Below are 115,343 nucleotides of genomic sequence, written 5' to 3'. Positions count from 1 at the left end.
GGCTGGTTCGGCAAGAGGGATTCGGATAATTCATCTCTTGGTGATTGGTACGAGGATCGCCGGAAGCTGCCGAACGGACTTGCTGATGTGGCGGAACGCATTAATCGGCTTGGGCTTAAATTCGGACTTTGGTTTGAACCCGAGATGATATCGCCGGACAGCGATCTTTACCGGGAGCATCCGGACTGGTGTCTTCATGTTCCTGGACGCAGGCGCAGCGAAGCAAGGTGGCAGCTCGTGCTGGATTATACTCGAAAGGAAGTTCGAGATTACATTTATGACTCCCTTTCAGCGATCTTCTCCAGCGTGCCGGTCTCTTATGTGAAATGGGACATGAACCGCGCTCTGACTGAAATGGGTTCCGCTTCACTGCCCTCTGAACGTCAATCGGAGACGGCCCATCGCTATGTGCTAGGATTGTACGAGCTGTTGGAACGCATCACCACGGCATACCCGAATATTCTGTTTGAGAGTTGCTCAAGTGGTGGAGGCCGCTTCGACCCTGGAATGCTCTACTACATGCCTCAAACCTGGACAAGTGATAATACGGATGCTGTAGAACGGTTAAAGATACAATATGGTACTAGCATTGTTTATCCTGTAAGTGCAATTGGAGCCCATGTATCAGCCGTTCCTAACCATCAAGTTGGACGGATAACGCCACTTGATTTTCGTGGGAACGTCGCCATGTCTGGAAACTTTGGATATGAGCTTGATCTAACCAAATTCAGCGATGAAGACAAAGAGATTGTCAAAAAACAAGTCATAACATACAAGCAAATTCGTGGATTAGTTCAAAAGGGTGACTTGTATCGCTTGAAGAGTCCATTTGAAGGGAACGAATCGGCTTGGATGTTTGTATCTGAAGACAAAGAGGAAGCCGTTGTGTACTATTTTCAAGTGATGGCCGTGCCGAATGCAACGCGAAGAACCTTGCTGCTTGATGGGCTTAACCCGGATCTTGAATACGAAGTTTGGTCAGGTAATTATGGAGAAAAGTCAAGCTATGGGGGAGACAGGCTCATGCAATTGGGACTACACCTAGCTTATCATCAGAAAGACTATGAAAGTGGATGGTTCAGACTTAAAGCAGTTAAGGCTGGGTAAGGCCTGACTTCATTAATGTTCTAGAGAAATTTGGTCGTCCGGAAAAAAATTCCGTTGGCTGAATCATATGAATGACATTAATTTGCAAAAGGAACTCCAGTACATCGAAAAGGTTACGGGGAGGCTTCCTGCGCTTTGTGGCTTTGAGCTGTTAAGTTATTCGCCGAATATTAATTATGAAAACAGCAGTCCAGAGTGCCTGCTTGAAATTGATGAGAACCGAAACACGCTTGACCGTGCTTGGGAATGGGCAGAACGAAAAGGTATGATCACCTTCACCTGGCATTGGTTCTCTCCTTTTGGAAGCTGGGATAAGGGATTCTATTCGAATAATACAACATTTGACGCCTCCAATGCTGTAATAGAAGGAACGGAGGAGTATGAGGCATTGATTTCCGATATGGATCATATGGCCGATATCCTGAAACCTTTTTGCGAGAATCGGATTCCGATTCTGTGGAGACCCTTCCATGAATCCGAGGGGGAATGGTTCTGGTGGGGTCACAAAGGGCCAGAGGTTGCAAAGCAGTTGTACCGTATTATGTATGACCGATATACACACATTCATGCTCTGAATAATCTAATCTGGGTCTGGAACTCACCTTTGGCGGAAGGATATGCAGGTGATGATGTGACTGATGTGATATCAAGAGACCTGTACCCTCCCAAGCATACGCATACGGATTTACAGCCCGAATATGAGGAACTCATGCGCATAACCTCAGAACCGAAGTTAGTTGCATTAGGAGAGATTGGGGTGCTGCCTAGCATAAATCAACTCTCTATAACTAGAATTCCGTGGGTTTGGTACATGATCTGGTCAAACGAATTTGGATCGACTGCAGAGTGGACTTCCGAGGAGGAACTACTCCAGGCTTACCATCATGAATATGCGATTACACTCGATAAATTACCCGTATTGTATTAAACCAGTTGAGTTCTAAACAGGCCGTCTCGGATTTAACGGAGACGGCCGATTTTTTTCATGTGTAGGTGTCACTATTACTTAGCGCTGTGTGGTACAGTCACGTTTACAGCAGCAACGAGCTTCTTCAACATTTTGTGGATGACGGTCTTGCCGGCTGTGCTGTTCGGTTGTTCATCGCGGGAAAACGATCTACGAAGGCTATTTCGGTTATGCGGATCTGGCGGAAAAACGTCCGTTCGGCCCGATTATCTTTATGCAATGACCAAGGCAATCACCAACGAGTCCCATTCGAATTATAGATTTGTTTTTTAAGAAAAGAATCAAGTTCATCCGAATCTCTCTCGAGAGAAAAGACGAAGATTTTAACAAATGGCCTCATGGCCGCCTATTTTTGTTATCGAACAAAGAGCAAATCATTACGATGAAAATCCAATCAACGTTATATGGTTTACCTAACTGAAACCCCTTACAATGTATTACAGAAGGAGGAATGCGACATCATGTTAGCACAACTATACAAATATCGTTGGCAGTATGTCATGATTTTACCGGCTGTTTTGCTTTTGTTTCTATTTAATTATGTTCCTATGGCGGGCATTCAAATCGCATTTCGCGATTTTCAGATCGGGTCATCTATATGGGACAGCGCGTGGGTTGGAATCCAAAACTTCACGTTTTTGCAAGAGCCTCAGTTTTGGATTGTCGTGAAAAATACGTTGTTCATTTCGGTTTTGAAATTCGTATTCGGATTTCCGGCTCCAATTGTATTGGCCATTATGATTAATGAATTGGTGAGCGCAGGCTTCAAAAGATTCGTCCAATCGGTTAGCTACCTGCCTCATTTCTTCTCATGGATTGTCGTCGCTTATATTTTACAATCGTTTCTTACGTTAGACGGCGGCTTGGCGAATGATTTGATTACAAAAATGGGCGGAGAGCCTATCTTCTTCCTAGGCTCGGAGAGCTGGTTTCGGCCGATGATCGTCTCCAGCGGATTGTGGAAGGAAGTAGGCTGGAATACGATTCTTTATCTCGCAGCAATTACAGCCATTGATCCCCAGCAGTATGAAGCGGCCAAGGTGGAAGGCGCAGGGAAATGGGCGCAAATCCGGCATGTTACGCTGCCAGGCATGATCCCGACGGTCTCAATCGTTCTCATTCTTAGCATTCCAAGTTTGATTACCGTGGGCATGGATCAAATTTATCCGCTCTTGAATCCGGCGAACATGCAGGTGGCGGACGTTCTCGATACGTATGTGCTTCGAACCGGCCTTCAACAGGGGTATTTCGGAATGGCTACAGCAATCGGTCTCCTGTCATCCGTTATCGGTCTTATTCTAGTGGTGCTCACGAATCAGATATCTAGAAAATTGAATGGCGAGGGGTTATGGTAATCGATGAAACGTACATCTGGTGAGATCATTTCCCAAATCATTCTTATTGTTCTTATGCTTCTGCTGTGTTTATCCGTGCTCTATCCATTCGCGTATATGCTGGCGATCTCGCTGAATGAGGGAACCGACGCAGCGAAGGGCGGCGTATATTTGTTGCCACGGGCATTTACACTAATCAACTATGAAATCGTACTCGGTAACGAAGTGATTCAGCACGCATATCTAATTACGATCTTGCGTACTATCGCGGGTACATTAGCTGGCCTCATGGTCACGCTGATGGTGGCATTCGGCTTATCGTATACGAAGGTTCCATTCCGTAAATCGATTCTCAGCTATATTTTGCTGACCATGCTTTTCAGCGGAGGGCTTGTACCTCTTTATATTCAACTTTATAATTTGGGGCTTATTAATAACTTCTTGGTTTATATCATACCCGGAATGTTCTCGGCTTGGAATATGTTTGTCATGCTGAAGTTCATTCAAGGCATTCCAGAGGCACTTGTCGAGTCGGCGGAGCTGGATGGTGCAGGGCCGTTCCGCGTATTGCTCCAAATTATCGTTCCGCTGTCGAAGCCAATGCTTGCGGCAATCGGATTGTTCACCGCTGTCGGCCATTGGAATGATTGGTTCGCCGGAGCGTTCTATGTCACTAAGCAGGATCTCATTCCGGTACAAACGTTTCTCCAGCAGTTATTGTCGGCGCAGGATATGTCAGCAATCCTGGGCTCGAACTCGAATCAGGAAGCGCTAGCCAGAGGGTCGCAAATGCAGAACGTGACACTCATGTCAGTCAAAATGGCAACCGTAATGGTAAGCGCGATTCCGATTCTATGTGTTTATCCGTTCCTTCAGAAGTATTTCGTGAAGGGCGTATTGATCGGCTCCGTCAAAGGTTAAGAGCCACCGTTAATGAGGGTATAGGGCTTCATCACATACCGTAACTTAGGTAAGCGAAAAGGGGAGAAAAGAAGCATGCAGAACAAATGGGTAAAGAAGACCGGTTTAATGGCTATGTCCGGTGTCGTATTGCTATCTGTCATCGCAGGATGTTCCGGTTCGAATGCATCGAAGAACGATCCGAAAAGCACGAACGCAGCGCAAGGCGGAACGGAAACGACAAAAGGCTCCAACAAGTTCAATCTATGGCTGGGCTGGTCGGCAACGGTTAATAATGATAGCCTTGTCCAAAAAAATTGGAAGGAAACGGAGCCAGGCATTGAGGTTGTGCTTGAAGCTACTCAAGGTGATGCAGTTACGGCGCTTAACTTGAAGCTGAATACGGGCGGCTTCGAAGATGCAGCTGTCTTCAATCGAAGTGAAATCGTGAAAGCAGCGATGATTCGCTCCAATAAAATTTTGTCAGTCGAGCAATATTTCGATATGCCTGATCAATATCCCAACCTTGCAGCGATTCCTAAGCAATATTTGGACCAAATGAAGGATGCGGACGGGCATATTTGGTCCATTCCAACCTGGTTCGACCAAAATCCTGACAATCCATGGCCGGGCTGGGCATCGCAAACATGGCTTGTCCGTACGGACGTGCTTGAGAAAGCGGGAATGACCACAACTGATTTGGCTACGATTGAAGGTGTTGAAGCGTACTTGAAAAAAGCCTCTGAGCAAAAAGACGCGTCAGGCAAGCCGCTGATTCCGCTTAGCTTCTTAATGGATCCTAACGATACGGCAGGCTGGAACGATGAAAATACGGTTTTGAGCACGTTTGGCGTAACGACGGGAGGCGGTATTATCCCGGTAGAGAAGAAGGGTGACGAACTTGTCCTCTTGTATGACGACCCACAGTATAAAGTGGCTTACCAATGGATGAACAAAATGTATCGTTCCAATCTGGTGGACCCAGAGGTCGTAACCGATAAAAAGGAACGCTACAAAGAGAAAAACAAAGCTGGACGCGTAGCGATGAACGTAGGCTCCTTCTTTAACGTGGATAATTCGATCTGGGAGACGTTGGACGGCCCGACTGAGCCAGGCTGGTTCTATCAAGTCGTTCCATTCCCTAAGGTAGAGGGCGTTGAGAAGCTTGGAGCGAACACTGTCATCAACCCGTATCCAGGATATGACGTCTACATTAGCAAAAATTCCAAAAATCTAGAGGCGGTTTTGAAGTTTCTTGATTACTCACTTAAGCCTGGAGCGGATCAGCAGCAAGTCATTAACGAAGGACCAGAAGGAAAGTTCTGGGGCTGGATCGATCAGCCGCTAGGACGATGGAATTATATTGATGCAGAATATGATAAAGCGCGTAATTCTGGCGAGCCTGCACAGAAAGCGAAAGTAACGCCAGAGCTGTATATGATTTCTTCCTACAATAACGACTGGTATCCGTGGTGGAATTACGGCACAGGCGATAAAGTCGGAAACGAAAAAACGTCGAAATTCACGGCAACGGTAGGACAGATGGGCGCCGTGCGTAGCACGCAAACCTATGACTTGGTTAAAGCGAAGGCAGGCGGTCTGCTAGAGAAATACTTGCCTGAGCTCGAAAATATTCGCAAAGAGTATAGAGCGAAACTCATTATGTCCAAAAGCGGCGAGCAGTTCGAAGCAACCTGGACGGCTTTCCGCGATGCTCTTGAGAAACGTGGACACTGGACTGAAGTTAAGCAAGAATGGCAGGAGCAATATGAAGTATTGCTGAAAGAGCAAGGATAGCGGTACACCAAAATGGAGCACTCCTTTCTGGGAGGTTGCTCCCTTTTCCATTGTTGCGAATGCGATTACAATACGGAAAGGAGGGATATGATGCAGTTTCGCCGCAGCCTTGAACGAATCGTTATCAAGTACACCCGGAAAATGAATCTTCGTACAAAAATATTAATTCTTTATGGAGCGATTATTTTTATTCCCACGATCTTTTTAGGTATCGGAGCGGGCTATCTTGCGCTTGAAAGCTTCAGAGCGAATTATTTGGTTACCATTAATGAAGCGATGCGCCAAACCGTTCAAAATATTGACTTCCGCAAGCAGAGCTATGATGTGCTTGCCACTCGGACGGCAACGGACGGGGAGTTGATCTCGCGATTAAGCCGCGATTATTCGGATATGTTCGAGCAGTTGAACACAGTCGAGTATGTCGACCGCTCATTTGTATTCACGAGTAAATATTTGCCGGGTATCGACGATTTTCGAATTTATCACATGAACCCGACGCTTGTGCAGGATGGACGATTGCTTTGGAAGCCGGAAGGGCGTATGTTACAGCCTGGCTTGAATGAAACGGATTGGTTCACCCAAACGGCCGAGGCCTCAAGCTCGTTAATATGGAGCAATGTAAACAAGGATAAGCTTGTTATCTCCCATAAAGTGATGAGTCCTGCCGGCAATATGCAGGGCATTATTTATATGCTGCTAGACTATAAATCGGTTTTCGGCAACCTGTTTAATCAGCCGTTCAGCGGTTCCGGTGAATTATCGATTATTGACGATTACGGCACGATCATCGTTTCCTCCGATCCAGAAAAAATCGGATTAAAGCTTCAATCGACAACGCTGAACAATCACTGGGAAGATGCGAGCTTATCTGATGGCGTAATGGTGGATGGCAATCTGCTTATGGTAAGGCCGATTGATTCGAACTGGCATGTGGCCGCGTTGATCCAGATGGATCAGCTTGAGCGCCAGTCCAAGATGATTTTATACGGCATCGTGGCTGTTATTTTCTTTTTTCTGCTTTGCTCTACTTTTTTAATTATGACGGTGCTGAAAAATGTTATATGGCGTATTCGTAAGCTTGGCACGCGCATGTACGATGTCAGTCAAGGACAATTCGATGTCAGTATTCGCAATACGGCTAAAGATGAGCTCGGCGATCTGGAAATTTTGTTTAATTCGATGTCCGGCCGTCTGGGTATGCTCGTTGAAGACATTACGCAAGCGAAGCTCAAGGAACGCGAGCAATCATTCAAAGCGCTGCAGGCTCAAATCAATCCTCATTTTATATACAATTCGTTAAGTTTGCTAAGGTGGCGTGCGCTGGAGCTTCAAGACGAAAAACAGCTGCGCACCATAGACGCCTTGACCGCCTTTTACCGTCTGGCGCTGGACAATAAAATTAATGTCATACAAATAAAGGGCGAGCTTGATCATGTGAGAGCTTATTTGGACATTCAAGAAATGCGTTATCCGGGAAGGGTGACCATCGAGTGGCATATCGAGCAAGAGCTGCTGGAGCTTTACACGATCAAGCTGTTATTACAGCCTATTGTGGAAAATTGTTATTTGCATGGCAACATTACAGGGAAAAAGGGCGGCGTTATCCGAATTTCGGCGCAGCTCGAACAAGAAAACATTCGATTCGAGGTGTTCGATAACGGAATAGGCATCTCCAGAGAGATGCTGGAACAGATTAAATTAGGCAAGCAGGCGGGGAACGGAAACGGATACGGTACGGCTAATATTCGCGAGCGGCTCCAGCTCTATTTTGAGAACAAGCATGAATTTACCATAGACAGCAAAGAGAACGAATGGACGGCGGCAACGATTATCATACCGGCAAGCGTTCATAAGCCGCAGATTAGGAAGGTGAGGTAATGTTGTTACAAGCGTTGATTGTGGATGATGAGCCTACCCATATTCAGGGGCTAGTGCGCTATATCAAGTGGCAGGAGCTAGGCTATGATACGCCTTTCACCGCAGAGTCCGGTCAAGAAGCGCTCAACCTATTGCGGAATACTTCTATTGATGTGTTGATATCAGATGTATCCATGCCTGTTATGACAGGAATTGAGCTTGTTGCAGAGGCTAAAGCGATCCAGGCGCAGCTTCAAGTGCTGATGATCAGCGGCTACAACGAATTCGAATTTGTACAGGAAGCGATGAACGTTGGGGCGCAAGCGTATGTGTTGAAGCCGATTAAAGTGGAAGAGGTAGAGAGCAAGCTTACCGGGTTCCGCAAGACATTAACCAAGTTAAAGCAAATTGAAAATCAAGCGCAGGAGCTGCAGCAGAAAGTTTCCGGCAGCCTCGATATCGTCAGAGAACGGTTCGTATCCGATGTTATTGGGGAGGCAGGCATTCATGCCCAAATGCTGCATTCATGGGGCAGCCTGCTGGAGCTTCCAGCAAGCAACCAAGAAATCGGATTAATCGTTTTGGGCTATGATCACTTTCATTCCTCGGTGCAGGACGCAAGAGAGCGGGTTGTGATCAGCAACGGATTTTTGAGAACGGTCCATATCGGTTTAAGCGATTTTGATCAGGTTTATGTCGCGAAGACCGTCACCGATGAAATCGTGGCCTTACACATTAATTTAAGTCCGCTTGAACGTGCGTCAATTGAAAAACAGCTTGCTTTCATCCAAAATGTCATGCAGGAGCAATACGGCTCAACGGTTACGATTGGCAATAGCAGAGTATGCACCGCTTGGGAGGATGTACCGACGCTTTATAAGGAAGTTAAATTCATGATGGCAAGATTCCGCTTGATGGAGAGCGGGCAAATTCTGCACTATGATCGGATGGATGAATCGGAATTCCAACAATTTCGTCTGCGTGAAGAGATTATACCCGAGATTATACAGCTGACAGAAGATGCTGCCGATGCTTATAAGGTCGTTGACTACGTTAATAATGTGTTTGATATGCTGCTTCCTCAGCCTTCCATGCCGTTTACGTATATACAGGCGTTTGGCATGGCATTGCTTAGTGAACTGGCTCGCAAGCAGACATGGAATAAAGAGCTGGGCGGGGAAATGAATTTGGAGATGTGGCAGAAGCTGATCGATTGCAGAAGCGAAGCGCAAATTCGTGAAGTCGTGATTGAATACGTTCAACGCCATATGGTTATCGAAAAGAAAGGTGAAGCCAGCCAAAGGCATAATCTGATCGGCAAGGTTTCCGAGTATTTGGAGGCACATTTCCAAGAACATATCACAGTAAAGCAAATTGCTGAAATTCATCATCTGAATGCGAGTTACTTAAGCGTGCTGTTCAAAAAAGAGATGGGCAAAACGATATCTGATTTTCTACAGGAAACGCGCATGAATAAAGCCAAAGAGCTGCTTAACAATCCAAGCATCAAGGTGTACGAGGTATCTGAGCAGGTCGGATTTCAGACCGCAGCTTATTTTGCCTATTTGTTCAAGAAGACGACGGGCTATACGCCGCAAGAATATAGGGATTACCATTAAGGCATTTGCTAAGAGCTGGAGGCTATGAAAAAATGATGATAGAGTCAATTGCGGGAACGTGGAGATTTTGCTTGGATGAGACCAAGCAAGGCATTGATCAAAAATGGTATAACGAGCGGCTGCAGGATCACATTCAGCTGCCAGGAACCACCTCGGAGTATCAAAAAGGCGAATATAACACGGCCAAAGAAGTCGCTCACCTAACTGAGGCTTATCCGATAAACGGTTATGCATGGTACCAACGCGAGATTGAAATCAAGGCGGAATGGGCGAACAAGCATATCCAGCTGTACGTGGAGCGGACAAGAGTAACGAAGGTTTGGATCGGCGATGAACTGCAAGGCATGCAGAACAGCGTAAGCGCGCCCCATATCTATGAATTTGGGATCTTGACTCCTGGCACGTATACGTTAACCATATTGGTAGATAACAGCGGCCTGCCGATAAAAGGCGGTCATATGACATCATCCGATACGCAGACGAACTGGAACGGACTGCTCGGCAGAATGGAGCTTCAAGCAGCGGATTTAATCCGATTGGACAACATTCAGGCGTTCCCCGATGTTGCTAATAAGTCCGTTCAGCTCAGGTTTCAGCTGATCAACGATACGATGGACAATGCGGATACCCAGCTAGCTATCGCTTTAGTGGATATGATTGGAACAATCCAAGGCAACGTAAATGCTGCAACAGCAGTAAAGATCGCTATGATTCAGTCCGTACCGGGTAACCAGTCTGTTGAACTGCACTATGAACTCGGCGAAGATATCATGCTGTGGGATGAGTTCAATCCCGTATTATACCGCTTGCTTGTGAGTCTGGAGGCGAACGCTAACGGGAAATTGTATCTGAATGAGCAATCCGTAAGCTTCGGCATGCGCAAGTTCGGTACGGAAGGCACACAGTTCACGAATAACGGTCGTAAAGTATTTTTGCGAGGAAAACATGATGCGTTGGCTTTTCCTTTAACCGGTTATGCGCCGATGACGGTGGAAGAATGGGTCAAGGTGCTATCTATCGCCAAGTCCTACGGGATTAATCATTATCGCTTCCACACCTGCTGCCCGCCAGAAGCAGGATTTATAGCCGCGGATTTGCTCGGTATTTATTTCGAGCCTGAGCTGCCGTATTGGGGCGCATTTCAAGATCCAGCGGATGAAGACTATGATGAGGCGAGATCGGACTACTTGCGGGAGGAAGGATTTCGCATATTAAAGGCTTATGGCAATCACCCATCATTTGCTTTGTTTACGCTAGGCAACGAATTGCATGGCAGTCGCAACGCCATGTCGAGCTTGTTGAAGGAATATCGGGAACAAGATAGCAGGCGATTATACGCTGAAGGGGCGAATAACTATTTCTGGGCGCCGGCTTTCTCGGAAGACTCTGATTTCTGGGTTACCATGCGAACAGGGCATGGCGAATCGATGGTTCGAGCTTCGTTCTCCCATGCGGACTTGCCCCTTGGGCATGTGCAGGATAGCTATCCTTCAACCTTAACGGACTATCGTGATAATCTTCCGGACATTCAAGTGCCTACGATAAGCCATGAAATTGGCCAATATCAATCCTTCCCAAACTTTGGCGAAATAGAGAAATACACAGGCGTCCTGAAAGCACGGAACTTAGAAGTGTTTCGCGAGAGGCTTCAGGCTGCGGGAATGCTCGATCAAGCCGATCATTTCTTCCGGGCATCCGGACAGCTCGCGGTTATATGCTACCGCGAAGAGATTGAAGCCGCTTTGCGCACTCCGGGCTTCGGCGGGTTTCAACTGCTAGATCTGCAGGACTTTCCGGGCCAAGGAACGGCATTGGTTGGCGTATTGGACGCGTTTATGGAATCCAAAGGCTTCATAGAACCAGAGAAGTGGCGCGAGTTTTGCTCGGAAATCGTTCTGCTGGCAAGGATTCCGAGGTTTACGTATACCCAAGAGGAGACGTTTGTCGCCGAGCTGGAAATCGCAAATTACGGGTCTGATTCGCTTGAAGCTATGCAGTTGGAGTGGTCGCTAAAGCAAGGAGACCGACTAATTGAGGCTGGAGCGATGGCGGCAAAGAATATTCAACAAGGGGCTTTGGAAAATGTGGGTACGCTGCAGATCGACCTGTCCGCAGCAGAGGCTCCCGCCAAGCTGGAGCTTACTCTGAAATGGAAGGGCAGCGACGTTATAAATCATTATCCGATCTGGGTATATCCGTCGGCGCAGGCAGAAGCCAAGCCGCAACAAGCTGAATTTCACTTGCGTAGAGAATTCAATCAAGAGGTAGGCGATATTCTCGAAGAAGGCGGACGTGTTTTGCTCATTCCCCATCAAGAGCAGCTATCATCCCATATCGGCGGAGCGTTTGCTTCGGACTTTTGGTGTTATCCTATGTTTAGATCCATCTGTGAGGGAAAAAACGCGGCTCCAGCACCGGGAACTCTCGGAATCTTATGTGATGAGAAGCATCCCATGTTCGAGGCCTTTCCAACCGAGTTTCATAGCAACTGGCAGTGGTGGCCGATCCTGACCCACTCTCATTCGCTTATACTGGATAAGTGGCCGGAAGCGTTCCGTCCCCTAGTGCAGGTCATTGACAACTTTGAGCGCAATCATAAGCTCGGCTTGATCGTTGAAGCTAAGGTTGGCAATGGAAGCTTGCTCATATGCGCAAGCGACCTTATTGGTCACCAAGATAAGCCGGAGGTACGCCAGCTTTTTCATAGCCTGCTGCAATATGTGGCATCTGCGGAGTTCAACCCATCATTAGAACTCAGCTATGACCAGATTCGCAGCGTGCTGGATCCGAACGTGGAGAGCGATCGCGAGACGCATCGCGGTCAAGCGGTTATTAATCCTTCCTATCCGAATAATATAAGTTGAACTAAAGACACTTCTACATTCTGATGCAAAGACGATAGATAATACTCATGGGATTCTTTCATGATATTAATCATAAATGTCCCTTCATTCTTCCGTATCTCAGCGGTTATGTGATAAAACAAACTATTGATGTTGATGTCATCTGCTCTGAGCCACTTCTTTAACCCTTCAACCAGGTTACTCTGTGGGCTGTACGCATCCCGGAGAAGGCATGCCAGAGGTACTGGTTTGCGTGAACGATTCGCACACTCAATTCGCATTCTTAGCGTTAGAGAAACGGGGGTTTCCTATCCCCCAAAGCTGCGCGATAAAAGGTTTTGACAATACGTTCGACAATCTTCCTCTTCTGGTTAACGTGAACGTTAATAAAGAGCTTCTTGGCAAGCGGGCCGTAGACCAATTGCTTTGGAGAATGGCTAATTCGGTTCGGATTTTGAGAAATAGCTTATCAACGGTGATATCATTATGAGAGAGCAATTCTCCTAAGCTAAAAACGATTAAGTAATGAAAGACAGACACTCATTGTATTTATACAATGGGTGTTTACTATTAGTGTGGATCGAACTGCAGAGGATAGCTTTCCACTCTTGGCAGCAATGATTTACATAGGGTTGTGTCCACAACCTCAAAAAATTCGATAATACGGGTGAGGACTTAGAGGATTTGATTTCAATCGGCACCATAGCCCTGATCAAAGCTACGGTAAGTCTATTGACTTGGGATTTAGAAACAGTAAGTTTTAAAGGAGAAGTGTTTGGAGTTGCGAAAAACCCAGATGATGTGATTTTTCTAACTCCAATAGATCGAAACAAAAAAGAAAATAACATTAAAAGAAGTTATTTCAGAGTTCATTATTTTGAAGAGCAACATTAGTTCTGTCTGATGATATGAATATCTATACAACGGAAGTCGCATAACATGTGGCTTTTTTATATATTGTCTAAATGAGTAGGATACCATAATGCCAAGTCAGTCTTGGAAGGCATTTGATTTTGATCGTAGATTGTATTAGGTTGAGACACAGAGGAGCCAAACGGCTTTGAAAAGATAAGTTGCTACTGCAGTGTGAGATGAGATTTTGGTTTTAGATTGATGATTTGTAGTCACATGCCCTAAAACCTAAAGTGTTCAAAATCGAAAAGCCTTACTGTGTATAGGAAAATCATCACTGTTAAATACAATGTACCAACGAATTTGCGCACCCTGAGATTATTGCAACCATGATTTACAAACAAACAAAAGCTTAATTGCAACAAAGGTGATATACTCTTCTCAGGGATAATATACCATGAGGGGATGGAATAGCATGGCGATAAAGAGGGTGGCAATCTATTGCAGAAAAAGCCGCGAAGCCGATGATAAGACAACTGCATCTATAGATGGACAAGCTAATTCTCTAATAGAACTATGTGAAAAGTGCGGGTATGAGTATGATTTGTACAGTGAGACAGGATCGTCTCAAGAATGGGATCGTCCAGAGTTCCAGAAGCTTCTGTCCAAAATCAAGCACTATGAATACGATGCCATCGTTTGCACCGAACAATCTCGTTTGACTCGGAATACCAAACATTACGAGGAAGTCAAGGAAATCATGATCAAGTCGGGTTGTATTCTTGTTACTCCAACATCGATGACGGACTATACCAATGAAGATCAAATGTTCAGCGGCGACATTATTGCCCTGATTGAAAAACGGGAATGGCAAACCACTAGAAAGCGTCTTATGAGGGGTTCAAGAGAATCGGCAAAGAAGGGCAACTGGATGGGCAAAAAAGTTCCATTAGGATATCAATACAATCGTGATACCAAGAACCTTGAGATTGTTCCTGAGGATGCCGAGATCATTGTGCGCATGTTCAATGAGTATGTATCAGGAAAGTCTACCACAACTATAGCATACGACTTCACCAATGCAGGGATTACTACCATGCAATGGAGTTCATCTTCAGTGGCACGAATGATTTCCAACATTGTTTATGCTGGACACTCTTCATACGGACGCACCAAGCAGTATAAACAAGATGGAAAGCGTGTAACAGAACGGACTTCAACGGAAGATCAAATCTTGATTAAAGATGCCCATAAACCAATTGTTCCTCAAGATTTGTTTGATATGGCACAGAGAATCAGAAACGAGCGAAACTCTCGACCTGCTGCTTTGAAAATTGGGAAACATATATTTTCTGGTCTAGTACGTTGTGGGGGATGTGGTAGTATTCATTCTTTTCAAACCGCACATGGTAAGAAGAGAATTACAAGTTGCACGACACGGACATACAAAGATGATGGAACTTATATTGTATGTACAAATGGCGGGGTATACGTTGATGACTTCAAAACTCTTTTCCATGAATATTTTGCTCAATATGTCGATCAGCTTGAACAATACGCCCACCTCATGACAGATGATGAGATACAGAATTTTGATGAAGAGATTAAGCGTAGAGAAAAGCAGATCGAGAAGCTAAACAAGGATATTAAACGAGTACAGCAAGGATTCGTTATGGAAATCTTCACACCAGATGAGGCTCGAAAGCAAATTGCATCCTATAAGGAGCAGATCGCAACACTGGAGGAACAGATCGGCACGATGACAGCAGAGAACAATATATCAGAACACGATAAAGTTTCCGCCCGGCTTGAAAACATGAAACGTTTTCTAATTCATGGCGATAACATTCCAGAAAATGAAGCAAATGATATTCTGCGTGAATTTATTGATACGATCATCTACACTAAGGACGGAAATGAGATTAATTTGAAAATCATAATGAAGGAATAAGAAAGTTTCTGGATAATTACCAGTGAGCATTGCTCTGCAAAAATAACAGTTAGAAGCCTGGGGCTGCTCTCAACCACAGGCTTTTATCATTTACTTAATTCACTAAATATTTCGGTCAAAAGAGCCACCACTCCGGTGTTTAGAGTGCCACTCGTCCGAAAAAAAAGCGGCTTCTCCGTTAGCGAGAGCCACCATAACCCCGCTAAACTAACGGGTAGATTTACTCAATACAAAGACAATCTATTTATAAATAAAAGGGAAGTCTAAAGGCTTATCGAATATATAACAGGATATGTAACTGCAACTGCGAACTTCGTAAATAAGCAGTTATAGGAAATTGGCGCGAAAGATATTAAACCATCGACAATCTATGATATCATATTCCATATATTTACTATGGAAATGAGGTTAATACTTTGACTATTAACAATAGAACGATATCTATTTTGAGAGAAAACATTTCTAAGAATTCTTCTGATATCAAAGAATTAAAAGGGAGAATCAAAGTCAAAGAGAAGAGACCTTCAATAAAAAACAGCAAGTCAGAAATTACGGTAAGAAAAGCTATTATTAATCCTGACTTTTCTAATAAAACGGTGTTAACTGACTCTACTTGGCATTATGTCGAACTCTTTTTAAGAGAAAAGAAAGATAAGGAAGCTCTTAATTATTGGTATCAAGCGGAGAATTTTTTTAAAGCTACACAATCATTGGATATGCTTTCAAAGCCATTAACTACGTATTATTGCTTTCTGAATGCAACTAAAGCATTACTTACATTTCATCACGTCAATTATGATTTGCAACATGGAGTATCAGGTGAAAGATTACCTGGGAAGATAAATATTCAAAATGAAAAGATATCTATACATCCAAAAGGCGTATTATCTGGACTTTGTAATTATTTAAAGGAAACAATTCAAACACCTAAAGAAAATTATACTTTGAAAGATATTTTATATAATTTAGAGTACATTCATCGGGCATATATCATGACATATTCAAATCAATCTGAACTATATATTCCTTTAGATGATTTAAGATTCGTACATGACAAAGATAGAAAAGAAGGATGGCTTGAGGTTATTTTAGAGCCTCAAGATTCAAATAAATCAGGACTTTCCAAAATTACTGGATTTAGCATAGATAATTATTATAATAACTCCGAGTTTTATGTACTAAGAAGAAATAAGACTTTTATTTGGGATGCTCCTAGAAACAATCCGACTTTAAGTAGTTTGAACAGTTTTAAGCGTTATTATTTAAATAATAGAAAGAATTTAAGATATATTTTCAGCCCAAACAAGCTATGGTACTTAAAGAGAAGTAATCTAGCTAACGGGATTATTGACAAAGGGACTTTGCCACTTACTTTCGCTGCTATGCATCGTCTTAGCGAAATGTCACGTTATGATCCAAATACTTTAGATAAACATCTATCTAGTTCTTCAGGTTGGTTGATTTCAGAGTTTATCACTAAATCTGCATTTCAATTTATTGATATGATTTCTTCCGAAATAACTGGCGATGATTTCCGTGTTACAGGGTTTAGAACTTAATAATATGATTGTAATTCGAGAAGGCGCCAACATCCTATAACACCATATTCACGCTTCGGGGCATTCGCCCCTCGGTCCGGCAGGAGTTAGATGTGGATTCGGAGAGGCATTTCAGTAGCAGGGAAGCAGATTCAGCCGGACACATCCCACCACCTAACCGCATCGCGGCCGCCACTTCGTGGCTTAAGGTGGTAGGACGTCGTGAATACAAGAACGTTAGGCGAAATCCTAGAAAGGAATGAATTTATGACATTTCAAGAAGTTTTGAATACCATCACGGCAGTTATTACATCTATTGGAGGAGCAAGTTTAGTCATCGTGGGCATCTCGAGTTGGCTTGGAAAGGTTTGGGCAAATAGAATTTTAGAGAAGGATAGACTTCGTTACACAAAGACCCTTGAAGAAATAAGACTTGGATATTCGAAAGATCTTGAAGAAAAGAAGGCAGAGTTAGAAAAATCAAATACATTATTTTTTAGATACTCTGAACATCAATTCAATTTATATACCGATCTCTATCGTTCACTATACGATCTTAAGGTAGCCGCTGACTACCTTTGGGAAATAGCAGAATTTAATAGGTTAAGAGACTTCTCGGAACAACTTAATAATACAATGACTATTGTTAATAAGAGCATTTTATTAATCGAAGATGATCATTATATTCAATTAACTAGCCTCTTAGAGGAATTTGCGAATTATAAAATCGGTAAAACCGAATTAATAAAATTTAGAAATATGAATATGCACAATCGGCCTATGCAAACAGAAGAAATATCAATAGTAATAAATAATAATCAGATAATAAAAACTAGATACACTGAGTTAATTCAAGAGATTGGTAAACAATTCAAAAGACAAATGAAGCTTGGGGGTTGATCTGAACGGACTTCGCCTAACACCATGTTCACGCTTCGGGCCATTCGGCCCTCTGTCCGGCAGAAGTTAGATGATGTTTCGGGGATGCAATTAGCAGTAGCAGGGGAGTAGATTCAGCCGGACACATCCCACCACCTAACCGCATCGCGGACGCCCTTCGGGCTTAAGGTGGTGGGACGTCGTGAACACAAGAACGTTGTGCGAAAGGCAGAGCACCAAGACAATGAAGTAAATTGAATTTTGATAGAAGAATTCCTAATCCCCGCCCCAAGGCGCCCGCCGTCCGTGGCGGGCTAGTACATACAAGGAAGGTGCAAATAAATGAGTTGGAAAATTTTTGGTGTAAAATACGACAATCGAGAGACGTGGGCATTTGAACAAATGTCTTATTTGCTTTTCTGTGCAGAGTTTAATAATCGAATTGGAATATTTCGCTATAAAAACCAAACAGGAATTGAGACAGAGACAATTGAAAAAGAAGGAAAATATTATGGTTTTCAATCCAAATATTACACAACCTCAATCGCTGACAACAAAGATGACATTATAGATTCAATCAAGAAAGCCAAAAATAAAAACAAACACTTAGACGAATTACTTCTATACATCAACAAAGAACTTTCCGAAAGCACCACTAAAAGCAAAAAGAAACCTCAATACCAACTAGACATTGAGAAAGCCGCAAAGACAGAAGGAATTAATATTCAATGGCGAGTTCCAAGTCATTTTGAACTACAATTGTCTTTGCCAGACAACAAATACATCAATGACATTTTTTTCAGCCTTGACCCAAACGAAGGAGATTTACTTGATGAAATTTATAAACACAACGAGAATATATTACATGCAATTCAAACAGAAATATCCTTTGGAGACAAACAAATTAAAATTGACCGAACTTCTGTTGTTGAAGCAATAGCAAATACTTCTCAAAAGAAAAAAAACATAATTATCTCAGGGGAAGGCGGATGCGGTAAAACCTCAATTTTGAAGGAGTTTTATAATGCTTATTTTAACAAAATACCAATTTGTATTTTTAAAGCAAATGAACTTAATGCTAATCACATTAACGACATATTTCACTTTGACCACAAATTTACATTTTCACAGTTTCTCAATGCTTACAAAGATGAACCACTTAAAATATTTGTAATTGATTCCGCAGAAAAACTCGCAGAGATTTCTAACAACGACATTCTCACTACGCTAATACAAAAGTTAAAAGAGAGTGCTTGGATTATCATCTTTACTACACGCTACGCATATCTTAACGATTTAGTTTTTCACATCAAGGAGAATTATCAGTTGCCATTTGACGTGAATGACGTTTCTTTGATTGGTGCGGATGAACTAAAATCTATAGCAGATGAATTCAATTTCTCACTTCCCGACAATCAAAAATTCTTAGAACGACTTAGAAACTTGTTTTATCTAAGAGAGTATGTTCAACAGTATTTAAACATTGACAAACAAGGAAACTATAATGGATTTATTGACTTGCTTTGGAAAAAGAGAATACAAAATACTGTTCAAAAAGACAACCTTCATCTTGAAAGAGAAAGGTGTATTATCACCATTGTCAAACAAAGATGTGAAACAGGACGATTTTATATTAACGCAGATAGTTTGCCACAATCAGCATTGTTTCAATTAAAGCAAGACGAAATACTTGGATATGACGACACGCATAACGGATATTTCATTACTCATGACATTTATGAAGAATGGACATTGGACAAAATAGTTTCCCGCAGTTTTTCAAATTATTCGAACACAAAAGAATTTTTTGTCGACTTAGGAAATTCATTGCCTATTCGCAGAGCATTTAGATTGTGGTTATCTGACCATTTATCTGAAAACAGTAAAGAAATAGAAAGTTTTATTCAGGGTGCATTCACAAACGTCGAGGTAACACAATTTTGGAAAGATGAAATTTTAGTTTCTGTTTTATTGTCGGATTATTCAGATACATTTTTTAAATTTTTCGAAAAGGAAATCATTGCAAATGATTTTTTAGTACTAAAACGAATTTTGTTCCTACTAAGAATTGCTTGCACTGATATTTCAGCAATTGAAAATATTGAAATTATAAAACCTAAAGGCAAAGGTTGGGAAGCGGTAATCACCCTTATTTACAAACATAAATCTGACTTTTTTGATAGCAATCTTAAACTTACTTTATCAGTTTTAACCGATTGGTGTGACTTCAACAAAACAGGAGAAACAACAAGATACGCAGGCTTATTAGCACTGAGTGTAATTCAAAAAACTGAAACTAAAGAAAACTACTATATGCATGAAGTTGGAGAAGAAAATATATTGAAAGTGGTTTTCAATGCAGCCAATGAACTAAAATCAGAACTAAAAGAAACATTTGACAAAGTCGTTTCTAATAAATGGACTGAACACAGAAACCCATACGAAGGACTTTGCTCTAAAATTTTAGAGAAACCATATATAGCAACTGAATTAATTAAAACACTTCCGCTATCGGTTATCCAATTGTGTGATTTGTTTTGGCAAAAGCAGCCGAAAAAGCAAGATAGATTTGGATATGATAGAGACACAATGGAAAGTAGATATGGCTTAGCAGGAAAGCAAGAATTCAATTATTTTCCTTCAAGCGCTAATCAAACACCAATAAAATGGTTATTACAAATAGAATTCTACAAAACGCTTGATTTTATCATAGATTTTACGAATAGGGCTGTTGAATCTTATAGTAAATCTGATTATGGAAAAGAAGATGTCGTACAAGTTACATTACATATTAATGAAACGGCGGAAGTATCACAGTATTTGAGTGGTGCTATATGGAGTATGTATCGTGGCAACGGAAGCCCTGTTGTTCCAAACGTATTGCAGTCAATACATATGGCATTAGAAAAAACTCTTCTTGATTTTTCACAATTCTTAAATTCTGAAATAATTCAGGATATACTTCTACGAATTCTAAATCAATCAAAATCAGCTTCTCTTACTTCTATAGTTTGTAGCGTTGTGCTTGCAAATCCTGATAAGTTTTATGATGTTGCTTTGATATTATTCAAAACAATAGAATTTTTTCATTTGGACACTTCCAGATGCACAAATGAGTACCATACGAAATCACTGTATTCAATAGGATATGGAATGGATAAAATCAGAGATATTTTATACACAGATGAAAGATCGAAAACTTGCGAGGATAAACATAGAAATTCAAATTTAGAATCACTGTTTTTAAATTATCAGTTTTTTGGCGTGAAAGGTTTTACAGAGGAACAAAATACTGAATTCATCGAAAAGTTGTATGGGATAATTGACCAACATAAATCAAACACTTTAACAAGTAAGTCTTACGGAATTTTGTTGGCAAGAATGGACAGACGAAATTTAAAACCAAAAGTATCAAAACATGACGACGACCATGTACAAATAGAATTTAGTCCCATAGAGCTTTCTGATGAACTTAAAAAGGAAAGTGAAGAAGCCTTAAATCAATACCAAGATGTTTTTAAATATTCTTCGCTAAGAGTGTGGGCAGATTTTTTGGCTGGTGCAAGAAATCAAACTAAAACCACAAAACAAGAGGAATATGACAACAATCCTCTTTTAGCATTATCCGAAACAAAACAACTTGTTGAAGAACTGAAAGATGGACGAAACGGAATAGGTATGTTTGATTATTCCATACCTGCGTTTTCGTGTTCTAAATTATTACTTGAGCACAAAGACAAACTATCAAAAGAAGATAAGGCTTTTTGCAAAGAAATAGTTCTTGCAACCATATCTAATCTTTTTGCAGATGATTATGGCTATCAAATAAGTGACGGAGTTGAAGCAGCTGTCCATGCAATTCCAGCATTAGTAATTGAAAATCCAGAAGAAACAGAAGATTATGTTTCGATAATGGTTTTGGCACTTTTAGATGAAACACCAATTGGGCATTACAAGAGAATATGTGACTACGTTATTGAATCAATTCACAAATCAAAATTATGGGAACAAGATTCAAAAGTTGCCCAATCAATTTTGTTTGGTCATATAAAATTCAAACCTATTTATAAAAATATCATTGCTGAAATAAGGAAAGAAAAAGGTTGGGGACGAATTTCTAAAAGTTCAATTTTTGAAAGGTTAGGCAAGATAAATGACGATTTCACTTTTGAAAATATATCATTTGATATAGCTAATATTGCCTCACTTGATATTCATGACATGGAAATAGTTCTTCAATTAATTCCTTCTGAGACGAAAGATAAAATTCACTTAGACATTTATACGCAATCGTTGCCTTCATTAGCTTCACAGTTATTAAAAGACAGAAGAAGTTACAATGATGATTCGGGTGACGACTCTAACATTTACTTGTTACGTAAACATATTTTCAAAAATTTTGCTTATTTCATTTTACAAAGAGAAAAAAGTGAAATTGATGTATTTCTAAAACCATTTGTCGATTCGTTTTCTTCAACAGAAGAAACGGCTTCATTTATTGAAGAATTAGTAATTGCGGAAGATTACCTAAACAATCATGAACAATTTTGGCATATTTGGAACATCCTATATCCAAAAATAAAAGAACTATGTTCAAATCCACGTGGCTATCATTTAAAAGAAATCATAATAAATTACTTGTTCGCATGGCGTTGGTGGCGTGAAGGAATTGAAGAGTGGCATAGCTTAAAAAAGGAAAATTTGACTCTCTATAATAGCGCTTCTAAAGAAATTGGAAATATTCCATCTGTATTGTATTCTATTGTAAAAATATTGAATTCAATCGGAAGCAATTTTAAGGATGAAGGTATTGAGTGGCTTCATACAATTGTATCGAATAACAAGTCCTTAAATCTTGATGATTTAGAATCAAATACCTTATACTATTTGGAAATGTTTTTGAGAAAATATATCTTCATTAATAGAGAAAAAATCAAAGAAGAAATAAGATTGAAAAACAAGATTATTCCGATTCTTGATTTCATGATTGAACGAGGTTCTATACATGGATATTTATTAAGAGAAAGTATCTTATGAAGCGACCACCGGGAGCGGAGCATATATGCGCTGTTGTGCTATCCGCCGGCAAGTTGCACGAGTGGTGCGGGCAATTGCGCAAATCCACCCAGGGACATCTTGGCCGAAATCAAGAACTTCAAGTGTGCCTTATAAAGCGTGTTGATGTTGCTTTCGCTGTAGAAGCCGCGTTCCATCACCAGCTTGACCTTAGAAAACCCGTATGTAGAGAAATCAGAGAGTAAATTCGTGATGGTCTTCGCGTCAGGATGTTCCCCGCCAGCTTGCGGTAATAGAACGGCAGGTTGGAGGTCTCTTCAAACACCAACGCCAAGTTCAGCTGCGCGAGTTGATCACCTTCTTTATTCCGTCCGTATTGAACTTGGCGCAATCCCTCAGAATAGCTGGAGATAGAGGTGATGTCATAAGATGTCATAAGCCCAATATTCTTTGTCCACTCGCCGCTTTCCTTGCAAGCGGAAGAACTGGCTTTTGGCTTCTTCGGTAATTGAAGCGAATATTTCGCTACTTCGTTGGGAGGAGATATTGTCTCCAAAAGGGTGCTTATGTAAGTGGCTCCATTTTACGAAGCGGTACAGTGGATTTTTATCCTCAAGGATCAGGTAGTAGACGATCCAGGTTTAATCTTGCAAACTGTTTAGTGTGATGACAAACCGTGATTCTTAAGGAACAAAATTGGATTGGTGATGGTGTAGAATTATTTCAATCTACATCATCACCATTTTATTTACCGCTAAAATTGTATTTGTTAATCACCTCAAGCTCTATCGCTTGCACTCTTTTTAATTCTGTAATGTATGCCAAGGAAGACTCCACCAACAGTTTTAGCATATGTTCATCTAATGTCCATGGCTCACCTTTCATTTCTTTAGCTATCAAAGTCCCAAATTTCTTATAATCAGAAATAATTATATTGCGAGCCCTTAATCCCAAGGAATCCTCGTTCGGAACATATTTCAGAAGAAATCTAGTTAAACCTGAGACAAAATTATTTAATTTCTTATCTAGTTTCTTCAAAGAATCCCCTTCTTGCATTATGAAATCTACAAACAAAATATGAATTTGATTTCCGCACTTATAGTAAAGAAACTCAATTGCGTTTTTTTGTATGCATTCATACTTCTCAAAAATATAATCCTCTTTAAGATTATAAAAATGAGAAGAGATACTTAATTGACTATTAGGAAATTTAGGAATTTCTATTTCACCAACCACAAACATTTGCCAGAATGAGTGATATTCAGCATACGGAACATAGTCAAATAGCAGGTTATTATATATTTCTTTTAAGTTGTTATCGTCCCCATATAAAACATCAATAAGAAGTTTTTCAAATAAGACTTTAGATAGGTCACTATTTTCAAAGTCTCCCCATAGTAATTTACGTTTATCTTTTTTAAATCCCAACTCCTTTGTTAAATGTACTAATAGTGATTCAGATATTAAATTTGGATTTTTCTTGGAATAGGCTTTCCCGCCTGCAATATTTTTGATAATAGAAAGGTCATATTTCCCGTATTTCTGTTGTTTATCTTCTTTACTATCTTCCACTAAGTCCTTCTTATGTCCAACATAGTCAGACATATTTTTATAACCTGCTAATTGGTAATACGTCAAATTTAACTCATCTTTTTTTGTATGTACTCTTTTCCCAATCTCAGAAAAAATGTAGTTTTTAGTTTCTATATAAATCATTACTACGCCTCCTAAGGTGGTAGAAATTGAATTGTATTATACCTATATAGTAACATACTATCTCCCCCTCTTTTTTAATATAAAATGAAGAAGTCAAAGGAATCGCGAGTCCAGAGATAAACAAATCTATGCAATATGTACTAGTCATATTGCAAAAGGAGACCTTTATGAAAACAAAAAATTCGCAAAACGCATACAACGAGAATACAGCAAAGCAGTATATTTCAGACGTCAAACCAATCATCAGTGTTTCATCTGAAGTAGAAACACAGTATAACTGGATTGATGGTAAACGAACGGATTTGGTAACAGGTTATAAACTTTTCTTCATTCAAGAGGGAGTTACCCCATTCGCTGTAAAATTTGAGAAGAAACCGTCCCTTCCACCGTTTCTTTCAGAAATCAAATTGGACAAGCTCGAAGCAATAGAAATTCGCTCAAATGTGTATTTTCGTGCAGAAGGGGTACGGAGTGTTAAATAATGAAAAACTCAGAACTTGAAGGATACTTGCTCCAAGCTCTGAACATGGCATTGCAGCTAAATGGTGAGACTTCTTACACCAACTCGTTTGATGTAAGGGTAGCGGACGAAGGCTTTTACTTCGTCCCTCGCCTCCCAGCAAGCTTTGTCGTTGATAATGAGCTTTATCAAAAAATATACCTTATTAGTAATGCAGTTCTATACCCTGATTTTACCTTATTAAAGCAAGCAGGTGCCTATTTTGTTCCATTAAAGACAGATGATATTCATGTGAAACGTGCTCTTTTCTTTCCGTGGATGAAGGGTATTTCCAAACGGTTGATTATTCAGGAAATAGACGAATTTGTAGCAAATTTACCAGTAAACAAAGTGCCCGTCATGGAAAATTTCGAGTTCGATCTAAACAAAGTTACAAGTATTGCTATCGCAGGGAATTCGGGTTCTGGCAAGTCCTATGTGTTGACATATTTTTTATGTGTATTGAAAAAGAGTTCAAGGCTCGTAATTATTGATCCGAAATTTGATATGCCTAGCAGGTGGGGAAGGGAAAACCATGTCAAAGTCATAGCGCCAAGTGATAACAGGAACAAAAATGATTTTGTTTCAAGTGTGAATGCAGAGCTTAGCCAGTGCTTGGAGCTGATTCATCAACGGCAACAGGTGCTATACAATAACCCACAAGCCGAATTTGAGCACTATACGGTGGTAATTGACGAGGTTCTTGCATTGAGTGATGGTGTGGCAAAGCCGATTAAGGAAGCTTTCTTTAGTCTATTGTCTCAAATGTCATTGCTTGGCAGAGCTTCAAAGGTTCATTTGCTACTGGTATCACAGAGATTTGATAACAATGCGATTCCTATTTCGTGTAGAGAGCAACTCAATGTGTTGATTCAGGTTGGAAATATTAATTCCAAGACAACACAATTTCTATTTCCCGACCTGTCACTTGAGGGGATAGTCATACCACAAGGAATTGGAACGGGACTGATACAGGTTATTGACTCCGAGCACCCATTTCAAATTGTTCCATTACTAACACCAACATTTAATGATTTGAAAGGAATAATGTAGATGAAAAAAACAGGTAAATCATTCTTCATTCGGACGTTCCATATTAACGGATTTCTATTATTTATTTCATTGATACTCTTCTTAGTTCGAGTTCCGTTCAAAATGATAGAAAGTTTTTTGCACAATGAAACAAGTTCATTCCTGACAGAATACTCAGAAATAATGTCTAAAGTATTGGGGTCAATTTCCAATACATTGGATGGGATGATTGTGCTATCTGTCGCAACTTTGCTGATACTGGTAGTTCCTGAATTGGTAACAAGGATTGTTCAGGACTCATTAGCAAATTGGTTCTATTCAATATGGGTTAGCTTCCGTTTGAGGAAATTTCTAATAAAACAGGCAGACCATGAAGGTGAAGGAATTTTTAAGCTTCAACAGCATAATAAAGCAATCCGAAAATCTATCATTGATGTTAGGGGAAAGAAAATCACTTATATTATCAAGTTGCCAAATGGTGTTCAAGCACAAAAACTTATCTTAGAAACAAAAGAAATTCTTCGAGAAGAAATATCAAGTCGCTTTCCAGATTACACTTTCTCGAATTTTGAGCGGTACAAACACTGGCTGAGGATTGAAGGAACAAAAATTAGATAAAGAATAGCGGAGCTTTTGCCTGCCTTGGGCAGAAGCAAAGGTACTCCGTTATTCTTGATAGATGGTGGAAAAAGATATTCCACCGGGTTACTACGACCGCCGTGGGATCAATAATCGAGGAAAATGAACTATGGAAAAGAAAAAAGAGCAGAGAAGCAATAAAGTTGGTTGGAGTGGTGTGGGCTGGTTGGCCTTGAACGGCGGGATAGCACAGCCTGTCAGGGTTCCGATGGTTGGCGATATGAAGAAGCTGGACAGAGAAATTTATGACAATCTCGCCAAGTCATTGGGGCGTGTGGGGCTAACGGTGGCAAGGTGCGAAGCACAAGCGCGCAGAGCCGATAGACACACACGCTGAGCCACCTCACGATGTAGGATTGCCATAGGCTAGTATTACCCTATGGCAACTACTGTCGCAAGTAGCAAACAGACATAATTAGCAAAATGGTGGTGAAGATCATCAAGGACACTCAGTCGAGAAAGTGGCTTATAACGATTAACAATCCGTTAGAAAAGGGAGCAAGCCAAGAACAAATCATTGAGACTATGAAAAATTTCAAATCTTGTGTTTATTATTGCATCGGTGATGAAAATGGGAATGAAGAGCAGACGCATCATACCCATCTATTCATGGTTGCTTCATCACCGATTAGATTCAGCACAGTCAAGAATAACTTTCCAACTGCTCATATTGATATGAGTCGTGGCACCAGTCAAGAGAATCGAGACTATGTGTTTAAGGAAGGTAAATGGTCAGTTGACGAAAAAGCAGACACCCGAATCATGAACACTCAATATGAGTGGGGCGAGATGCCAATTGAACGTCAGGGGGCTAGAACCGATCTCGCTGACTTGTACGAAATGATTAAGGACGGAAAGACCAACTACGAAATCATGGAGGAAAATCCAGATTATTTATTACGCTTGAGTGATATTGAACGAGCAAGAACGGTCATCAAAACAGAAGAGTATCGTAATACGTGGAGAGATGTCGAGATAACGTATATTTACGGTAAAACGGCATTGGGAAAGACTCGATCTATTATGGAGCAATATGGTTACCAGAACGTGTATAGGGTAACGGATTATTTGCACCCTTTCGATGGTTACAATTCCCAAGATATTATATTGTTCGACGAGTATGATGGACAATTTAGAATTCAAGAAATGCTGAATTACTTAGACGGTTATCCGCTCGAACTACGTTGTCGGTACGCAAACAAAGTAGCCTGTTACACGAAAGTATATATTGTTTCTAACAGTGGACTATTAGAACAATACAAGAGAGCGAAAGAACAAGCCAATAACACATGGCATGCATGGCTTAGGCGCATTGGAAAAGTAATTGTGTACACGGATGTTGGAGTGTTCGAAGAACTTAAGATAAGTGAATATTTAGATAAATATAGATGAGGTGATGATATTAAGCCCTAGATGAATAGGACAAATCTTGACATTCATAGAAATAAGGCAGAGGTGATGCTAATGCCGAAGACGGAAACGATGATGGGGCAACCATTGACCTTCGAGAAGACGATTGACGGCAAGGGTAGTGTACAGGTATTCGGAAAACTTGATCTTGATAAATTCATACAACGGTTATTATCCTCGAAAGCTCTAGTCAAATAGGGCTATTTTTTTGTGCAATTTAGAAATTGTCTACAAGCTGACAAAAGATGCAACGCCAGAACAGCTTAAGGCTGCAGGTCTAGGTGCTCATTATGTAGCTCATGACAGCGCCTTGTTTTATTAGAATGCAGGAGGAGTACCGTTTACGGCCGCCTATATTCAAGCCAAAGGCGATCCGATCGCGGATCTATACGAGGATAGAGCGGCGGAGGAGAAGGCTAGGGCGACGTATCAGTGGCTAATTGATATAACGGATGACGTGGATCTACAGGATAGCTTGAAATATTTGCGGGAGCGGGAGATTGTGCATTCACTGCGGTTCCGTGAAGCGGTGGAAATACTTAAGGATAAGCGGGATGAGAAGATTTTTTATTAGAGGGAACCTCTCTGCAGGATGCTGCGGGGAGGTTTTTATTTGTCTGTTGACAAGGAAAACGATACGCAAGAGCAATATTGACTATCCATAAACTACGTTGATAATAATGAGGTTGCTCTTTATATTGATTTTGCCGGTACGGAAAAGAGTTTTAAACTCAGGGAGGAATTGATAAATTCTGGGCGAGTCGTAAAGGTGCAAGGGGAGGTGTACTCTAAAGAGTATGGTCGAAACGGCTCGCTAAAAAATACATTATCACTGTATATACCTTAGTGAAATGGCGGCAACTATTTGAACTAAATGTAAGAGAAGGTTTGGAAATTCGAACATGCCAGGACTTTGGAAAAGTGATGGAGGAGCAATTTCTTAGCTTACTCGTATACGTAGCTGAACAAGAGAGGAAAATGCTATGCGGGAGGGAGCTGCCAATGCTAGAGTGCTTGTTCGGAGAGCAGTTCTGTCGTTTTAGCTGTCGTTCGTTCATAAATCATAAACAATGCCAAGGGGCTCTCTTTTTCTATATTTTAATAAGGCCTTTTTGGATTATCAGAATTGTCTGCTTGCGTAATAATTTTGACCATCCTTTTTAATAGATTTCATTAAAATGAAGTAGAAATAAGAGGAGGATGGTAGGCATGAACGTCGGATTAATTGGGTGCGGCGCGATGGGAAGAGTATACGTTGATCGTTTGATGAGGATGAAGGGAGTACAGGTAACGGCAGTCTGCCATCCCGAGTGGGCGAAAGCAGCTTCGTTAGCAGAGTTTTCGCAGGCAAGAATCTATACATCTTACAGCGAAATGATCACACGTCCGGATATCGATATCATCTGCGTGACTTTGCCGACTTACTTGCATAAGGAATATGTGCAGCTGGCTCTAGGGGCTGGAAAACATGTGATCTGCGAGAAACCGCTATCACTTACCGAGGAGGATTGCTGGGAATTAATAGAGACAAGCCGGGCAAAAGGTGTTAAATTGTGTGTCGCCCATGTCGTTAGATTTTTTCCGGAATATAAGGATGCCCGCCTGCGGCTGCAATCAGGGGAAGTTGGAGCGGTTAAGTCCGTGCGTACTATAAGAGCAAGTCTAACGCCAGCGGAGAACAGCTGGTTTCTGGATAAGCGAAAAAGCGGCGGTGTTGTGTTTGACCTTATGATCCATGATATCGATTACGTGCTTTGGCTTCTTGGAGATCAAATTACGCAAATAAGAGCTAAAATTGTAGCTCTCGAAGGTAGGGAGCAAGCGTTGGCATGGCTCTATTATGCTGACGGTACTAAGGTTAGCTTAGAGGCTGTTTGGGGGGCGACTGACTTTCATGCCGGGTTTGATATAACGGGAGAACAGATGGTTCTTAGTTCAAACGGCTTCAATGAGGATATTGTGAGCGATAATAAGGTGGTTCAGAACCATTCACCGGATCGAGGTGTGATCATACCTGAAAAGTCAGAGCTTGAAGACCCCTATTATTTCCAGCTGTCAAGCTTTATTCAGGCAATCGAGATGAATAGTCCGCTTCCTATAACGGCGGAAGAAGCTTGTTCCGCCGTTAGAATTGCAAATCGGATAGTGAGGTGCATTGAATCTTAATCCTTTGAAGCATCGAATTGAGGGGAGGAGGTTACTGGCTCCCTTAAGTGCTTTAGCCGATATTCGCGTGGTGATACTCCTTCGATTTTCATAAAGACCCTGGAGAAGGTGCGAAAGGATTGAAAGCCAGCTTCCAAGGAGGCATCCAGTATAGACATGCTTGTGTTCAGCAGAAGGCCGGTAGCTCTCCTAATCCGAAGGCTGTGCAAATATTGAAGGAACGTTGTTCCCATTACTTCCTTGAACGCTAGACTAATGGCGGAGACGCTGGTATCGAATTGGCTGGAGAGCATTTCAAGGGATAAGTCGTTAATATAGTGGGTATTCACGTATTGAATAACATTCCATATCAACTTTTTATTGCGGTAATTGGAGCTTGGCGGCGTGAGATTATTTCTTCTTTGATGAGCGCGGAAATAGATAATCAGGGCTTCGATCAGTTTGCTGCGAATATACGAATTTTTAGCCAGCTTGTCTTCTTGGTATTCTAGCCGCATTTTTTCAAGGCAGGCTCTCATTTCGGCATAAGGGTGTGAATCGAGATCTAAATAGGATGTGGATCCGTCATTCGTTCCTAAAATGATCGTGCCGAATTCCGCCTCCATTGTGGATCCAAACAGCAGGCTTATATCGAACATGCAACAAATCACTTCTACTCCAGTATCATCGCAAAATATTTCGTGCATATCATGGGGGCGTAAAAAAGTGACTGTTCCTGGTTGAAGTTTATGCGGACTCCCGTTTATGAATTCGGTTCCGGTTCCGCTAACGACGAGGGATAGTTCGAGCACATCATGGTGGTGCAAAGCATAATGCTTATGGAGCGTATGCGTTGTAACTACGCACGAAAACTTGCGACTCACTGCTCCAGATAAAGACAGAACATCTTCATATTCCGGAAACATTACCATGTCGATTTACCCCCCGATTTCTTCACTGTTTTCTTTTTATTGACCAGGTAAATAAAAAAAATGACCGAATTCTTTATGAAATGTATTATAACATAGAAATCGAAAGGAGTGATTCTGTGGAACTTCAATTGAGTGTCGGTACAGCCAAAGTCGATATCACTCCACCATTCGCTTTGCCGCTCGCTGGATTTGCCAGCCGGAACAATCGAAACTTCGAGAACATCGATAGCCGCTTGTACTTGCGAACGTTTTATTTCCAACAACACTCTACGGATGGTTCAAAGTTACAGTCGCTGCTCTTGTCTGCCGATATTCTGTTCTGGTCGGAAGAACTGGCTGATCAACTGCGCATGCGAATTGAGCGGCAGTGGGGAATCAAGGTGGACGCCATTATTCTACATGCCACCCATACGCACTCCGGTCCGGCCATTTCAATGCGAACAATTGGGATAGGAGAGCCTGATCCGAATTACCTCGTTTTTTTGGAACAAGCGGTAATGCAGAGTGTGGAACAGGCAGTAGGCGATGCCGAGCCTGTGAACATACAGATGGGAAAAGGCATATCCGAAATCGGCGTAAATCGCAGGAAGAAGAATGGGGACCAAATTGTGTTGTCTCCTAACCCCGAAGGAGTGACCGATCCTGAGCTAAGGGTATACGTCTTTACTACTCTCTCAGGGAAGAAGAAGGGGGTGCTAACCCACTTTGCCTGTCATCCAACGTTAACGGATCGCAATTCGGTATCCTCTGAATTTTGTGGTTACGCGATGGAACGGCTGGAGAACCGTTACGACTCCTTGACGGTATGCGCTTATCTTCAAGGCTGCGGCGGCGATATTAATCCCGTTAAGCCTAATGTTGCCGAAAGCAATCAGGATGTCATTTCCATCGTAGGACAAAGATTTGCTGACGATGTAGATGCGATCCTATCTGGAGAACTTGAATGGCTTGAACCCAATGTGTTGTCTAGTAGGCGGTCGATTGCAGTACTCCCCTTTGCAGAAATACCTACGAAGGATAAGCTGCAGCGAGTCGTGGATGAATCGGCTTCAGCCGACGTCCGCAAGTGGGCTCAAAGTTTCTTGGAGCAACCCGACAAGCTCAGGAAGCAATTCCGATTTGAAATAACAAAGCTAGAAATAGCCGAAGGGTTAACATTCATAGCTATGAATGGCGAAATGGTCGTGGAATACGGCTTGTTCTTGAAAAGCTGCTCCCCGGTCCTAGTCCCTCTGGCTTATAGCAATGGAATGATCGGATATATTACAACCGCTAATCAGCTGCAGGAAGGCGGATATGAGCCGATTGAATCCGTCACTTATTTCGGCCTTCCTTGTCCCTTCGACCAGGCTGTTGAAGCGGAAGTGAAAAAACAACTTATGGCTATTATCGATGAGCCAAAAAACGAGGAGGAGTAACAGCATGCAGAAGTTAAGATTAGCAATAGATGGTGGAAGCCCGATAAGAACGCACCCATTTCCCAAGTGGCCGATATTCGGAGACTTGGAAGAAAAGCTTATGTTGGAGGCCGTTAGATCGGGGAACTGGGGAGGTGTGGATCCAGATAAAATCAAATTATTTGAGGAAAAATTTGCCTGTCTGCAGGATGCGAAATACGCCGTAACAGTCAACAATGGCACAATTGCCATTAGCATTGCTTTACTGGCTGCAGGTGTAGATGCCGGCGATGAGGTTATCATGCCCCCTTATACGTTCATTGCTACCGCTACCGCAGCATTATTGATTGGCGCTATTCCAGTATTTGTGGATGTAGATGAGTCCATGCTGATCGATCCGGACAAAATAGAAGCAGCGATCACTCCAGCTACCAAGGCGATTATCGCAGTGCATATTGCCGGTGCTCCAGCCAACATGACACGCTTGCGGCAAATTGCGATGACAAATAAACTAGCTTTAATTGAAGATGCCGCGCAGGCAGTAGGAGCCAAATGGGAAGACCAAGGGGTAGGAGCTCTAGGTGATCTGGGTACCTTCAGTCTCCAATCCAGTAAAAATCTCAATAGCGGTGAGGGCGGAGTCATTGTGAGCAACGATGAGGAATTAGCCGATCATGTCTGGTCAATTCATAACTGCGGTCGTGTTCGCAACGGTAGATGGTATCAGCACGAGCGCATTGGCTGGAACTTCAGGTTCAGTGAGGTGCAAGCTGCGCTTGCGCTTGCACAGTTGAGCAGAGTGGAAGAACAGATGGAAATTCGCCAGCTCAGCGCAAATCATTTGGATGGACTCTTGCAACAAATTGAAGGAATCCAGCCCGTGAAGTATGATAGCAGGATTACGAAGCATGCGAACCATCTTTATATGTTCAAGCTGGATAGAGACATTACAGACAGAATTGTTAAAGAAGATTTTATCCGCAAGTTGAATGCAGAGGGTATACCGGCAACGGCAGGTTACGTCCCACTTAACAAGAATTCCGCCATTATCGATCGAATCCACAAGCTGGTTGGAGAAGTTAGGACTAACAGCTGTCCGGTAGCAGAAAAAGCCGCCGAACTTGAATTGCTCTGGTTACACCAGAACGTTCTTCTTGGATCCGAGAGAGATATGGAAGATATTGCGAATGGTATCAACAAAGTAATTCAATCCTATTTATAGAGCAATAGATTTATAAGTGAGTGCAGGCTTCGCAGTATACGGTCTAGTTTCAAAGGATTGGTCAAATGCTTTGAAGGATCGCGACCTCAGGCAGTTGACCGCCTTGCAAACATAAATAATGAACCACACTAGACGAGAGGGGTATCACTAAATGAAGAAAATTTGGGTTATCGTCATCGCATTAGCACTCATTCTTTCCGCGTGTTCTAGTAAGGGAAACAAAGGAAACGAGCTCAGTCCGAATAGTGAAGGGAAAGAAAGCACCGATAGTAATAATGAAAGCGGTACCAAAAACCCGGATTCGGGCAATAAATCCATAAAGGTACTGCTTTCCCATGCAGAAGCGGAGTATGCCAAAACTGTAAAAGCAGAAGATTCCTATATCAAAGAATTAAACAAGTTATCGGGTTACAATCTCAGTTTTGATTTTCTTGGACATTCAGACTACGATCAACAGCTCTCTCTGCGTTTTGTTTCTGGGGAATTGGCTGATTTGGTCCGGACGCCCAGTATCGATTCTACCATTCATAAGGATGCGGTTGAACAGGGTATCTTCAAAGAATTAGGTTCCTTGATTGATCAGTACGGTCCAAACCTCAAAAAACGCATTCCCGAAACCGCATGGAACAGTCCACGTGTACAAAAGGACGGGAAAATTTACGGCATTCCAGTTCTTGTCGGAACGGCAAACGACAGAATCGGTTTTATCCGCCAGGATTGGCTCGACAAACTTAACCTAAAGCAACCGGAAACGATTGACGAGTGGCTCAACTATTTCGAGCAGGTTAAGGTTCAGGATGTGAACGGAAATGGTGATCCGGACGACGAATACGGCTATACGATGTTTGAGGGAGTGGGATGGAGCTCGATGTTCTTCGGATCGTTTGGTGTTGATCCCGGAACCTGGCACATGCAGGATGGCAAGCTAATTCCTGATATGATCAGCCCTAAGATGAAGGAAGCAATTGAATTTTATAGAATGCTATATGAGAAAGGTTATGTCAATCGTGATTTGTTCACGAAGAAGGAAGCGGATTTCCGCGCAGATATTTATAACGGCAAGTCGGGAAGCTTTGCTGCCGCTGTCTATCAATACACACCAGACTTCAGTGCAACCAATGCACCGAAGAAGTTTGTCAACGAGCCGGACAAGGTCGAAATCTCGATGGTTGCTCCACCGGCGGGACCTAGAGGCGAAAGAGGCTTGGGACCCGTGTCCGACGGCATTTATTTCGTATGGGTGATTCCTGACAAAGTTAAAAATCCCGAAGAAATCATCAAGTATCTCGATTGGGCATGGAGTGATCCGGAGGCTGATAAGTTTTTCGCCTATGGAATTGAGGGCTCCAACTATACCGACGAAGGCGGAGAGCTCAAATATGATGTTTCGGCTCCCGTGAATGCGGACAAAAATGCGTTCCAAATGTTCCAATTGTCCATCAACCCCCGTGAAATCGGGTTCAACAACGATCTGGTATTAAAAACGCTGCCGGAATCGGAAAAGATAATTGCAGGCTATAAGCTCTCGGCGGATATTGCAATGCCGCATGATAGTCTGTATATGCCGCCGCTTGTCACCTTCCAGAATAACCCGGAGATATCGACTTGGGGAACGATGTTCGTCGAGATGTTCTCCAAGATCATGACGGGAAGTCAACCGATCGATGCCTTTGACAAATTTGTTGCGGACTGGAATAAACGCGGCGGAGATAAAGCAATTGATGAAGCAACGCAATGGTATAATGCGTTCCATAAATAACGATAATCGTGGATTGCGCTGCATGCCTCATGCATGCAGCGTGGTTCGCGAATGATCAGTAAAGCTGAAAAAGCATGTTGGCCATCCACAAGAATCGGCAGGTGATGTTATGAATAGGCGGTTAGTTTTACGCGACAAATGGATTCTCATCTTGTTCGCTTTGCCTGGATTGCTCTATTTTTTAATATTCAAATACGTTCCACTACTTGGCAATGTCATTGCCTTTCAGGACTATAACATCTTCAAAGGAATTTTACACAGCCCGTGGGTTGGCTTTGCTCAATTCAGGCGGATGTTCGGTTTCGAAGATTTTTATGAAGTGTTTCGCAACTCGGCGAAGCTTGGCGTCTATTCGCTGTTGTTCGGTTTCCCTGCACCGATCATCTTAGCGTTGCTGCTGAATGAACTGAAATCGATGGCGTTTAAGAGAATCGTACAAACTGTTGTCTACATGCCTCACTTCTTGTCATGGGTTATCGTCGGATCAATCTTCATTAATCTACTTTCTTACGATGGCATTATTAATACAATAGCTAGTCAAATGGGTATAGAAAAGATTGACTATGTAACGCAAGGAAACACTTTTATAGCCGTACTGATATCCACTGGAATCTGGAAAGAGGTTGGGTGGGGCACCATTCTCTATCTGGCGGCACTATCCGGAATTAATCCGAATTTCTACGAAGCTGCCATGGTTGACGGCGCCAGCAGATGGAGACAAATGTGGAGCATTACACTGCCCTTATTGATGCCGACGATGGTTGTCGTACTGCTTCTCTCGATTGGGCATATTTTGGACGCGAATGTAGAGCAGGTGCTGATTTTCCTGAATCCGCTAGTTAGGGATGTTGGAGAAGTGTTCGATACGTATGTATATACTTTCGGTTTGGTAGGCGGCCAGTACAGCTATACGACAGCAATTGCCTTATTTAAAGCCGTGGTAGGCATTGTACTTGTATTCGGGCTGAATGCGCTCAGTCGTAAAACAACCGGAGAGAGCCTTTACTAACTTAGGAGGTGGAATCGTGCGTAAACTTATTGCTTTTCAAGCCCTTTTGGTCACTATTTTGACCGCTCTAAGCTTAATCATGTTGGCTCCGTTAATTCACATCCTGTCGGTTTCCTTAAGTTCACCGCTTTATGCACAGGCTAAGTTAGTCTATTTCTGGCCCAAAGGACTGCAGTTTGCCGTTTACAAAAAAATAATTTCGATGGATGAAATGTGGAGGGCGATGGGCGTCAGTGTCTACATTACCATTGTCGGCACGTTAATTACACTGGCTCTCACGTCCATGATTGCTTTCGCGCTCTCTAGAACGACCATGCCAGGTCGAACGTGGATTATGCGGCTCATTGTACTTACTTTTATTTTACCCGCACCACTTATACCGGGCTTTCTGCTTGTCAAATCTCTCCATATGCTCGATACGCTCTGGTCATTGATGATACCGGGAGCAACAAGCGCCTTTTATGTGATCATAATGCGAACCTTTTTCCGGAATGTTTCCGGAGAGCTGTTCGATGCCGCGAAGATGGACGGCTGCAGCGAGGCGGGCATCTATTTCCGTATCGTGCTGCCCTTATCGACGGCTGTTATTGCCACCATCGGTCTCTTCCATGCCGTTTATCAATGGAACACTTACTTTTCCGCACTTGTTTTCATCAGGGACAAGACACTCTATCCTTTGCAGGTGCTGTTGCAGAACCTAGTCGCTAAGAAAGGTTTGAACAACTTCATGGGGGAGGTACAGTTCGAACTAAATATGCCTGTTACGCCAGAAATGATGAGCGCAGGTATTATTATTTTTGCTACGGTGCCAATTCTGGTCGTCTACCCGTTCCTGCAAAGATATTTTGTCAAAGGCGCAATGCTGGGATCGCTTAAAGAATAATAGAGGAGGTTATTAAATGAAACGTTATCTAGTGTATCTGACAAAAATAGTGATGGTTCTAGCTCTTGCCACAACCGGATTTCTCATCGGCCCATTCGAGCGCGCCAGTGCGGCGATTGCAGATATCGACAAGATCGTACCAACACCTCAGCAGGTTAGCTATACGGACGAGTTTTTGACGCTGCATGACGGTACTTCCTATAAAGCGACTATCGTTATCGGAAGAGATGCTTCACCGGCGGAGGAGGAGGGTGCAAATTTGCTACAAAGAGTCATTGCGCGCAAGAACGGTCAGCAAATTCCGATACTCTACGACGATCAATCCAATTCCGCCTATTCGGTGGTCATTGCCATCGGAACGGCGAATACCAATACCATTAACGGCAGCCACTCCATTGACGTTCCCGATCATAAGGAGGGGTATGCAATCGAGCGGGCGTTGGTCGGTAATCGGCATATCGTGCTAGTAACCGGTTACGAGGCTATCGGAGCCTATTACGGCTCGACGAGCCTTGCCCAAATGGTAGATTCGAGCAGCTCCCTAACTAGGCTACGGGTCATATCGGTTCGCGACTATCCGGATATGGATATGCGGATCATCAAGGACATCTACACAAAATTTCATAAAAATAATGAAGGCGAATTTACGTATTCCGACGCTAGAGACTGGATGCATATGCTTCCTTTGCTGAAGGTCAACGTGTTCAGCTTATCTTACAGCCATCTTTTACAGAAAGAAACTGGATGGAGAAATCCTAATGCGGATTACGTGAATGCGGTAAAGGAACTTAGCAATTATGAAAGGGATAAAGGGATCATCCAGCTTATGCAGGAGGTTAATCCCGGTTATTCGGGAGGCATGCCGACTGATGCGGAGTATAGCAAGCTGCTCGATTTGTTTAAATTATCACTAGATGAAGGCGCTTCCAAAATTATGCTGGCCTTTGACGATCAGGCATATCCGGATCCGGCGAAGCATCGGAATTTGGCTAATAAAGTACAAAAAAGTTTGACAGGTCAGGAAGGGTTTTATTTGCTGACGACACCGGAGAAATATTTTCTTGGTGCGACCGATATCAGCACTTACTTGAATACTTTTACGGACGGACTGATCCCGGAGATCGGGGCGACTTGGACAGGGTATGATATCTTCTCGACGGAGGTAACTCCTGCCAACGTATCTACTTGGAGAAACTCTTCGAACAATCCTTATAAACTGCCGTTCTATTGGCACAATGATTACGAACTGGCGGATACAAGATTGAATTTTAAAGATCCGATCGTACCGAAATGGGAGATAAACGATTATTACTTTACAGATGGAAGAGTTCCGTTTAAAACGAAAACACTAGTTCCGACTTTTCAACCTTTAACATTGCCGGGCGGTTACGTATGGAACGATATGCCGCGAAATACTTCCGAAGGCGTCATCGAAAATATTTTCCGGCCGACAACTCCGCATAAAATTTATGCTATTTCGATAGCGAACTGGATGTGGAATCCCGATGCCTACAAGAACGATGCGACAGAGTTTGCTCGTGCCAAAAAATATTGGGACACTATCGTATCCAATCCGGGTTTTAAGAAAACCGCTACTTCTTCATCGCAGTACAGCGCTGCCTATGCTTCCAATAAAGCCGTGGACGGTATTAACAGCAATGATTCCGTGGAGAATGCATGGGCTACTGCTAGCGGTGCTACGCTTAATTCTTGGTGGAAGCTGGACCTAGGCAAAAAGCAGAAGATGGAAGGCGTGCGAGTCAAGTATCGTGAATTTGAAGAAAAAGCATACATGGTACCGAGCTCGGTAACCGTGCAAATAAGCAACGACAACGTCAATTGGACAACGGTCGTCAATCAATCGACGAATGTTCCGCTGGAAAATTCAACCTATGCTTCCGAAGTGTACCTCTATCCTTTCCAAGGAGAGGCTAGATACGTGCAGCTGAAGTTTCCTACAGGCGGGCAAAACTCGATCATCGAGCTTTCGGAGGTTGAAATCGCGCAAGAAAAAGCGGTAACAGCATCCGTTAACCTAGCGATCGGAAAGCCTGCTTCCGCATCTTCTGTAATTGATAGTACCTATACTGCAGGCAAGGCGAATGACGGGTTGAATAGTCATGGAACCGCCAGTCCAAACAATGCGTGGTCCAGCGCCTCGGGTACGAACCTGAACAGCTGGTGGAAGGTCGATTTGGGGCAGCAGGAAAAATTCAAAACCATCGAGGTAGAATTCAGGGAATTTATCGCAGATACGGCCTATATGGTGCCTAAGACGATTACGGTTCAAACAAGCGACGATAATACGAATTGGACGACACTGATCGCAAGATCGGCTAACGTTCCTGCGACTGGTCAGACCTATGGGTCTTCTAAGTATTCCTATTCCGTAAACGGCAAAGGAAGATATGTCCGATTGCTGTTTGAGGACGGCGGCCAGGATAGTCTAGTGCAAGTGTCGGAGGTGGGGATCTACAACCGCAGTCTTCCTCAGCATCAGCGGCAGACGCTGAATGCTGCCTTCAAGAGAAAAGCGACGGCTTCATCGGTGTATTCGACGATGTATCCGGCAGCTAAGGCAAACGACGGTACGCACTCCCGCAGAACGGCGGAGAATGCATGGGCTTCAACCGCCGCAGGAGCGGTAAACTCATGGTGGGAGGTAGATTTGGGGAGAATAACGTCCATACAGGATGTGGCTTTATACTTCCGAGAATATCCTTATGGCACCGCATATACTGTGCCAACCAATATCACCTTTGAGGTTAGTAATGACAAGCTTGCCTGGACAAACATACTGAGCGCGAATAATGTACCTGCCGAGGGTCTGAATTACGATTCATCGAAGTACTCGTATACTTTGAACGCTTCGGGAAGGTATTTGCGGTTAAAATTTCCAGGAGGCGGTCAGAGCAGCCTTGTGGAACTATCCGAAGTAGAGGTGCGTTCGCCGTTGCTTGCCCGATCCGATTTCCATAACGTCATCTCTCAGGATGGCGCCGACGCATGGATGTATAAACATACTGACGGTTACTATTATTATACCCGGACGACGGGAAACAATGTGACGATATGGAGGTCCAAGACCCTGTCCGGTATTGAATCCGGAGAGAAGAAAGTCATCTGGACACCGCCGACCAATAACCCTAACGCGGCTAACTGTCAGGATGTCTGGGCGCCGGAAATTCATTTTCTGAACAATGCCTGGTATGCCTATTATTCGGCCGCGACATGCGGTGATAAGGGTTTAAACCATCGCATGTTTGTACTGGAAAATACAAACGCCGATCCGTTCCAAGGAACTTTTACCGATAAAGGGAAAATAACCGACGCGACGGATTTGTGGGCAATCGACGGCACCGTGTTGAATCTTGCCGGTCAGTTGTATTGGTTCTGGTCCGGATGGGATTCTCCGTATCAGCTTCGCCAGAACATCTATGTGGCATCGATGAGCAATCCGTATACGCTGTCAAGCGCAAAGACCTTAATATCATCGCCTACTTATGGCTGGGAGATGAGTCAGGGTGGTCCTGATTTACCTGATGTAAATGAAGCGCCGCAGCCTATCGTCAAAGGCAATAAGGTTAATCTTGTATACTCGGCGAATGGCAGTTGGAGCGATAATTACAACTTGGGACTGCTGACGGCAAGCACCACGTCCAACTTATTGTCAGCAGCTTCCTGGACGAAGAAAAACTCGTCGATTTTCAGCAGTGGAAGCGGCATCTTCGGACCGGGGCACAATAGCTTCACCAAATCGCCTGACGGCACGGAGGATTGGTTAATCTATCATACTGCTAGATTTTCAGGCGCAGAATGGACACGGAATGTAAGAGCTCAGCCTTTTACGTGGAATGCCGACAACACGCCTAACCTCAGCGTTCCGGTCTCATCGAATTTCCCGATCCGGACACCGTCCGGAGAGCCCGAGAGGAAGAGATATGAAGCCGAGGAGGCGAAGCTTGCGAACGGGGCAAAGAGAGTTCAGGAAGAGACGGCCTCAGGCCGCAAAAAGGTTGAAATCAATAATGTGAACAGCTATGTCGAATTCGATGTTACCGTCGCTTCGGCAGGTTCCTATATCCTGTCTGCAAGAACGGCTAACGGAGCTGGAGATCCCTACCATACTTCAACGTACAACTTGACTGTCAATGGAGGAGCGAGTCAAGCAGTCGATATTGTGTATTCCGATTGGGGAAACTGGGGGTCGACTGTAATCGAGAAAAACTTAACTGTCGGACATAATAAAATCCGGTTTACCAAAGGCGTTGATTACGCGGAGATTGACTATCTGGATGTTATGCTAAAACCTTAAATAAGAGCTTTTGGAAGGGGAAGCAGAGGAGAAGGCTAGGGCGACGTATCAATGGTTGATTGACCTAACGGATGACGTGGATTTACAGGATAGCTTGAAGTATTTGCGGGAGCGGGAGATTGTGCATTCACTGCGGTTCCGGGAAGCAGTGGAAATACTTAAGGATAAGCGGGATGAGAAGATATTTTATTAGAGTGAACCTCTCTGCAGGGTGCTGCGGGGAGGTTTTTTACTTTTGCCTGCTGATGTTATTAAGCTATCGGCAGAATAGTTACATAGACGTCAGAATTTTGCATAGGAGAATAGTCCACCATCCAATACTAATTGTGTGGAAAAGAGTCTAGATAAACAGTATACTAGCAATAATTGTTTTTTGTTGAGGTGAATATCAAATGGATGAAAACGATGAATCAAAACAGCTTGTATTACAAATCGGCGGTGCCTTGAAAAAGTACAGAAAAGAAAAAAACATGAGTTTAGACGAATTAGCGGAATTAACGGGTGTAAGCAAACTTACTTTGGGGAATATCGAACGTGGCGATACAAATCCAACTTTGGCGATTATATGGAAAATTTCAAAAGGCATGTCTTTACCACTATTGGCTTTGTTGAAATCAGAAGACCCTGTTAGTTTGTATCGAGCAGGCGAAGGACTGCGGTTTTCTAATGATCAAAAAAATTGGATCATTGAACCAGTCTTTAAACACGCAAGCAACGATATTGAAATGTGTCGGGCTTACTTACAGCCGAATAGCTCGTATCACCCTGAAGGTCATCATGCGAATACAACTGAAATTGCGACAGTAATGACTGGTTCCATTGAAATTCAAGTCAATGGAGAGGTTTACACATTGAATCAATATGATACGATCAGTTTTCGTGCAGATTGTCCTCACTCTTATACCAATCATACGAATAGCGAAACAGTGCTCCATATATGTTTAAAGTATGATTTCTAAAAGTCAGAAATCCTACTTATTTAATACAACTCCGAATTCCATGACGGGAATTCAGAGTTGTATTTTTGTTTTCAGACGATTTAATATATATTATACAATACCACTTGTTAAAAATAATATATTATACTATACTTTTATTATTCGCGCGGATGTTATTTCATAGCTTTTCAATCAGTAGGAAACAAATTATACGTATAAATTCAGGAAGGTGAAATGAAGAATGTCGAACAAACAAAATAAAAAAGCCGTACCATCTTCTATAGGACTGATAATTCTCGGCATTATTGTTATTGCAGCTAATTTACGTGCTCCCTTAACCTCAGTCGGTCCTTTAGTGAGTTTCATAAGGGATGACGTTCTTATTTCAAATACATTAGCCGGCCTGCTAACAACGGTACCTTTGCTTGCCTTTGCTTTATTATCGCCACTAGTACCAAAATTAGGACGAAGATATGGTGTTGAACGTATCATTTTGATTGCCCTAATCTTTCTGACTGTTGGCATTGTAATACGTTCTTTATCTGGCACAGCTAATTTGTATATTGGGACAGCAATTCTTGGATTCGCAATTGCCATATGTAATGTATTATTGCCAAGTTTAATCAAAAGGGAATTCCCAAATAAAATTGGCTCCATGACAGGTATTTACTCCATTTCAATGAGTTTATTTGGAGCAATCGCATCGGGAATCAGTGTACCGCTAGCCGTGAACGCAGGTCTAAAATGGCAGGGAGCATTGGGAATATGGGGAATTCTAAGCTTTGTATCGATTCTCTGTTGGCTACCCCAACTAAGAAATCAAACGAAGCAAACAACCACGATGAGTCAACAGATAGCCAGTAATGATGTGAATGTTTGGAAATCCCCTCTTGCCTGGCAAGTAACCCTGTTTATGGGTATACAGTCCATGGTTTTCTATGTGTTGATCGCATGGTTGCCTGAAATTTTAAAGCAGCAAGGAATTGACTCAAACCAATCAGGATGGTACCTCTCGATAATGCAGTTAGCTCTGCTTCCATTTACTTTTATTGTGCCGGTTATTGCTGGGCGCATGTCTAGTCAACGTTTGTTAGTGGTCATCATAACCATTTTGCTTTTGACGGGAACGCTCGGACTTCTATACGGAAGCTCCAATATAATTCTGTTATGGATAATAATACTCGGAATTGGTGGAGGCTGCGCCTTTAGTTTGTCCATGATGTTTTTTGGTTTACGTACTGAAAATGCGCATCAAGCAGCGGAACTGTCTGGCATGGCGCAATCGATCGGATATCTTCTTGCCGCAATCGGTCCTGCCCTTATAGGATTTCTGCATGATTTGACAAATAGTTGGAATCTACCACTGTTCATTCTGCTTGGCGCTTCGGTCTTACTCTTTTTAGTCGGTATAGGAGCAGGAAGAAACCGTTTTGTAGGTAGCCTAAATAGTTACGAACTGCCACAGAAAGGACGATGAATAGGTTTGACAAAATTATTGTGGCAATTGATAAAGCTGAAATAACGAACAAACTCCTCGATGCAACCGTTGAATAGCCTGAAAGAAACAAACTCAAGTTACCTTGGTTAATGTCAGCCAGGAATATGTATCGAAGGCTTTCGACAGCTAAATTGGCGTTCGTTGATTATCATTGAAAGTGGATAATCACTAACAAACAAAAAACTAGGGCCCCAAAGTGGCCCTAGTTTTTTTAGAAGCGTCAATCATGATCAGCTCAATCGATTAAATTAGCAATGATTTGACTCCTAATTGAAAAAACATGAGTGTTAATTAGATTCTATGAGTCCAGTTGTTATTAAATCTTCAATGTTCAGATACATGGTTCCTTTGTATTTCTTAATACGAATGTCACTTAAAGTAAAGTCGCCATCCGTCGCCTTTTTGTATTCCGCTGTCAAATTAATATCCACTCTGACGATTTCGAAGCCGACATATTTGCCTATCGTGATGATGTTGGCATTGCTATTGCCCAGTTTGCTTACGCCTTCGATTTCAGACAGCATAGATAATGAAATCCATCCCTTGCTCATCAGTGGCGGCAATGCTTCTTTATTCTCTGCTGCAGCTACATAATTGGCGTCAAAATAATCTGGATATCCTTTATACCCTGGTAGTTTGGATTCCTTCTCTGTTGGTGGCGCACCAACAACGCGGAATTCAGGGAAATTTGCAATTGTCTTGGTAATGGAATCGATCTCGGCTAACTCTTTTTGGGTATTCAGGGCGTTGGTTGCAGCGGGACCAAACGATATCACTCCATCAGCACTGAAAAATATCGGGATACCGTCGATCGTGTAAGAGGCCCCTTTAAAGGATGGACTATTAACTTGAATCACATTTGCTTCTGCAGACCAATAAACGGAGTTACCTGTTGCTTCCCCAACGATTCTAATTGGGATGTAAGTGTTGCCATTTTGAGTAAAGGGTTCTGCTTGCAATGCTTTCTTCTGGCCGTTCACAACTGCTGTTTTGTTGCCAATCGTAAATGTAATCTTTAAATCATCCTTTTTGCCCGAAACTTGTTTAAGTTTTGCATCGTAACCGATTTCCATTTTCAATTTTCCAAATAATTCTCTGAAGGGAACGAAGGAAACTCCATTCTTACTTACTGATTTAGATTTGAGCGGGACTCCATCTACAAAAATATAAGCTCCTTTATTGGCTGCTGATACAGGAATAACACCTATACTGAACAATAAAACGCAAATCATAGCAGTAATCGACAATCTCTTCAAAAAAACGCCTCCAGAACTAGATTTTATTTCCACTATTTACTATCTTACTATTATTTGGAACTCTGTCAATGAAAAAGATAGTTATTTTGTCGAAATATGACCCAAGCATTCAATGTTCTTTTGAATTCCCCCAAATGAAGAGGCTAACCCAACTGCAGCATAAGCTCATCAATTTTTTTATATACTTTGGGCTGTCGGTCGGTTCATGATCTCAGCATGAAAAAGCATCGACCACGCAAGTTTATGCTCAGCTCCGCGGAGAGCATCGGAGAGAACATTATCGCCGATTTTTCTAGAATTTAGTTAATTAGGTTCAATAGTATTGTTGGATGCCTAACGGAGACAAAAATTAGAAAGTCTAAATCAACCGATTTCCATCTATTGTAACGTGCATAACTGCGAAACTTCGTCGATACTAAATGCGTCTAACTTAATTAAGAACGATTTGTAATAAAGAGGAAAATTCGCTCGATTGGTGGGAGGCAGTATGAATCTTTGGCTGATGAAATTCATTTCAATTCTAATTTGTTTTGGATTGGTGGTATGCGGATGTGCTAGCTTGAAAAGCAAGGACACGGAGCATGTCGAGGCAAGTGATTTCATTATTCCCTTGAACGTTAGCGAAGTGATGAAGCGTCCAGAGACTGAGGTTATTAAATATTTTCAAAACCGTCGTGAAGATTTTGATATTCTAGGCAGTTATCTGTTAGAGAATGAAAGAGTATTCCAGACTCGGCCTGTCATACTTCAACAAGATTATGCCATCGAGAAAATCCAAGAGACTGACATTCAACAATTCGCTCAAACGTTGTTCCAAGAAGGTATTGTGAAAAGGATATCTTCCTTAAATGATGACCCAAGTAAACGTATTGATTTTTTGTTTGACGTCGAAGATAACTTATATCAACAAGGCATCACCTACCTCAGCCTACCGGAGATGGCCAAAGGCGATCCTTCGAAATTCAGCTATGTGAATGACTATAAAAATCTGGGCGGCGGTTGGTACTATTATATCTTCCATTATGACAAACTTAAAAATGAAGATGAATTTCGGAATCTAGCTTGGACCAAGATCTCAGAAAAGGAACGAAACACTTTAACCACGCCGAAAGAGAAAGCTATAGTGACCCTAGAGTCTGGAAAAAACGTTGGCAACTGGATAGATGACAGAAAGTTAGATGTTGTAGTATCTGTTCAATTTGACACGGAAATGAACGGTCTACTGGGACCGATTACAATGTTTTTCGATCCAATGACCAAAGATTTGATCGGGGGCAATCCGCGTTTCTAATAGGCTAGTGAAAAATGCCCGATTGAACTTATAGGTAACGTTAATTGAACAAATAAGTGGCAGTTTGCTACTGAACTACTCCCTTTCTTTATTAAGCTAACGGGCAGATACGCAACATTTTTGTCTTCAGATTTCCACTTGACCCTTACGTAACGTAATGATTTATAGTAAACGTAAGAGAAGGACGAAACATGGCCTACTGCCAAATAATCGAATAACTAAATTAGAAATCGGAGGAGAAGCAAACATGAGAAAACTCGTATTGTTTATGCATGTATCGCTGGACGGGTATGCGTCGGATTCGAACGGAGGACTAGATTGGATTCCGTACAACGAGGAATTAGAGAAATACGCCGAGGAAGTCGTAGCCGAAGTCGGCTCTCCCGTGTACGGACGAACGACGTATCGGATGATGGAGAGCTACTGGCCCACGGTGCTGGACAATCCGGATGCGTCGAGGCACGATATGGATCATGCCAAATGGCTGCAGGATGTGAAGAAGATCGTCATTTCCGGCTCGATGGACAATGTCGAATGGAACAATACGGTACTGATCAAGGACAATATTGCAGATGAAATCAAGGCGCTCAAGAAGCAGCCTGGCAAAAATCTCGTTATCTTCGGCAGTCCGGAGGCGGCGAAGACGTTGCTTGAACTCGGCCTGATCGACGAATTCCTGCTGACGATTTGTCCAGTCATCTTGGGCGGCGGAAAATCGGCATTCCGCGGCGGCGGTGAGAAAATCAGGCTCAAGCTGCTGTCCAGCCGAACGCTCAAGTCGGGCATTATAGCGGCCCGCTATGAATTGGAGAAATAGCAGTGCCGTACAAGATGTTCTACTAACGGGTAACGATAGTTGAAAACTAAAGGGCTGCCGCTTGGCAGCCCTTCGTCATTACGCTAACGAGCAGTATTGCTATTAAAACATACGAGGTTTGAGTAACAAAATGACTCCCTTGTATGATGTTATTGAACACAAGATGCTCACCAGCTACCGGATTCAAAACAAACCAAGGAGACTATAAGATGAATATTACTCAAAATGAACGCATTAAACAAATTACTTCTTTTACTTTTTATTTGTTGGTGTCGATAACAAAAAATTAAAACAAGCAGCCCTAGCGCAAGACTATCTCGGGGTCGAGCTCGGAAGGCGGTATTTGTATGAGTGTAATAAGAGATGCGTTATTTGACTGTTCCAATTTATTGAACTGATTAGACGCTCAATAACTCTTGCCGCTCTATTCTTTCCACCTCATCATCATGTAAAGCTGCTCGACGCTTTAGGAGCTCATATGTCTCACTCCACTCGTCAGGGTACCTTGTCCATTGAATTCTCTTATACAATTCTTCTAGGGCAAGCTCTACTTCATTTCTAAATTGTTTCCATAGCTTCTTAGCTTTGTAATAGTCACCATTATTACAAGTAGCATTCACTACGTCATAACAAAGTTTATCTTTTCTGAAAATCTCCATACTGATTTCATCAACTGTAAAAAGAATTTCTTTTTTGAGTTTGGCGTCATTCTCCATAGTTGCAATCATTTCGGCCATAATAGAAGTTATATTGGGATTATTTTGAGCTGAGTGATTCATACCTTCAGTGAGTTGGATAGTCATAAATTTTTCCCTCCTAGCAACGTTTTGTTACCATTCTGGTTTTATATAATACTTTTCGTTAGAAGGAGGGTTTTTTAGTCACTAAGCAAGTGAGGATAGCTACTGGTAATAAAAGGGGGAGTGAACATAATTAATGGATGAAGAACAAACATGTCAAGCACTTGATGACTTTTCGACTAATGAAACGATGGAACGGTTAGATAGAATGTAAGTGGATGAGCTCTGACCTTATCCTTCTCAGTATGTGAGAATCATCCAAAATCCTCGATTCAATTAGGGTTATCATTATATTTATGAAAAAGTTGAACTAACGGGACACATTAGTTCAACACAAAAAGGAGCAGCTGCAGACGACAGCTGCTCCTTTTTTGATTACGCTAACTGGCAGGTTTGCTCCATTATCGGGCATTATCGGACTATATTTAAGGGGAGCGAGGGTGCGGTTAATCCGAGGTGTTATGCAAAAGAAGATAATAGTTGGTTGAATCTATCGCGCTCCTCCAAAAAAGGGCAATGACCGCTGTATTGAAATGAAACAAGTTGCGAATTTTTAATCAGCTTATTTGTTTCCTGAGCTTGGGAAAACGGAACGACGTTATCGTGAATTCCATGAATAATTAATGTGGGCACATTGATCTGTCCAAGATCGTTGTAAACATTCTCGTCTCTTAGCGTGACCATAATAGCGGATGTCGACCAATTCGCAGCTTGTAAACCCATTAGAAAGAACCATTCGGATTTTGGTTCAGAAATGTACTGAAAGAAAAAAATCTCCGTTTGGTTTTGCAGCATGTTCGGACGGTCATTGTTTGTTTCTTCGATGATTTTATTCGTAAATTCTTTGGGAACGCTTGATGGAGACGCAGCGTCGATCAGGACGAGTTTAGATACCCCGTACCCTTTGTAACGAGCCATATAACGAATCGAGATCGCGCCTCCGGTAGAGTGTCCTGCTAATATTATGTTTTTTAACTGTAACGCTTCGATGACCATACGAAGATCATCTGCTAATCTATCGAAACCGTAACCGTCGAATGGTTTATCCGAATTGCCGTATCCTCTCCAGTCCATTCCGATACAACGATATCCGAGCTTCGGAAGGTAATTGAACTGATATTCGAACTGGTTATGGTTTAGCGGCCATCCATGAATAAAAAGTATCGTTTTATTTCCCTTTGGATTGATGTCCTCTATAAATACTTTTACGCCCGGTTCCACAGTAACGAAGTATCCCAAGTGTATCACCTCATTTTTTAAAAATGCACTTCCTCATTAAGATATTCGCCCTAGGCAAGGTGAATGCCCAATTTCGGCGTCAAATTAGGTTTAGATCGTACGTAGAGATTTCTGAGGAATAGCTTGAGAAAACAACTTCTTCAGATCATTGAGCTAACGGGCGGTTTTGTTGAACAAGTTGCAAATTTAACATTTTAAAGTAAGAGCATTTCTTTGTAAAAACGATATTATTTTATCGTAAAACAATAAATTTTGTGATAAAGTAAAAACTGACATTAAATAAGTGAGGTGCAGTTTATGAAACGAAGAAATACACTCTTTTTGAAGATAGCTGTTATTCTTATTGGAATCCCAATTCTTGCTTTGTACATATTTTTGGTGCCTAAGATTGGGGATTTTGCTGAAGAATTGTATCCAGAAATGGCGTATATGAAATCTCTCGTCTTAATCGATATGTACTCAGCAGCGATTCCTTTTTACTTTGCTCTGTATCAAGCTTTTAAACTTTTAAGCTATATAGATAAGAACCAAGCGTTCTCGGAATTATCGGTAAAAGCTTTAAAGAATATAAAATACTGTGCCATCACAATCAGTACCTTGTACATGCTAGGTATGCCACTCTACTATCTCATGGGGAAGAGAGTTGACCCTCCAAGTTTCATACCAATGGGATTGGTCATTATTTTCGCCTCTATGGTGATCGCCGTTTTTGCTGCTGTTCTCCAAAGACTTTTACAAGAAGCTATTAATATAAAATCAGAAAATGATTTAACGGTCTGAGGTGGAGCATATGGCAATTATTATTAATATTGATGTGATGTTAGCAAAACGAAAAATGAGCGTAACGGAGCTTTCGGAGAGGGTTGGAATTACTATGGCGAATCTTTCTATTCTTAAAAATGGGAAAGCAAAAGCTGTTCGTTTATCAACATTAGAAGCGATATGTAAAACCTTGGATTGTCAGCCAGGTGATATTTTGGAGTACAAAAGCGACGAAGACAATCAATAAAAACAGACAACAAATTTATTTAACTAACAGGGAACGAAAGTTGAACGGACCATAGAGCAGTTAGTCGATGGCAACTGCTCCTTTCTCGTTAAGCTGAAGGGCAGGATAGCGTAACCTTTTATCGCAGATAGAGTCTAAATTATTACATATTCAGGATTAATAAACGAGGTGAGCTAATAATAGAATGAAAAAACGAATTTTACTTTTTGTTGGTATTCTTGTGTTCTTGGCAATTATCGGCGGTATTACATTGCATAATTTTACTAAAAACCTAGGCGAAAGTTACAATCAAATAGGTTAATGGGAAAAGAGGGCTTACAAATCCTGGCGTTAATCAAACGGGAAACGATAGTTGAATAATAGACATTGATGAGTAGGTACTACGGTATCCTGCTCTTTTTATTAAGCTATCGGGCAGGTTTGAGCAATGAAAAAGCTGCTTGGATACTGGGCAGTGAGTGATTATACGGAATAATTGCTACTGAGTCAATTTATCCCATTTTATAAAAAGCCATGGCTGTTCCTCCCATTACATAAGCCAGATGCAAGCTATATGAGAGGACCGATACCGGAGATACTTTCCTTGTACAATCGCTAAGACCTAAGTGAGAAATTACGGATTCGCAATTAATAATAAATGAATAGCAGCAAGAATTCCCATCGAATAGATGATTAAACGAGAGAATGTATTTTTAAATTCGTTGCGGGAGTGCTTTTCGAAAAATAAGTGCAGGATCGCATGGATCATGAGAAAGATGTCTATCACCCAAAACGTATTCGTCTGATATTGGCTAAAAAGTAAAGCGAGTATGATGGTGTACAGGGGGAGATGGATAAGGGTGAACACTTTATAAGCTTTTGCATCATCCATATCTTGTAGAACGAAAAATAGTTTCCATTCCGATCTTCGAATTGCATCCATTTCGTGCAGGAGAAATAAGGATAAGTTAAATAAAAATAGCAACAACAACAAATCTGGCATATCAAACCTCCAAAAATTTTATATCAAACGTTTACTATAGCGTAATAAACAAACACATTTAAATATTTCCCTTGGTTAATACGTAAAGCTGTTCGAAATGTAACAAGTAAAGCTATATCTGTCAGAGTAATGTGGAAAATTTAAATGAACATGAAAAAAAGCATTCAAAATGACAGTGAAAATTTGATCAACACGATAAAAACGACGGTTGAATTTGATGCCATTTTTTAATTAAGTGTATAATAATGGTAAAACAATTTCTTATGTTAGCGTTTCATTGAACACACAGGATTATTTAGTTCTCGTCACGAATACCATAAATATGGAAATTTCGTGAAGTTCGTAAATAAGACGATATAGGAAATCCACTTAAAGATCTTTTGCTATGGAGGTGTCTCATGGAGGATGAATTAAATCTCATAGAGGATGAAATAAAGCGAATTAAGAATAATCAATCGAAAATAATATTCTATTTCATGCTTTCGATTGCAATAATTGGATCAATGATAATATTGCTTCTGAATATCTATCGCTTTACTTTAGCTGATATCCTCACTTCTTTTTTTTCGCCATTTATTGAGATACTGGGTTATATTATTTTCTTTATTTGCTCATTGATTGTTTTTGTGTATTTTGTCGTAAGTAAATCCTTCAATAGGGCAAGAAGAGGAATACCTTTTTTGTTGAATCTAATTATTTTTATTTTGGTGTTAATTGTTCCTTTTACCTCAATAGTTTTAGATTTAGATTATCGCTTCAATAAGGAAGAAAGAGAAGATGTAGTTCGAATGGTATTGGATGGCACACTGAAACCGAATGTATCTGATAATGAAAAATTGATTCGTTTGCCAGAGGAATATAAGAAACTTTCCAAAGGCGGTGGTGAGATCGTGGTTCAAGGATACGGACAGAGCGATCAAATTCTTTTTTTTGCCTATCGTGGAATATTAGGTAATATGGCTGGATTTATTTATACCGCTAATGATAGCGCCCCTGATGAAATGCTTTTTGGCGGAGACTTTATGGAAGTGAAAAAACTGAATAAGAATTGGTATTCGGTTAGAGCTACGTAAAATGGATTTCATATATGTTCACGCAAAAGATCGTTTTCACCGATCCTCAGTCAGCAGAGGCATTTCGAGTTAACGGATTCATGAGGACACTTACGAGAGTAATTCGTCGGATGGCAGTAAATCATTACGTTAACGGGACGTGATAGCTCAATAAAACACGACGGCAGCTGCAGAAACAAAAGCGCATGTACGACTGAAACAATCGTACTCGATATAACGTTCTTAAATGTGAGGTGATAATTCATGATTAAATGGGTGTTAACATTAGCGGCAGCATTAGTGCTGCTATCGGGCTGCAGTGAGAAGTCGGGCAGACCTAGTGACAATATGACTAATCCTACTACTGCTCCTGCACCGGGGGAGACGTTTACGCCTTTAGCGAAGCCGGAAGCGTTTCCCGCTGTGTCTAACCCTTATGATGCCGACCAAGCAGCGGAGAACGGCGATATCGTGAACGTTCACGGGAAAATGTACAATCTCGACAAGTGGAAGCTGTTTCTTGCGAATCTAGATGTTGGCGTGCCGGATCAAGTGCGTATTACGCAGTATACGATTGAAGGTGACCCGATCTTCTATGAGCTAGTCTATGACGGGGCTGAAGTGATTACGTATACGTACGACAACTCGCGTGACGGGTTCGGCAGCAATGCAGGTCGTCCGAGCACGTTGTGCCGAGGCATTGAGCTCGAGGAGGACAATGAGTTAGGCTCCCATTACAAGCTAACCGGATGCGATTCTGAAACCAGTAATACGTTCTGGTTTACGAACGTAGAGTCGGAAGACGAGCAGGGCAGCCAATAAAAACAAGATACTCTCCCTTCAATAAGAAAACGAGGAGCGTTATTACATTAGCAGACAATGATAAGCAGGGACTACGGCAGCCTGCTCATTTTATTAAACTAACGGGCAATATACTGCATATTTTTTAAATAGCTCCCATATTACAGAGGTGCTCGTTCGTTTTACAGGAATTCTAACGGGTCACGTTATCTCAAAAATGAAAGAGGCAGCCGATGACAACGATCGGCTGCCTCTTGATCGTAGACCTAACAGTGCTATAAGTAAATATGATAAATAATTATAAAAATTTAGAAGTTAGGCACTAGTATTAAAAGCTCTATCATTCATTTGAAAAATGATAATTTCGACGATGTTGATCTAAATGGCGATTTAATGATGGATAATTCATAACTGGAATTGTCCGAATGATTAGCTCAGTCCAATTCTGCGCGAGTGAACAGATCGTAAATAAGCACTTCATCCTCACAAGCGAATTTGAACGCCCATGCGAACTGTTCTAATGCGGCTCCATTACTCGAGTAGGCACAGAACATATCTGCTTCCGGGTCAAAATGAATCGTTTCCGCGAGTTCCGGCATCCGCTCATTCAAGAACACCGCCGCCAGTGAAGCCCAGTCGTAACCGTTGCCTTCGAACCCCTCGTCCGCCCGGGTGCCGAATAGTTCGGCCAAATAGCTACCGACCGTCAGAATGACAGATTTTCCGCCATTATTTTGTTTCACGATGGTAAAGGGGGCCACATCCTTCGTTTCTCCTGCAGCTGACAATGACTGTGCAGCTTCCGCTTCCGCGGAAAGCTTTGCTATAACCGCACTGCGTGCCTCGTCCGTGAAGCGGAGAACCCTGTTCTCCTCAACGATAAGGCCTTCCGCGATCCGCCCATCCAGCCAATCGCTGATGAAGCCAGGAGCGTACCCTCCTTGGCCGAATTCGCCGCCGAAAGCGATCATTTGCTCATAGGTATCCAGATACTGCTGACGGCTGGTAGTCGGGTAAGCGTTGGTGTATAGCCAGAACTGGACATCGTACATGAGATGAGACCGTTCATCCGCATGAAATGAGAAATGGTTCTTCTCCTGGACGATCCGGGTACAGACACTGCGTATTTTGGACTCCAGCCCGTCAACCTCAGAGGCCAGACCGCAGAGTTCCGTGAGCAGTGGAGAGAATTTTCCTTCAGCCACTTTGCGCAGATCGTTCTCTTTATCTTCTTCAGTAGTGTCGTAATCCTCATCATTCACCAGACCACGGATGAACGACTCGAAGTTGGGTGCCAGGAATGTGATCTCGTAATCATCTTCCTGATCGACATGAATGACTTCAGGTTCGCCGTCCTTCCCACAGAGACGGTAGTCCAACATCACAACATCGTGCCCTGCCGAAGGGCAATCACAGATTACCACGCCGATATCCGGATAACCCCATTCTTCAATCATGAATGGACTGCCGAGATCACCGCAGATAGAGTAGCTTTTATCGCGTCCGATCCCCATAATTCCTGTTATAGCAATATGATCCTCAGCCCAAGAGGTAGCTTCATCTGTCGGAAAGGATGTATTATGGGGAATGCCACCGTTCTGATGCTTCATCAGAGCGATGTAGGCTGCCGGTAGCTTATAGCCGAGTTCTTCTTCTACAGAAGAAATCAGCTCATCTGTAGGCGGATCAGAGACATATTGTTCTCTAGCATAGTTACTGTCTTCCCAGAAGCTGTCGAGATCCATACCTTCAAAAGGGATCGCTTCCTGGTCTTTCTTTTGTTTGCTGAGTGTGCGCAGGGATTCAGCCTTTTGTTGTTTTTGCCATTTGCTATGGCTCCAGTCTAACAATCTGGCTGAATGCTGATCGTCAGGATCCAGCTCTAGCGCGGTGCTTAACACACCTGCCGCTTCCTCATACCGCTTCATATAATAGTAGGAATAGCCTACGCGAAAATACCACAACGGATCATTTTTTCCCTGCTCAGCAATGATAGCAAACTGTTCCAGTGCTTTTTTATACAAACTCAGATTGTTATAAGCCCGACCCATGCTGCTGATCATATCGTAATCTCTGTTCGCTGGAGGAATCTTCATCAGAGTGTCTACGATCTGCTGGTGTTCGTCATCCTCGTGCCACTGCAATATCTGTGCGCTTAGCTCTTGTTCCATCGTTGTCGTCTGCCTCCTAAGTAAAATATGATTTTCTCTATTTTACCAGAGAGAAAGCTATGAATGGAAATGTTAGCGTCAATACGCAGTCTGCGTCGGTCTGCCCCAAAAGGGCAGTATACAGCTATAGGAAATTAGTGGTAATCTAGTTTTGTTATTTTAAAAAAGGGGAGGACGATATAGTGGCTCCAAAACATATAGTTTCTGCGGCAACAATTGTAGTTAATGAGCGTAACGAAATATTATTGATAAAAGGACCTAAACGAGGTTGGGAAATGCCAGGAGGGCAGGTTGAAGAAGGTGAATCATTGAAAGATGCAGCGATAAGGGAAACAAAGGAAGAGAGCGGTATAGATATAGAAGTGACAAAGTTTTGTGGTATTTTTCAAAATGTAAGCAGTAGTATTTGTAACACTTTATTTTTAGGCAGACCGGTCGGAGGAGAATTAACAACTACCGCTGAGTCTTTAGAAGTAGGATTTTTTCCAATCGAAACAGCATTAGAGATGGTGAGTTGGGGAAATTTCAGACAAAGAATTGAGCTTTGCTTGAATGAAGAACTTCATCCTTTTTATGTTGAATTTTCCATTCCGCTTAAAGATTGCTAGAGCGCTATAAGTTTATTCCTTCGGAACTAACGGGTAAGTATGATTTATTGGTCGTTGAAAGAACGATCTTAGTATGACACGGTGTTACAAAGGACTTAAAGTTGGTAATCAAATAGCAAAAAGCCATCGTTTTGGTCAAACTAAACGATGGCTTTTTTTCTTTTCATCAGGTCCGGTTTAAGTGGATATAAAGGATCAATGCGAGTTATAAAGTAGAAATGTCAATAACGAACCGATACCGCACATCACTTTTGAGAACACGTTCATACGATTCTTCGACTTGGTCTGCACTTATCACTTCAATCATAGGGGAAATACCGTGTTCAGCTGCGAAATCAAGCATTTCCTGTGTTTCACGAATTCCACCAACAAGTGAACCTGAAATGCTGCGACGACCCATAATTAAGGAAAATACGTGATACTTATCTGGTTCGGCTGGTGCACCAACATTTACAAGTGTCCCATCAACGCGTAGTAGTGATAAATACGCATCAACATCCAGATTTGCAGACACGGTGTTTAAGATCAAATCAAAACGACCCGCTAATTCTTTAAATGTAGCAGGTTCACTTGTAGCAAAGTAATGATCTGCGCCAAATTTCAATGCTTCTTCTTTCTTATCAATAGAGCGACTCAATACTGATACTTCAGCACCCATGGCATGAGCAAATTGCACTGCTACGTGGCCAAGACCTCCCATTCCGACAATGGCAACCTTCTTACCTGGGCCAGTATTCCAGTGTTTTAAAGGAGAGAATGTCGTAATGCCGGCACATAATAGTGGACTTGCCACATCCATATCCAGACCGTCTGGGATACGGACAACGAAGCCTTCCTTTACAACGATTTTTTGGCTATATCCTCCGTATGTTGGATTACCATCATAGTCTAGACCGTTATATGTGTTGACTACACCCTTCGTACAATATTGCTCTTCTCCAATGAGACAATATTCGCATTCTCCGCAGGAATCAACAAAGCAGCCAACGCCAACACGGTCTCCAACAACAAACTTGGTGACTTCTGTCCCTACTGCTTCTACGACTCCGGCAATTTCATGACCAGGAACCATGGGGAATATTCCGCCACCCCATTCACCGAATGCACTGTGAATATCAGAGTGGCAAATGCCACTAAATTTAATATCTATTAAGATATCGTTTGGCCGTAAATCTCTTCGCTCAATAATGATCTTTTCAAATGGTGCTTTTGCACTTGGGACACTTAGAACACGTGTTGTAGAAATGTTTTTATGATTATTACACATAATAGATAATACAATCCTTTCTTTGGTAAAATAATAAGTTGATTGAAGAAGTAACTCGGATCAACTTATTTTAATAGCAAGATTAGCTTAATCCTTAATGTGGACTTTAAGGCAAGGGCTTTTTGAAAATTATTAAAAAGTTCTTATTTAAGATTCTCTTTGTAGTACTTCTTTTCTAATACATCGTAGTAATCTATTTTCAAATCAATTTTTATAAAAGCGTTATCCAAGTCTCGTTGTTTCTCCATCATTTTTTCTTTATGCTTTTCAAATATCTGTTTGCGTTGCGAGGCAGTGCTATCTCCTACTTTTGTTAATTCCACGATTGCACGTAACTCTGAAAGAGGGATGTCAGTTTTTCGTAAACATACAATAAGCTCTAACCATAATAAATCTGCTTCGTTAAAAATACGATTTCCATTTTCATCCCTTTTTATAAAAGGTAAAAGACCTTCTTGTTCATAATATCGGAGTGTATGTGCAGGCAAACCTATCTTATCTGCTGCTTCTTTGATATGAATTTCCATTTGAATCCTCCATAAATCCTTATAATTATTTTGTTCTTATTAATGCGATCATCATTTAGGTTTTATTATAGACCTTAAAGTACACTTTAATGCAACAGCGCTTTCTCATCTTGTTCTAGTGATTTTAGATTATCGCTTGACTTAAAGTCGACTTTAAGAGTTATTGTTGCTTTGCTTTAGAAAATAGTAAAGATGTAAGGAAGGCTGGAGATGCTTTTTATGGATAAACGAAGTAATTTGCTTATATTTATATTGGCGGTAGGAGTTTTCGGTATTTTGAATACTGAAATGGGTGTTATTGGTATATTGCCTTTGATTGCTGATTATTATGATGTCAGTGTATCAAAAGCTGGATTGTTTGTGAGTCTCTTTGCACTTGTGGTTGCAATTTCTGCTCCAAGTATGCCGCTATTGTTTTCAGGAATAAATCGCAAAAAGGCAATGTTACTTGTACTTGGTGTGTTTGTTTTGGGTAACTTAGTCTCGATAATTGCATCTAACTTTACAATTGCATTAATTGCTCGTGTGATTCCAGCTATTTTTCATCCCATTTATTGTTCAATGGCATTGACAGTAGCTGCTAACTCAGTAAGCAAAGAAAAAGCTCCAAAAGCTGTTTCCAAAATAATGTTGGGAGTATCTGCAGGTATGGTAATTGGTGTGCCAATTACCAGTTTTATAGCTAGTGAAACTTCGTTTGAAATGGCCATGTTATTCTTTGCTATCATTAATGCTTTAACATTCCTTGCTACATTGATATTCGTACCATCTATGCCTGTTAAGGTAAGACTTACTTACGGATCACAGTTAAGCGTATTAAAATATTCCATTACTTGGATTTCCATTGCCGCAGTTGTTTTTATAAATTCAGCAATATTTGGGGTTTACAGTTACCTTGCTGAGTATCTTGAAACCATCACTAATATTTCAGGGAAAACGATTAGTTTAATGTTAGTAGTATACGGTGGGGCAAATGTTATTGGAAACATTGTGGCTGGGAAGTTACTTACTAAAAATGCCATCAAAACAGTAGCAACTTTTCCTTTCACATTAGGAGCAGTTTACATCTTGTTATTCTCATTTGGACAGTTCACTGTACCTATGGCTATCATTACTTTGGTTTGGGGAATATTAGCTGGTATTGGAGGTAATATCGCTCAATATTGGATCACGTCCGCAGCTCCCAAAGCTCCTGATTTCGCTAATGGATTATTTTTATCATCTGCTAATATAGGAACAACAATTGGTACAGCTGTAGGTGGATTATTTATATCAATAATCGGTACACAATACATTGTAGTAGGGGGATTACTATCATTGATATTGGGTGCGGTGTGTATTTTGCTAAGAAACAACATATTTAGTCCTAGAAAACAAGTTTCTATAGAAGAAATTTAATCCTGATTTTCAAATGTGCTGTGAGATGTGGGAGGGTTGACCGCCATTTTTTTCATTCACAACTTCGTTCCATCTAGATGCTATTTGAGAAGAAGAATACTTGGTCAAAATCTAAGAAAACGTGAGCATTTAAGAGAAAAGCGTTTCTCCATAGAGGGAGGTTAGCTTGGAAATGATCAAATCAAAAACATGAAATTAGAAAACCGTAAGTTACACTTTTTGGATAAAAGTAAATGAAATATAATGTCCTAGGATCGACTTAAGAGAAGTGACACAAAAGTTTAATAATCAAAAATATACTTCACTAAATGAAAGTAAGAAATAGTAGGAGAGTGACGTGAGATGAACAGTAAAGAAAGCTTTTCGAACCGGGTTGATTCATATTTGAAGTATCGCCCGAGCTATCCGAAAGAGGCTGTTGATTATTTGTACGACTATATCGGTTTGCGTTCGAACAGTAAAATAGCAGACATCGGTTCCGGTACAGGCATCTTTTCAAAACTACTTCTGGAACGCGAAAGCTATGTGATTGCGGTCGAGCCGAATCAGGCAATGCGGGTAGCCGCCGAGCAAATGTTAGAAAGCAATCCGAACTTTCAGAGTATATCAGGTTCTGCAGAATCTACTGGATTACCTGATCAGTCGGTTGAGTTTATTGTCTGCTCACAAGCGTTTCACTGGTTTGATCGCTTAGCAGCGCAAACCGAGTTTCGTAGAATTCTACAGCCGGGCGGGAGAGTAATACTAATCTGGAATTCCCGTCTTACAAGAGGTACTACATTTCGTGAAGAGTACGATCAACTGCTCCATACATACGGAACCGACTACGTAAAAGTTAATCATAAAAACATTTCTCAGTCGATGCTTCACTCTTTTTTCAAGGAAGGTACGATGCATGAGGTGCGATTCAGAATGAGCCAGGAGTTTGATTTCGAGGGCTTGAGAGGCCGGTTGCTATCATCTTCCTACAGCCCTGTACCTGGGCATCCCAATTACAAACCGATGATGACGGATCTGCGAAATCTATTTGATAGGAATAATCAGGATGGTTTTGTTCTATTCGATTATGAAACTGAGATATTTTGGGGAGAAGTATAGATCAAACTTCGATTATAGAGAATCATTTTGCTAATGGAGAACGCTAAATATATTAAAACTTCACATTAAAAGAAACTCTAGAATTATTAGGTTTAATGGGAAGTTTTATTATGAATTTAGGTGAATTGTTGAGACTGTATGTAGTCGATAAGCAGATTAAAGGATTTAGTCCAAACACTATAAAAGCATACGCCTTACAGCTACAGATGCTGGCTTCTAAATTTGGCTTTCCCTACTATCAGGTGATCATTAAAGCTTCTATTTGGCCCATTAATTAACGGCACTTTTTTCAAAATAATAGCCGCTGTTACTCAAATAAAGAGCAGTACAACTTAATATTGAACTTAAAAAAAAAGGAACATTTTATTATCGATGTGCGTCTATATTTACAGGACAATGATCTCCAGTACAGGGAGTTAATTCTTGTTTACCGGTATTTTTGGAAAGGAGTGCTCGAATAAAAAAATGTTGGATTCTTGTTTTACTGACGGAGAATGATAGTTGAATCATACTTAATGTTGAGCAGGTGAGTGTTAGCCTGTTCATTTTTATTAAACTAAGAGTGATGCAATTGTTGATAAAAATTAAAGGCCAAATGCAAATCATTTGGGTGGTGGGTAAACTGTTTCCTATAAAATTAACTCTAACAATGATAGTTGTTGCTACCCTCATTATTGGATGTATATCACAACCAGTAAGACCAGATGATAAAGTTATTGAGGCCTTTATTAGTGACAATAACATTAACGTAATTGAGTTGGTGAAGTACAAGGAGTACACAGCAATTGCATATAAGAACGATACAGAGGTAGGTTTCTACTTGGATCAATCAGGTAATGGAACATTTTCGAAACATTGGGAGAATGTAGAGGGAACAAAGATTCCACAGCGATTCATTGGAGGTTTTTCTGACAAATACTTAGTTGAATTTATCATCGATGAGAGTATTTTAAATAAAATAAACACTTATACAACCAGAATAGGAACCTTTACAAAAGAACCAAATCAGAAGTGCTTTATATTTCCTACAGGAACTGGTGGTATTCAGTATTTTGACAAAAACAATAAACCGATTGAATTTTAGGAATTAAAATGGGTTGTACTAATGGAGAACGATTGTTCAATTTTAGAGAGATACTACATGGCAATAACTAAAAGGAGTCTAAGAATGATAAAAACGCAACTGCTACTGGCTGTTCAACTGCTGGTTTTCGTTCTTGCCGGTTGCTCTGATAACCAGGAAGATATCGCCTCAAAGAATAACCATACCAACTTATCTGTTTCGCCTACCCAGAAAATCGAAAACACCATTGATTCTGGGGAACATTCGAAATCAAGCCGACCAAATTCATTGATCGAAAACGGCATCTCCAATTTGGAATTGACCCTGCCGAAGGGATGGAACCTGAATATGGAAGACCACTTTGGCGCATCCCTCACCGACGAGAATGGAATCAATCTCGGAAGTGTTGTCACGTACCCGTATACTGACGATTTCAGCTTTAACATGTATAAGCCGAACCATAGTGAAATTACATATGAAGAAGTAATTGATACTTCCATCGGTAGCGGCAAGCTGTATACGCTTGACGCGGATAACGGTACGGCAGCCTCAGGTCTGACCGGCACGCATGACGTCTATTTCGCAGTCATACCTATTCAAGACAAAAAAATATATGTATTGGAATTCACGAAGCATGATAAAGAGGCATCGACCAAAAAACAATTTATCAGTTTACTGAATGGGTTGCAGTTAAAAAAGTGAATGTCAGCCAAGCGGGGCCTTTTGGAAATGAACGTAATCCTTTTTATAATTAGTGGAATGTAGATCTTAACAAGCAACCAATATTTCATTAAACTAACGTGTGTTGGGCAATTTATTATCGCTCTTTCTTATGCCAGAGTAACACATTCGCTTCACCTACAATATGATGAGTCTAGAAATCTAAAGAGGTGAGTCAATGGCAGTTGTAAAAGCAAGGCAACAGGATATTAACATGTTGGCAAGGTTGCTTCGAGCTGAAGCTGAGACCGAAGGCGAAATGGGAATGCTGCTTGTTGGAAATGTTGGCATTAACCGAATAAGAGGGAATTGCTCCGATTTTAAAGATATCCGGACAATTCCCCAAATGATCAACCAGGAGCATGCGTTCGAAGCGTTGCAACATAGTTTGTACTATCAAAATGCAAGAGACAGGGAACGCCGTCTGGCGCAACGGGCAGTGAATGGGGAGCGGAATTGGCCAGCCAAATTCTCCCTATGGTATTTCCGTCCAGGATCGTTCGAAAATCCCGGTCCATGTCCGCCAACTTGGTATAATCAGCCGCTCGCAGGACGGTGGAAGAAGCACTGCTTTTATGAACCGACCGGGGAAGAATGTGAAAATATCTATAATACGTTTTAATTTTATAAATGCAAAGAGCTCATTAGTATCTCATAACCCGACTTGTCACAGCCATGTGTCGGTTGACAACAACTTAATCTCATTAAGTGCCGCGTAAATCGCGGCTTTTTTGTGTTTAGTGGAATAAAGTTGTTGTTGGGTTAGAGATTGAACTGACGAATAACTATACCTCAACATTAATAAAAACAAGTCTTCCGGTATGTTAAACGGCATCTTCGTTGAGCTAACGGCCTGGATACTTGAATTTGAATCATTTGGCGAATAATATTAGAATTAAAATTACTTAGATACTGGAGAATGTAACAATGCAAATTCGTGAAATTAAAGAAAAGGACAATCAAACAATAGAGCGAATTATTAGACGCTCATTGGAATCATTTAACCTAAACATTCCGGGAACAGCATATTTTGACCCTCAACTCAGCAATCTGGCACAATATTACAAGGAACAACCAAATTCAAAGTACTGGGTTGTAGTGAATGAACAAAACGAAGTGGTAGGCGGTGTGGGGATTGCACCTTTTGGGCAGAAACCGGGAATTTGTGAGTTGCAAAAGCTATACATTACACCGGAAGCTCAAGGTATGGGTCTGTCGAATGATCTTATGAAAGTAGCACTCGGCTTCGCCAAGGAACACTATACACATTGTTATTTAGAAACATTGATGAAACTTCAAGCAGCGAATCTCCTCTACATCAAATTAGGTTTCCAACAACTTGAAAAACCATTAGAAGGTTCAGAGCATAATGCTACAGATGCTTGGTTTATAAAAGAGTTATCGATTTTGGATTAGTGCATTATCCCGAAGGTGATGTTAGCACCTGGCTGGAGATTTTAAGAACGATAGTTCAATGAACTTCCAGATTTAATTAATTTAAAATAAAAAAAGTGATTCAGCTATTGGAACACGTTAGCGTGAAAACAATGAGTAGTCTGCCGCAGCAGCTGCTCATTGTTTTTTCTGTTACTCTACGGTTGTTTTTCATGTACTTAATCCTATGGATTTGCCTTCTAATTTCAACGAGACAACAAAGGAGCACGGGGCCTTCCTACTAGACTTGTCTTCTGTTCACTGAGCTGAGAAAGAACCTACAGTATTGTGCAGTAAATGTCGGGAAGGGAATTACCTTCTCTGCTATGCTTTGAGTAACGAGGGGAGGCGATATTATGGATATGCTGGCGAAACTGAACAAAGCTTTAAGCTATATTGAGGAGAATCTTACTGATCATGTGGACTACCAGGAGGCTGCGAAAATTGCCTGCTGTTCAGAATATCATTTTACACGGATGTTCTCATTTCTTGCAGGCATTACTCTGTCGGAATACATTCGCCGAAGACGCTTAACTTTGGCAGCACTCGAGCTAAGCCACAGTGACATCAAGATCATCGATGCTGCGATGAAATACGGATATACTTCGCCGGATTCCTTTGCTAGGGCTTTCCAAAGCATGCATGGGATTAATCCCTCGGAAGCCCGAATCCACGGACAGTCCCTCAAAGCCTTCCCGCGGATGACGTTTCAACTGACTATCAAAGGAGGAAGTGAAATGAACTACCGAATTGAAGACAAAGAGGCTTTTCGCATCGTGGGAATCAAAAAAAGAGTGCCAATCGTATTTCAAGGGGTGAACCCGGAGATTGCAGCGATGTTTGAAGGACTCAGCCCAGAAATGATTGATAAGATTAAGAGTTTTTCGAATATTCAACCTTCAGGACTAATCAGTGCTTCCACTAATTTTAGTGAAGGGCGGTTTGAGGAGAAAGGAGAGCTCGATCATTACATTGGGGCGGCCACAACGAAAGATGGGGATGGCCTTGCCCAGTTGGAGGTGCAGGCCTCTACATGGGCTGTATTCACAGCCGTCGGCCCTTTTCCAAGTACTCTTCAAGAGATCTGGGGACGTATTTATTCCGAATGGTTTCCATCTGCGGAATATGAGCTAAGCGATGGGCCGGAAATGCTCTGGCATGAGCACAAAGATGTAGCATCACCGCAATTTAAAAGCGAAATATGGATACCCATCATAAAGAAGTAAGCAGTGGGAGCGTTTAATGAAGCAACAGAGAACTATAGTTAAATGATAGACAGTGATGAGCAGGTACTACGGTAGCCTGCTCATTTCATTAAACTAAGGGGCAGGATAGTGGAATTATTCCTTGGGGCAAACGTAAGATATGAATATCAATTTTGTGAAAAAAAGGGGTGATTTGGTGGTTATATTAGGAATTTTTGCAATTGTATTTTCGATTTTCTTCATATTTTTATTAATTTTTGGACTTATACAGTGCAGGTAAAATAACTTCATTGCAGGCTTTTACTTCTTTCTTATTATTTTAATATTGAAGATCTATGATTTTATTGCACCTTTTACAATAAGTCGACTCATTAATTCTTATGATGCGAACCGTACTACACTACCGCTTGGAATGACATTTGGAGAGATGATCACAATACTGAATATCATCCCTAGGATCATAGAAGTTATTGCTTTTATCTTACTAGTTGTCGGACTATACCAAGTATGGAAATCTAAGACATTAAAGCTATGAAGCTGAGATAAGTGATTGTGCTAACGGGGAGGATTGTTTATTGAATGTGCGAAATGCTTAAAATGTTAGGTGTTTACGAAGTTCGCAAGGAGCATGACCTGATCATAAAATAAGCCTTGTTTCAAGGAGGAAAAACATGGATTACAATTCACCAATTGAAGCGGCGTTAGAGGTGAAAAGATGGCCTAAGGATACCATAGCGACGGGTCGTCGTCATACCGTTGGTCTTAAATCGGACGGAACGGTGACGGCAGTGGGTGATAATAAATATGGTCAATGTGAGGTGAGCGACTGGAGCGATATTGTGGCGGTTGCGGCAGGTAATGTTCATATGGCAACGAACACAGGTAATGCGCATACAATCGGGCTTAAATCTGATGGTACGGTGGTGGCTGTAGGTTGGAATAAGCATGACCAATGCAATGTAAACGACTGGAGCGATATTGTTGCAGTTGCGGCGGGGTGGCGTCGTACCGTTGGGCTTAAATCTGATGGGACGGTAGTGGCTGTGGGTCGAAATAATGAAGGCCAATGCAATGTAAACGGCTGGTGTGATATGGTGGGGGTATCGGCAGGTGACTGGCATACCGTCGGTCTTAAATCGGACGGCACGGTGATGATTGTGGGTAATAATCAGTATGGCCAATGTAATGCAAGCGATTGGCACGACATAGTGGCGGCAGCGGCGGGTTACCTTCATACCGTTGGGCTTAAATCAGACGGAACGGTGATGGCTGTGGGTTTGAATAAGCATGGCCAATGCAATGTAAGCAACTGGAGCAGTATTGTGGCGATAACAGCGGGTAGTAATCATACAATCGGGCTTAAATCTAACGGCACGGTGGTAACTCTGGGTAGGAATGAACATGGCCAATGCAATGTAAGTGGCTGGAGCGATATTGTGGCGGTAGCAGCAGGCTGCGCTCATACGCTCGGTCTTAAATCGGACGGCACGGTGGTTGCTGTGGGCGATAATGAATATGGCCAATGCGATGTAAGCAGCTGGCGTGGCATTCAACTGCCGGGCAATTAGTTTCAATTTTGATAATACATATAAAGTTTTAAGTCGGTGGGACGTCTGCGTGGAATGTTTCATGCACCCATGTGTGATAAAATTTGGGTATGATTATGGAGAAATATGAGAGAATGCAGGTGAGAGATTGAACTATATTTTCATTAAACGATTTGGAATATTAGTAGCAAGTCTTTGCATCTGGTTTATCATTCACACTACTTTCGTGATAATAGATGGGTTGAATGATGAATTGAAACCAGTTGACGCAGCTGTAGTATTAGGAAATAAAGTAGAAGTTAATGGACAGCCTTCTGAGCGGTTAAAAGCAAGATTAGATAAGTCCTTAGAGCTTTATAAAAGGGACTATTTTACTTTTATCATTGTAAGTGGCGGTATTGGTAAGGAAGGTTTCGATGAAGCAAAGGTTATGAAATCTTATTTAATAGATAAAGGGTTACCGGAAGATAAAATTATAGAGGATAATAATGGGTACAACTCATATATGACAGCCCAAAATACGAGCAAGATTATGGATGAATTAGAATTAGACTCTGTTATGGTTATTACTCAATATTTTCATGTATCTAGAACAAAATTAGCGTTTAGAAAAATGGATATTAAAGAAGTGTACTCAGCTCATGCCAAAGTCTTTGAGTTTAGAGATATTTACTCCTTAATACGAGAATTCCCAGCATATTATAAGTATCTCTTAAAATAATGATATAAATAAAATGATAACCTTACCTGCATTCATGTAGGACGGAATCAGCTTTACAACTAGTTAACTAACGGGCAGATTAACGCTATAAACCTCTTAGGATTAGTATGCTTAAGTAAAAGAAGTATTCTCATGATTTATCAAATGTAAATAAATACAAATTCCACTTCAGTTAATCCATTTTCTATACATATTTTTAATAGTATATTGAGGTAAATAAAGTGATTATTCACTTTGATAAATCGGAAATTTTTTGTCGGTATCATTTTATGGCTTCGTAAGGATTGCAAAACCATCGAAGTATGGGAGTTTAAAACAGATGTTGTGGCGTAGTTAGTTTTATGAAAGGAAGGTATAGGGGTGAGTATTTATTACGCTTCAAGCAAAGAGGATATCACTAAGGATGCACTCCAAGAGCTATTTCTTTCGGTAGAATGGGAGTCTGGCAAGTATCCAAACGAGCTTTTACAAGCAATCGGAGGGTCTCATTCAATTGTTACCGCTTGGGAAGAAGGAAAGCTTGTAGGTTTAATAAATGCTTTGTCAGATGGTGTTTTAACGGTATATTTTCATTATATGCTTATTCATCCGAGTTATCAGAGTATAGGTATAGGTAAGGAAATGATGAATATAATGCTTGATAGATATAAAGGGTGTAAAACAAAAGTATTAATTTCTTATCCTCATGCAGTGGATTTCTATAATAAATTTGGCTTTAATACAGAGGATGGAGCTACACCAATGTTTATCTCAGAGTTGATATGATTGAACTAACAGTGAACGTTAGTTCAATAATTAAAGGGCTGCCGTGAGGTAGCCCTTTGTTCAACTAATGGACAGTCAAGAGACGTTATTTAAAAGGAAAGTAATACTTAAACTAAGGAGCGAATATGTGTGATCATTCAATCTATCACAATATTATGGGATAAAAAGGTCAGAGGAGCTCCACACTCTACTTTGAGGAATAGATTTAGCAAGTCGTTCTCAATTCCAGATAAGCTGATAAATTATATTGGAAGCACTACGATTCCTTTTCAGGAAATACTAATTACTCAAAATAAAAATGGATTTGAAATTGAAAGTAATAAAGTCGAGTATCTTGACTCACACCTAAATGATTGGAAGATAGCTAGTACTGAAATACAAAACAAGGTTGACGAACTACAAGTATATTTTAAGTATTCTGATTCTTGTGGCAAACCTGTTCGTTATGATTCAAGATATCAATACTTATCTGAAAATGCGTTTATACTTCAAAGTAGTGAATATGGAAGGATTATCTATAACGGTAGATTAGTACACGAAGATACAGGAGATTGGATTTATCAGTTAAAGATATTGAATATTTATAATGGTCATAGTGATGACAAAGAGATTTTAACAAAGAAATCACCTTCGAAAGATTATAAACAAATAGAAGTGCTTTTTTAGTATTTCACGAAGGCATTCCTATCATATAACATCATATTCACGCTTCGAGCCATTCGGCTCTCGGTCCGGCAGAATTTAGAAGTTGATTCGAAGATGGCATTGGCAGCAGCAGGGGATTGGAATCAGACGAACAAACCCTCACCTCATCACGATCGAACCATTGAGCTAACGGGACACATTAGTTCAATAAAATAGCGACAGTTTAGGACTCTTTATTTTCTCGTCCTTGGCTGCCGCTATTTCAATTTCTAAATTCAGACCAAAACTTATTTACGGAGTCTTACGATATGACAACTCGCAAAATCGGGTGGAATAAAGACATCCAGTCTAATACTTTATGTTCTTTTTACATATCGAATCATGACTGCTTTTTTCTTACCATGGAATTGAAAATTTATGACGCGTGCTTTTCCAATTCAACGTACCGGTCACGACTAGAGCAGCAAAATAAAGTAACAAGGAACAGATGATTGAAATGATTACGCACCATAACTGCGGCATACCGTGGCTGACTAATTGGTTATAGGTCAAGTGTCCGCATATTGCCATTAACATCATGCAGATCCCAACCTTGATATAAGGACGAATACTCCCATAAAATCCGATCGAACTCGAGATGGAAAAAAAGTTCAACAGCGTTTGTATCAATATGCCAATACCGATGCCGAACGCAACACCGACGATTCCTAATTGACTGCCTAACACGAAGACCGAGACACCTTTGAAAACAGTGGCTATTATGTAATTCCATAGTGCTGCTTTCGCGCGACCGAGGCCAAGTAGAATCGCATGAAGTGGAGCGTCGAAATAATGTAGAAAAAACATAGGCGCTAGTATTTTTAGAAGTAATCCTGCTTCAGGCGCATTATAGACTTGTGTCGTTAGTGGAGTTGCCCATTCGTACAGAATAACGGTCGCTGGCGCGCCGATCAGAAGCCCCAATATCATAGCCTGATTCATCCTCTCATGTATGAGCAAACTATTCTTGTTCACCGTGGCCTCACCAATCGCGGGAATAAGAGCGGTGGATAAGGATTGCGTGATAAAGCTTGGCATGAATAATAGCGGAAACACATAGCCGGCCAGCAGACCGAATTGCTTTGTGGCTAAAGCTGTGCCGATGCCGTACAGGCCCAGGCTGGTTGTAATAAGAAGCGGCTGGAAGGCGTTGTATAACGAATGAATGATACCATGACCAGTCGTCGGAAGTCCGATTTGCAGCAGCTCGCCGAGTGTGCTTCTTCCTTGTTTCAGATGGCTCGCCCAAGTCTCGCCCGATACCTTCGATTCACCATATAGCTTGTAGCTTGTCATCAGAAATAAGAGGCTTATTGCTTCGCTGACGACAGAGGCAGCCATTGCACCAGCAGCTGCATAAGCAATTCCGTAAGGCAGCAATAGGTGTACCAACGCTAGCACACACGCGATTTGAACCGTATGCTCCAGCACATCAGAAGCTGCAATGGTCTTCATCTGCTGCATGCCCCGAAAATATCCCTTTAATACGGCGGAGACTGCGATAATCGGTGCGATCGGTGTAATCGCTAGCATGGCGTAATAAGCCCGCTGGTCGCTTAACAGAATAGACGCGATCCACTCTGATCCAAGTAACGATATAGTCGTGAGCGCTACGCTCAAAACGCCCGTAACAGCGAGCGAGACATACAGAATGCGCCTCACTTTCATCCGTTCGCCGCGGGCCTGGGCCTCTGCGACCAACTTGGAAATGGCCACCGGTAATCCAAGCTCCGTAATCGTAATGACGAGCGGAACAAGCGGATGCGCCATCATCAAGATGCCGATTCCCTCTGCGCCCAGTACGCGAGCTATATACATGCCGCTGATAAATCCTAGAATACGATTGATGAAAGCTGCAACAGACAAAACCAGAGTACCTCTCATAAACGATTGCCCGAGTTGTGACATGACCTGTGTCCTCCTGTTAATCGAATACATAAATGTATTCAAAAATTTGAAAAGCATGCGAACAAGCTCAAGACGCTAGCCAGGCGCCAGCGGTGTCTTAAGAAAATAAAGTCTTAGGCAGACGGTGCTTCATTAAGCTAACAGGTAAATAATCATCAAGACGAGGCTGCCGGAATAAATCGGCAGCCTCGTTGAGCTAACGGGCAGTTTTTTAGGGTGGACAAGAAAAGTGAGCTGCACGATCAGTCTCGCGAGTGGTAACCATGGTTACCACTTTATGGTTACGTGCTAAATAAACGTCTTACAAAATTGTAAGGTAGATGTAAGGCAAAGCGATAGCTTAGGCCAGTTTTACAGGATAATATTGGAATAAAAAAATAGAAATTTTTAAAAGGAGAATCGAGATGAGGCTGTTTGAATTATTGCTTTTGTTGTCAAACATCGGTTTGTTTGCATTAACAGTCCTATTAAAAAAAGGACGGGGTAAAATTTCAGTATTCGTTGCAAGCGGGATCGCCACACTTTTACTGGTCATTCATTGCACGGTGGAAGGATACAGAGTTCAGCTATTTTTTCCGTATTGCATAACGATCATTTTTTTAGCCATTTCAGGTTATAGCTATTTTAAAAAAACCAGCCAAAAAAAAATCCCGCGATTCATGTTGGGTTCAGCTAATACCGCTATAGCGTTAATGCTGGTCGTAACAGCGGGTCTTATGTATGCTTTTCCTGTATTTAAACTGCCTGAACCGACAGGCGAATTTAAGGTAGGAACACAGACACTTCATTTCGTGGATACAAAGAGGGAAGAGATTTTTGACGAAGCCAGAGAAGGAAAGAGAGAATTAATGGTTCAGGTATGGTATCCGGCTCAAGCTGGCACCGGAAAGTACGCTCCCTTTATTCCCGATCCCCAGATTTTACGTTATATGGCCGGGAATTATGGCCTTCCCGGGTTTACTCTTCAACACCTGAAGTACGTATCCAGTCATGCTTATTCGGGGGCCGAAGTCTCTTCGGCACAGGCTTCATACCCGCTGATCCTTGCCAATCCGGGGTTCGGCTCCTCTAGGTTCCTCCATACGTCGCAAGCCGAAAATCTCGCGAGTCACGGATATATCGTGGCAGTGATTGACCACACCTACAATACATTTGCAACCGAGTTTCCGGATGGTCGAATCACCACCAGCACAACCAACGACTTATTCTCGCCCGACCATGATTACAGGACGGAAAGCGGAAATCGCGACAAGTTGGGAAAAGTTTTAACCGACGATGTGGCGTTTACGCTGGACCAATTCGAGCTCATCCAATCGGGGCGGATTCCAAGTGATCTAAAAGGGAGGATTAATCTCGGCCACGTCGGGGTGTTCGGTCATTCCATCGGCGGAGCGACGGCCTATGACGCTTCTTACGATCCGCGAATCACGGTTGGAATAGACTTGGATGGAGCGCTTTATCGACTGCGCGAGAGAGAGGGTCTGCGTAAGCCGTTTTTGTTCATGAACTCGCAAAGCGAATTCGAAAGATTAAAAATGGTGAAGGATAACCACGCCTATACGGAGGCAGAGCTTAAACGTATGGGAAACACAAGAGAGTGGATGGATCAAGTAACAGAAGACAAAAAGGTAGAGCTTGAACGGATGCGCGAAACGGTTGACGTAGGGGGACAATCCCTCTATATCGACAATACGGAGCATTTGAATTTTACCGATGTACAGTTCATTTCTCCGATTTTCAAAATACTGGGAGTTACAGGAAAGATTGCGCCCGAAAGAGTGAACTCCGTTATCAATGCCTATATGCTGGATTTCTTCGATATTTATCTAAAAGATCAAGGCGGAATCTTAATGAAAGGACCGGATAGCCGCTTTCCGGAGGCGAAGTTCGTAACCTCGCTGCTGTAATTCCGATATCAGGTCTCATATTAAGCATTAAGGGCTGCCATATGGCTGCACTACGCTAACGGGCAGTAATGTCCAATAAATAGGAAAATGTAAATGATTATTTTTCTTTTTTTTTAATTATAAATTCAGAGTATCATTGACTAGATAAATGGTCAGCTCCTTACTTATATCAAAATAAATCTTCGGAGGTGCAAACCGGTCGCGTTCATTAAATAACACAGAGGCAACTTGACTTCGATTCCTCTCAAAAGACTGCCTTCTTTAGAATCAGTATCATACCGCGTCAAAGGGACTTTAGCATTCGCCGCTTCCAAATCTGCTTTCTTAAAATTTTGAAATCGGGCATTCAACTTTGACGCCTACCTTATTGATTGCGGTGGCGAACCGCTAGAAGCCCGGTGTCGGCGAAACGACAAGCGCGACTGCCGCACAAGTCCTGTCCAATATCGACCGGAAGGAGCATCATGAAAATGCTACTGTTGTTCACTCCGTTTCTTCTCCTAGCGTTCACCGCCCTCATTCGGGCGGTGTTTACGTTCGCGCGAAAAGCTAGGGAAAGCGAACAAGGCGAAGGATTGACGTTAACCCGGCTCGTAGACGGCATTCTACTTTCAATCGCCTCGTTTCTCCTGATCGTTGGATTCGTATTTGATGTGAAAGGGGTACCAGGAGGTGCGCCGTTGAAAATGTACTCAGAAACCGGAGAGCCATTATATGCATACGCATCTCTGTCTCACAAGCATAGTGTCGTGCTTTGTGTTGACTGGTTGCTCGGCTTCTGTTCCTATTGGGCGCTGAGAATCTATCATAGGAAGCTTTCTCCAATTGTCTATACTTGCTGCAACGTCTTTTTGGTACTTTGCATTTCGCTGACCACAGTCTATTTCATTCATACCGGCATTTCCAACTACGATTTTAATGAGATCTTCTCCGTGTTGCTTCTTCAAACCGGGAGCTTAACGTCTTGCCTGCTGTACCTGGCGCAGCTCAAGCGCTCATTGGACGTATGGAAGGCGTTCGGAAGGGAGGAAGATGCGGAGACGATGCCCGCCTGGCAGCGGCCTCTGCATCGCTTCATCATCATGCGTCACCGGGCAATTCCGGCGCTGTGGTTCGCACTGCTATTCCCCGTTCAGCTTGTTGTTCAATTGTTTCTAGTCATGTTCGGGCAGAGGCCGGATGGCGTAGTGCGGGCGTTTTTGGATACAAGCGGCTTCTACTTGTCTAGGCTTCCGGCGCCACCGCCGGAAATGGTGTCGGGGGATGGCCATTATTTGTGCACCGTCGCCGCTTTGGGACATCGATCCCTAGTCAAGCCTCTTAGGCCGGGAATCCGGCACGGCAGGTCTATTACTGTGAATCGCCAGCTGATGATCGCTAACGCGTTCGAAAACGTGCTGGAACAGTACATGCCCGCCTGCCACCGGACGATTCGCCGACTATACGACAAATACGGTTATCCGGTAAGTCGCCAGATTCGCACGAAGACAGCAGCGGATGTGATCTATGTGGCGATGAAGCCGCTGGAATGGTTCTTTCTGCTCGTTCTGTATACCGTCGACACTCGTCCGGAAGACCGGATTCAAGTGCAATACAGTGGGTACGGTAAAAAGATTAGTCGACCGGACGCCGAATTGACAGGGTAACGCAGAAAATAAAGTGTCGGAATGAAATACTCTAAGTTTTTATCCGCGTTCAAAATTAAAGATCGGATATAGATCGTTTAACTAACGGCATACGTTAGTGAATTAAAACAAAAGAACCTCGGGCACTGCTTCTTGCAAGCAGTGCCCGAGGTTCTTAATATTGGAAATGCCCTTAAGCGGCGACGTCGCGTCTCGTAAACAGCAGCCAAGCTAAGAATTGAAATACGATGTAGTAGGCGACAAGCATCATAATCGAGAACGTCATCGTCATTTCCGGTCTTAGCGGCGACGCTCCTTGCATATATTGCGTCAGGTCGATGTTGGAGAAGAGCAAATACTTGACCCAGCTATAGCCGCTGAGAAGCGCCGATAGCGTATTGCCGACCAGCATGAACAGAAGCGAGAAGGCTATGGCCATCGAAGAGCTGCGGAACGCGGACGAAATCATGAAAGCCATCGTTACGTACATGAGCATGGATACGATCGAGAAAGCGTATTTCTCCAACGAATTCAACAAATAGGAACTTTCTTGGATAACTCCGGCATCGGTAATTGATATTTTCGCTTGGCTTGTTCCTTCGAAGCCTTGGAGAATACCTCCGGCCGCGTAAGCAGACGCAAATGTCAATATGAGCAGCAGAAGCGCGAACCCAAGCGTGGCGATGTATTTGCTGATCATAATCTTCGTGCGCGAAGCTGGACCGACAAGCAGCAGCTTGATCGTGCCCCAAGTGAATTCGGCCGCAATCATATCGGCAGCGATAATGACGGTTAGAATCGTCGCTAAAATAATTAAGTATGATGATGTATCTACATAATTCCACAATGACAACTCGTTAGGATTTGTATTTTGTTCCAAATAATATTCATTGAGCTTGATTTCGTTAGTGAAGTATGCTTTGTCCTCTACCGAGAGTTCTTTGTTTTCTTGAAGCTCCTGCTGCATGTTGCTATTTCGTTCGGTCAGGTTGCTTTGCCAGTCGATCGTATTATTTTTGCCTGATTCCCACTTCATGATGCCGCTCATCAATGCGATTGTAAAAACGAGGAAGGCGATCATAAGCCATGTGCGAGGACGACGATATATTTTCATATTTTCGTTTCGAATTAGATTAGACAGACTAGACAACCATCTCACCTCCGGTAATTTCCAAGAACTGTTCTTCAAGCGACTTCTGCGCCACTTGAATGCCGAGCACGTCAATCTCCGAGCTTACAAGCAGCCTTGTAATATCGGGGATGGCAGCTTTGTCAGCCGCAATTTCGAGCTGATTGCCTTTCACCGTAATGCGGGTTGCGTCGAAGATAGCGGATAGCAGCTGCTGAGCGGCAAGTAAATCGCCGACTTCGATAACGATCTTCGACTGTATTGAATCGCGAGTTTCCTGCAACGAGCGAATATCGATGAGCTTGCCGGCTTGTATTATCGCAACCCGGTCACACATAAGCTCCATTTCGGATAGAAGATGGGAAGAGACGATGACGGAGATGCCTTCTTCTCTCGTCAGCTTGCGCAAATAATCGCGCAGTTCTCGAATGCCTGCAGGGTCGAGCCCGTTTGTCGGCTCATCAAGGATGAGCAACGATGGACGATGCAGAATCGCTTGGGCAACGCCAAGCCGCTGCCTCATGCCGAGAGAGTAACGTTTAACCTTCTCGTGAATACGGTTCTGAAGTCCAAGAAGCTTAACGACCTCATTGATCCGTTCCTTCGTAATGCCTTTATGCCGACGGGCAAAATGAACAAGGTTTTGATAACCGGTCAAAAATTTATACATTTCCGGGTTTTCGACGATCGCTCCTACATGCGTCATGGCAAGCTCGAAGTGCTCGCGGACGGATACGCCTTTAATTAGGGCCTCGCCCTTCGACATCGATATCAAGCCAACAATCATCCGTATTGTTGTCGTCTTGCCGGCACCGTTCGGTCCGAGAAATCCGAATACTTCTCCTGCGGGTATATCGAAACTAAGATTGTCGACGATCTTACGTCCGCCAATCGATTTGGTCACGTTGCGAAGCTTCAAAACGGCTTCTGTCATGCGTTAAAACCTCCTAGTATTATCTTACATATGGAACTATACTGGAAGTTGCTTTGTCATAAAATAGACCTTCGATCAGGATTTCCCCCCTGCTTAGGTCGAGTATGAACGTTTTTAAAAGCATTTTTCAAACAAGTACTTAAAAATATGCTTGATAAAACAACTATGGATTATTTACAACATAATGAGGTATCTCTCGAATTTGAACTGGAGGGTATAGGTGCACTTTCTGATCATTACCCTGACTAGACAAAACCCGAAAGATGATTACTCTTTCTAAACAGTCTATCTTTAGGGTTGCAGTTCAGCTACGGCAGCTGTTAATCTAACGGGCAGGTTACGCTAATGAGTATTCGTTCCATAACGTGGGCCAATATCTTGTCAAAATTACATTAGAAGGAATCCCTGTTGTCAATAGAGAAGTCATTTAAATCAAATATGCTCGATGCAGGGAGCTAGAATAGGAATGAAAAAGATCTTCATTATTGGAGTTGTAGCTAGTGGTAAGACGACATTGGCTAAACGCTTATCGCAGAAAGTTAGTGTACCTTGTTATGAACTTGACTCCATAGTCCATCATCAAACACCCACGGGACGATATAAACGTTCAGCAGAAGAACAAATTGAGGTTATAAAGGAAATAGATATACACGGTACATGGATATTTGAAGGAACAGATAGAGAGTCCTATCAATGTTTGTATGAAATGGCCGATACAATCATATTTCTTGATACTCCATTGTGGACGCGAAGGATAAGAATTCTAAAGAGATTCCTTAAGCAAAATCTTGGTATTGAAAAGTGTCATTATAAGCCAGACTTCCTGATGTTGAAGATGATGTATAAATGGACAAGGGATTTTGAACAAAATAGAAGCGGTTTCGAAGCTAAGTTAAAAAAATACAATGAGAAAGTGATCAGGTTAAGAGATAATAACAACCTGGACTTTACCTGAACGAATATGACTAATGGATGGGAGACGTTAGTTGAACACCGAAGGGACTGCCGCGTGGTAGCTTATCGTTACGATAACGGGTAGTTATGCTTAACAAGATACTGTTGTAAAATGAATACTTTAATTAATCTAAAATAGTTGGTATTGGTGATCTTTATAAGGAGTTTTATGCGAAAACTAAGAAAATACCTGTTGAATCTAGCTTTGGGTGAGTTAGTTGCGGCTATTTCTTTTTTGGTTGTATTTAAACTGTATCTAGATTTAGGATTCGCAAGCTTGCTTGCGTTTTCATTTCTTGTGTTGCAATTAATTCAAGGTGTGCTGTATTGGGTATTTAGATCTCAATCATTAGGTAAAGAGAAATCATTGTTAATGCGGAAAATCCTAATCATGCTTAGAAGAATTAATCTTCTTTTGGCTGTGATAATTGTTATTTTGTTGTTAATGCTTGCACAGAATAAAAGAGATCTATTTTTTGGTATGTTGATTTATGTTTTTTCCGTGATAGAATACATAAATTACTATTGGTATCGTTTAAGCTATGGGAAGTCGGGTTTCAATATTAAATTGCTTATTCAAGCTGGTTTAAAGCCTTCGAGTATTCATAAATTAATAAAAAGAAATTAATTCTCTAAACTATCGGATAATAAGAATTCATTCACAAAGGGCTACCGCTATCGCTATAAGAGGTAGCCTTTTCAACTAACGGAGAACGGTAGCTGAATATTGTTGAATGATGCCTTGTTTACAGTGGGGTCAGGGGTACGATTTCTTGTCGCGCGAATGGACGAGGACGTGTCGGCACCATTTCGATCGAGCCTTGCAATGATGATATTATTCATTGTACAGGTGACCGAATGAACAACATTTTTGGTCTTGACAGTTTTTATGTGCTACGGGAGCATCAGTGTCGGGAAATCGGATCTGCTTCAATAAAAGGTATGGCTAACTGTCTGGCCAAACGTGAAATTGAAAGTTTCTGTCCGGATAGCGGTTGTTATCGACATGTTCCAGTTCAATCGATGTATTAGTATATAATGATAATTGAATAGGAGGGCGTTATCTAAATGGTATATATAGAAACAGGATTAAAACTATTTGTGTTTATAATAGTTATTTCTCTATTCTTTAGTTTGGTACGGTTCCTTGTCCAAAAATATCTAAGTGATTTCTTTCAAGGTTTCTCTGAAAAAACATTAAAAGTATTTAGGTTACTTAAAGGAAAGTTTCAAAAAACAGGCTGACCATATGATTAGCGTTTTGAGAAAACGATCTATTTTAAGCATATGCCCAATAATGCTGAGCGTAGAAAAAACGTCAAATTGTTGGCGCAGCGCTATTTATTTGGCAGGGTATGTAAATCAATTTGTGAAAGTTTCAAAAAACATAAGGGAAGAGGCATCATAGCTTTATGAAACTAGGATAAAGGTTAACACAAAGGAAACCACCTAGTATTTGACATATAACTTTTCCATATGTTAGCATAAATTTAACTTATACGAACGGAGGGGTTACGTGTGTTGATCTAATTCTTCGATACTTTTTGCACAATGAATTGGTTTGTGGTTTAAGACTATTTTGTGTGCATCGTAATCGAAGATTAGTTTGCCTACACGGTAACCTAGTTTAGTTTTATATCATTGGGATAGGGGTAACCTTACCTCCATGCCATATAAACTAGATACAAAGGAAATGGAATGAACCTTTTATGATAAAGCCGGTGATTAGACTGATAGTCTTCCATAGGGTAATCATAATACTGTGTTCATTCTCAAATTCTTTTTCGATTACAGTATGCGCACAGGCCTATGGCCTGTGTTTTTTATTTTTTAAGAAACATTGGAGGGTTTCATATGAACCAACAACTAATAAAAGTAAATGGGATTAACATATGTGCAGACAGTTTCGGAAAGCCAGATCATCCGGCCATCTTGCTAATTATGGGTGCTCAATCCTCATTGATATGGTGGGAAGAAGAATTTTGTCAGCGTTTGGCAGATGCAGGACGTTTTATCATTCGTTATGATAACCGAGATGTTGGACGTTCAACAACTTACGAGCCTGGTCAACCGGGTTATACTTTTGAAGATATGGCAGATGATGCAATAAGAGTATTGGATGCTTATAATTCGCGCATTGGCGGAAAAAGAATTTGTTAGAAGCAACAATATTGCCAGCATGGGGAATCACGCCTTATTGGCAGGTGGGGAATCCTATCTGGTTAGGACGAGTGAAATCATTGCACGTACTCTGATTGTACATGGTACTGAAGATCCCATTATCCCTTATAAAAATGGAGAAAATCTTGCTAATGAAATTCCGGATGCGGTTTTACTGACATTGGAGGGTACTGGACATGAACTTCATTATGATGACTGGGATAAAATAATTACTACTATTTCCAAGCACACATCAATATCAAATTAGTACAAGCCGATTTATCGTATGGTTAAAGGCTTAGTTCACGTTTTCTCTATGCGGATCTTCTCCATTTGAATTTATGTTATACTTGTTAGGAAAAGGGGGTGCTTACTGATGGAGAATCTCTTAAGATTATCTGGTACTTCTTCCACTCATGCAAAGCCTGTTATTGGAAAAGCGTTACTTTGCGTGGGGCGAAACATTTTATAGCGCTGAATAAGCTTTTCTAATATTTTGGCTTTGCACCTTATTTTTAATTGTCAAAATAAGGAGCGGGCGAAGTTGAAATATATTAATGCAAAAAAGATATTGCCTGAAGAGCTAATTTTGGAAATTCAAAAGTATGTTCAAGGAGAGGCTCTTTACATTCCTAAGCAAGAAAAGGAATATAAGAACTGGGGAAGCTTGAGCGGTGGTAGACAGTTACTGGATCAGCGAAATGCCGCTATTAGAAATGCTTTTATGAGTAAGCGCAGTATCGAGCAGCTTTCGAAGGAATATTTCCTCTCGATAGATACGATTAAGAGAATTGTGTATTCACATAATGAATAAAGAATAAAGGGCACTGGTGAGAATTTCTCATTAGTGCCTTTTTTGTGTAAACAATGAATCTAAGCCGTTGTTGACATATGAATAGCTGTCTACATTATTTAAAATAGGTTTAGCATGTGAGAGTGTACATGATAGTTGGAAATTAGCTGACGAAAGAAAGTTAGAAAGGGCTCAAATTTGTGCATAAAACGATGAGCAGCACATCATAATGAATGATGTGTATAGATAGAAAGCGAGGAAATTAAAAACCATGAGTGAGCAAAAAAACAGAAGCAGACATTTAGTTGATCAAGAAATTATCAGCGCTGTTGATTTATTTCCAACAACTGATCTTTCTGAATCAATGTTAATAGAATCGCGCACAAATCAAGCGAAAATGCTGCCGCAAATAGATGTTACGCAGTTGTTCCCAGTTACTATTGAAGAAAAAACAGTACCAAGTTATTTTGGAGGTCCAGATATTCGCATAGAGATCATTAAACCAATCCAGCCAAAGCACAAGAAGTTGCCATTATTTTATTCTATTCACGGCGGCGGTATGGTTATGGGAAGTCCGGTTGGTGATCGTACAGCTAATGCTTCGCTTGCTTCCCAGCATGGTTTTTGCTGTGTATCTGTCTATTATCGCTTGGCACCAGAGCATGCTCAGCCTAGTCAGCTACAGGATTGTTATTCGGGCCTTAAATGGTGTATTGAGCATGCCGAGGAATTAGCGATTGATTCTCAAAAAGTGGCCATATCCGGCAGCAGCGCAGGTGGAGGATTAGCAGCGGGTCTAGCCATTTACATTCGTGACCAAAAGGAATTTGATATTCATCATCTAAGGCTGCGTAATCCAATGCTTGACGACCGTACAAGTATTGCGCCAGAACATCCCTATGCGGGTGAGTTTGTTTGGACAAAAGGAAGCAATTATTTCGGCTGGAAATCTGTTTTAGGGCATGAACCTGGTAGTGAAGAGGTCAGTCAATATTACGTGCCTGCGCGTGCAAAATCACTAGCCGGTTTGCCACCCACTTATATAAGTATAGGCAGCATCGATTTATTCATCGATGAAGCCTTATTATTTGCAAAACAACTGGTCTTTGATGGTGTCTTAGTGGAATTACATGTATACCCTGGGTACCATCATTTGTCCCCGATGTTTCCAGATGCTCATTTTTCAATAGAAGGCTTCAAATCCAGTGAATGGGCTTTACTGAAGGCGCTGAATTTACTTTAAAGCGGAACGCATTTCTGGCGAAGCCAATAGGGAACCAAAAGAGTCAAAAGTCTAATCCATTCAAACTGAAAATAAACCTCTCTACAGGATGCTGCGGGGAGGTTTTTTTGCTCATTCTTGTTATTAAGCTAACGAGCAGGAAATTTCAGTATATCTAACGAATTTTTAGATTAATATTTGTTATCGAGATTCTTTAGATGGAAAGATGGCACTTCAACCCTCATATGCCTAAGAACGGCGAACGATTGATTAAATATGCATTAAATATGCAATTGCAAATGGGGTGGGATTATTATTTAGATAAGAAGCCGCTGATAGTCGAACAAGGTCATGGCAAACAAGAACGCATTAGAATACAACAATAGGGCTGGCATAGTATAACCATGAGGGGTGAGTAAAATACATGTATATCATCTCAGCTGTATTGTATTTCCTGACGAATCACCCATTCTGGTCATTGTTGATAATCTTATTTTTCAGCTTTGCCATGGGGATCTTCTTATCTATATGGCGTAATCATGGAAAATGGTTTTTCATACTGCCGTCTTTGGGGCTTCTGGCAGCAATTCTCAACATCTTTGTCGCGCATTATATAAATTCATTATTTCTTAACGCAGTTGGAACGGAAAGTACTGCAATCATTGTTTACGCAGAGGAAACTAACTCCCTTTACAATGATCAATATGTTTGGAAGTACGAAGCGGTCCTCAAAACCTCCGAGGGGCAAGATATGGAGGCGAGTTTCACTACCATGTCCGCCAGTATTTATCCGCTGCGTAATGCCATTCTTATTCCGCCTAAGGGTGAAGTTTTCGTCGCCAAGTATGTTCCAGGTTTCGAACGTAATCTCCTCATCATGAGCGATAAGTCAGAATACGGGAAGAAATGGATAATCAATAAGGATTTGAAACCAATTATTAAAGCCGAAGCCAAGCTTGCAACAAACTCCGCCAACTCAAAATTCATTTCGCAATACCGCCAAGCACTTCAGGCGTTCATCGAAAAACACCGCAATGGGCCCGATCCAGCCCTAATTCGTCAGTATGAGCAAAAACTCGAAGTACTTGAGTCGACGGAACGTGAGAGACAATCTGAATAGTATTGAAGGGTTCTAATTATTTATATAACGAGGCTGGCTACGGATATATTGGTTGTTGAGATAACGGGACACAATAGTTGAAATATAAAAAATGTGAGCAGACACTGTGGTGGACTGCTCATTTTATTAAAAAGGACTTGACTATAACACTAGTGTCATACTTTATGATGAACTAAGAATACAAAGAAAGGAGGTTGAGCTATGAAAATGAAAATAAGTCAAATAGCGAAACAGACCGGCACTAGTATTCGATCCTTAAGACATTATGAGAAAAAAGGGTTGATAACCGCTTCTCGTCTCGACAATAATTATCGCGAATTTGATGATTCTATTGTCGAAGTTATTCATACGATTCAACTCTATCTTAATTTAGGACTTACAACGGATCAGATAAAAGATATTATGTATTGCCAATATCTGGGTAACGACGAATTCGGCGAAAAAGATGAGTATTGTGATGAATTACTTCAAATCTATGAAACAAAACTGGATGAAGTTATTCGACAACAGAAAGCTTTAGCAGATGCGGAATTAAGCTTGAAAAAGCAAATCAGTTTAATGAAAAACCACCAAGATAAAAGAAATCAAGGAGGCTGAGCCATGACGGTTTTAGTAACAGGAGCGACCGGAAATGTGGGTCGCTATATCGTTGAAGAACTTATCCGAACAGGTCATAATGTGCGCGCGTTGACGCGCAATCCGGCAAAAGCAAATTTCTCCAAAGAGGTTGAGGTCGTTTATGGCGATCTTGCTTCTCCAGAGTCTCTTGTGCCCGTGCTGAAGGGCGTTACAAGCATGCACTTAATCACTTTTAACAGTGAAGGTTTTGGCCCGCTGCAGACTGGACCCGAAATTGTTGAACTGGCCAAGAAAGCTGGAGTAGAGCGAGTCACAGTATTGTGGAGCGGTGTGAACGGTCCCGTGGAGCAGGCCGTGGAAGCGAGCGGTCTGGAATGGACCTTTCTCCAGCCGCCTCCAGAGTTTATGTCCAATACACTTATCTGGGCAGAGTCCATTCGCTCGGAAGGCATTGTGAAGGAGCCGTTTGCTTATTCTTTGGATGCGATGATTCACCCGGCCGACATCGGCAGTGTCGCTGCAACCGCCCTGACCAACACCGGTCATGCAGGTAAAATCTATACGTTGACCGGACCTGAAGTGCTAACGATACCAGAAAAGGTTCGCACGATCAGTGCTGCAATCGAGAAGGATATCCAATTCGTCGAGCTCACCGAAGAGCAAGCGCGCGAACGCATGCGGAATATGGGAGCTCAAGAGGATGTTATTAACTTTGTAATAGGCTGGCATGCCAACCCTCCTAAATCTGCGTATACAGTGGTTCCTACCGTCGAACAGGTCACTGGCCGCCCAGCACGCACCTTTGCCCAGTGGGTGTCTGAGCATGTGCAATATTTTAAAAATCAATAATTTGAGATGTTACAAAGCAGCAACTATAACGGAATGAGAAGATATTTTATTAGAGAGAACTTCTCTGCAGGGTACTGCGGGGAAGTTTATTTGCTTATTTGTTATTAAGCTAACGGCCAGAATAGTTCCAATATGTGTTAAAATTGAGTGACGAAAACAGTTAAACTACGATTTTTTTCTGAGGTGATTCAGTACAATGAGCTTAAACCCTTATGAGGTAAAAACAAAAGAGGATATGCTTCATTTTGTAGCTTCTTTAATGAGCGATTTGGATACAAATAATAATGATTGGGAAAATCCTACGAGTGATGATTTTTTTATTAGTCCAATTTTGATAGATTAATTTACTTTGAGAGCAGCTTAAGACGTTCATATATTTTAAAATAAGGTAAAGATATTTTTGGAGGAAAACAATATGACTTTTGAACTGGTTATGATTATTGTTTTATTTCTTTTAAATATTCCAATATATAAATTTCTGTTCCGTATTTTCTTTGTGGATGAAAATGATTATAACGAATCTATTAGGCATACTTTCACTCCTAACATAATTTCGTTTTTTAGAGGAGAATATTGGAAGGATAGAATTAACACAGCAAGACTTCAGTTTTTTATACTTATTTGCATAGGAATAGTTGTGTTGGAATACATCGTTTTGAATAAGATAATTGATGTTTTTCGTTAAAAGGGCATGACACTGCGTGACCAGGACTGGACAACGTTCTCAGATAAATAAGGCTCTCTTGCGCTAACTAGGGAAGTTAGTTGAATAAATCAAAGGATGAGTAGGGACTTCGGTGGCTTGCTCATTTTATTAAGCATATAATGATATGCAAATAGGGGGATTCTCGATGAACATGGATGAAAAATTGTTTCATTATTATCTTGAACTCAAAAGTCCCGAAGCTGGTGAGTGGAACTCATCACCACCCTGCATCCACACTGAATTGGTGACAAGAGATTACGTTAGAAAAGCATTCCCCATTACAGATGAAATGCAAGTATGCAATGTCGGTATCGGTACAGGGGATTGGGATGACTACCTTGGATATTGGTTAAAGGGAAAGGGGAATTTAACGAGTATTGATATAGACATTGAAATATGTGAAATATTCTCGTATAGGCAACAGAAGGAAAGACATCCGAATCCTTCAGAAGTTTTGTGCAAAAATATTTTTGATTTGGATTTGCCTATAGAAAAATATGATCTTGTGACATTAATAGGATCTGCTATACACGAGACTGGGGATTTTAAAAAATGTCTGGATTCATGTTTTAGATTGTTAAAGCATGGGGGATATCTAATGTTTATGTCTAGCTTAAAATACCCAATAGAATTAGTTTATGAATACATAAGAAATAGTAGCTGTCTCCTAGAACAAAAGGATGTATACGAAGTTTTTCCTGAATATTCTTTTTACATTTGCAAAATCAAAAAATGATTTAACTGACGGTACAAGATAGCATATGAAAATCAGGATGAGGCTGTTGAATGCGTAGATCAGAATTAATGGTAACTGAATCTATGATCGAAAAATATTGAAAGCATATTTAATGAGGTGGATTATGTTCGAGTTGAGTAGGAACGAATTTTCTAAAGTATTACCAATGTTTTCAAAAATCCAAAACAAAGCAGTCTTTGCCTTTTCTGTAATTGAACATGTGCAAAATGGAAGGATATTTGTAAACAGTAGATTAGATCCGTCTGCTGCTTTTCTTACAAGTTGCGGTGGATTTTATTGTTTAGTTGGTAATGCCTCAGATTGCACATTTAATGACGCTGTAGCTAACTTTCTAAATCATAAAGACAACCACATTGGGTTCTATGCACTGGCGATGTTCACAGACGAATGGGAAATAGCTTTCCATAAATATCAACTAGAACATGCAAATAAAATAAAACGTACTTATTTCCGATTTAATGATCAAAAGTTTATTGAAAACAGTAAAGACATACATATAAATATCGATGAAGGACTGAAATATGAAGTACTAAACGAAGATATCTCGAATAGATATCGCGAGGATTTCTACACATACTATAAGCTAGTGTGGGATTCCAACGAGCATTTTAATGAGCGCGGCATCGGACATTTTATTACAAAAGAGAATAAAATCATAAGCGTTTGTTCATCTCCTTACGTTGGCGGAGGTTTTGCTGAGATTGATATTATTACAATTGAGGAACATAAATGTAGAGGGCTCGCGACAAAAGTTGGTATCGAGTTTATCAATGAGTGTCGTAGTAAAAGACTACTACCAAACTGGAGTTGTCATTCAGATAATCAAGCATCGATATCTCTTGCAAATAAACTTGGATTTGATCAAATCGCAGAGCATCCGATGTATTGGTATAACATGTAGCGTGGCGAGAGCCCATTGAAGTAGGGAGCGCATTGAAGGCGAGGACATCTCAGATATTTAAAGTTTGGCAGCATGATCAATATAGGGAAAAGAAATTGTAGAATATTTTGAGATTAGTCTCCATAGTATAGAAAGGAAATTTTATATTCTACAAACTTGCTTCGTTAAAATTGTTATTGGACGGTGACGAGATATGAAAAAAAGGTATTTATTAATAATGGTACTAATGACTTTTACGGTTCTTTCATTAACGGGCTGTGTACCTGGAGACGGCGTAAATAATGCTCAAAATCCTGCAGGTTTTTTCTGGGGGATATGGCATGGCTGGGTTGCTCCTATTTCAATTATTATTGGCATTTTCAATCACGATATTAGAGTATATGAAATTTACAACTCTGGCTGGTGGTATGATATAGGTTTTTACATTGCTGTCATCAGTGGCTTTGGGGGAATATCACTTTCTCGACGAAAAAAAGTAAAACGAGAAGAATAGCTGTTTGTATAATTAGCTCGTTAATCTAACAGATATGGTGATTGAATAGCATAGAAGAATGAGCAGGCGCTGCGGTAGCCTGCTTTTTTTTTAGCTAACGGGCAAATTAGTTATAACCGAAAATTACTAACTACGCATTGAATTTACTAGTTATAATTATAACAATTATTCATTAAGTGGAGGTGTTTCTGTGCAAGAAATAGACTACAGCACTTACTTTTGGCAAGACGAAGCTATACGATTGCGGGGAATTTCACTAGAAGATTGGGAAAGCTGTTATGTAAGTGGATATGACACTCCTGCGCGTCGATTGTTAGAATGTACAATAGAATTGCCGCCTACAATTTCTGAAGCAAAAAGATTTGTTGAGGAAAATACGGACTTTTCATCAACGAACAGTAGAATTATGTTTACCATTGAAGACCTGAATGGTGTAAGTGTAGGCGGTATTAATTTAAATAGCATTGACGAGAGGAATGGAACATTTAGCATAGGCATCGTGATTGATAAACTCTACCGAGGTAAAGGATATGGAACCAGGGCAGTTCACATGCTCCTAAGATACGCTTTCTTCGAGCGTAGACTAAATAAATTCAATGATTATGTTCTTGAAGGAAATGAGCCATCGGCTAGTATGCTTAGAAAAGTAGGGTGTGTTCAAGAAGGAATCAGGCGTCAAGTGTTTTACATAAACGGAAAATATCATGATTCCATCTTGTTCGGTTTAACGAAGGATGAGTATGTGAATTTTCTTCACAAGGACCATCAAAATACATAGCCTGGTTAAGCTAACGGAAGAATAGAGATTGATAAACATGTTAGTGCGCTTATTTAAAAATAAAATTTAAACTCCTAAAAAATTTGAAATGTTAGAGAGGTAATTAATGAAAAATATAAATGTTGATGTTGTTGTAAGCTTAATAAATGAACAATTCCCAGAATGGTCTGAGTTAGAAATCAGACCTGTAAAATTTAGTGGGAATGATAATAGAACTTTTCATTTAGGTGAACATATGAGTGTAAGATTGCCAAGTGCAGTATCCTATGCACCTCAAGTGGAGAAAGAGCAAAAGTGGCTGCCATTGTTATCAAAAAAACTTTCTTTACCCATTTCCATGCCAATAGCTAAGGGGAATCCTAGTGAAGAATATCCTTGGCCATGGTCAATCAACAAATGGTTGGAAGGAGAGACATTGTCTCAGGAAAATTTAAATGATCTTAACCAATTGGCAATAGACTTGGGTTCTTTTTTAATTGAATTACAATCGATTGACTCAAGTGAAGGTCCTTTAGCTGGGGAGCATAATTTCTATAGAGGCGGATCTATAGCTGTATACGATGAAGAGTCGAGATATGCAATTGAGAATAATAAAGATGTTTTTAATGAACAGGTATTAAAAGAAATTTGGGAATCGGCCCTTGATTCTAAATGGGAAATGGAGCCGGTTTGGGTTCATGGTGATATTGCACCAGGAAATATACTCATTCAAGACGGAAAACTTTATGCAGTCATTGATTTCGGTATATTGGGCGTTGGTGATCCGGCTTGTGATGCTGCAATGGCTTGGACATTTTTTGATGAAGAGAGTAGAAAGATATTCAAAAGTGTATTAAATATGGATGATGGAACTTGGAACCGAGCAAGAGGATGGGCGTTATGGAAGGCGTTAATAACCTACAATGGTAATAAAAATACTAACAAAGCTATTGCAGACGAATCATATAAAATTATTAATATAATCGTAGACGACTACGAATCAGAGAAAACTGAAAAATAACTTTAGCTGCCGTTTAACAGAAACTTTGTTTTTCGTAGTGGAGTTTCTTTTAAATGATTTGTACATGAGTAAGAATTACAATGAGCAGGCGCTGCGGTGGCCTGCTCATTTTATTTAATTAACAGGCAAGCTAGTTCAATTGAGCAGCGTTATGAGTTATAAGGACCGACGTCAAAACAGTACAAGCTGTAGGTCTCAAATTGATAACCGAACTTCTTCTCCTACTTCTGATTTTGTTCGCCATAACAAGACTAATGATAAAATCACAATCACCAGACAAATCCAATACACCGATCGAAATCCTGTAAACTGGGCAATGATACCACTGCCGAGCGTTCCTGCCAGCCTACCAATAGTGGAGGCGTTGGTATATAGCGTTGTAGCTACTCCCGGTGAATCAGGCATCATATTCGTGAAATAGCTAAGTCCATTGCCCATCACGATTGCCACAAACGTTGCCTGCATAAGCTGCGCTATAATCAGTTGAATCGGATCGTTCGAAACACCTAAGGTGACGAAATAGAAAATAGCAATAATGCTGCCAAACATTAAAAGAGTGTGATTTGATATCTTTCTACCATACGCACCCAAGATCAGCATGATAGGAATTTCAAAGCCGGCACAAATACCGACCACTAACCCGACATCCGTATGTGTGCCTTTAAGCTCGTTCACAATAAAGAGCGGCGTGTTGATTAAATTCATCGCGTTAACCGTGAACAGAAGAATAAAAGCGATAAACGGCAGCCTGATCTGCCTGTTAATGAGCAAAGAGGTACCGACTGTGTTGCTCAACCCGGTTTTTTTTGGATTTGCTTTCCGGCTTGAAAGAAACAGGAATATAAGAGATGCTGTCGTAAGATAGATGGTGGATGTCACCAGAAAGAGACCTCTATACCCAGTCGCCGCCAAAAGAAGAGTCCCTGCCAATGGTCCAATTAGAAATCCCAGAGAAATTAGAGAGCGTAATGCAGATATCGCTAACGTTTTGTCATCGGATTTGCTTTCATTGGCAGATTCCTGTGCATAAGCATAAATTTGCGGTATGGAGGCAGCGCCAAATCCACTCAATATACTGACCACAATCAGCAGAATAAAGAAATTATCGAATGTCAAATACGCAGCATACACCAAAGCAGACAAAAGCATTGCTGCAATCAATATCCATTTCCGGTCTAGACCGCTATCCGAACGTTTGGCAATGAGCGTGTTCACCAAGATACCGCTTAATGAACTTACTGCCATGAACACGCCGAACGCCCCAGTGCTCATTCCTAAATCTTCTGTGAAATAGAGAGCTAGATAAGGCGTTGTAATCGATATTCCTATCCCTATCATTAGCATGCAGATGACGAATAAACGATACCCTTTAATTTCGAACAATTTTTTAAATCGTGCGAGCAATCTCTGATCCTCCTTCTCCCTTCCGAAGATAGTTAGATATCGAGTTTCCGGGTACCGATCCATTTCACCATTTCTGGGTCCCGATGTGAAAAGAACTGGCTCTGTTTTGTATCTAATGAAGCAATTGACTCCATATCTTTAGGGTCTAATTCGAAATCAAAGATATTGAAGTTTTCTATAATTCTTTCTTTACGAGCCGACTTTGGAATGACAACGACTTCTCTTTGTGTTAGCCAACGCAAAACTACCTGAGCAACGGATTTATTATGCTTTTCGGCTATAGCTACCAATAATTCATTTTGAAACAAGTTATTTTTCCCTTCAGCAAATGGCGCCCAAGACTCGATCTGAACATTGTTCTCTTTCATGAAGGCTGCATTTTCGATTTGCTGGTTGAAAGGGTGTGTTTCCACTTGGTTTACGGCAGGAACAACTTCATTATGAATAATTAAATCTATTAGCCGATCCTCATGAAAGTTACTTACGCCAATTGCACGAACCTTTCCTTCACGATAGAGCTCCTCCATAGCGCGCCAAGAGCTATGAACATCGCCAAAGGGCTGATGAATTAAATACAAATCCAGATAATCAAGCTGCAATCTTGTTAGTGATCGTTCAAATGCCCTCTTTGTGCGCTCATAACCTGTATCCTGTACCCAAAGCTTTGTAGTGATAAATAACTCTTCTCTTGCTATGCCACTGCGTTTTATTGCTCTGCCCACCGCTTCCTCATTTAAATAAGAGGCAGCCGTATCAATCAGGCGATAACCTGCTTTAATAGCTTCATGAACGCTTTCTTCACATTCATTTGCATCTGGGATCTGAAAAACCCCAAAACCGAGAGTAGGCATTTCAACACCATTGTTTAGAATTACTTTTTGCACGGAAAGACCTCCATTATTACCGATTACAACCTTATTATGCACTGGATTAAAAAGAGACAGTTATCCCATTCGTATCAAATGTTTGCCTAATCCTCTCACTACCGCTTATGTAACAAATGCATATGGTCTATAATTGAACTATAAAAATAAAGTCGTTGGAGGGGCCAATGTCTGAAATAATCATGAAACAGCAGAATGAACTCGCCGAAATCATTAAGCGTTATTCTGGAAAAGACGGTGTACACCCTACCGCTATTCCATCCTTATTTTTCATCCATATCTCAAATGTTAATGTACCTAGGCATGGAGTTTACAAACCTTCCTTATGTATAGTTGTCCAAGGTGCGAAGGAGGTCTGGTTGGAGCAGGAGCACTTTAGATACAGTCCGACTGATTATCTTGTTGCATCAGTTCACTTGCCGGTCATAGCCCAAGTTACTGAAGCGTCTCCCGACGCGCCTTATCTGGGTTTTAAACTTGAATTTACACCAAGCCAAATCTTAGAGGTTCTACAAGAGTCCGAAAAACAATTGAAATCGAAAGTAGATTCAAAGCGGGCAATGTTTGTCAGTCAGATGGAATCAACTTTGCTGGATGCGGTGCTCAGATTAGCTCGTATGTTAGATAATCCCCAAGATATTCCGGTTCTTGCTCCATTATTTACGAAGGAGATTCTGTATAGGGTGCTGGAAGGTGAGAATGGAAATATTTTAAAACAAATTGTAATGGAGGGCAGCTCAGTCCACCATATTAGAGAGGTTATTGAGCGGATCATGAATCATTATGATCGCAGTTTCCGGATTGAAGAGCTTGCCGAAATAGCGAATATGAGTGTCTCCTCGTTTCATAGGCATTTTAAAGAAGTAACCGCTATGAGCCCAATTCAGTTCCAAAAACAGCTGAGACTGCAGGAAGCTCGTCGCCTGCTTTTAAACGAGTCAACAGATGCCACTGATGTCGCATTTCGAGTAGGCTATGAAAGCCCCTCGCAATTCAGTCGAGAGTATTCCCGAATGTTTGGCTTTCCTCCAAGACAGGATATAAAGCGGCAGAAAGCTTAAAAGGTTAGAAATAAATCCGAAACCAGATAGGTAAGGAAATACTTAGAAAGTAGACATAAGCCAATTTTTTTCTTTTTTTGGTATTTTATTGATTAGTAACCGCTGCGGCTATTAAACTAACTGAAGGATCAAATGAAAAATAAAATGTTAATAAAAAAGAGAATAAAGTTGTTGAAGTCAAAAAAATATATTTTAGGAGTGTCGCTAATTGATTGGTCCAGATATAAAAAGTGTTTTCCCAATGAAGGATATCAGAAGCTTATGTTTTCTTAAAAATATAGTGGTTAATCCAAATATTGAAGTTGGAGATTACACCTATTATGACGATAATAATGATCCGTTAGGCTTTGAGAAAAACGTTCTTTATCATTTTGATTTTATCGGTGATAAGCTGAAAATCGGAAAATTTTGCGCTATAGCATCAAGCGTCAAATTTATTATGAATGGTGGGAATCATAATACAAACTCGTTTACAACCTTTCCTTTTGGGGCATTTGGAGGAGAGTGGGAAGCCGGCCTAAAGAATCTAAGTGGTGGTTTCAAAGGGGATACAGTTATAGGGAACGATGTTTGGATAGGCTATAATGCTACAATTATGCCGGGGATTCATATTGGTGATGGTGCGATAATCGCAACAAACGCAGTTGTAACTAAAGATGTTCCGTCTTATTCCATTGTTGGAGGTAACCCAGCAAAATTAATCCGTAATAGATTTGACCAGGAGACTATTGATATTCTCAATACTTTGAAGTGGTGGAACTGGGATGTTGAAAAAATAACTAAATATATTCCAATTTTGACAAGCAATAATACGGATGATTTAAAAGAACTACTGAAGTCATTATAATAACGGTATTACGCTAACAAGGTAAGATAGTTTAACAAATAAGGAGCAGTTCATATGGCGACTGCTTCCATTTTCATTAAGTAAGCTGGAAGTTAACGCAATTGTCAGGATGGAATCGTGGACCGTTTCACGTATTTTAAATGTATATATTTTGAAGAAACAGAGGTCTGTTCATAATGATAACCGCAAAAACGGAAAAAGATATTAAAATTGACCCTGATTACTTACAGTCACTATTACGGCGAGTTGTAGCTTCTCAAAATTTACAGTTATTATCGTGGAATTTCAGCCCTCTTGGAAAAAACAAGGAAGAAAGTTCGGTTTATAGGGTATCTTGTATAGCTCTGGACAACGATAGAAAGCAAAATTATACAATGATACTCAAGATATTAAAACCTGATCCTATGCGTAATCAAGTCAATCACTACTACTACTGGAAACGTGAAGCTCTGGTTTATAATTCAGGGATTCTGAATCAATTGCCACTTGGTATAAGGGCTCCCTTATGCTATACAGTAGAAGAGCATCCGGATGAAAATGTCTCGATCTGTCTCGAGGATATAGCTATTGAAAATGTCCAAAGTGAATGGTCATTCAAGCACATGTGTAAAATATCCTATTTACTTGGCAAATACAATGGCGCATACATAACAGGGACACCTCTCCCAACTGAATCTTTTTTATGCCACAATTGGATGCGTTCTTGGGTTGAGGTGTGTACTGCTTATGCTAAACCCATTGAGGAGCAAAAAGTTATTTGGGATTCTTGCTTGATTGATTTTAATGATAAGAGCACTATGTGGGAGCTTTATCGTATCACTAGAGACCGAGTAAACAGCTTGCTGGAGACATTAGAATTACTGCCTCGTGTATTTGCCCATCAAGACGTACACTGGGATAACATTTTTATAGAGCAATTGAATGGAAATGATTCATTAATAGCGATTGATTGGCAGTTTGCAAGTATTTCAGGTGTAGGGGAAGAGCTTGGTCGAATGTTTGGATATGCGTTATTAAAAAAGAAAGTTCCCGTTAACAAGGTAGCAGAGTATAAGGAAGAATTATTTCTAAACTATATGCAAGGACTCAGGGATGAGGGATGGGACGGGGATTTCAAGCTTGCCCGTTTCGGTTTTACTGCGACCGCATCGCTTAGGTTTATCATGGTTATTGATAAGATGCTTAGTAATTTAGAAGTAGACGATAAAATAAACAAAAAAGAAAAATCAAGTCATCAGTTGTTAGTAGCTCAGATACTGCTTGATTTGGCAGAAGAGTCTTGGAACCTAAGAAGTCAAATACTATAGTACTTTTCGGGGAAAGGATGGGAAATGAGTGTCAGCATCACTTGATCATTATCTCAATGATAAGTTTCTAGGACTCAAATTGGAATCCCCTCTATTTTATAACGCGGATGTAGGCATTCGATTTGAGATCGGTGACCCGGATCCTTTGGTTTCTGATGAAAAATACAGAGACCAAGTTCTCTATCGTACTACTCAACTATTTAAAGAAACGCACAGTGAAAGTGATGAAATATTTATTGTTTTATTTCTTAGTTTTAGAAGGAAGAGTAAGCCTCACAAGATAAAATTTTTTAAAAAAGGCGTTAAAAGCAAGGAAACTTTAAAAAAACTTAATTGTAACAGCATTATAGGATCTGATGAAGAGGAAGATGGATGGGTAAGGTTCCGTTATGTACTGAGTTGCAAAACATCAGATATTAAGCCTGCAGTGTTTCTCTTCGCGTATCATAGAATATTTTTCGTGAATACAACTCGTAATACGATTTTTTATTTATATGACGACAGAGGTTTAGATATTGCTTCTAACACAACGGCACCTCTCCAAGAACTTTACATAAATTATAATCACTGGATATTAGATTACGATAGAGAGAGTATCGACTCCATCTTCAAATCGTAAGTCAACTTCATTTCTGTTCTTTTAAGCCAATCGGCAGGATAGTTCAATAAGATTAGGGAAATATGATTTTTCATATTGGTTGGATATAAACAAGTTCAGACCTAACTTTGTTCTATTCAATGAAGCCCCAAAATATTTGCCACATAGAACCATAGCGAAATAAACGTTAGTTCTGCAATAATATACTATAGGAATTTCATTTTAAGATGTAGGCTATGAGAAGAGCTTGAAAGGAGTATTCTCATGGATTTTACATCTTTTTTGATTTACTGTACGATTGCTACGTTTACACCTGGACCTACCAATATCGTCATATTATCCACGGTGCATAATTTCGGTGTAAAAAAGGCAATGAAATATTCGTTTGGAGCAACAATTGGTTTTGCCTCATTACTTGTTATTTCTGCTTTGCTGAACACGATTCTCATAACGATTATACCGAAAATAATCATTGTGATGCAGATCATTGGAAGTGGTTATATGTTTTATCTTGTTTATCAAATTTACAAAATGGATGCATCAAACGGAGCATTAAACCAAACGGCTACTTTCTTGTCAGGGTTTCTTATGCAGTTTTTAAATCCAAAGGTAGTATTATTTACATTGACTGTGATTCCAACCTTCATTATGGCTAGCTATAGCACAAGTTCTGCAGTCTCATTAAGTATTTTAGCTATCACATTAATTGGTTTTTTGGCATTTATGACATGGGTTCTCTTTGGTTCGATCTTCAAAGCGCTTTTACAAAAGTATAATAAGATATTTAATGTATTGATGGCGTTATCTCTCGCTTACGCTGCAATCATGATCTGGATGTAGGCAAGTGATGAAGAGGTGAATGGAATGAACAAATTTATTTATCGAAAATCAGCGGGTATTACGGTGCTGTCAGCGAATATGACTGATTTTACGTATAAAAAGCACGCTCACCAAGAGTATGCCATGGGTGTAACTTTACGTGGAATCCAAAAATATAATTTGGATGGCACTTTACAATTATCCCACCAGAATGGTGTTATGTTTTTTAATCCGGAGCAGGCTCATGATGGAATGGCGCAGGATAAGACAGGTCTGGATTATGTTATGATCTATATTGATCCGCAATTGTTTTTGGAGGTTATTGAGAAAAAGGATATCGTACGTTTTCCTAAACCTGTTGTGTATGATGATCGACTAAAACAAGGGATATTAAATCTTTCCTACGCAATATTGAGCGGAAAAGACGAGGCCATTTGCAGTGAATTATTCGTATCCCTCACTGATAGCCTCGTCCAAACGAAGTTTTCGACTGACAACAAGAAGGATACCGCACTAATTCACAAGGCAAAGAATATGCTTCATGCCAATCTGGAACAGGTATTGAAACTTGATGAGATTTGTAATGAACTTCATTTATCAAAGTTTAAGTTTATTCGCTTTTTCAAGGAGAATACTGGTATTTCACCGTATCAATACTTTCTTAACTGCAAAATCGAACTTGCTAAACAGTTGATCGAAAAAAATAGAGATATTTACTCTGCAGTGGCTGCATGCGGTTTTGTGGATTTAACCCATTTAAATAAACATTTTAAAAGTGTATATGGCACAACTGCTTTCGAATATATGTCATATTTGAATTAGAGGGGCGATAGGTGCCTATGACAGTAGGTGAGATAATCTATAACCACTGGGATTAGACCTGTTATTCTCAATCAAATATAACTTATTAATCATTAAAACGAGGCTGCCGGTATAAATCGGCAGCCTCGTTGCGTTTACGAGCAGCTTAGTTGGGATGAAAATGTTTATTTTGGATGATATACCATAAATTAAAACATTTTTGGATATCTAACGTCTATACAGTTATGGTTTTCAAAATTAAAGAAAGGAGTTCTTAGAAAATTATGGAGGTGTGTAATTGAAAACACTATATCTAATACTAGGTGGAATCATTAATTCATTTTTAGCGCAGATGTTTCCATACATTATAAAAATCAGTGCATCATGTATATATGTAATAGGTTATTTTTTCGGATTACATAACGGTTCTGATATGAGAGGAGAAGAAGATGTAATAATCGTCCTCCTACCCATAACTATTTTATTATTAACTTCATTTCTAGCTATTTTAATATTTAGCAATCGAACAATTTTCAGAAAAATAAAGATAAGAAAATCACAGTTCGTTTTGTTCAGTTTTGTATCCTTTATACTTTTTTTTAGTTTAAGCATGATGATTTTTGACCCTCCTAATCTTACATAACGACTTGAGATAGAATTGATAATTATGGAGGTTTAAAAGTATGGATGAAATAGTAGGAGAATGGTCTGCAGATGCTTTATTTGATCCGGGACCTAGTGATGAGATCATTTATTTTCTAGAACACGGAGATGGGTGGATAGAATACCTAAATTGGTCACTTTCCGCAATCGAAACATTTAGATGGTGGCGTAATGAGGAAGGGAGAATTAATATTAAGGGAGAAACCATTCATTCAAACTCTGAACCTCTGAGAAAGTCAAACAAAGTACATTCAAATTTATTAATAAGTATTCAACAAGGAATTACCACATTAGATAAACCCATAACTATCCTTACAGTAGAAACCGATAAGCTATATGAAACAAATAAATATGGTCTAGTGAATAAAACAATAGAAAAGGATTATTTGGCTAAAAGACTGCTATTTTTAAATAAAAGATAGTTTAACTGTGAACGACAGTTTGAGTTAATGGGTAAATAGTTAAAAAAACAATGAGCAGTTTGATGTGATACTGCTTACTTGTTGAGATGTCGGGGGAAAATATGAACGCTGTTGAATTGGAGAAGTTCGCTAAGCAATACAATTCTTTTGAAAAAGCACATGAGGGATTCTGGGTATATGTAAACTCTTGGCTTAGTGATGAACCTGAAGAATTTGTTGAGGCATTTAACAGTAATGATATCTCAACTTCGACAAAGCTTTCAAATGAGAGAATAGCCCTAGTTATTAATTATCGATGGGACGATCCAATATATTTTGTTCAAACCACATTGAATGTTGAGATAAATGAGAGAGAAATTGCTCAGTATCATTTATTACAAACCCTTGATGGCGAAGATATGGATGATGGCCTCAGTTTTTCTAACGTATGTTTCGTACCAAGAAATATAGATTGAATACATTCCTCAAGTTATACGAGTAGGGAAGGTTGAACGCTATAACTTCTAGAACTAATTGTTCTGCTTGATCGGTATGACCATAGGGAATGCGTACGGTGGCTAAGCATATCGTGGAGCGATGTGAAGCTTATCCGGTCCTAATCGCAATGTTCGCCGAAAAAATAAACTAAGATGAATATCGCCAGTATGCTCATTCGATGTTAGGCATAAGAGGAATGAATGGAGAGGCTTTCGGAATATTCCGGATGCCTTTTATTCTGTTTGTGTAAAGTGCCAAAATGTGAAAATCGGCTGCTTTCATAAAACAATGAGAACGATTGTCCAACATCACAAAAATGAGGCGAACAGCAAGTAATAGTAGCCATCATGAGTGAGCCAACTGGCATGGTAATATCTTGTGAGGGTATATCTATAAATTTGGTTGTATACAATGAAATTGTTATGATAAAAATGTAATTTGTAATAGAGTTTGTATGCAAACTGTACAATCCATAAAAATGCAGTACAATGGAACCTATGTGCAACTGATGAAAAAGTGATGACACGGTATTAGTCAGTGTCCATCAGCTTGGAGCGGCAAGCAATCCAGTGGATTTATTAATGATCTGCTTATTATCAAAAACATAATAGTAATTTGATGTAGAGGGGTACTCCTTGATGACAAATAGTGGACTGAATCTTAAGGTTGATGGATTTATAGGTAAATCTAAAAAGTGGAAAGAAGAATATAAAAAGTTGAGAAATATTGTACTGGACTGTGAGCTGACCGAAGAATATAAGTGGATGCATCCTTGTTACACGTTTCAGAATAAAAACATAGTTTTAATCCACGGATTTAAAGAATATTGCGCACTTCTGTTTCACAAAGGCGCCTTGTTAAAAGATCCCAATGGCATCCTAATCCAACAAACAGAAAATGTACAGGCGGCGCGCCAAATTCGGTTCACCAGCGTTCAAGAAATAGTTGAAATGGAAGCTATCCTGAAATCCTATATTAATGAAGCCATTGAAGTTGAACAAGCCGGTTTAGAAGTGGTTTTCAAAAAGAATACAGAATACATAATTCCTGATGAATTTCAAAACAAATTAGATGAAATGCCTGCCTTGAAAACTGCTTTTGAAGCATTGACGCCGGGACGGCAAAGAGCGTACATTTTTTATTTTTCTGAACCTAAACAATCCAAAACTCGCGAGTCAAGGGTTGAAAAATATAAGCAGCAAATTCTGGATGGAAAGGGTTTAAATGATTAGGATATATATTTGTTTTCCTGTTCGAAAGAAATAGAAGAACCCAGTCGCTAAATACCATTTAGCTAATGGGACTTATAATGAAGTCTAATGGATTTTTAAACTAAACGGTAAAAGAGTGGTTTTATGTTCATTGTTACTGTGGAGATGACTCAGGAGCGAAAAGATCAGCTGCTTAACTGGGTTGACTCACATCAGAAGGCTACATTGGAAAATGATAAGGGAATCCTGGCAGGGCTGCAATGGATGGTTGATAAGTTGGATTTAACTGATCATCTCTACTCAGAGATGGTTGTAACAAATCCTATTATTATTAACCAAACTATTATTGATGAATGCAAGAAGAAGTTTGAAGAAAATTGGATTCATGCGTTATGGAATAGCGGATTTGCTTTGGCAGTTTTTGCGGTTTTGGATCTATTCAGCATTCAAATTGTGGAGTTTCCAACTGCAAAAAGAAACTAAAAATGCTTGAAATACATACGTTTTTATAATTGTATATTAAATAAAGCATTCTTATATAAAGCGTGGGCTTCGTGGTTAGAAGGAATAATATAATGGGGTGGCTAATGAAAAAACAGCAATTAAGAAGAAGCTTAAATTACTCAGCATTGGGTCTTTTAGTTGCCTATTTAGCGGGAATAGTTATCGTACTCCTCATCTTTAGTATTAAGCGGTTTGATGAAGATTTTGAGTTCATGTTTACCTTTAACTTTTTATTATGGGGTGGAGTTTCTTTGTTAATCTCTGTTTTCTTATTGATGGTTACTAAGTTAATAGTAACAAGAGGTTGAGGCTTAACAATGCAATGGCGAATTTAACGGAATCGATGAAGAACTGATTTTGCGGATAAGAACGGATAACAGCGCTGCTCCGCCAGCATAGGTATTGTATAAGATATTTGATCTTGTCAAAAAGTTGGTTATAATAGGTTTGTATAATTAAACGAATGAACGGAAGTGAAGTGTATGAGCCAAAATACTGAACAGATTGTACAGCAATTTAAAGATTCCATTCCCTTGCTGGATGTTCTTACAGATGAAAAACGTCAAGCCATAATTTTGCTGCTTGCACAGCATAAAGCTGGACTTAATGTCAATACTATAGCGGATCAAATTGACTTGTCCCGGCCTGCCGTCTCCCATCATTTGAAGGTATTAAGACAGTCTGGTTATGTTAGTTACGAAAAGAAGAGCGTAGAAAATTACTATGTCCTGACTCTCCGCAAACCATTAGAGCAACTTAAATCTTTAATTGAGGCTATAGAAGCTCAGTGTAGCGGATCTTTGCAATCTTCAATGGAATAAAATGAACGTTTGCTTCATTAGTCCATTGGAAAAATGTTTTTTTGCTCTATACGTTTATATGTTTAAACGAATGATCTTAATAGGAGTGATAATAATGAAGGCTATAACAATAGAGAGATATGGAAAAAATATCCCCTTAATAATGACGGAACGACCAATGCCTACAATGGGAGAACATGATGTATTAGTAGAGATTTATGCGGCGAGCTTAAATCCTATCGATTTCAAAATAAAAGAAGGAAAAGTAAAATTACTGCTAACGTATGACTTTCCTTTAGTTCTCGGAAATGATTTTTCTGGAGTAGTAACCAAGGTTGGTGAACGCGTGAGCACATTTAAACCCGGTGATGAGGTTTATGGAAGACCTCGCAAAGACAGGATCGGAACGTTAGCTGAATATATTGCCATTCATGAAGATGATATTTCTCTTAAACCAGAAAATCTAAATTTTGAAGAAGCGGCGTCAATCCCACTGGTCGGACTTACGACATACCAAGCCTTTTACGATATTTTGAACCTTCAAAAAGGGCAAAAGATTTTGATTCATGCAGGATCTGGAGGGGTAGGAACATTTGCTATCCAACTGGCCAAATTGATGGGCGCTTATGTCGCCACAACAGCAAGTGATAAAGGCTATGATTTGGTCAACTCACTGGGCGCCGATCAAATCATTAATTATAAAACAGAGAATTTTGAAGAAATGCTTACAGGCTATGACGCGGTGTACGATACCTTAGGTGGGACAGCATTGGAAAAATCATTCCAGGTACTGAAACCAAACGGAAAAATAGTATCGGTCTCCGGCCTGCCCAACTCCAGATTCGGCAAGGAAGCAAAATTAGGCTGGTTGAAGACGGTCGTTCTATCCATTGTGAGCCGTAAAATTACAGCCCTAGAGAAGAAAAGCGGTACGAGATATCATTTCCTCTTTATGAAACCAAGCGGAGCGCAATTAAAGATCATTAAGAAGTTTATAGAAGAGGGTCACATTATTCCGGTTATTGATAAAGTGTTTGATTTTAAAGATACAGGGCAAGCCTTTCAATACCTTGAAAGCGGTAGAGCTAAAGGGAAGGTAGTCGTTAAAATAAAGTAAGTTTTACCAAGTAAAATAGTAGAATGATAAAAGGCAGCCGATATAGGCTGCCTTTTCCGCTTATATACATATTCATAAATAGTCTGTGGGAGGCACTATAACACTTACCTCTTTGCGTTTCGCTTCTCATCCAACTGCTTCTGTATTTCTTTCCGCACCTCTTCGATACCTGCTTGTTTTAGCTCCTGATTAAATTTTGGTAGGATTGTGTCAACATCGACAGTACCGGTCATAAGGCTTGGATAGTATTTTTTCCAAATCATCTCGATGTTATCGGTTTGGGCGGTCAGCTTAGATAGATCAGGCGTGAAGCCAAGAATGGTGGACTTGATTGCTTCAGCGTTGTATTTGCGGAATTGATCCCACTTATCGAGCGGTTCCGGGTTATCGCCGCCTATAGTTTTCAAGATAAACCAGTTACCCTGTGTATATTGTACTCCCGCATAGCTCGCTGGTGCATCCGGGATCGGGTTGCCTTGGCTATCTTTGCCGGGAATGGGGATCGCTTGCCCATGTTCACCTAGCGTGTAATGCAATCCTTCAATACCATAGTTAAATAGGTTTCGTATTTCAGGGTCTGTATTGAGCAGGTTCAGGAACTTAATAGACTCAATAGGATGCTTGGTGTTGGCATTAATAGCCATGATTCCTCCACGGACGGATTCCGTAGTGACGACACTAGGGGTTACAGGATTCGATACAACCTTGTACCCGCGATCCTTACTCCAATTCGTATCCGAGAGTGGGCCGCCGCCTGAGGATTTCCAGAATACCTGATCCCCACGCTTAAGACCGCCAGGCTCCCGCAGTGCAGCATCCTGGTTAATGAAGCCCTCTTTATAATAACGCCGCAATGTGTCTAATGTCTGCCGGGCTTCCTTCGTTTCAAAAATATTCACGACCTTAGAGTTAGGGTCCAGTGATTTCACCATTAACGGAACTTTATGATTCAAAATATACTCGTAGCCATAGAGAGCAAAGAAATTTTGTGAATCCCGATCCAATTCCATTGGTATATAGGTTGGTTCATTCTGTTGAATCATCCGGAGCAATGGTTCTAGCGATTCCAGCGTATTGTATTTGGTAATGTCGATATTGTACTTCTTAATGATCGAAGCAGGATACATCCAATGATCACGTACAGCCAGCTCTTTATTGGTCGGTACACCATAAATGCCTCCATCATTCATTCGTACCCCTTGCCAGAAGGTGGGGTCAATCGTGTCGTACAAATCCTTGCCTAGACTCAAAAGGTAGTCATCAAGTTTCAGCCATGCACCGCGCATAGCGGTAGTTGCATAATTGGGGGCAAAAGCAATGTCGAACTGGCTTCCTGCGGATATGAGCGTGTTCAGCCGATCCTCATACTCCTGCCAACCAACCTTAATATAGGTGATGGTCACGCCAATTTTACGAGCCATAATTTCATTGATTTTATCGTTTACGAGCTTCAGATCTTTGTCAGGCTCTCCAATTGTGTAATAGATCAGATTTACCGTGTCCCCATGATATTTATCAATGTTGTTTTTGCTAGCTTGACGGGAGCAACCGGTTGTATATGCTGTGAGCAGCAGTATAATACTGAATGTAATGAAGATATATCTGTATCTAGAGCGCTTTTGCATCGATATCCGCCTTTCTGCCGAGTTCGTTGTTAACCTTTTCCCCGCAGATCAGAGGGAGACTTTCCGAAAAAGCTTTGAAAATGTGTATAAAAATAATTGAGATTGTTGTAGCCGACGGAAAGCGCGATAGAAGAAATCTTCTCATCTGTCGATTGAATTCGTTCTTGAGCAAGCAGCATACGGTAAGCCATTAGATATTCTGAAAATTTCATATCGGATTCTTTAAGAAATAATTGTCCAAGATAGGTACTGTTCATCTGGAAACGTTCTGCCACTGATTTTAAAGTAATATTCTGAGCATACTCCGTCTTGATCATGAGCAAAATGCGGTTGACCAGCTTGGATAAGCTGTCATAGCTTACACCGAGTACCGGGTCCTTGTTCAGGCTCTCGCAGCTAGCATTACCTATCGTACCATGGAGATCTTCAACAATAATTTTCTCAATCACTTGCTGCAGCTTTGTACGATCCAAAGGCTTAAGCAGATAGTCTTTCACACCACAGCGAATGGCTTCTTGGGCATACTTGAATTCACTATAGCCGCTCATAATCACATATTTGGTAGGGATTTGTAGCTCATTAAGTCTATGAATCGTTTCATAACCAAGATCCTTGCCAACACAGACATCAAAAATAGCGACATCAGGCAGCAGGTCTACAACCTTGGACATGGCGGCTTCCGTAGATTCGCACGTATCTATCCGACTGAAGCCATATTGTTTCCAGTCGAGGATTCGCTTCATCCCCTCCAAAATCTGTGGTTCGTCATCCATTATCAGCAGTTTGTACATGTTCAATCACCTCTTTTGGAATCCGTACAGAAATCTTAACTCCAGCTTCCTCATTATTTCCAATCTCTATATAAAAGCTTTTCCCGTAAAAGAAGTGCAGCCTCGTGTAGACGTTGCGCAAACCGATACTCTCGGAAGAAGTATCATCCTGGTTGGACAGTGTACTTCGCACTGCATTTAAACGCTCCGCCCCAATACCGCGACCATTATCCACAAATTCCAATACATAATAATCTTCAGCTTCCCAGCCATTAACGATATACAAGTTAAACTCATTGCTAGCGCTAAAGCCGTGGATGAAAAAGTTTTCAGCCAAAGGCTGCATCCAGAATTTCACGGTAGGAATCGAGAGCAGCGCAGGATCTACATTGACCTGATAAAAAAAACGTTCTGGATATTTAAACTCCATAATTTCCAAGTATTTTTGCAGCAATTCCAGCTCACTTGCAATCGAAATAATATTTTCCTTCTTGACGATTTCGCGATAGAGCGCCCCTAAGGTAGCAATGGCATCAGCGGTATCTCTGTCCTGATTAACCAAAGCAGTGGAGCGGATGACCTCTAACGTATTATAAAGGAAATGAGGATTGATTTGATTTTGAAGCGCTTTCATCTCAGTTTCTTGCTGTTTTAGTTTAAGTAAATATTCATTGCGGATATGCTTATCTAACTGCTCAATCATATCATCTAGTTCCCTTGCAATCATGCCGTATTCATTTCGACGATAACGGGCAGGGCGATTAGGTGTGAAATTAGCTGATTTCACGCGCCCAATCGATTGAATAATGCGGTGCAGGAAGCGGAAATCATCCCGCATATTATACACAATAAGCAGTAGTACACTTATCATGGTCGTTAATACGATCAGAAAGATGGTAATCAGCATTCTGGCATGCTGTTTAATCAGCATGGATAAATCAACGATGCTAACGAACTTGAAATTGAACTTGGTGGATGGAAAGGTAATATAAAAGATATGCTTGAACAAGCCCTGCGAAATAACGCCATGACTGCGTCCATTCGCCGCCGCGAGACGCGATAATTCCTCTAAGTTCTGATCCTGCCCGCTGCCGATAAGGTAGACCTCACCAGAAGTGCTGACTGCAGCAGCTTTTCCCAATCGATAATTTTGTATAGATTTAAAGACTTGATCACTGCTGACCAAGAAGCGCAGCTCCCCTAATTCCTTAGAGCCCAGTGATGTATCCGATAGTTTCTTGCGATATACGAAGCCTTTTTGAATCGTATCGTGAAAAGCTTCGTCTGTATTTGGAAGACCGAATATGAAGCTTGCAATTCCGTTTTCGTTAAAGCGTACAACATTGCTATACTGATTGGTATGCAAACTAACCTGCGTAATTTCACCCTGCGCCCAGCTGTACAGGTAGGTTTTAATATCCTCTGGGAAGGATACCAACGGCTGTGAGAACTCGCTGTTTTGCAGACTATTGGTTAAATAGCCTTCAACGCTGCTGTTCAAAAAGCTGCGAGCATCTTCCATTAGACTATGATTGGAGTATATACGCTGCATGTAAGCCTCAATTCGGTCAGCATCGTACTGCAGCTCATTCTCTACACCTGCGAACGCATTTGCAGCCTCTAAACGAGCATCACCAACCCACTGATTCAGCAGCATGACACAGGTCAGAATGCCAAGGGCGAGTCCGATAGTTACGACAAAGACGACATAGGCAATAAACTTGTAACGATAAATTTTAATTTGTAAAAAAGAGCTCATATGGCACCTCAATTGCAGCAGCTCGCCTTAAAGCAAGTGGTTTCCATACCACTTTATCATGATTAAGCGAAGCTTCATAGATAGCAAGAAATAAGCATCCCATACAGAGTGTCTCAATATGGGATGCTTATTCAACTTGCTTAACTTACTTGAAGTAGTTATTGATTTGCTCTTGAGCCGCTTTCATAATCGTGTCCATGCCAGCGGACTTTAATTCAGCAGTAATTTTCGGAATCATTTTTTCCGGATCGGATGCGCCTGTAATGAGTTCATATTTGTATTTATCCCATACGGACTGGCAATTTGCTACTTCAGTCTGAAGATTGCTGATGTCCAGTGCGAAACCTAGCACAGTGGAGGATGTCGCTGCGTCATTCAGCTTTTTAACTTGATCCCATTGATCCTCAGGAGCACCTTTGGTAACTGCTAGATTAAAGAATGTACCTTGGGAGTATGCAGCCAGCGGCCAAGTATCAGAAGTACGCTCGATAACCTTTTCGCCATCCACATTTTTGTAATCTACGTCTAGCTCGCCGAATGCAAGCATATTGCGTAGTTTTGGATCAGTGTTGACTAATTCGAGGTACTTCAATGCTTCTTTCTTATATTTCGAATTCGCAGAAATCGCATTCAAGGAGCCTTGGATTGTGCTTGTTGTATAAATAGGGCCAAAGTGTTGAACCATATCATATTTTTCAACAGCATCATTGATTTGCCAGCTTACTTCTGCACCCGGAAATGCCTGAGCTGCAAAGAATGGTCTGCCTTTTTCATTCTCTGTTTTAGTCGGAGCATCTGGGTTGATGATGCCATCTTGGTACCATTTATGCAGGAGCTTCAGATCGGCCATAACATCAGGCTGCTCAAGAACAGAAACAACCGTACGTGATGCATCGTCAGCTTTTACGCCAACTGGAGTGAAGCCTAGTGTTAAATCATCATAATTGTTAAAGAAACCATTCAAGCCTTCACCTTGCGTCATCGGCAATGGGTAGAAGCTTTTGCCTTCGCCGGACTTGATGTTGTGAAGCGGTTGATCAAGGTCCTGCAGGGTTTTGATGCTGTTGATGTCAATATTGTACTTTTGCACGTATTTATCATCGTACACCCAATATTGCGTTAGTGCCGAATCCTTATAAGTAGGAACGGAATAATATTTGCCGCCAATTTTCGTGCCATCCCAAACCTTTTCAGGAATCAATTTGTATAAGTCAGGCGCATCACTTTGAACTAAATCAGTGATATCGGCGAAAGCTCCCATAGCCACTTGCTTGCTGTATTTACCGCTGTTTGTGAACATAATGTCGAAGGGTTCGCCAGTATTTACAATCGTGTTGATTTTGGTGTCCCATTCACCCCAGCTGGCTACTTTGATGTCAATTTTCACACCAATTTTCTCCGCTGTATATTCATTCATAGCATCAATCGCTTTGCCGAAGTTATTAGGCACTTGGCCGCCGATCGTCCACCAGACGAGCGTTGGAATATCCTTGCTTGGTGCTTCGCTGTCCTTTGGCGCGTCTGTCGTTGACGGAGCGTTTGTTGCAGCTGGTGAATTCGAGCCGGAGCAGGCTGCTAAGCCACTCACCATTAGTGTGAGAATACAAAGCGTAGAGATGAACTTCCAAGATTTCTTCATTTCATTTCCCCCTTATTGAAGTTGTGTCACCGTAAGCGTTGTACAGTGATCTATCATAAACCAAGCAGGCTTGGTTTATTTCGTTGATTATCCTTTAACTGCGCCAATCGTTAACCCGGAAATGAAATATTTCTGGAAGAACGGATAGGCGAAGGCTACAGGCAGAACAATGATAATCGCTACAGCCATGCGGGCAGATTCCTTCGGCATCGTTGCGACGAGCACGGCATAGCTTACGCCCATACTAGCAGCGTTTTTGGCAAGCGCATCGACATTGCTCATCAAGCTGTTAAGCAGTGCCTGCAAAGAATATAGGTTCTGGTTGTTGATGTATAACATCGATTGAAACCAGTCATTCCAATAAGAGAAGCAGAGAAATAGTCCAATGGTTGCAATGACCGGCAAGGAAATCGGCAGAATGATGGAGAAAAAGATTCGCAGCTGGCTCGCACCATCAATTTCAGCAGATTCAATCAGCCCGTCGGGAATCGTGCTTTTAAAGAAGGTTTTACAAATGATAACGTTAAATGAAGAGACGGCAAGCGGCAGAATAAGTGCCCAGACGCTGTCTTTTAGCCCTAATAGATTAGTATTAATGAAGTAGCTGGAAACCAGACCGCCATTGAATATCATGGGGATGAAAACGACCCAAGTTAGAAAACCCTTCAGTTTGTAGTTTGGGCGAGAAAGGACATAGCCCATGGAGGTGGTAAGAAATATACCGAGCACAGTACCAACCACCGTAACAAGAGCGGATACGCCGAGCGCCCGCAAAATCATCGTTCCTTGCTTGATCACATAAGCGTATGCTTCACCTGATAGTGCAACCGGCAATAGATGATATCCTGTCTCACGTATGGAGTTCTCACTGGAGAGTGAAATGGACAGCACTACAATTACGGGTATGACGCAGATCAGCGCCAATACGATAAAGATCAGGTTGAAAAATAAGTTTACAACGTTGCTTGTACGGTTGAATTTCTCAAGACCTGTTTCGTAAGTCCTTCTCGTTGACATGGTCTTACCTCCTTACATCATCGCGCTATCAGGATCGATTTTGCGAACAATCCAATTAGCGATTAGAATAGTTGCACAACCCAGAACGGACTGTACGAATGCGGCAGCAGCGGCCATCCCTAAGGTAGCGGATTTCAGTTGTTTATACACCATGACATCGATGGTGGTAGACACGTTAAACAATGAATTGGAATCTCGCGTGACCTGAAAGAACAATCCGAAATCGGTGTAGAAGATACGTCCAACTGCCAGAATGAACAGCATGACGATAACGAGTTTGAGCATCGGCAATGTAATAAAACGTGTTTGCTGCCAAATGGAAGCGCCATCAATTACAGCGGCTTCATAGTACGTGCTGTCAAGGCTTGTGATGGTTGCCAGATAAATGACCATGCCATAACCTAAGCCTTTCCATACATTTAAGAGAATTAGAATGTACGGCCAGTAAGCCGGCTCCATGTACCAGTTAACAGGATCGCCGCCCATGTTGACGAGCAATTGATTAAGAATCCCTTTATCAAAGCTTAGGAACGCCCAGCCTACAGCAGATACGACAACCCAAGATAAGAAATAAGGGAGGAACATCATCGTTTGATAGACTTTGCTTGCTTTGCGGCTGTGGAGCAGCCCGATCATAATAGCGAAGAGAACGGGCAACACAATACCTAGAACGATAAAAATAATGTTGTATCCAATGGTGTTTCGAATAATGATCCAAGCGTCATTTGACTTGAATAAGAACTCAAAGTTTTTGAAGCCTACCCAAGGACTATTAAATACATTGCTCAAAAACCCGCCGCTAATTTTGAAGTTTTTGAAGGCAATAATGATCCCGAACATAGGTAAGAAACAAAACAGGATGTACCATATCGTTGTAGGCAATGCCAATAGGGTGAGTTCCGTATCCTGCTTGTGCCAACGAATTCGTAAGCGCTTTCTTTTATCTTGAAGTTCAACTGTCGATTTCATGCCTTTTACTCCTTTCGGTGTCTTCTCGGATGTGTTGCACTTGTTAAGCTCATTGTATAATAGGAGGATTTGATGCTTCTAGATAACAAACTTGATACTATAGTCAACAAACGTTAGATTCGATCATTCTGTTTTACAGAACCTTAAGAATGAACACAAAGCTTAATTCCAATATGTGTTAAAATAAATGGATAATTACGTGAATGGGCTTGATAAAATAAGTTAGGAGTGTGGATAATGGGTACATTTCTTTCAAATATCCAGGTTTTCACCGGTGTGCAAGATAGCGCAAAGTTGCTCGAAGAGCTGGTGCTTGCCGTAAGAAATAGGCTGGTAGGGGACGAATATGAGGAAACAGGCAATGCTGAATCGGCCGACCGCTCCCTTAACTAAAGGCGATTTGGGAGAAAGAAAGGGTCTTTGCTGAAGACGCGCTGGCGCTGGCAGCGGAGCTGCTGGATATTCCGGTTGAAGCGGCAATGCGGGGTTATGAGACGGATTCAGATTTTAACCAACATACGAAGGTACTTCATTTGCGCAGCAAGATCCGCTTCACGGATCATTTTGAAGAAATCAATGCACCCAAACTGGCATTCTCAAGCTGGAACTCCTTCGCAGCAGGGGATGTTGGCATTTCGTCAAAGGTTTTATTCGGCCTAATTAATCAAGGGCAAGCCTTTACTGGACTTGATGTGCTGCTTTGGGGGACGGCTCTTGAAGAGAAGTTAATTGAACCAGGACCGGGGATTCTGATATGCACGTCGAACCAATCCCATACGCGGCGTGAATGGAACAGTGACCCGCAGCCGTATGAGTTCGAAGTAAAACAGCCGGGAATGGAGCAACGATTGCAAATTAAGGGATACCGCTATGAATATCCAGAAATGTCCTTTCCCGATGGGTATATACAGATGATGAATCCAGAGACAGCTGCTAAGCTAGGCCTCATGCGTAAGTGGATGGACAGTTTTAATCAAAATGGCTATTCGTTTCAGCTTTCGTTTACAGGAAAACGGGTGGGCAAATTCGATCTATTCATTGCATTTTTTCCGAGAGAGATTGGGGAAGGCCAGCTGGTTAAAAGCTTGCCAGTATTTATTGGTGTAAAACCGGATAAAGGTTCAATTTAAAAGTACGGACGGGCGGCTAATGTAGTTAGTGACGTCGTTCCTGATCATAGTTTCTTTTGAAATAACCGGGATTGACCCCAGTTATGGACTTGAAAGTTTTGGATAAGTGATGAACGTCAGTGAAACCGCAATATTCACTTGTCTGCTGCAGGGACATGCCTTCCTTCAACAGCTCCTGAGCATGCTGGATACGCAAGTTTAGTAAGTATTGATAAGGTGTCATATTGAATTGTTTCTTGAATAGTACTGTGAATCGAGAGGGAGAAAGGTCTGCTCTTTTGGCCATATCGCTAACATTGATAGGTTCTGAGATGCGAAACGCTAAATAGGACGTAATCCAGTTCAAGAAAGGACGACGAGATGACGAGGCAGCTTGTGGCTTCATATAACTTTTGAAAATCACGCTCAGAAATTCATAAGCCAGCTGATTGGCTTCCATGATGCCTAGATAGGTTTGTGATTGCCAGCATTCTATGATTTTGAAGACGAGGTCACGCAGCCTAACGGAGTGCGGAGTTTCTAGTTTAAATGGAATGAGCAAGGAATCGCATTTATGCAATCTAGGTTGTGAATAGGTGGAGTAGGGGGACATGTCCAATTGTCCTGGTCGCGTGATAAAGCTCTTATCCTTCTCTGGATTATAAAAGAAATCCAGATGCACGTAAGGATTGATCGTATCGGTAATGCCTTTGATTGTATGTACGTCCCCGGGCTGAAGCAAACAAAGATCTCCTGCATTCAGGAGATGAATTTTACCGTTGACCTCGATTTCGAATGAACCCTCCTGCACGTAAAAAATGATATAATCCAGCAAATTGCGCTCGCCAAGGAAAAAGGGCGGACGGATCGCATAATCTGATTCGCGAACATAGGGAGCGATGGTGTAGTCCTCTAATTTCATCGTAATCTGCCTCTTTCATGATAAAATAATCGTTTTATACATAAAAAATAGATCTTATATATACAGGAATATAGCTTATATTCCATTAAGATGAAGGTAGATTGTTGTTCAAGTATACCATGATCTTAAGGGAGGGTATAAGCATGAAAAAGGCGTATAAGGGTACTAAAATGAGGGAAATAAGTTTTCCGCTTGGAGGAATCGGCAGCGGAAGCATCGGTCTTGCAGGCAATGGCCGGTTGGTGGACTGGGAAATATTCAACCGTCCAAACAAGAAGAGTTTCAACGGTTTTAGCCACTTCGCAATAAAGGCGGAGCGGGAGGGAAAAGTGCTGGATGCGCGGGTGTTGAACGGCGATTTACAAGCGCCATACGTCGGCGAGCATCTTCGCGGTGCTCCGCTGCATAGCGGATACGGATTCGGACCTGAAAGCCAGACAATGGCGGGTATGCCGCATTTTCGGGAAGTGGAATTCAGGGGGGAATTCCCGTTGGCAGGCATGTCATTCGCGGAAATCGATTTCCCCGGGCGAATCGAATTAGTGGCCTTTAATCCGTTCATACCGCTCAAAGAGGATGACTCGAGTCTTCCCGCGGCTTTTTTTGAGTGGGAAGTTGAAAATACAAATCATGAAACGATTGCATACACGTTATGCCTCTCGGCTGGCAACCCTATTCCGACGGAAAAGGTAAATCACCGATACAGCATGATGGAAGGCACCGAAGGCGAATGCATACACATGATTAAGCTAAGCTCTGACCAGCATGACGATGCGCACGATCAGTTCGGCGATATCACACTGTCAACTGATGCACCAGATGTCAGCTACCAAGAATTCTGGTATCGCGGCGGCTGGTGCGACAATCTCGAGATGTTCAGGCATGATTTCACGCAGCAAGGACATTTGCAAAATCGTCAGTATCCCGTGACTGAGCCGCCTTTGGTACGCAAAGACACGGCATCACTTGCCGCTCATATTGAGCTGAAGCCCGGAGAGAAGAAAAAGATTCGATTCACGATCAGTTGGAACTTTCCAAACGTGGAGAACTATTGGAATCCCAATCCGTTAGGCTCTAACAGCTGGAAAAATTATTATGCGACGCTGTTTGAGGATTCCAGCGCATGCGCGAAATATGCGTTTGACCATTGGGATCGTCTTTACAGCGAGACCGTTAGGTTCAAAGATGCGTTGTTCTCATCGACGGTACCAGATGTTATCAAGGATGCGGTGTCTGCAAATTTATCCGTGGTCAAATCGGCTACAACACTACGTCTAACCGACGGTTCCTTCTATGGATTCGAAGGCAGCATCGAAGATACTGGCTGTTGCGAAGGTTCCTGTACGCATGTATGGAATTATGCTTATGCTCTGCCCTTCCTGTTCCCACGCTTAGAGCGCAGCATGCGGGATTTAGATTTTAAATACAACAAACGCGAAGACGGGAGAATGTCATTCCGGTTAATGCTCCCGCTCGGACGCGAGCGGATGGATTCCCGTGCTTGCGCGGATGGACAATTCGGCGGCGTTATTAAAGCATATCGAGATTGGAAAATATCGGGCAATACAGAGTGGCTTACGTCCGTCTGGCCAGAAATCAAGCAAAGCATTACGTACGCTTGGGCCGATACTAACGAGGACAAATGGGATCCAGATAAAACGGGCGTATTGTCGGGCAGGCAGCATCACACTCTTGACATGGAGCTATACGGACCGAATTCTTGGCTGAGCGGATTTTACTTAGCGGCCCTTAAAGCGGGAGCGGAGATGGCGGCATTCTTGGGTGAGAGTGAAACTGCTGACGAATTTGACAGCCTGTTTCAATCGGGGAAACGATGGATCGACGAGCATCTGTTCAATGGCGAGTACTACGTGCAACAAGTCGATTTATCGGATAAATCGCTGCTCGATAAATTCGACACGGATACCGTCAGCACGTATTGGAACAATGAACGAGGGGAAATCAAATACCAGATTGGGGAAGGCTGCGTCATTGACCAAGTCATTGCACAATGGCACGCTAATTTATGCGGTTTGGGCGAAATTTTCGATAAGGAACAGATGCGTACAGCTTTGAAGTCGTTGTATCGGTATAATTTCAAATCCAGCATGAGGCGGGAAGCGAATACTTGGCGCTTGTACTCTCTTAACGACGAGGGCGGACTCGTGATCTGCACTTGGCCAGAGGGCCGACATAAGCCGGCGATTCCGCTGACTTATAACTCGGAGACGATGACCGGCTTCGAATACCAAGCGGCTGCGCACATGATTCAAGAGAGTTTCATCGATGAGGGGGTTTCCATCGTTCAAGCGATTCGGGAGCGTTACGACGGCGAGAAACGCAATCCGTGGAACGAGATCGAATGCGGCAGCAACTACGCGAGATCTATGGCCAGTTACTCCTTGCTGCAAGCCTTCAGCGGCTTCGAATATGACATGGTCGAAGGCATGATTGGATTCAAACCTGTTCAGCCGGATGTGGATAAGTTTCGTACGTTATGGTCGCTTGACATGGGCTGGGGCGTCTACGAGCAAAGCGAGACACAGACTCAGCTGCAATTACTGGGCGGCAAGCTGGTCGTAAAATCGATTGGATTACCCGAAGATAGAATCGAAACGATTAAACAAATCGAATTAGGCGATGCTAGTTTGGTTTATATCATCGTAGAAGATAGGATTCATTTTGAACCGCCGATTATCATTGATGCGGGAAACATGCTTGTAATTAAGCATGCTTAGAGGCAAGAGGTTAGTTTTATCCAGTCTGACAGAACGTATCCTACCTCATTAAGTTAACTATTTCGACCAAAGCGGCATTTGTACGTATGCTTGATATGCGTTTTAACATCCAGAAAAGCTCTAGTTTATGGGCATTTGCGAACTTAAGCCTATAACCACTGTTCTCAGAAACGGTGGTTTTTTGTTTTAGTAGTTTACTATTTTGGAATGAACTAAGAATGAAAAACACTTGAACAACTCGGTGAAAAGTATAATATGGAAATGAAGCTATATTTAATAAGAACTTGGGGACTGCGTGAAGCAAGCTGTTAAGGTATCGTTGTGCAAATAAAGGAGGAGCGTACATGAGGATGAGTCAAGACGCTGCTGTTAAAAGCCAATGGGTGGTGGAGGTTCGATGAGGATTGACGATCAAGAGTATATTTCGAGCGAGCTTCTTTTAATTTTGGAAGCGGTTGCAGATCAACTGATTCCAGGAGATGTATGGCCGTCGGCGACCGATGGAGGAGTTATAGCATACCTGAAACGTATTGCTGCTCAGGATACCGTTGCCTGGACGGATCTAATAGAACCAGGACTTCGTGCATTGGAAGCAGAGGCATTAGCTCTCCATAACCAACCATTTTCGGAACTGTCGCCTCATGAGAAGGATCGATTGTTGCGCGACGTCGAGCATGATTCTTTTGGCGGCTGGCCTGTTTCATCCAAACGTTTCTTTGACACTTTATTATGTCTGGTCGTTGAAGGATACTATGGAAGCCCGGAGCTGGGCGGGAATAGTGAAGGCAGATCATGGGAAATGATCGGGTTTCGTCCGGGCACTGTCCCCGAAAACATTGACACGGCCCCAGAAATAGATTTACCGCAAAAAAACTTCGATCAGCTTCGGGACCAATATGATGTGGTCATCATAGGTGCTGGCGCTGGCGGCTCGGTTGCGGCGGCTGTATTAGCTGAATCAGGGCTTCAAGTTCTCGTTATTGAGCGTGGAAGCTGGCTTCGTTACAGTCAGGTAGGCAGTGATCATTTGCGCAACCATCGCTTTAGCAAATATGGTCATAACACTGGACCAGGAATGGAAGGCAACCCTCGTACGATTCTATTGGCGGGCGGAGATGAGCGAATTACGTCGCCTATTGATGGGGACTATCATAATAATGCAATGACACTGGGTGGAGGGACACGGGTTTACGGTGCGCAGGCATGGCGATTTCATCCAGATGACTTCCGCATGGCGAGTCGCTATGGAATACCAGATGGGAGCTCGCTGAGCGATTGGCCGATTAGCTATGAAGAACTTGAACCGTATTACATGCGGGCAGAGTGGGAAGTTGGCGTCTCTGGTGATGGGAATGCCCATTCTGGACGCGGGAAGCGACGACAGGATTATCCAATGCCAGCGCTGTCACGTACGCTGGAGGCAGAACGTCTAGCAAGAGCAGCAGAAAAGTTGGGATGGGAAGCGGGTCCGGTGCCGCTGCTCATCAACTCCGTTGATAGGGACGGTCGGCCAGCTTGCGGCCGGTGCGGACAGTGTGTTGGATTTGCCTGCCCGA

Annotated in this window: 101 protein-coding genes and 5 pseudogenes (2 of these 106 only partly in view); 84 read left to right on the top strand and 22 right to left on the bottom strand. The window is 41.3% G+C overall.

The window, feature by feature from the left end:
• The 14 genes and pseudogenes from ACIFSR_RS29720 to avs4 form a co-directional block, all read left to right on the top strand.
• Window positions 1-1,107: the 3' portion of an alpha-galactosidase gene (locus ACIFSR_RS29720; protein WP_339208285.1), read on the top strand. Its footprint begins 1,071 nt before the window's first position; the window shows 1,107 of its 2,178 coding nt (coding positions 1,072-2,178); its start codon lies off the left edge, out of view; it ends in the stop codon at window positions 1,105-1,107.
• Window positions 1,108-1,174: 67 nt separating this feature from the next.
• Window positions 1,175-2,035 carry a glycosyl hydrolase gene (locus ACIFSR_RS29715; RefSeq protein ID WP_430062141.1) on the top strand — a complete coding sequence of 287 codons (861 nt, stop codon included), beginning with the start codon at window positions 1,175-1,177 and terminating at the stop codon, window positions 2,033-2,035.
• A gap of 500 nt (window positions 2,036-2,535) precedes the next feature.
• Window positions 2,536-3,429 (top strand): ABC transporter permease, encoded by an 894-nt coding sequence (locus tag ACIFSR_RS29710; RefSeq protein WP_339208288.1) that lies wholly within the window; start codon window positions 2,536-2,538, stop codon window positions 3,427-3,429.
• 3 nt (window positions 3,430-3,432) lie between these two features.
• Window positions 3,433-4,329, top strand: coding sequence for a carbohydrate ABC transporter permease (locus ACIFSR_RS29705; protein ID WP_430062137.1), 897 nt, complete (start codon window positions 3,433-3,435; stop codon window positions 4,327-4,329).
• A gap of 75 nt (window positions 4,330-4,404) precedes the next feature.
• Window positions 4,405-6,105 (top strand): hypothetical protein, encoded by a 1,701-nt coding sequence (locus tag ACIFSR_RS29700; protein WP_430062134.1) that lies wholly within the window; start codon window positions 4,405-4,407, stop codon window positions 6,103-6,105.
• 87 nt (window positions 6,106-6,192) lie between these two features.
• The gene (locus ACIFSR_RS29695; protein ID WP_339208292.1) at window positions 6,193-7,983 is read left to right on the top strand and encodes a cache domain-containing sensor histidine kinase; all 1,791 of its coding nucleotides are present in this window, start codon (window positions 6,193-6,195) and stop codon (window positions 7,981-7,983) included.
• Window positions 7,983-9,581, top strand: coding sequence for a response regulator transcription factor (locus tag ACIFSR_RS29690; protein ID WP_430062129.1), 1,599 nt, complete (start codon window positions 7,983-7,985; stop codon window positions 9,579-9,581). The genes ACIFSR_RS29695 and ACIFSR_RS29690 overlap by 1 nt, the downstream gene beginning before the upstream one ends.
• Before the next feature lie 32 nt (window positions 9,582-9,613).
• On the top strand, window positions 9,614-12,445 hold the full coding sequence (locus tag ACIFSR_RS29685; RefSeq protein WP_430062126.1) for a sugar-binding domain-containing protein: 2,832 nt from the start codon (window positions 9,614-9,616) through the stop codon (window positions 12,443-12,445).
• Between the two features lie 211 nt (window positions 12,446-12,656).
• Window positions 12,657-12,914, top strand: coding sequence for a hypothetical protein (locus ACIFSR_RS29680; RefSeq protein ID WP_430062124.1), 258 nt, complete (start codon window positions 12,657-12,659; stop codon window positions 12,912-12,914).
• Between the two features lie 149 nt (window positions 12,915-13,063).
• Window positions 13,064-13,153 (top strand): annotated as a pseudogene (locus ACIFSR_RS29675) (flagellar biosynthesis protein FliA); the annotation flags it as partial.
• Window positions 13,154-13,751: 598 nt separating this feature from the next.
• A complete protein-coding gene (locus tag ACIFSR_RS29670; protein ID WP_430062122.1) occupies window positions 13,752-15,227 on the top strand; it encodes a recombinase family protein in 1,476 nt (491 codons plus the stop codon).
• Between the two features lie 416 nt (window positions 15,228-15,643).
• Entirely contained in the window at window positions 15,644-16,786 is a 1,143-nt protein-coding gene (locus ACIFSR_RS29665) for a YaaC family protein (RefSeq protein ID WP_430062119.1), read from the top strand.
• Between the two features lie 201 nt (window positions 16,787-16,987).
• A complete protein-coding gene (locus ACIFSR_RS29660) occupies window positions 16,988-17,665 on the top strand; it encodes a hypothetical protein (RefSeq protein ID WP_430062116.1) in 678 nt (225 codons plus the stop codon).
• A 321-nt stretch (window positions 17,666-17,986) separates the two neighbouring features.
• The gene (gene avs4, locus ACIFSR_RS29655) at window positions 17,987-22,681 is read left to right on the top strand and encodes an AVAST type 4 anti-phage nuclease Avs4 (RefSeq protein ID WP_430062113.1); all 4,695 of its coding nucleotides are present in this window, start codon (window positions 17,987-17,989) and stop codon (window positions 22,679-22,681) included.
• A gap of 89 nt (window positions 22,682-22,770) precedes the next feature.
• On the opposite strand, the pseudogene ACIFSR_RS29650 reads toward avs4, so the two are convergent.
• Together ACIFSR_RS29650 and ACIFSR_RS29645 are read right to left on the bottom strand one after the other, a co-directional pair.
• Window positions 22,771-23,295 (bottom strand): annotated as a pseudogene (locus ACIFSR_RS29650) (IS1634 family transposase); the annotation flags it as partial.
• A 109-nt stretch (window positions 23,296-23,404) separates the two neighbouring features.
• A complete protein-coding gene (locus ACIFSR_RS29645) occupies window positions 23,405-24,376 on the bottom strand; it encodes a hypothetical protein (RefSeq protein ID WP_430062110.1) in 972 nt (323 codons plus the stop codon).
• 167 nt (window positions 24,377-24,543) lie between these two features.
• Here ACIFSR_RS29645 and ACIFSR_RS29640 point away from each other — a divergent pair, with 167 nt between their 5' ends.
• From ACIFSR_RS29640 to ACIFSR_RS29605, 8 genes and pseudogenes are all read left to right on the top strand, one after another.
• Window positions 24,544-24,858 (top strand): hypothetical protein, encoded by a 315-nt coding sequence (locus ACIFSR_RS29640; RefSeq protein ID WP_430062107.1) that lies wholly within the window; start codon window positions 24,544-24,546, stop codon window positions 24,856-24,858.
• Window positions 24,858-25,928 carry a cell division protein FtsK gene (locus ACIFSR_RS29635; RefSeq protein ID WP_430062104.1) on the top strand — a complete coding sequence of 357 codons (1,071 nt, stop codon included), beginning with the start codon at window positions 24,858-24,860 and terminating at the stop codon, window positions 25,926-25,928. The genes ACIFSR_RS29640 and ACIFSR_RS29635 overlap by 1 nt, the downstream gene beginning before the upstream one ends.
• Window positions 25,929-26,525: a hypothetical protein gene (locus ACIFSR_RS29630; protein WP_430062101.1), complete on the top strand. Its 597-nt coding sequence runs from the start codon at window positions 25,929-25,931 to the stop codon at window positions 26,523-26,525. It begins immediately after the preceding gene.
• Window positions 26,526-26,703: 178 nt separating this feature from the next.
• Entirely contained in the window at window positions 26,704-26,883 is a 180-nt protein-coding gene (locus tag ACIFSR_RS29625; RefSeq protein ID WP_430062098.1) for a hypothetical protein, read from the top strand.
• A gap of 89 nt (window positions 26,884-26,972) precedes the next feature.
• Window positions 26,973-27,938: a hypothetical protein gene (locus ACIFSR_RS29620; protein ID WP_430062095.1), complete on the top strand. Its 966-nt coding sequence runs from the start codon at window positions 26,973-26,975 to the stop codon at window positions 27,936-27,938.
• Between the two features lie 72 nt (window positions 27,939-28,010).
• Window positions 28,011-28,154 (top strand): hypothetical protein, encoded by a 144-nt coding sequence (locus ACIFSR_RS29615; protein WP_430062092.1) that lies wholly within the window; start codon window positions 28,011-28,013, stop codon window positions 28,152-28,154.
• Window positions 28,155-28,179: 25 nt separating this feature from the next.
• Window positions 28,180-28,530, top strand: a pseudogene (locus ACIFSR_RS29610) (manganese catalase family protein); the annotation flags it as partial.
• A gap of 635 nt (window positions 28,531-29,165) precedes the next feature.
• On the top strand, window positions 29,166-30,122 hold the full coding sequence (locus ACIFSR_RS29605) for a Gfo/Idh/MocA family protein (protein WP_430062089.1): 957 nt from the start codon (window positions 29,166-29,168) through the stop codon (window positions 30,120-30,122).
• On the opposite strand, the gene ACIFSR_RS29600 is transcribed toward ACIFSR_RS29605, so the two are convergent.
• Window positions 30,119-31,033: an AraC family transcriptional regulator gene (locus ACIFSR_RS29600; RefSeq protein ID WP_339208296.1), complete on the bottom strand. Its 915-nt coding sequence runs from the start codon at window positions 31,031-31,033 to the stop codon at window positions 30,119-30,121. The two genes, ACIFSR_RS29605 and ACIFSR_RS29600, sit on opposite strands and share 4 nt — an antisense overlap.
• Window positions 31,034-31,149: 116 nt before the next feature.
• On the opposite strand from ACIFSR_RS29600, the gene ACIFSR_RS29595 reads away from it, so the two are divergent.
• The 9 genes and pseudogenes from ACIFSR_RS29595 (at window position 31,150) to ACIFSR_RS29555 (ending at window position 44,033) form a co-directional block, all read left to right on the top strand.
• Window positions 31,150-32,451 (top strand): neutral/alkaline non-lysosomal ceramidase N-terminal domain-containing protein, encoded by a 1,302-nt coding sequence (locus ACIFSR_RS29595; protein ID WP_430062085.1) that lies wholly within the window; start codon window positions 31,150-31,152, stop codon window positions 32,449-32,451.
• Window positions 32,452-32,455: 4 nt separating this feature from the next.
• Window positions 32,456-33,652: a DegT/DnrJ/EryC1/StrS family aminotransferase gene (locus tag ACIFSR_RS29590; protein WP_430062082.1), complete on the top strand. Its 1,197-nt coding sequence runs from the start codon at window positions 32,456-32,458 to the stop codon at window positions 33,650-33,652.
• Window positions 33,653-33,803: 151 nt separating this feature from the next.
• Window positions 33,804-35,411 (top strand): extracellular solute-binding protein, encoded by a 1,608-nt coding sequence (locus tag ACIFSR_RS29585; RefSeq protein ID WP_339208301.1) that lies wholly within the window; start codon window positions 33,804-33,806, stop codon window positions 35,409-35,411.
• Between the two features lie 109 nt (window positions 35,412-35,520).
• Window positions 35,521-36,420 carry an ABC transporter permease gene (locus ACIFSR_RS29580; RefSeq protein WP_339208302.1) on the top strand — a complete coding sequence of 300 codons (900 nt, stop codon included), beginning with the start codon at window positions 35,521-35,523 and terminating at the stop codon, window positions 36,418-36,420.
• Between the two features lie 16 nt (window positions 36,421-36,436).
• Window positions 36,437-37,303 (top strand): carbohydrate ABC transporter permease, encoded by an 867-nt coding sequence (locus ACIFSR_RS29575; RefSeq protein WP_339208303.1) that lies wholly within the window; start codon window positions 36,437-36,439, stop codon window positions 37,301-37,303.
• 16 nt (window positions 37,304-37,319) lie between these two features.
• Window positions 37,320-41,618, top strand: a complete 4,299-nt coding sequence (locus tag ACIFSR_RS29570; RefSeq protein ID WP_339208304.1) for a family 43 glycosylhydrolase — start codon at window positions 37,320-37,322, stop codon at window positions 41,616-41,618.
• 22 nt (window positions 41,619-41,640) lie between these two features.
• Window positions 41,641-41,811, top strand: a pseudogene (locus ACIFSR_RS29565) (manganese catalase family protein); the annotation flags it as partial.
• Window positions 41,812-42,010: 199 nt separating this feature from the next.
• Window positions 42,011-42,577 carry a helix-turn-helix domain-containing protein gene (locus tag ACIFSR_RS29560; RefSeq protein ID WP_339208305.1) on the top strand — a complete coding sequence of 189 codons (567 nt, stop codon included), beginning with the start codon at window positions 42,011-42,013 and terminating at the stop codon, window positions 42,575-42,577.
• 220 nt (window positions 42,578-42,797) lie between these two features.
• Window positions 42,798-44,033 carry a CynX/NimT family MFS transporter gene (locus ACIFSR_RS29555; protein ID WP_339208306.1) on the top strand — a complete coding sequence of 412 codons (1,236 nt, stop codon included), beginning with the start codon at window positions 42,798-42,800 and terminating at the stop codon, window positions 44,031-44,033.
• 308 nt (window positions 44,034-44,341) lie between these two features.
• Here ACIFSR_RS29555 and ACIFSR_RS29550 read toward each other — a convergent pair whose 3' ends face one another.
• Window positions 44,342-45,310, bottom strand: a complete 969-nt coding sequence (locus tag ACIFSR_RS29550) for a copper amine oxidase N-terminal domain-containing protein (protein WP_430062076.1) — start codon at window positions 45,308-45,310, stop codon at window positions 44,342-44,344.
• 487 nt (window positions 45,311-45,797) lie between these two features.
• Between ACIFSR_RS29550 and ACIFSR_RS29545 the strand changes: the two genes are divergently transcribed.
• Both ACIFSR_RS29545 and ACIFSR_RS29540 read left to right on the top strand, forming a co-directional pair.
• A complete protein-coding gene (locus ACIFSR_RS29545) occupies window positions 45,798-46,601 on the top strand; it encodes a hypothetical protein (RefSeq protein ID WP_430062073.1) in 804 nt (267 codons plus the stop codon).
• A 247-nt stretch (window positions 46,602-46,848) separates the two neighbouring features.
• Window positions 46,849-47,418 (top strand): dihydrofolate reductase family protein, encoded by a 570-nt coding sequence (locus tag ACIFSR_RS29540; RefSeq protein ID WP_430062070.1) that lies wholly within the window; start codon window positions 46,849-46,851, stop codon window positions 47,416-47,418.
• A gap of 398 nt (window positions 47,419-47,816) precedes the next feature.
• Here the strand turns inward: ACIFSR_RS29540 and ACIFSR_RS29535 are convergent, their stop codons facing one another.
• Window positions 47,817-48,221 carry a hypothetical protein gene (locus tag ACIFSR_RS29535; protein ID WP_430062067.1) on the bottom strand — a complete coding sequence of 135 codons (405 nt, stop codon included), beginning with the start codon at window positions 48,219-48,221 and terminating at the stop codon, window positions 47,817-47,819.
• 456 nt (window positions 48,222-48,677) lie between these two features.
• Window positions 48,678-49,457, bottom strand: coding sequence for an alpha/beta fold hydrolase (locus tag ACIFSR_RS29530; RefSeq protein WP_430062063.1), 780 nt, complete (start codon window positions 49,455-49,457; stop codon window positions 48,678-48,680).
• Between the two features lie 297 nt (window positions 49,458-49,754).
• Here ACIFSR_RS29530 and ACIFSR_RS29525 point away from each other — a divergent pair, with 297 nt between their 5' ends.
• The gene (locus tag ACIFSR_RS29525; protein ID WP_430062060.1) at window positions 49,755-50,237 is read left to right on the top strand and encodes a DUF2975 domain-containing protein; all 483 of its coding nucleotides are present in this window, start codon (window positions 49,755-49,757) and stop codon (window positions 50,235-50,237) included.
• Between the two features lie 10 nt (window positions 50,238-50,247).
• The gene (locus tag ACIFSR_RS29520) at window positions 50,248-50,466 is read left to right on the top strand and encodes a helix-turn-helix domain-containing protein (protein WP_430062057.1); all 219 of its coding nucleotides are present in this window, start codon (window positions 50,248-50,250) and stop codon (window positions 50,464-50,466) included.
• A 613-nt stretch (window positions 50,467-51,079) separates the two neighbouring features.
• Here ACIFSR_RS29520 and ACIFSR_RS29515 read toward each other — a convergent pair.
• Window positions 51,080-51,448, bottom strand: a complete 369-nt coding sequence (locus ACIFSR_RS29515) for a DUF6713 family protein (protein ID WP_430062055.1) — start codon at window positions 51,446-51,448, stop codon at window positions 51,080-51,082.
• A 398-nt stretch (window positions 51,449-51,846) separates the two neighbouring features.
• On the opposite strand from ACIFSR_RS29515, the gene ACIFSR_RS29510 reads away from it, so the two are divergent.
• Window positions 51,847-52,521, top strand: coding sequence for a hypothetical protein (locus tag ACIFSR_RS29510; RefSeq protein ID WP_430062053.1), 675 nt, complete (start codon window positions 51,847-51,849; stop codon window positions 52,519-52,521).
• Window positions 52,522-52,764: 243 nt separating this feature from the next.
• A complete protein-coding gene (locus ACIFSR_RS29505) occupies window positions 52,765-53,322 on the top strand; it encodes a DUF4362 domain-containing protein (RefSeq protein WP_430062051.1) in 558 nt (185 codons plus the stop codon).
• A 413-nt stretch (window positions 53,323-53,735) separates the two neighbouring features.
• On the opposite strand, the gene ACIFSR_RS29500 is transcribed toward ACIFSR_RS29505, so the two are convergent.
• Window positions 53,736-55,472 carry an Imm51 family immunity protein gene (locus ACIFSR_RS29500; RefSeq protein ID WP_430062048.1) on the bottom strand — a complete coding sequence of 579 codons (1,737 nt, stop codon included), beginning with the start codon at window positions 55,470-55,472 and terminating at the stop codon, window positions 53,736-53,738.
• Between the two features lie 179 nt (window positions 55,473-55,651).
• Between ACIFSR_RS29500 and ACIFSR_RS29495 the strand changes: the two genes are divergently transcribed.
• On the top strand, window positions 55,652-56,080 hold the full coding sequence (locus ACIFSR_RS29495) for an NUDIX hydrolase (protein ID WP_430063174.1): 429 nt from the start codon (window positions 55,652-55,654) through the stop codon (window positions 56,078-56,080).
• A gap of 205 nt (window positions 56,081-56,285) precedes the next feature.
• On the opposite strand, the gene ACIFSR_RS29490 is transcribed toward ACIFSR_RS29495, so the two are convergent.
• A complete protein-coding gene (locus ACIFSR_RS29490; protein WP_339208324.1) occupies window positions 56,286-57,347 on the bottom strand; it encodes an NAD(P)-dependent alcohol dehydrogenase in 1,062 nt (353 codons plus the stop codon).
• A 143-nt stretch (window positions 57,348-57,490) separates the two neighbouring features.
• Window positions 57,491-57,874, bottom strand: a complete 384-nt coding sequence (locus ACIFSR_RS29485; protein WP_339208325.1) for a MerR family transcriptional regulator — start codon at window positions 57,872-57,874, stop codon at window positions 57,491-57,493.
• A gap of 219 nt (window positions 57,875-58,093) precedes the next feature.
• Here ACIFSR_RS29485 and ACIFSR_RS29480 point away from each other — a divergent pair, with 219 nt between their 5' ends.
• The 11 genes from ACIFSR_RS29480 (at window position 58,094) to ACIFSR_RS29430 (ending at window position 68,491) form a co-directional block, all read left to right on the top strand.
• On the top strand, window positions 58,094-59,272 hold the full coding sequence (locus ACIFSR_RS29480; protein WP_430062045.1) for an MFS transporter: 1,179 nt from the start codon (window positions 58,094-58,096) through the stop codon (window positions 59,270-59,272).
• A 342-nt stretch (window positions 59,273-59,614) separates the two neighbouring features.
• The gene (locus tag ACIFSR_RS29475) at window positions 59,615-60,370 is read left to right on the top strand and encodes a class I SAM-dependent methyltransferase (RefSeq protein WP_430062042.1); all 756 of its coding nucleotides are present in this window, start codon (window positions 59,615-59,617) and stop codon (window positions 60,368-60,370) included.
• Window positions 60,371-60,944: 574 nt separating this feature from the next.
• The gene (locus ACIFSR_RS29470) at window positions 60,945-61,454 is read left to right on the top strand and encodes a hypothetical protein (RefSeq protein ID WP_430062039.1); all 510 of its coding nucleotides are present in this window, start codon (window positions 60,945-60,947) and stop codon (window positions 61,452-61,454) included.
• An 84-nt stretch (window positions 61,455-61,538) separates the two neighbouring features.
• On the top strand, window positions 61,539-62,135 hold the full coding sequence (locus tag ACIFSR_RS29465; RefSeq protein ID WP_430062037.1) for a hypothetical protein: 597 nt from the start codon (window positions 61,539-61,541) through the stop codon (window positions 62,133-62,135).
• Between the two features lie 196 nt (window positions 62,136-62,331).
• The gene (locus ACIFSR_RS29460; RefSeq protein ID WP_076270629.1) at window positions 62,332-62,775 is read left to right on the top strand and encodes a cell wall hydrolase; all 444 of its coding nucleotides are present in this window, start codon (window positions 62,332-62,334) and stop codon (window positions 62,773-62,775) included.
• A 305-nt stretch (window positions 62,776-63,080) separates the two neighbouring features.
• A complete protein-coding gene (locus ACIFSR_RS29455) occupies window positions 63,081-63,569 on the top strand; it encodes a GNAT family N-acetyltransferase (protein ID WP_430062034.1) in 489 nt (162 codons plus the stop codon).
• Between the two features lie 374 nt (window positions 63,570-63,943).
• Complete coding sequence (locus ACIFSR_RS29450) at window positions 63,944-64,813, top strand: AraC family transcriptional regulator (protein WP_430062031.1); 870 nt, start codon at window positions 63,944-63,946, stop codon at window positions 64,811-64,813.
• A 650-nt stretch (window positions 64,814-65,463) separates the two neighbouring features.
• Window positions 65,464-66,360 carry an RCC1 domain-containing protein gene (locus ACIFSR_RS29445; RefSeq protein WP_430062028.1) on the top strand — a complete coding sequence of 299 codons (897 nt, stop codon included), beginning with the start codon at window positions 65,464-65,466 and terminating at the stop codon, window positions 66,358-66,360.
• Between the two features lie 127 nt (window positions 66,361-66,487).
• Window positions 66,488-67,060 (top strand): YdcF family protein, encoded by a 573-nt coding sequence (locus ACIFSR_RS29440; protein WP_430062025.1) that lies wholly within the window; start codon window positions 66,488-66,490, stop codon window positions 67,058-67,060.
• A gap of 360 nt (window positions 67,061-67,420) precedes the next feature.
• Window positions 67,421-67,825: a GNAT family N-acetyltransferase gene (locus ACIFSR_RS29435; RefSeq protein WP_339208350.1), complete on the top strand. Its 405-nt coding sequence runs from the start codon at window positions 67,421-67,423 to the stop codon at window positions 67,823-67,825.
• A gap of 129 nt (window positions 67,826-67,954) precedes the next feature.
• A complete protein-coding gene (locus tag ACIFSR_RS29430) occupies window positions 67,955-68,491 on the top strand; it encodes a hypothetical protein (protein ID WP_339208351.1) in 537 nt (178 codons plus the stop codon).
• A gap of 375 nt (window positions 68,492-68,866) precedes the next feature.
• On the opposite strand, the gene spoVB is transcribed toward ACIFSR_RS29430, so the two are convergent.
• Window positions 68,867-70,417 (bottom strand): stage V sporulation protein B, encoded by a 1,551-nt coding sequence (spoVB, locus tag ACIFSR_RS29425; protein ID WP_339208352.1) that lies wholly within the window; start codon window positions 70,415-70,417, stop codon window positions 68,867-68,869.
• 404 nt (window positions 70,418-70,821) lie between these two features.
• Here spoVB and ACIFSR_RS29420 point away from each other — a divergent pair, with 404 nt between their 5' ends.
• Window positions 70,822-72,324 (top strand): alpha/beta hydrolase family protein, encoded by a 1,503-nt coding sequence (locus ACIFSR_RS29420; protein ID WP_430062022.1) that lies wholly within the window; start codon window positions 70,822-70,824, stop codon window positions 72,322-72,324.
• A gap of 464 nt (window positions 72,325-72,788) precedes the next feature.
• Window positions 72,789-73,970 (top strand): DUF6688 domain-containing protein, encoded by a 1,182-nt coding sequence (locus ACIFSR_RS29415; protein WP_430062019.1) that lies wholly within the window; start codon window positions 72,789-72,791, stop codon window positions 73,968-73,970.
• 172 nt (window positions 73,971-74,142) lie between these two features.
• Here ACIFSR_RS29415 and ACIFSR_RS29410 read toward each other — a convergent pair whose 3' ends face one another.
• Window positions 74,143-75,099 carry an ABC transporter permease gene (locus tag ACIFSR_RS29410; RefSeq protein ID WP_430062016.1) on the bottom strand — a complete coding sequence of 319 codons (957 nt, stop codon included), beginning with the start codon at window positions 75,097-75,099 and terminating at the stop codon, window positions 74,143-74,145.
• Window positions 75,092-76,012 carry an ABC transporter ATP-binding protein gene (locus ACIFSR_RS29405; protein WP_430062014.1) on the bottom strand — a complete coding sequence of 307 codons (921 nt, stop codon included), beginning with the start codon at window positions 76,010-76,012 and terminating at the stop codon, window positions 75,092-75,094. Before ACIFSR_RS29405 ends, ACIFSR_RS29410 begins: the two co-directional genes overlap by 8 nt.
• Before the next feature lie 466 nt (window positions 76,013-76,478).
• On the opposite strand from ACIFSR_RS29405, the gene ACIFSR_RS29400 reads away from it, so the two are divergent.
• The 16 genes and pseudogenes from ACIFSR_RS29400 to ACIFSR_RS29325 all read left to right on the top strand — a co-directional run bounded on the left by ACIFSR_RS29400 (window position 76,479) and on the right by ACIFSR_RS29325 (window position 88,324).
• Window positions 76,479-76,967 carry an AAA family ATPase gene (locus tag ACIFSR_RS29400; protein ID WP_430062012.1) on the top strand — a complete coding sequence of 163 codons (489 nt, stop codon included), beginning with the start codon at window positions 76,479-76,481 and terminating at the stop codon, window positions 76,965-76,967.
• 168 nt (window positions 76,968-77,135) lie between these two features.
• Complete coding sequence (locus tag ACIFSR_RS29395; RefSeq protein ID WP_430062009.1) at window positions 77,136-77,594, top strand: hypothetical protein; 459 nt, start codon at window positions 77,136-77,138, stop codon at window positions 77,592-77,594.
• Between the two features lie 1,226 nt (window positions 77,595-78,820).
• Window positions 78,821-79,394: pseudogene (locus ACIFSR_RS29390) on the top strand (alpha/beta fold hydrolase).
• 276 nt (window positions 79,395-79,670) lie between these two features.
• The gene (locus tag ACIFSR_RS29385) at window positions 79,671-79,940 is read left to right on the top strand and encodes a CD3324 family protein (protein WP_430062006.1); all 270 of its coding nucleotides are present in this window, start codon (window positions 79,671-79,673) and stop codon (window positions 79,938-79,940) included.
• A 250-nt stretch (window positions 79,941-80,190) separates the two neighbouring features.
• On the top strand, window positions 80,191-81,162 hold the full coding sequence (locus ACIFSR_RS29380) for an alpha/beta hydrolase (RefSeq protein ID WP_430062002.1): 972 nt from the start codon (window positions 80,191-80,193) through the stop codon (window positions 81,160-81,162).
• A gap of 197 nt (window positions 81,163-81,359) precedes the next feature.
• On the top strand, window positions 81,360-81,527 hold the full coding sequence (locus ACIFSR_RS29375) for a hypothetical protein (RefSeq protein WP_430061999.1): 168 nt from the start codon (window positions 81,360-81,362) through the stop codon (window positions 81,525-81,527).
• A gap of 38 nt (window positions 81,528-81,565) precedes the next feature.
• Complete coding sequence (locus ACIFSR_RS29370) at window positions 81,566-82,261, top strand: MerC domain-containing protein (RefSeq protein ID WP_430061997.1); 696 nt, start codon at window positions 81,566-81,568, stop codon at window positions 82,259-82,261.
• A 201-nt stretch (window positions 82,262-82,462) separates the two neighbouring features.
• Window positions 82,463-82,858 (top strand): MerR family transcriptional regulator, encoded by a 396-nt coding sequence (locus ACIFSR_RS29365; RefSeq protein WP_339208363.1) that lies wholly within the window; start codon window positions 82,463-82,465, stop codon window positions 82,856-82,858.
• Between the two features lie 3 nt (window positions 82,859-82,861).
• Window positions 82,862-83,689, top strand: coding sequence for an NmrA family NAD(P)-binding protein (locus tag ACIFSR_RS29360; protein WP_430061994.1), 828 nt, complete (start codon window positions 82,862-82,864; stop codon window positions 83,687-83,689).
• 196 nt (window positions 83,690-83,885) lie between these two features.
• The gene (locus ACIFSR_RS29355; RefSeq protein ID WP_430061991.1) at window positions 83,886-84,032 is read left to right on the top strand and encodes a DUF7660 family protein; all 147 of its coding nucleotides are present in this window, start codon (window positions 83,886-83,888) and stop codon (window positions 84,030-84,032) included.
• A gap of 72 nt (window positions 84,033-84,104) precedes the next feature.
• Window positions 84,105-84,374 carry a hypothetical protein gene (locus tag ACIFSR_RS29350; protein ID WP_339208365.1) on the top strand — a complete coding sequence of 90 codons (270 nt, stop codon included), beginning with the start codon at window positions 84,105-84,107 and terminating at the stop codon, window positions 84,372-84,374.
• 166 nt (window positions 84,375-84,540) lie between these two features.
• Window positions 84,541-85,131, top strand: a complete 591-nt coding sequence (locus tag ACIFSR_RS29345) for a methyltransferase domain-containing protein (RefSeq protein WP_430061988.1) — start codon at window positions 84,541-84,543, stop codon at window positions 85,129-85,131.
• Between the two features lie 124 nt (window positions 85,132-85,255).
• The gene (locus tag ACIFSR_RS29340; protein ID WP_430061985.1) at window positions 85,256-86,053 is read left to right on the top strand and encodes a GNAT family N-acetyltransferase; all 798 of its coding nucleotides are present in this window, start codon (window positions 85,256-85,258) and stop codon (window positions 86,051-86,053) included.
• A 193-nt stretch (window positions 86,054-86,246) separates the two neighbouring features.
• On the top strand, window positions 86,247-86,546 hold the full coding sequence (locus tag ACIFSR_RS29335; protein ID WP_339208368.1) for a hypothetical protein: 300 nt from the start codon (window positions 86,247-86,249) through the stop codon (window positions 86,544-86,546).
• A gap of 190 nt (window positions 86,547-86,736) precedes the next feature.
• Window positions 86,737-87,324: a GNAT family N-acetyltransferase gene (locus ACIFSR_RS29330; protein WP_430061982.1), complete on the top strand. Its 588-nt coding sequence runs from the start codon at window positions 86,737-86,739 to the stop codon at window positions 87,322-87,324.
• 106 nt (window positions 87,325-87,430) lie between these two features.
• Complete coding sequence (locus tag ACIFSR_RS29325; protein ID WP_430061979.1) at window positions 87,431-88,324, top strand: aminoglycoside phosphotransferase family protein; 894 nt, start codon at window positions 87,431-87,433, stop codon at window positions 88,322-88,324.
• A gap of 195 nt (window positions 88,325-88,519) precedes the next feature.
• Here ACIFSR_RS29325 and ACIFSR_RS29320 read toward each other — a convergent pair whose 3' ends face one another.
• Both ACIFSR_RS29320 and ACIFSR_RS29315 read right to left on the bottom strand, forming a co-directional pair.
• Entirely contained in the window at window positions 88,520-89,728 is a 1,209-nt protein-coding gene (locus tag ACIFSR_RS29320; protein ID WP_430061977.1) for a sugar efflux transporter, read from the bottom strand.
• Window positions 89,729-89,760: 32 nt separating this feature from the next.
• Complete coding sequence (locus tag ACIFSR_RS29315) at window positions 89,761-90,612, bottom strand: aldo/keto reductase (protein WP_430061974.1); 852 nt, start codon at window positions 90,610-90,612, stop codon at window positions 89,761-89,763.
• A 167-nt stretch (window positions 90,613-90,779) separates the two neighbouring features.
• Between ACIFSR_RS29315 and ACIFSR_RS29310 the strand changes: the two genes are divergently transcribed.
• The 13 genes from ACIFSR_RS29310 to ACIFSR_RS29250 all read left to right on the top strand — a co-directional run bounded on the left by ACIFSR_RS29310 (window position 90,780) and on the right by ACIFSR_RS29250 (window position 101,239).
• On the top strand, window positions 90,780-91,673 hold the full coding sequence (locus ACIFSR_RS29310) for an AraC family transcriptional regulator N-terminal domain-containing protein (protein WP_430061971.1): 894 nt from the start codon (window positions 90,780-90,782) through the stop codon (window positions 91,671-91,673).
• A gap of 241 nt (window positions 91,674-91,914) precedes the next feature.
• A complete protein-coding gene (locus tag ACIFSR_RS29305) occupies window positions 91,915-92,520 on the top strand; it encodes a CatB-related O-acetyltransferase (protein WP_339209564.1) in 606 nt (201 codons plus the stop codon).
• A 176-nt stretch (window positions 92,521-92,696) separates the two neighbouring features.
• Window positions 92,697-93,827, top strand: coding sequence for a hypothetical protein (locus ACIFSR_RS29300; protein WP_430061968.1), 1,131 nt, complete (start codon window positions 92,697-92,699; stop codon window positions 93,825-93,827).
• Between the two features lie 28 nt (window positions 93,828-93,855).
• A complete protein-coding gene (locus ACIFSR_RS29295; RefSeq protein ID WP_430061966.1) occupies window positions 93,856-94,446 on the top strand; it encodes a DUF3885 domain-containing protein in 591 nt (196 codons plus the stop codon).
• A gap of 243 nt (window positions 94,447-94,689) precedes the next feature.
• The gene (locus ACIFSR_RS29290) at window positions 94,690-95,265 is read left to right on the top strand and encodes a LysE family translocator (RefSeq protein WP_430061963.1); all 576 of its coding nucleotides are present in this window, start codon (window positions 94,690-94,692) and stop codon (window positions 95,263-95,265) included.
• Between the two features lie 24 nt (window positions 95,266-95,289).
• Window positions 95,290-96,066: an AraC family transcriptional regulator gene (locus ACIFSR_RS29285; protein ID WP_430061960.1), complete on the top strand. Its 777-nt coding sequence runs from the start codon at window positions 95,290-95,292 to the stop codon at window positions 96,064-96,066.
• 662 nt (window positions 96,067-96,728) lie between these two features.
• Window positions 96,729-97,130 carry a hypothetical protein gene (locus ACIFSR_RS29280; protein WP_430061958.1) on the top strand — a complete coding sequence of 134 codons (402 nt, stop codon included), beginning with the start codon at window positions 96,729-96,731 and terminating at the stop codon, window positions 97,128-97,130.
• 101 nt (window positions 97,131-97,231) lie between these two features.
• A complete protein-coding gene (locus tag ACIFSR_RS29275; RefSeq protein WP_430061956.1) occupies window positions 97,232-97,585 on the top strand; it encodes a hypothetical protein in 354 nt (117 codons plus the stop codon).
• Between the two features lie 660 nt (window positions 97,586-98,245).
• Window positions 98,246-98,839 carry a YdeI/OmpD-associated family protein gene (locus tag ACIFSR_RS29270; RefSeq protein WP_430061954.1) on the top strand — a complete coding sequence of 198 codons (594 nt, stop codon included), beginning with the start codon at window positions 98,246-98,248 and terminating at the stop codon, window positions 98,837-98,839.
• Between the two features lie 123 nt (window positions 98,840-98,962).
• A complete protein-coding gene (locus ACIFSR_RS29265) occupies window positions 98,963-99,301 on the top strand; it encodes a hypothetical protein (RefSeq protein WP_430061952.1) in 339 nt (112 codons plus the stop codon).
• Window positions 99,302-99,405: 104 nt separating this feature from the next.
• A complete protein-coding gene (locus ACIFSR_RS29260) occupies window positions 99,406-99,630 on the top strand; it encodes a hypothetical protein (protein ID WP_430061949.1) in 225 nt (74 codons plus the stop codon).
• Between the two features lie 174 nt (window positions 99,631-99,804).
• Window positions 99,805-100,143: an ArsR/SmtB family transcription factor gene (locus ACIFSR_RS29255; RefSeq protein ID WP_430061946.1), complete on the top strand. Its 339-nt coding sequence runs from the start codon at window positions 99,805-99,807 to the stop codon at window positions 100,141-100,143.
• 94 nt (window positions 100,144-100,237) lie between these two features.
• Window positions 100,238-101,239 (top strand): NADP-dependent oxidoreductase, encoded by a 1,002-nt coding sequence (locus tag ACIFSR_RS29250; protein ID WP_430061943.1) that lies wholly within the window; start codon window positions 100,238-100,240, stop codon window positions 101,237-101,239.
• A gap of 104 nt (window positions 101,240-101,343) precedes the next feature.
• Here the strand turns inward: ACIFSR_RS29250 and ACIFSR_RS29245 are convergent, their stop codons facing one another.
• From ACIFSR_RS29245 to ACIFSR_RS29220, 6 genes are all read right to left on the bottom strand, one after another.
• Entirely contained in the window at window positions 101,344-102,864 is a 1,521-nt protein-coding gene (locus ACIFSR_RS29245; RefSeq protein WP_430061941.1) for an ABC transporter substrate-binding protein, read from the bottom strand.
• A gap of 29 nt (window positions 102,865-102,893) precedes the next feature.
• On the bottom strand, window positions 102,894-103,655 hold the full coding sequence (locus ACIFSR_RS29240) for a response regulator transcription factor (RefSeq protein WP_339208392.1): 762 nt from the start codon (window positions 103,653-103,655) through the stop codon (window positions 102,894-102,896).
• On the bottom strand, window positions 103,630-105,393 hold the full coding sequence (locus tag ACIFSR_RS29235; RefSeq protein ID WP_339208394.1) for a sensor histidine kinase: 1,764 nt from the start codon (window positions 105,391-105,393) through the stop codon (window positions 103,630-103,632). Before ACIFSR_RS29235 ends, ACIFSR_RS29240 begins: the two co-directional genes overlap by 26 nt.
• 145 nt (window positions 105,394-105,538) lie before the next feature.
• Window positions 105,539-107,032, bottom strand: a complete 1,494-nt coding sequence (locus ACIFSR_RS29230; protein WP_339208395.1) for an ABC transporter substrate-binding protein — start codon at window positions 107,030-107,032, stop codon at window positions 105,539-105,541.
• Window positions 107,033-107,119: 87 nt separating this feature from the next.
• Window positions 107,120-108,049: a carbohydrate ABC transporter permease gene (locus tag ACIFSR_RS29225; protein ID WP_339208397.1), complete on the bottom strand. Its 930-nt coding sequence runs from the start codon at window positions 108,047-108,049 to the stop codon at window positions 107,120-107,122.
• A gap of 12 nt (window positions 108,050-108,061) precedes the next feature.
• Window positions 108,062-109,018: an ABC transporter permease gene (locus ACIFSR_RS29220; protein WP_339208398.1), complete on the bottom strand. Its 957-nt coding sequence runs from the start codon at window positions 109,016-109,018 to the stop codon at window positions 108,062-108,064.
• A 237-nt stretch (window positions 109,019-109,255) separates the two neighbouring features.
• Here ACIFSR_RS29220 and ACIFSR_RS29215 point away from each other — a divergent pair, with 237 nt between their 5' ends.
• Both ACIFSR_RS29215 and ACIFSR_RS29210 read left to right on the top strand, forming a co-directional pair.
• The gene (locus ACIFSR_RS29215; protein ID WP_339208399.1) at window positions 109,256-109,411 is read left to right on the top strand and encodes a hypothetical protein; all 156 of its coding nucleotides are present in this window, start codon (window positions 109,256-109,258) and stop codon (window positions 109,409-109,411) included.
• 86 nt (window positions 109,412-109,497) lie between these two features.
• Window positions 109,498-110,148, top strand: coding sequence for a hypothetical protein (locus ACIFSR_RS29210; RefSeq protein ID WP_339208401.1), 651 nt, complete (start codon window positions 109,498-109,500; stop codon window positions 110,146-110,148).
• 25 nt (window positions 110,149-110,173) lie between these two features.
• On the opposite strand, the gene ACIFSR_RS29205 is transcribed toward ACIFSR_RS29210, so the two are convergent.
• Window positions 110,174-111,049 (bottom strand): AraC family transcriptional regulator, encoded by an 876-nt coding sequence (locus ACIFSR_RS29205; protein ID WP_430061935.1) that lies wholly within the window; start codon window positions 111,047-111,049, stop codon window positions 110,174-110,176.
• 143 nt (window positions 111,050-111,192) lie between these two features.
• Here ACIFSR_RS29205 and ACIFSR_RS29200 point away from each other — a divergent pair, with 143 nt between their 5' ends.
• Together ACIFSR_RS29200 and ACIFSR_RS29195 are read left to right on the top strand one after the other, a co-directional pair.
• Window positions 111,193-113,787, top strand: coding sequence for a GH116 family glycosyl-hydrolase (locus tag ACIFSR_RS29200; protein ID WP_430061932.1), 2,595 nt, complete (start codon window positions 111,193-111,195; stop codon window positions 113,785-113,787).
• Between the two features lie 397 nt (window positions 113,788-114,184).
• A protein-coding gene (locus ACIFSR_RS29195) for a GMC family oxidoreductase (RefSeq protein WP_430061929.1) crosses the window boundary here: on the top strand, window positions 114,185-115,343 show its 5' portion. It continues 971 nt past the right edge of the window; the window shows 1,159 of its 2,130 coding nt (coding positions 1-1,159); its start codon is at window positions 114,185-114,187; its stop codon lies beyond the right edge, outside the window.

The organism is Paenibacillus sp. NRS-1760 (assembly GCF_050467785.1).
In the GTDB taxonomy this organism is placed as follows: domain Bacteria; phylum Bacillota; class Bacilli; order Paenibacillales; family Paenibacillaceae; genus Pristimantibacillus.
Note: the sequence above shows the minus strand (reverse complement) of the source record. Positions and strands in the feature narration are given on the sequence as shown.

What these genes read in the sequence shown, in the direction of transcription:
- ACIFSR_RS29715 (WP_430062141.1), top strand. Translation starts at nt 1,175, where the DNA reads ATGAATGACATTAATTTGCAAAAGGAACTCCAGTACATCGAAAAGGTT.
- ACIFSR_RS29710 (WP_339208288.1), top strand. Translation starts at nt 2,536, where the DNA reads ATGTTAGCACAACTATACAAATATCGTTGGCAGTATGTCATGATTTTA.
- ACIFSR_RS29705 (WP_430062137.1), top strand. Translation starts at nt 3,433, where the DNA reads ATGAAACGTACATCTGGTGAGATCATTTCCCAAATCATTCTTATTGTT.
- ACIFSR_RS29700 (WP_430062134.1), top strand. Translation starts at nt 4,405, where the DNA reads ATGCAGAACAAATGGGTAAAGAAGACCGGTTTAATGGCTATGTCCGGT.
- ACIFSR_RS29695 (WP_339208292.1), top strand. Translation starts at nt 6,193, where the DNA reads ATGATGCAGTTTCGCCGCAGCCTTGAACGAATCGTTATCAAGTACACC.
- ACIFSR_RS29690 (WP_430062129.1), top strand. Translation starts at nt 7,983, where the DNA reads ATGTTGTTACAAGCGTTGATTGTGGATGATGAGCCTACCCATATTCAG.
- ACIFSR_RS29685 (WP_430062126.1), top strand. Translation starts at nt 9,614, where the DNA reads ATGATGATAGAGTCAATTGCGGGAACGTGGAGATTTTGCTTGGATGAG.
- ACIFSR_RS29680 (WP_430062124.1), top strand. Translation starts at nt 12,657, where the DNA reads ATGCCAGAGGTACTGGTTTGCGTGAACGATTCGCACACTCAATTCGCA.
- ACIFSR_RS29670 (WP_430062122.1), top strand. Translation starts at nt 13,752, where the DNA reads ATGGCGATAAAGAGGGTGGCAATCTATTGCAGAAAAAGCCGCGAAGCC.
- avs4 (WP_430062113.1), top strand. Translation starts at nt 17,987, where the DNA reads ATGAGTTGGAAAATTTTTGGTGTAAAATACGACAATCGAGAGACGTGG.
- ACIFSR_RS29645 (WP_430062110.1), bottom strand. Translation starts at nt 24,376, where the DNA reads ATGATTTATATAGAAACTAAAAACTACATTTTTTCTGAGATTGGGAAA.
- ACIFSR_RS29640 (WP_430062107.1), top strand. Translation starts at nt 24,544, where the DNA reads ATGAAAACAAAAAATTCGCAAAACGCATACAACGAGAATACAGCAAAG.
- ACIFSR_RS29635 (WP_430062104.1), top strand. Translation starts at nt 24,858, where the DNA reads ATGAAAAACTCAGAACTTGAAGGATACTTGCTCCAAGCTCTGAACATG.
- ACIFSR_RS29630 (WP_430062101.1), top strand. Translation starts at nt 25,929, where the DNA reads ATGAAAAAAACAGGTAAATCATTCTTCATTCGGACGTTCCATATTAAC.
- ACIFSR_RS29615 (WP_430062092.1), top strand. Translation starts at nt 28,011, where the DNA reads ATGCCGAAGACGGAAACGATGATGGGGCAACCATTGACCTTCGAGAAG.
- ACIFSR_RS29605 (WP_430062089.1), top strand. Translation starts at nt 29,166, where the DNA reads ATGAACGTCGGATTAATTGGGTGCGGCGCGATGGGAAGAGTATACGTT.
- ACIFSR_RS29600 (WP_339208296.1), bottom strand. Translation starts at nt 31,033, where the DNA reads ATGGTAATGTTTCCGGAATATGAAGATGTTCTGTCTTTATCTGGAGCA.
- ACIFSR_RS29590 (WP_430062082.1), top strand. Translation starts at nt 32,456, where the DNA reads ATGCAGAAGTTAAGATTAGCAATAGATGGTGGAAGCCCGATAAGAACG.
- ACIFSR_RS29585 (WP_339208301.1), top strand. Translation starts at nt 33,804, where the DNA reads ATGAAGAAAATTTGGGTTATCGTCATCGCATTAGCACTCATTCTTTCC.
- ACIFSR_RS29580 (WP_339208302.1), top strand. Translation starts at nt 35,521, where the DNA reads ATGAATAGGCGGTTAGTTTTACGCGACAAATGGATTCTCATCTTGTTC.
- ACIFSR_RS29570 (WP_339208304.1), top strand. Translation starts at nt 37,320, where the DNA reads ATGAAACGTTATCTAGTGTATCTGACAAAAATAGTGATGGTTCTAGCT.
- ACIFSR_RS29560 (WP_339208305.1), top strand. Translation starts at nt 42,011, where the DNA reads ATGGATGAAAACGATGAATCAAAACAGCTTGTATTACAAATCGGCGGT.
- ACIFSR_RS29555 (WP_339208306.1), top strand. Translation starts at nt 42,798, where the DNA reads ATGTCGAACAAACAAAATAAAAAAGCCGTACCATCTTCTATAGGACTG.
- ACIFSR_RS29545 (WP_430062073.1), top strand. Translation starts at nt 45,798, where the DNA reads ATGAATCTTTGGCTGATGAAATTCATTTCAATTCTAATTTGTTTTGGA.
- ACIFSR_RS29540 (WP_430062070.1), top strand. Translation starts at nt 46,849, where the DNA reads ATGAGAAAACTCGTATTGTTTATGCATGTATCGCTGGACGGGTATGCG.
- ACIFSR_RS29535 (WP_430062067.1), bottom strand. Translation starts at nt 48,221, where the DNA reads ATGACTATCCAACTCACTGAAGGTATGAATCACTCAGCTCAAAATAAT.
- ACIFSR_RS29525 (WP_430062060.1), top strand. Translation starts at nt 49,755, where the DNA reads ATGAAACGAAGAAATACACTCTTTTTGAAGATAGCTGTTATTCTTATT.
- ACIFSR_RS29520 (WP_430062057.1), top strand. Translation starts at nt 50,248, where the DNA reads ATGGCAATTATTATTAATATTGATGTGATGTTAGCAAAACGAAAAATG.
- ACIFSR_RS29515 (WP_430062055.1), bottom strand. Translation starts at nt 51,448, where the DNA reads ATGCCAGATTTGTTGTTGTTGCTATTTTTATTTAACTTATCCTTATTT.
- ACIFSR_RS29510 (WP_430062053.1), top strand. Translation starts at nt 51,847, where the DNA reads ATGGAGGATGAATTAAATCTCATAGAGGATGAAATAAAGCGAATTAAG.
- ACIFSR_RS29505 (WP_430062051.1), top strand. Translation starts at nt 52,765, where the DNA reads ATGATTAAATGGGTGTTAACATTAGCGGCAGCATTAGTGCTGCTATCG.
- ACIFSR_RS29500 (WP_430062048.1), bottom strand. Translation starts at nt 55,472, where the DNA reads ATGGAACAAGAGCTAAGCGCACAGATATTGCAGTGGCACGAGGATGAC.
- ACIFSR_RS29490 (WP_339208324.1), bottom strand. Translation starts at nt 57,347, where the DNA reads ATGTGTAATAATCATAAAAACATTTCTACAACACGTGTTCTAAGTGTC.
- ACIFSR_RS29485 (WP_339208325.1), bottom strand. Translation starts at nt 57,874, where the DNA reads ATGGAAATTCATATCAAAGAAGCAGCAGATAAGATAGGTTTGCCTGCA.
- ACIFSR_RS29480 (WP_430062045.1), top strand. Translation starts at nt 58,094, where the DNA reads ATGGATAAACGAAGTAATTTGCTTATATTTATATTGGCGGTAGGAGTT.
- ACIFSR_RS29475 (WP_430062042.1), top strand. Translation starts at nt 59,615, where the DNA reads ATGAACAGTAAAGAAAGCTTTTCGAACCGGGTTGATTCATATTTGAAG.
- ACIFSR_RS29465 (WP_430062037.1), top strand. Translation starts at nt 61,539, where the DNA reads ATGATAAAAACGCAACTGCTACTGGCTGTTCAACTGCTGGTTTTCGTT.
- ACIFSR_RS29460 (WP_076270629.1), top strand. Translation starts at nt 62,332, where the DNA reads ATGGCAGTTGTAAAAGCAAGGCAACAGGATATTAACATGTTGGCAAGG.
- ACIFSR_RS29455 (WP_430062034.1), top strand. Translation starts at nt 63,081, where the DNA reads ATGCAAATTCGTGAAATTAAAGAAAAGGACAATCAAACAATAGAGCGA.
- ACIFSR_RS29450 (WP_430062031.1), top strand. Translation starts at nt 63,944, where the DNA reads ATGGATATGCTGGCGAAACTGAACAAAGCTTTAAGCTATATTGAGGAG.
- ACIFSR_RS29445 (WP_430062028.1), top strand. Translation starts at nt 65,464, where the DNA reads ATGGATTACAATTCACCAATTGAAGCGGCGTTAGAGGTGAAAAGATGG.
- spoVB (WP_339208352.1), bottom strand. Translation starts at nt 70,417, where the DNA reads ATGTCACAACTCGGGCAATCGTTTATGAGAGGTACTCTGGTTTTGTCT.
- ACIFSR_RS29420 (WP_430062022.1), top strand. Translation starts at nt 70,822, where the DNA reads ATGAGGCTGTTTGAATTATTGCTTTTGTTGTCAAACATCGGTTTGTTT.
- ACIFSR_RS29415 (WP_430062019.1), top strand. Translation starts at nt 72,789, where the DNA reads ATGAAAATGCTACTGTTGTTCACTCCGTTTCTTCTCCTAGCGTTCACC.
- ACIFSR_RS29405 (WP_430062014.1), bottom strand. Translation starts at nt 76,012, where the DNA reads ATGACAGAAGCCGTTTTGAAGCTTCGCAACGTGACCAAATCGATTGGC.
- ACIFSR_RS29400 (WP_430062012.1), top strand. Translation starts at nt 76,479, where the DNA reads ATGAAAAAGATCTTCATTATTGGAGTTGTAGCTAGTGGTAAGACGACA.
- ACIFSR_RS29395 (WP_430062009.1), top strand. Translation starts at nt 77,136, where the DNA reads ATGCGAAAACTAAGAAAATACCTGTTGAATCTAGCTTTGGGTGAGTTA.
- ACIFSR_RS29380 (WP_430062002.1), top strand. Translation starts at nt 80,191, where the DNA reads ATGAGTGAGCAAAAAAACAGAAGCAGACATTTAGTTGATCAAGAAATT.
- ACIFSR_RS29375 (WP_430061999.1), top strand. Translation starts at nt 81,360, where the DNA reads ATGGAAAGATGGCACTTCAACCCTCATATGCCTAAGAACGGCGAACGA.
- ACIFSR_RS29370 (WP_430061997.1), top strand. Translation starts at nt 81,566, where the DNA reads ATGTATATCATCTCAGCTGTATTGTATTTCCTGACGAATCACCCATTC.
- ACIFSR_RS29365 (WP_339208363.1), top strand. Translation starts at nt 82,463, where the DNA reads ATGAAAATGAAAATAAGTCAAATAGCGAAACAGACCGGCACTAGTATT.
- ACIFSR_RS29360 (WP_430061994.1), top strand. Translation starts at nt 82,862, where the DNA reads ATGACGGTTTTAGTAACAGGAGCGACCGGAAATGTGGGTCGCTATATC.
- ACIFSR_RS29355 (WP_430061991.1), top strand. Translation starts at nt 83,886, where the DNA reads ATGAGCTTAAACCCTTATGAGGTAAAAACAAAAGAGGATATGCTTCAT.
- ACIFSR_RS29350 (WP_339208365.1), top strand. Translation starts at nt 84,105, where the DNA reads ATGACTTTTGAACTGGTTATGATTATTGTTTTATTTCTTTTAAATATT.
- ACIFSR_RS29345 (WP_430061988.1), top strand. Translation starts at nt 84,541, where the DNA reads ATGAACATGGATGAAAAATTGTTTCATTATTATCTTGAACTCAAAAGT.
- ACIFSR_RS29340 (WP_430061985.1), top strand. Translation starts at nt 85,256, where the DNA reads ATGTTCGAGTTGAGTAGGAACGAATTTTCTAAAGTATTACCAATGTTT.
- ACIFSR_RS29335 (WP_339208368.1), top strand. Translation starts at nt 86,247, where the DNA reads ATGAAAAAAAGGTATTTATTAATAATGGTACTAATGACTTTTACGGTT.
- ACIFSR_RS29325 (WP_430061979.1), top strand. Translation starts at nt 87,431, where the DNA reads ATGAAAAATATAAATGTTGATGTTGTTGTAAGCTTAATAAATGAACAA.
- ACIFSR_RS29310 (WP_430061971.1), top strand. Translation starts at nt 90,780, where the DNA reads ATGTCTGAAATAATCATGAAACAGCAGAATGAACTCGCCGAAATCATT.
- ACIFSR_RS29305 (WP_339209564.1), top strand. Translation starts at nt 91,915, where the DNA reads ATGAAGGATATCAGAAGCTTATGTTTTCTTAAAAATATAGTGGTTAAT.
- ACIFSR_RS29300 (WP_430061968.1), top strand. Translation starts at nt 92,697, where the DNA reads ATGATAACCGCAAAAACGGAAAAAGATATTAAAATTGACCCTGATTAC.
- ACIFSR_RS29290 (WP_430061963.1), top strand. Translation starts at nt 94,690, where the DNA reads ATGGATTTTACATCTTTTTTGATTTACTGTACGATTGCTACGTTTACA.
- ACIFSR_RS29285 (WP_430061960.1), top strand. Translation starts at nt 95,290, where the DNA reads ATGAACAAATTTATTTATCGAAAATCAGCGGGTATTACGGTGCTGTCA.
- ACIFSR_RS29280 (WP_430061958.1), top strand. Translation starts at nt 96,729, where the DNA reads ATGGATGAAATAGTAGGAGAATGGTCTGCAGATGCTTTATTTGATCCG.
- ACIFSR_RS29275 (WP_430061956.1), top strand. Translation starts at nt 97,232, where the DNA reads ATGAACGCTGTTGAATTGGAGAAGTTCGCTAAGCAATACAATTCTTTT.
- ACIFSR_RS29270 (WP_430061954.1), top strand. Translation starts at nt 98,246, where the DNA reads ATGACAAATAGTGGACTGAATCTTAAGGTTGATGGATTTATAGGTAAA.
- ACIFSR_RS29265 (WP_430061952.1), top strand. Translation starts at nt 98,963, where the DNA reads ATGTTCATTGTTACTGTGGAGATGACTCAGGAGCGAAAAGATCAGCTG.
- ACIFSR_RS29260 (WP_430061949.1), top strand. Translation starts at nt 99,406, where the DNA reads ATGAAAAAACAGCAATTAAGAAGAAGCTTAAATTACTCAGCATTGGGT.
- ACIFSR_RS29255 (WP_430061946.1), top strand. Translation starts at nt 99,805, where the DNA reads ATGAGCCAAAATACTGAACAGATTGTACAGCAATTTAAAGATTCCATT.
- ACIFSR_RS29250 (WP_430061943.1), top strand. Translation starts at nt 100,238, where the DNA reads ATGAAGGCTATAACAATAGAGAGATATGGAAAAAATATCCCCTTAATA.
- ACIFSR_RS29245 (WP_430061941.1), bottom strand. Translation starts at nt 102,864, where the DNA reads ATGCAAAAGCGCTCTAGATACAGATATATCTTCATTACATTCAGTATT.
- ACIFSR_RS29240 (WP_339208392.1), bottom strand. Translation starts at nt 103,655, where the DNA reads ATGTACAAACTGCTGATAATGGATGACGAACCACAGATTTTGGAGGGG.
- ACIFSR_RS29235 (WP_339208394.1), bottom strand. Translation starts at nt 105,393, where the DNA reads ATGAGCTCTTTTTTACAAATTAAAATTTATCGTTACAAGTTTATTGCC.
- ACIFSR_RS29230 (WP_339208395.1), bottom strand. Translation starts at nt 107,032, where the DNA reads ATGAAGAAATCTTGGAAGTTCATCTCTACGCTTTGTATTCTCACACTA.
- ACIFSR_RS29225 (WP_339208397.1), bottom strand. Translation starts at nt 108,049, where the DNA reads ATGTCAACGAGAAGGACTTACGAAACAGGTCTTGAGAAATTCAACCGT.
- ACIFSR_RS29220 (WP_339208398.1), bottom strand. Translation starts at nt 109,018, where the DNA reads ATGAAATCGACAGTTGAACTTCAAGATAAAAGAAAGCGCTTACGAATT.
- ACIFSR_RS29215 (WP_339208399.1), top strand. Translation starts at nt 109,256, where the DNA reads ATGGGTACATTTCTTTCAAATATCCAGGTTTTCACCGGTGTGCAAGAT.
- ACIFSR_RS29210 (WP_339208401.1), top strand. Translation starts at nt 109,498, where the DNA reads ATGCGGGGTTATGAGACGGATTCAGATTTTAACCAACATACGAAGGTA.
- ACIFSR_RS29205 (WP_430061935.1), bottom strand. Translation starts at nt 111,049, where the DNA reads ATGAAATTAGAGGACTACACCATCGCTCCCTATGTTCGCGAATCAGAT.
- ACIFSR_RS29200 (WP_430061932.1), top strand. Translation starts at nt 111,193, where the DNA reads ATGAAAAAGGCGTATAAGGGTACTAAAATGAGGGAAATAAGTTTTCCG.